Below are 82,396 nucleotides of genomic sequence, written 5' to 3'. Positions count from 1 at the left end.
ATGCCACACGCACGCAAGCACTGCACCCACTCTACCCACGCGACATCGCTTTGAGAGAAGTAACGCACGCCATTAGAATCGCTTTGCACAAATGGGAATAGCCCTTTATCGTACTAAAAACGGATTTTATGCGAAGGGATGCCCGTTTGCCTTTCGACTTCGATAATCGTGAATGCCATATTGCCTAGTCTTTGGCAGGGGTGATCGCATCTATTGCACTGAGGGCGTTTAATGCTCTAGGGTAGCCCACAACAGGGATCAACGCCGTAACCACGCTAATAAGTTTGTAGCGGTCATTTCCTATGTTTAAATTGCCCCTTATGTGGGCTTTTAATTGTGGGTCCGCCCCACCCAAAGAGAGCAAATAAACAAAGGTCAGCAACTCTCTAAAGCGCAAATCTAGCCCCTCTCTAGCATAATAATCCCCAAAGCAATTTGCCGATAAAAATTGCCGTATGTGTTGCTCGTCTTTGGGGGCTTGGGCGTTGTATTGCTCGATGGCTTGCCCAAAAATCTTTTTTTGGATCGTTAGACCCCTTTGTGCCCTTTGTGCTTGGGGGATGCCCTCTTCTTGGGCTAGGTGAATGCCCTTGGCACTAAAAGCTTTATCTGTCGCCTCTAAAAAGCCCTGCACCCGCGCAAAGCCCACATAGGGGATGGCTTGGTATAAAATCTCTCTAATAGCTTGGGGTTTTAGGTGTTCTAGCACGCTTTCTAGGGCATTGGCATATGGGGGCACAGAGCCTAGAGCCACTAAGGACGCTAATAAAATTTGGCTGTATTCGGGTACGCTTAAGCCTGAAGTTTTGAAAGCCTCTTGCATGGCGAAATGGTTGAAGGTGCGAAACATTTGCGGATCGCTCTTTAAGGGGCTGTTTGCAAAGGGGTTAAAGGCACTTTTGGTGGGCTTGGCGGGCTTTAGGGAGCTTATCGCCTTGTTATACTCTACATCGCTCACCTTTTCGAGCCAATGGACATTTTCGCCGTTTTTATCCCCCGTTAGGGCTAAATGTGCTCCACCCATGCTAGGTCCTGCCCCGTGCCAATGTTTCACCCCCGGCGGGCAAGAGATGACATCGCCCTTGTGAGCTACGCTTACCTTGCCATCGGCGGTGCCCGTGTAAATCTCCCCCTCTGTTACTAAGAGCGTTTGCCCTGCGGGGTGGGTGTGCCAAGCACTCCTAGCTTTGGGGCTAAAATGCACGATACCCCCGCTAAAGTTACGCCATTTGTTTGGGCCAAATAGGATTTGGATATGCACTTTACCGCTGAATTTGTCGCTTGTGCCCTCAAAACTCTTAAAATCTACCTTTGTGTGTATCTCTTGCATGGGTTTTCCTTTATGTGTGGTGTGCGCCCCAAGTAGGGCAAATGAAAACAGTAAAGAAGGGAGAATTTTAGGCATTTTTGACCTCTATAGTCTTGATGATTTTAGCCGGGTTGCCCCCCACGATGACATTAGGGGGGACATCTTTAGTAACCACCGCCCCAGCCGCGACAATGGAGTTTTCTCCGATCGTAACCCCGGGGCAAATGGTGGCGTTGATGCAAATCCACACCCGATCTTTTATGACAATGGGCTTACAAAAGGTCGTGCGCCTATTGTAGGGATTGAAGTCGTGGTTGATTGTGGTTAAACACACTTTGGGAGCGATGAAAACATGATCACCTATCTCAATCCCTCCCCTATCCATAAAACTACAAGCCGAGTTCATAAAAAAATGCTTGCCAAAGTTGATATTGCGCCCAAAATCCACATAGAAAGGGGGTAAAATCGTGTTGGTGGCATCAAAGGGCTTGCCTGTAAGCTCGGTCATTAAAGCCCGTATTTCTTCAGGGCTTAACTCTTGAGTGTTGAGTTTGTGGATAAGCCTTTGGGCGTTTGTGATCACGCTGTAAAGTTTGTGAAACTCGGGGTCGTCCATACTCACCATCTCCCCGCTTAAATCCCGCTCAAAAATGTCTTTCATGCAAGCCCCTTAATCCACTCTTGGTAAGCTTGGGTTTGGGCTTTTAAGGCGGTGTCGCTCAAGTTGCCGGTGTTATAGGTGAGAAAGGGCTTGGCGTACTTAGTGCCGATGAAGTGGCTAATCGCCCTAAAGGGGGTTAGGACACTCTCTAAGCTAAATTTGCCTTGAAAATCCCCCTCGCGTGCGCCCATACTGATGGCTAAACTAAAACCCTTGCCCTCTAGTGCCTTGCCCTTAGAGCCGTAGGCAAAACCATAGGTCAGCACATCATCAAAGTATTTTTTCAAAAGGGACGGACAAGAATACCAAAACATGGGGAATTGCAAAACAATGTGCTTAGCTTTGACTAATTTATCCTGCTCGCACGCCACATTGATTTTAAAATCGGGGTAGAGGGCGTATAGATCATTCACCTCCACGCTTGTAGAGCTTAGAGCTTCTTTTAAGGCTTTATTCACTCGTGATTGGGCTAAGTCGGGGTGGGCTACAACAACTAAAACAGACATGTGTTCTCCTTAAAGTGTTTTTGTGTTTAGATTATAAAACCTAACACCTAGTGTTTGTCAAGGGGTGGAGGGCAAATTTTTAAGACTTACTAGAAGGGTGAAAATCCTTTTTTAAACCAAAGATTAATATAGTAAGGATTTTATCCATAAAAATAGACTAAAATGTGAGCTTTTACAAATTTCAAGGCGGGTTACGATGACAAAAGGGAACAAAGAGGACTTGATGTGGAGCTTAAGCCTCTATGGTACGGCCATTGGGGCTGGGGTGCTGTTTTTGCCCATCAATGCGGGGCTAGGGGGGTTGATCCCCTTGATTGTCATGTTGGTGCTCGCCTTTCCCTTAACTTTTCTAACCCACCGCGCCCTGTGCCGTTTTGTGCTAGAAGGCTCGGACAAGAGCGATGACATCACCGTGGTCGGGCAGAATTATTTTGGTAAATTCGGGGGCGTGTTGCTCACTCTGTTGTATTTCTTTGCGATTTTCCCCATTTTGCTGGTCTATAGCGTGGGGATCACAAACAACATTGAGAGTTTCTTGGTGAATCAATTGGGCTTGGGTGCGCCTAACCGCTTATGGCTCTCTTTTTTGGTGGTGGGGGTTTTAATGTTTGTGGTGAGCTTTGGCGAGGAGGTGGTGATCAAAACCATGTCCGCCATTGTCTTTCCTTTCATCGCCGTGCTGGTTTTTAGCGCCCTGTGGCTCATCCCCAAATGGAACAACGCGCTTTTTGAAAACATCCATTTGAGTGGGGTTGGGGGCGAGAGTTTAGGGGTGGTCATGCTTTTGATCTTGCCCACGATGGTGTTTGCCTTCAACCACTCGCCCATCATCTCCTCACTCGCCGTGCATTGTAAGCAAACCTATGGGCAGGAGGCGGACAAAAAGGCTTCGACCATCATCGCTAGGAGCAATGTTTTGATGATTGTAACGGTGATGTTCTTTGTCTTTTCGTGTGCGATGTGTTTAAGCCCTGCGGAGTTTAAAGAGGCCAAAGCGCAAAACCTACCCATTTTGTCCTATTTGGCTAACCATTTTGAAGACATGAAAACCTTTGCCCTAGTCGCGCCCATCGTTGCCTTTGTGGCGATGGGCAAATCCTTTTTCGGGCATTATTTGGGCGTGCGCGAGGGCTTGAACCGCCTTTTATTTTACGCCACTAAGCAAAAAATCTCCCCCACCAGAGCCAATAAAATCACCGCCCTCATCATCTTCTTAGTGGCGTGGCTTGTGGCGTATGAAAACCCCAGCGTGTTAGAAATCATCGAGAGCATTGGTGGCCCTATTTTAGCCATCATCCTCTACTTAATGCCCCTTTATGCCATCTACAAATTCCCCCAACTACACAAATACAAAAACCCATGGCAAAACCTCTTCATCTTATGCTTTGGCCTCGTCACCATCTCCACCGCCATTTACAGGTTGTTTTAGGGAGTTTGGGGCTGTGGGGTTCTTGCGCTCCATTATTTGTATGTGCTAAAAACTGCCCTTGCCGCAAAAGCTCTAAACTCTACCTTGCGTTTGACATTAGTTGTAATCGGGGGGCGTATAAATCGCTGATCGCTACGCTTGTGGGCTCTAGGGCAGCTTTAAGGGCTTGATTTACCCGTGATTGGGTGCTTAAATTAGGGTGGGCTAAGATGACTAGGACAGACATGATTAATCCTTTACATGGAGATTTTTTTGGAAAAATTGCGTGATTTTGTCAAAGGGGATGAGATTAGCGCGGTCGTATAAATCCACAGCCCGGTCCCCTTGACATAGTAAAGCTCTTTGGGCTGGGCGGCTTTGGCGTAGGCTTTTTGGCTAAACTCCCTAGAGTGTGCCTTACGCCTGTGATGAATTAAAATGGGACGGGGCGAAATGCTGTCTAAGTCCTCAAAAGGGTAGAAGTTGATGAACTTGACATCGCTAGAGAACATAGGCATGGTGTCTAGTTTGGGGTCTTGCCCCTGTGGGGTGTATGCACCCCTCTTTGTGCGGTAAAAGTCGTAAAATTCTTTGGCAATGGGGCTTGAATTTTTATCAATCTTGGTGGGCGTGCCCACCACATAGCGAGTGATTTTATGCGTGCTAAACTCTTTGTAGCGCTCATTAGCCGCCTCTTTTAAAAACGCCTTGAGCTGTGCTTTGCTAGTGGAATTTTGCACCCCATGTCTGGTGGCATCGCCCATGTCGTACATGCTCACCGTGGTGATGGCTTTAATGCGTGGGTCGATTTTTGCGGCCGCCAAAGCAAAGCCCCCACTCGCACACAACCCCACAACCCCGATTTTCTCTCTATCGATAAATTTTCTCGTGCCTAGATAATCTACGGCTGCACTGAAGTCCTCCACATACATGTCGGGCAACACAGCGTGGCGGGGCGTGCCTGCACTCTGCCCCCAAAAACTCAAATCAAAGCTTAGGGTAACAAAGCCCCTCTCGGCTAACTTCGTGGCGTAAAGCTGGCTTGCTTGTTCTTTCAGAGCCCCCATGGGGTGGCCTACAATCAAGGCGGGGTATTTTTTGCCCTGTTGCATTGCCTTGGGGGTGAATAATTTCGCCGCCACTTCTAAGCCGTATTGGTTTTTAAAATGCACCTCTTGGATATGCACCTTGGGACTCACATAAAAATTGTCCCCTTGTATGTGGCTTGGGGCGCGGCTCGTGCTTACAAAGGGCTGGGCTTGCATGCCCAAAGTGAAAGCTGAGACTAGGATCAAAGATCGCAAAAACACACTAACTCCTTAAAATTTTTAGGTGCTACATTATAAAACCCAACACCTAGTGTTTGTCAAGTTTTTAACCGCGCCCCATGCAAACAAAAGGCGTCAAGGGCTAGCACCATTGCTTAAACGCAAAATGGGGGGCGCGGGTTAGTGGGTGCGGGCTTGCTAGCCCTTGAGACAAAATAATTTAAAGCCTTGTAACCCCCCATTTTAAGAGCTAAACGACTTTTTCATGTCAATGACATGGCGAAATTGGGCATTAGAGTGGGTGAGATCGTAATACACTCTGTCAATATCTTTGCCTGTAACCAGCTCAATTTCGGGGTAAATGTTGTGCAAAACAGAAAAGTCTAGCATTTCTTGGGTTTCTTTAATCCCTCCAATGAGTGAGCCATAGACTTTTTTATTGGCATGCCACACAAAGTTAGAGGCGCTGAGGGTGATGGGTTTGTCTCTTGGAGGCAAGCCCACAATGGCAAATTCACCCCCATAGGCGAGCACATTTAAATAATCTGCCATGTTGTAGGGGGTGGGGATGGTGGAGATGATGAGATCTAAATTTGCCCCCTTTGCGTCTTTGACATCGCTGTAATAGTATTTTGCCCCCATTTTCAACGCCATTTCTCTTTTGGCTTCACTGCGCCCGATCACGCTCACTTCAGCCCCCATTGCCAAGGCGTATTTCAAGCCCATATGCCCCAGCCCGCCAAAGCCAGCAATGCCCACTTTTGAGCCTTCTTTAACACTGGAGAATTTTAAAGGGGAGTAGGTGGTGATGCCCGCACAGAGCAGGGGGGCGACTTTTTCTAGGGGCGCATCGTGGGGGACACGGATGATGTAGTCTTCATCCACCACAATACAATTAGAATACCCTCCCATGTGGGGCTCGTCATTGTGAAAATAGTCCTTGCAATCGTAGGTGAACACCGCTTTTTTGCAAAATTGTTCGTGGTGATCACTGCAAGGGACGCACTCTTTACAAGAATTGACAAAACAACCCACACCCACTTTATCCCCCACTTTAAATTTGCGTGCCTGTGCGCCCACTTCCTTAACCACACCCGCAATTTCATGACCGGGGATCATAGGGTAGATGCCGTCATGCCATTCGCTGTAGGCAGAGTGGATGTCGCTGTGGCAAATCCCGCATGTTTGTCAAGGGGTGGTCTTTAGGTATACCTTAGTCAACGGGGCTTTGAGGATTCAAGTAGGGTTTTTGTGAATGGTTATGGGCTTTAAACGGCTTTCACTAGGGCTTCATTGTATTTAGCACCCTAACAAATCCTAGGCAACAGCTCGCCCTCAAGGATGTCTAGGGGGCGTTTGGAGCCCCAAGGGGTTTTTAAAAACACCCCTTTTTGGCTAATAACCCTCCCGATAATGCACGCTTCCTTTGCCCCCCCCTCTTGTAAAAGGGCACAAATTTTAGATGCATCACAAGCCTCCACACTTAGCACACAAACCCCCTCATTTGCCAAGACATAGGGCTCTAGCCCCAAAATTTCACACACCCCCCTAACACCCTCTAAAATGGGGATTTTATCCTCATCCACTTCTATCCCCACCTTAGAACTTTGCGCCCACTCGTGCAACACAGAGGCTAGCCCCCCCCTTGTTGCGTCCCTTAAAGCGTGGATCTTGCACCCACTTTTAAACACGGGCTCGAGCAAAGGGAATAATTGCTGGCAATCGCTAGCCAAAGGCGTGTCTAATTGGATCTCCGCTCTTTTAGAAAAGAGCAAAGCCCCATGCGTGCCAATAGCCCCGCTCACAATAATCACCTGCCCCTCTCTTAAATTTTTGGCACTCAAATTCGGGTAGAGCACAGAGCCCACAGCGGTCGTGTTGATAAAAATTTTATCCGCACAGCCCTTAGGCACAACCTTAGTATCTAATGAGAGCAATTTAAGCCCCCCCAAGCGCAGTTGTTCTTGCATGGAGCTTAGGATTTGTTGCAACAACTCCACTTCCAGTCCCTCTTCTAAAATAAAACCCACGCTCAAATACTTAGGGTGCGCCCCACCCATAGCAACATCGTTTGCGCTCCCACACACGCACAGCTTGCCTATATCGCCCCCCTCAAAAATGAGCGGATCGATCACAAAACTATCCGTGCTAAGAGCCAAAGCCCCCCTAGCCTCAAACACCCCCGCATCCTCGCCTCGTGCGGCTAAAAACTCTTGCAAATAGGGCATAAAAACTTTCTCTATGAGAACTTGTGCCTCCTTGCCCCCATTGCCCCCACTCAAACTAACAACTTGCATGCGACCCCTTTAATGAATTTGCCACAAAATGGACTTGCCCTAAGGCTAAAGCTCCGTCTGTGGGCGGTAAAATTTCAGGCAAGAAAAACACCCTATCTTTAAAAATCTCTTGGATAGTGTCGCCCAACAAGCGGTTTAAAAACACCCCCCCACCCAAGAGCAAAGGTAGATTATAGCGCACGGACAAACCTAGGGCTATGTGGGCTAGGGTGTTGTGGAATTTTTTCGCCGCTAGAGCGTGGTTTTCGCTTAAAATATCGCGCTCCATTGCCTTTAACATGGGGGCGATTAAAATGTCTTCTTGGATTTCAAAGGGGTAGAACTCATCTGTGGGGTGTGTGGTGGCTAGGCTTTCTAATTGCATAGCACTTTGGGCTTCATAGGTGTTGATGGTGCCTACACTACAAAAGCCCGCCACAGCGTCAAAAAGCCGCCCCACAGAGGTGCTGGGGATTGTGGCGATCCGCTTAGAAATGATGGTGGCAAGGTTCTTAGCCATTGTGGATTCGCACAAAAGGGGGGCGAAGGCTAGGTGGTGTTGGTAAGCCAAAGCGTAGCCTAGGCTGTGCGCATCTTTTAATAAACTTGTGGAGCTGGGATAAAAGGTGGTTTCTAGGCTGTGTAAGTGTTCTGTTTTAAAAAAACCCTTTTGGTAGGTGGCTAAAAAGACCTCTCCGCCCCAAATGCTCTTTTCATAAGAGAGCCCTGCCCCATCGCAAATGAAGGCGAGCACAGATTGCCCGTCCTTAAAGGTGTGTGTTAAACCCCACTCGGCAAGCAAGGCGTGTAAGTGGGCGGTGTGGTGTTGCACTTCTTGTGTGGGTGCATTTTGCTCTTTGCCTACTTGGCTAGAGAGATAGCCCGGGTGCAAGTCCAGCCCGACCACTTTAGGCACGCCATAGAGTTTTGTGTAAAAACTTAAATCCTCTTTGTAACGCTCAAGGCTTGCCATGCTCTTAAAACCCCCAAGTTCGGGCGTAACCAAGCACCCCTCTTTCAACCAACATAAATTTGTCTTGTTATGCCCGCCCATACCCAGAATATTTTCAGGTGCGCTTAAAGGCAGGTGCAAAGGCGCAAAGCCCCGTGCCAAGCGCACAAGGCGCATTTTGCCTGCCACAAGGCGCACAACACTATCATCGATGCCATGCATTATGGGGCGGTCGTGGTTTAAAACGCAAATGTGGGGGAATTTGGCTTGCAAGTCTTTTAAATTAGTGATGATAGGCTCGCTCTTTAAGTTTGCGCTGGTAAAGACAATCGCCCCCACTTCTTGCACGATCAAAAAATGTAATGCTGTGTAGGGCAAGAGCACGCCTAAAGTGTTGAGGTTGGGGGCTAGGTGGTCGTATTCTTGCGTCTTTTTAAGGGCAAGCACAATGGGGGCTTCTTTGGAGCTTAGGGCTGTTAGCTCAAGTTGGCTTAAATGCACGCATTTTAACGCCTCTTGGAGGCTAGGCACCATTAAGGCTAAAGGTTTAAAGGGGCGGGCTTTGAGTGTGCGGATTTGTTCTATGGCTTCTTTGTTGGTGGCTAGAGCCGTGAGCGCAAAGCCCCCCACGCCCTTAATTGCCACAACCACGCCCGCTTTTAGGGCATCTATGGCTTCTTGCAAAGCATTTTGGCGCTCTATGCCTTGGGGGCTGAGAAAGTGTAAGGCGATGGGGCACTTGGGGCAACTCATCGTTTGGGCAAAAAAACGGCGGCTCGTGGGGTCGTTGTAATCTTTAGCGCAATCCTCGCAGAGTTGGAAGTCTTTCATAGAAGTGTGGGGGCGATCGTAGGGTAGGCTCTCTAGCAAACTAAAGCGCGGACCACAATGCGCACAAGCGGTAAAAGGGTAGTTGTAAAAACGGCTTGTGGGATCTTGGGTGTCTTTGAGGCAACTTTCACAAATGGCTAAATCTGGGGGCAAGCTGTCCTTAAGGCTTAAATCCACGCCACAGCTTGGGGCGATGTAAAAGGGTGTGTCTAGAGTAGCGGTGGGCTCTTGGGTGATGGCGGTGATTTGGGCTTCTTGGGGTTTATTGTCTAGTTCTTTTAAAAACGCCTCTAAATGCGCTTTCTCTAGCACCACTTCCACCTGCCCGCCCACATTGCAGACATAGCCCTTTGTGCCGAGTTTATGGGCTAGGTTGTAGATGAAGGGACGAAAACCCACACCCTGCACCCGCCCACTAATGCGTAGTTTAACCAAAATGCCCTAGTAAAGTTGCATGGTGGCGCAGTGCAAACTCCCCTTTTGGCGGATGAGCACCGAACAATCCACGCCCACAACCTCTGTCTCTATGTAACTTCTCAAGAGCTTTAAGACTTTGTCATCGGCTGGGTCTTGGTAAGTGGGGACGAACAACACTCTTTGCCCATTGTTATTCACCCACAGAAAATTCGCATAAGTGGCAGGCAGACGCACGCCTTGGTAAAATTTGGGGCTTGGCAGGGGCAGGGGCAAGAGTTTATATCTCTTTCCATCAACATTTCTAAAACGGCGTAATTGCTTATCCATGTTTTTTAAATTGTTGTAGTGGGGATCGCTTCGGTTTTCACAATACACATAAGCGATGGTATTAGGGTCTAAAAAGCGCGCTAGGGTGTCGATGTGTCCGTCTGTATCGTCCCCGGCTAAGGGTTGCACCTCTAGCCATAAAATTTGTTGCGCCCCAAGTTCTCGTTTTAAGACCCCAGCGATTTGGGCTTGGTCTAAATTAGGGTTGCGCTCAGGGTTTAGTAGGCAGGAAGTGGTGGTTAAAATACTCCCCGCTCCATCGCTCTCCACGCTCCCCCCCTCCAGGACAAAATTTACAGAGCGCAAAGAGTGCTTTAACAGCCCCTTTTGCATGAGCTTGGAGGTGATGGTGTTGTCTAGGTTGGCTTGGTATTTGCCCCCCCACGCATTGAAGATAAAATCCAAATAAAGGGCGATGCCATTGGTTTCCACGCACAGCGGACCAAAATCGCGCGTCCAAGTGTCGTTGCTGTCAACCAAGGCGATATGCACTTGGCTAAGTTTGGCTAGGCTATCTTGGCTCTTGGTATCGTTGGGATGCACGCAGACAATCATTTCTTGGTAATGGCTCAAGGCGCGGATAATGTTGTAAAAGCAGTCTTGCGCCTCGTTTAAATATGCCCCCCAATCGGTGGCAGTGTGTGGGTATGCCATTAAAACGGCGCTTTGTTCCTCCCACTCAGCCTTTAATCTCTTCATAGTGTCCCTTTAGTATAATGGCTTGCTATTATAGCGCACAAGGGGGTGTTATGTTGCTTGGCATTGAAAGCAGTTGCGATGACAGCTCGCTAGCACTCATGGATTTACAAACCGCCAAATTGCTTTGGCACTCTAAGATTTCTCAAGAGAGCGCACATAGTCCCTATGGGGGCGTTGTGCCCGAGCTTGCCTCTAGGTTGCACGCTGTCAATCTCCCCCTTTTGGCTAAAAGGGCTAAAGAGTTTCTAGGCGGCTTTAGTGCCCTTAAAGCCATTGCCATCACCACTTGCCCGGGACTAAGTGTTACCCTTTTAGAAGGGTTAATACTCGCAAAAACCTTAGCTTTGGGCTTAAAAATCCCCTTAATTTCCATAGACCACTTACAAGCCCATATTTACTCGCTTTTCATTGACAAGCCCGTTATCCTTCCTTTGAGCGTATTGCTTGTGTCTGGCGGGCATACTTTGATTATAGAAGTGCATGACGCGCAGAACATGCAAATTGTGGCACAAAGCCTAGATGACAGCCTAGGCGAAAGTTTTGACAAGGTGTCTAAAATGCTAGGGCTTGGCTATCCTGGCGGTCCCATAGTAGAAACTCTAGCTAGAGATTGCCCCCCCCAAGAAAAGCTAAACTTCACCTTACCGCTCAAAGACCACAAGGGGCTAGCCTTTAGCTTTTCAGGGCTTAAAAATGCCGTGCGCTTGGCTATTTTAAAAGAGAGAGAAAAGGGGGTTTTAAGCGAGAGTTTTAAAACCCGCTTGTGTGCGGGGTTTCAAGAAACAGCCACCGTCCACTTAGTGCAGAATTTGCGCCGTTACTTTGCAAACAGCCCCATTAAAACTTTGGGTTTAGTGGGGGGAGTGAGCGCAAATGCTTATGTGAGAGAGTGCATCAACGCTCTATGTGGGGAGTTGGGCTTAGATTTGTTATTAGCCCCCCTAGAGTTTTGTAGCGACAATGCGGCGATGGTCGCAAGGGCGGGGGTGGAGTTGTATCGGTGTGAAGACTTTACCCCTTTGCATAGCCTAGACATTAGCCCACACACCCGTTTACCTTTTGTAGGCTAATTTTATTTGCTATGATAGAGATCGCATTACTATTTTATTCGATGCAAGGAGCATAGGTGTTTAAGAGTTTGCAAACCCGGGCTTTAATCTACCTAGTGATTTTGTTGAGTCTTTTTGCACTTTTGGTGTTTATGTTGATCCAAAGAGATTATGCCAACTTAGCAGAAACTCAGGGTAAGTCTGTGGCTAAAAGCATCAACGCTTCGATCATCAACACCATTGTGCAAGCCATCGCAGTGGGAACAACCAAAGCCATTTATAAAGCCATAGACGATAGCAATAAGCTACCGGGTGTTAAAATGAAGTTTTACCCCGGACAAGACGACATTAAGCTATTTGGTTTGAATACAAAGTTTACCAACGATCCGCGTATCCGCAACTACTTTAACAACCCCAAGACCCCGCAAAAGGTCTTGGTAGAGGGGCATGGCAACAATCGGCATGTCTTGGTTCTACAGCCCTTAGTGGGCGATGCCGCTTGTGTGAAATGCCACACCAACAACAAACCCGGGGACATGATCGGGGTGATGGAGGTCAAACTCTCTTTAAAAGAAACCTACAGCAATGCTAATGCTTTTAGTATCAAAACCCTCTCGTGGATGATGGGGATTTCTATCGTGATCATTGCTTTGCTCTTATTTGTGGTGCAAAGAAATGTGATCCGTCCTTTAAGCCGCCTAGAAAACACGGCTAAGGATTTAGTGTCCTCACAAGAGGCAGATTTAACCCGCCGTTTGAACATCACCGGTAGCGATGAAATTGCAGCGGTTTCAGGACATGTAGACCGATTCATCGCCAAAATCGCTGGGATCATTACAATCGGTAAGGGCATTGTGGAGAAAAACAACCAAGTGGGACAAGCTCTAAAAGAATCCACGGATAGACTAAAAGAAGCGGGGCGCAAGGAATTAGACTCGGTCGAAAACCTAAAGCACATTAACCAAGAAGCTGGAGAAAGTTTGCAGTCGGCACAAAACAATCTCAGTGAAACGATCGCTAATTTGGATGCCACCGACACCATTTTAAACGAGTTCATCACAAAAATCCAAAACTCCGTCGATTCGATTTTGCTGTCCGTGCAAATCCAACAAGAGATCGCCACAGATTCGATCGAGCTGGTCAAACACGCCGCCGAAATTAAAAATATCTTGTCTATCATTGACAGCATCGCAAATCAAACGAATTTGCTTGCCCTAAACGCTGCCATTGAAGCAGCTAGGGCGGGTGAACATGGGCGCGGCTTTGCGGTGGTCGCCGATGAAGTGCGCAACCTCGCCGAGAAAACGCAAAAATCTTTGGGTGAGATCACGGCAATGGTGAATATGGTGACCCAAAGCATTGAGAACATGGGCGAGCGGGTGCAAAATGGAGCGACGCAGTCGCAAGAAGTGTCTGAAAAAACCTCTCTGCTCATCACAGATGCGCAAAATGCCAAGGACAATTTGAGCCAAACCAAAGTGAAGTCCCAAAACACCGTGGAGCAGAATAAGGTCGTGGTGGCAAAAATGGAAGAATTAAACCAAGTCATCAACGAGTTCATCCAAATCTTTGCTGGGGTTAAAGAAGTGCGCAATAATTTAGAGAGCCACAGCACCCAAATTGTGGAGAAAAACCAAGAACTAGACATAGAGTTTAAGAAATTCAAGGTCTAGAGTGCGCTGTTTTAGCTGTGGGGCGTTCAGTTTCAAGCTTCTTTGCAAGCGCTGCTACGCCGAGCTAGCCCCACTCCTAGAAAACTATAGACTAGAAAATACCCCCATTTACAGCTTTTACGCCTACGATGAGATAGAGTTTTTACTAAAAAGCAAGTATAGCCTCATAGGCAGCCGTCTTTTGTCCCTCTTGGCATTGAGGGCGCAAAACTTGCTAAAACCTCTCTTACAACAGCCCCTTTATGCCCTGCCCATTGACGATCACATCAAGCGGGGTTACTCCCACACCGCTGCCATCACCCACGCACTTTGCAAAAACAGCTCCTGCAAACCTGTTTATAATAAATTATGCGCCACAAAAAACATCACCTACGCCGGGCAGAGTTTGGAATTTCGGCAAAAAAACCCTAAGGGCTTTGTCTTTAAGGGCGATCCTAATTTAGCTTACTTTTTGGTGGACGATGTGCTCACCACAGGCACAACCCTACGCCAAGCAATCCAAACCCTACGCCAAGTGGGGGCAAAGGTGGCGTTCGCCCTTGTGCTCGCAAAGGCTTAGGCTTCTACTTGGGGCTTTCTAGGCAAGTTGTAGCGGCGGCGTTTCTCCCAAAGGGATTTGCGGCTGATGCCTAGGCGTTTGGCTAGCTCGGTGTCGGTGTAAGACGCACTGAATTGCTGGATGGCACTTTTCTCGTAGTCTTGGATGGAGAGCAAATTGAAGGACAAGGTAGGCTGGCTGCTCTCTAAAGAGAGCAAATTCGCGTAGTCTAAACTCTCTTGCCCCACAAAGCTCACAATGGCGTTGTGGGCTTCAAGAGTGCTTAAAAACCTCTCTCTCTCCTTTAAACTCAACACTTCCAAATGCGTGAAGTAGGCGATGCAAGAGCGCTCGGAGTGTTTAGAACACTTGGGCTGCTTTGGCAGATCCTCTAGGTTTTTTAAGGAGAAAAACTCCAAGTAAAAGTCGTGCAAGCGGGCGTAGTTTAACACGAACATGTCCGCCCCAATCTGTGCATGGCTTTGTAAGATCAAGGGGAAACTGTGATCGGCGTGCACATCCACCTCGCAATTTTGGGCACTAAAATCTAAATATTTTTCATACATGCTCGCCCGCTCGATCGCCTTTTGGTAAGAGCGGTGGTAGGTGATTTTCCTTAAGAGTTCCTCCATTTTAAAGGGCTTTAAAATGTAGTCTTTGGCCCCCGCTTTTAGGGGGCGATTGACCCCATCCTCGCTCACAAAAGAGGACATGATGATGATGATCGCTCTAGCGTTCTTGCGCACAAAGAGTTCACACCGATCCACGCACGCCTTAGAAGAGAGCAAGATCACATCGTAATCCTCTTTAAAGTGATGGAAAATGCTCGTGGCGCTTTGGCATTGATAGCCCGCACTGCTCAAGGTGGAGTAAATGCTTTGGGCTAAATGGACCTCATCCTCAATGATTAAAACACTGCCGACTTTATTCATGGATCACCCATAGGGCACGGGTCTGCACCAACGCCTGCACGCCCACGCCCTCCTTTCTGCCGATAAAGCCCAGCCCCTCAAAGGTGGTGGCTTTTAAATTAATATTTTCTACTCGCATGCCTAGCAATTCTGCCAAATTTCGTTTAATCAACGCCCTATAGGGAGCGATTTTAGGCATGTCGGCAAAAAGGGTCAAATCTACCCTTTCTACAAAATGCCCCACACTTTGCACGAGTTGATGGATTTCTTGTAACATCTGTGCCGAATCCTTATTTTTGAAACTAGGGTCTTTGTCGCTGTAATACATCCCAATGTCTCCCCCATTAATCGCCCCAAGCAGGGCATCTATGAGCGCATGCAAGAGCACATCTCCATCGCTGTGCGCCTTAAACCCACAATCCACACAATCACTAGGCGCAATCACAATCCCGCCCAGCTTCATGATCTTGCCCCCCTCAAAGCCGTGCACATCAAAGCCTAGTCCGGTGTGGGTGGTGGTGCTGGTGTGGTGAGCGGGCAGGTCGTGGGCGTGGGTGAGCTTGTCTAGTGTGGGGCTGCCCTCAATGTAGGTGACATGCGCACCTAGACTTAAAATGGCACTGCTCTCATCGGTAAATTCCCCCGCCTTGTAGGCTTGTTTTAACACAGAAGTGCGGCAAATTTGGGGGGTCTGCACCCTTAAAGCGCGCTTGCGATCCAAGGCTTGGTAGGGGGGGGTGGCGGTGGGGTTGTAATAAACCATCGTATCCGTGCAGCTTAACGCCGGGGCGACACAATCTAGTCCGCCTTGCATGCGCTCTAAGAGCCGCTCTAGCACCTCAAAGTCCACTTGGTAGCGGGCAATGTCGCTTATCACCACCAAGGGGGTTTGCACGCGCTCTAGGGCGATTTGCACCGACTCTTGGCGGCTCGCCCCGCCCACGAGCACGCGTAAATTTGTGCCGCATAAAAGCTGTTCTAAATAGACCTGCTCCAAGCGGTTAGACACCAAGATAAAAATCTGCGCAAATAGCCCTAAATGGTTAAAATCTTCATAGACCTTTTGCACTAGAGGCACGCCGTTTAAACGCCAAAATTGCTTTTTAATGTGGGGGAAATTGGGCAAATGGGGAGTAAAGCGACTGCTAGCCCCTGCGGCAGCTAAAACGAGCGAAAGATCCTGGCGTGGCTGCAAATAGCCCCTTTAGGTGAATTTTACCCCCACCCACTGACTCCAAGCTAAACCAAAAAACGAAAAGCGGATCTTAGTATTTTCTAGCTTAAAGGGGTGTTAGGGCAGATTTTAAGCCTACATTTACACGCTTGTGTTAGTGTGGTACTTTTAGCAAAGGAGAAGTATGCCAAGAGATTACCTAGACAAGCGCACAGATCGCATTAAGACCCAACTGCATTACGCCAAAAAAGGCATCATCACCGAAGAGATGGCCTACATTGCAAATATTGAAGAAATCAGCCCTGAGCTGGTGCGTAAAGAAGTGGCTAGGGGGCGGCTCATCATCCCCGCCAACATACAACATAGGAATTTAGAGCCCATGGGCATTGGCATTGCGCTCAAGACCAAAATTAATGCCAACATTGGCAGTTCGGCAATCGTCCACTCCGCCCAAGGGGAAGTGGAAAAACTGCAAATTGCCATTAAATACGGGGCGGACACGGTGATGGATTTGTCCACGGGTGGGGATTTGGATATGATTAGAAAGGAAATCATCGCCGCCTCAAGCGTGCCTATTGGCACCGTGCCCATGTACCAAATCTTGCACGATGTGAATAACGATGTGATGAAACTAGATATTGACACCATGCTAGCCGTGCTAGAAAAACAAGCCAAACAAGGGGTGAGTTACTTCACCATCCACTGCGGGTTTTTGCTCGAGCATATGCCCTTTGTGAGCCGCCGTAAAATGGGGATTGTAAGCCGTGGAGGGAGTTTGATGGCCTCTTGGATGATGCATTATCACAAACAAAACCCCTTTTATACAGCCTTTGACGACATTTTGGCGATTTGCCAAGAATACGATGTGAGTTTAAGTTTAGGCGATTCACTGCGTCCGGGCTGTTTAGCCGATGCCAGCGACACGGCGCAATTTGCCGAGCTAAAAGTTTTGGGCGAGTTAGCCCAAAGAGCCTATGAAAAAGATGTACAGGTGATGATTGAGGGTCCAGGTCATGTGCCCCTAAATCAAATCGAGCGCAATGTCAAACTGCAAAAAGAATTGTGTAACGAGGCCCCCTTTTATGTGCTAGGACCCTTGGTTACCGACATTGCGGCCGGCTACGATCACATCGCCAGTGCGATCGGGGCGTGTTTGGCAGCCTACAAGGGCGTGGCGATGCTCTGCTATGTAACGCCTAAAGAGCACTTAGGGCTACCTAATGCTAAAGATGTAAGAGAGGGGATACTCGCCTATAAAATCGCCGCACATGCCGCTGACATTGCTAGGGGGCGGATCAATGCTAGAGTTAGGGATGACTTGATGAGCGATGCGCGGTATGCCTTTGAGTGGAACAAACAATTCGAATTAGCCCTTGATCCCGATCGGGCTAGAGAATACCACGATGAAGCCCTGCCCCAAGAGGTCTTTAAAGAAGCGGAGTTTTGCTCCATGTGCGGGCCTAAGTTTTGCAGCTACAAGGTGAGCCAAGACATTTTCAAAAATTACAAGGGGGCTTAGGGCTGTTTGTCCTTAGTGGAGCGGAGGTAGTAGTAAATCGCTTTGATCTCATCGGGGGTGAGATTGTAGCGGGGCATGATGGATTTAGCCCGCTCTAGGGCGTTTGCAAAGTCCACGACACTGGCAAAGTTGTTGATGGGGGGGGCTTTAAAAATGCGCTCTTGGTTGGTGGCGGTGTAGCGGGTGATGACCTTCCCCTGCCCGCTGATCCCGTGGCACTTCACACAGCTGATGTTTCTAGGGTTGTTGTAAAGTTCCTTGCCGTACTCTAAAATGGTGATGAAACTGCCGTCTTTGGGCTTGTCTGCACCAAAAAGACCCACGAGCAAAACGCCGATCAAAAGCACACTTTGTTTAAGCAAGCCGTTTCTTTCAATAATTTTTGATTATAATAGCGTAAAAATTCAAGTAAGTTAGGTGATGGTTTTACTAGATGGCTACGCACTAGCACGTTTAAAGGAAGAGGCTTTGCGCCATGAGGTGCGGACTCTGCAAGAAACCCGGCATATTTGCCCTAAGCTCGTGGTGGTGTTGGTCGGCACAGACGACGCCAGCGTGCTGTATGTCCATATGAAAGCCAAAGCCTGCGCACGGGTGGGGATAGATTGCGTACTAGAAACCCTGCCCGAGCAAACCCCCCAAGCAGAATTATTAAACTTGTTAGAGCGTTACAACCACGATACTAGCGTGCATGGGATTTTGGTGCAACTGCCTCTACCTAAACATGTAGACACGAGGCGGGTGATCGAGGCGATCGCCCCGCATAAGGATGTGGATGGCTTCCACCCGCTCAATGTGGGACGGGTTTACTCCAACAGCCTATACACGGGCTTTTTACCTGCCACCGCGATGGGGGTGATGCAGCTTTTAGAGCATTACAAAATCGAAGTCAAGGGTAAAGATGTGGCGATTGTGGGGGCGAGCAACATCATCGGCAAGCCCTTAGCATCCTTAATGCTAAATGCCGGGGCGACGATTAGTTTATGCCACATTTTGACGAAAGACATTAGCCTTTACACCAAAAACGCCGACATTGTGTGTATTGGCGTGGGACAGCCCAAGCTCTTAAAAGCGCACATGGTCAAAGAGGGAGCGGTGGTCGTAGATATAGGCATTAATAAAGTAAAGGGCAAGGTCATAGGCGATGCGGACTTTGAGGGGCTTAAAAGCAAAGTGAGTTTTATCACCCCTGTGCCTAAAGGTGTAGGACCGATGACAATTGTTTGTTTGTTGCAAAACACTTTGTACGCCGCTAAGGGCTGTGCTTAAACTTTAAATAAGGGGTTTTATGGGTTTCTTTCAAGCGTTGCGCCGTTTTGTGATGAGCTGGACGGGGACAATCATTTTAGTGCTGTTAGCGATTTTCTTTGTGGCGCAAGCCTTCATCATCCCCTCGCGCTCCATGGTCGGCACACTCTACGAGGGGGATATGCTCTTTGTAAAAAAATTCAGTTACGGCATCCCCATTCCAAGATTGCCATGGCTTGACATTCCTTTGGTGCCCGATTTTAAGCACAACGGGCATTTAATCGAGGGCAAACGCCCGCAAAGGGGCGAGGTGGTGGTGTTCATCCCTCCCACAAATAAGGGCTACTATGTTAAACGGCTTTTTGCCACCGGGGGCGATGAGGTCATTTTTAAACAAGATGGCTTTTACTTGCACCCTAAAGAAAGCAACACCGATCCTAATTACATTTCTAAGCACTTTGCCAAGCATAAGGTGCAACAATTCTTGGGTAAGGACTTTGTCTTTGCGCCCTATGAGGACAAGCATTTAGGCATTTTTTACAGCAAACACAACCAAACCTACCCCATCATGCTCGCCCTTGCCAGCCACCAGCTGCAAAGCCAAATGGGCGTGAGCATGGAGCTCATAGACCTAGATGGCGAAAACGCCTTTTACTCTAAAATCGCTCCCGATCATTACTTTATGATAGGCGATAACCGCGATGATAGCAGCGACTCGCGCTTTTGGGGGAGTGTGCCCTACAGCCACATTGTGGGCACGCCGTGGTTCATTTACTTTAGTTTAAATTTATCTAATAGCATAGAGGCGGGGCAAAAACCTAAAGACAAATTCACCGTGCGCTGGCAACGGATGTTTAAAAGCGTGGAGGGGCTAGAGGCACAAATGACAGAAAGACACCATTTACCCACACGGGAGGACTGAATGCATGTGATCTTGGGTTGCGACCATGCGGGGTTAAACTTGTGCGCCTTTTTAGAGCAGCGGCTCAAAAGCAGCCACAGCCTAGAGATATATCAGCCAAAGGCAGGCGAGCGGGTGGATTACCCCGATTACGCCCATTTAGTGGTGCAAGTTCTGCTAGACAAGAAAGACGCCAGGGGCATTTTGGTGTGTGGGAGCGGGATTGGCATGAACATTGCGGCCAATCGCTTTAAGGGCATCCGTGCGGCTCTATGTAGCGATGCCTACATGGCTAAAATGGCGCGGTTGCATAACGACGCCAATGTTTTATGTCTAGGGCAAAATGTCGTGGGCTTTGGGGTGGCGTTAGATATAGTGGAGGTTTTTTTAAAGACGGAATTTGAAGGCGGGCGGCACAGCACCCGCTTAGAAAAAATCGAGGGTTTAAAGTGTTAGCGCAATGGATGGTCATCACCCTTGTGGTGTTGTTTGTGGCCTACATGGCGGTACGGACTTTCTTTTACCGCTCGGTGGCTAAACGCCAAGAAAAATACTCGGCTTCTATGAAACTCACCTTGCAAGAGGCGGAGGTGCTGATCCAAAAGCACCAATTGCAGCTCCAGCGCTCTTTGGGCAACATTGACATTTTAACCCATGAAATGAATGCCCTAAAAGATGAAGTTAAGGTTTTAAAACAGCGCAACGCCCAATACCGCCTAGAAACCGACAAATACAAAGCCCGCATCCGCGAATTAGAACAAAAAATCGAAGCCCTATTGTGAGGAACTATGTTTAGCCAAAAATTAAAAGCCCAATTAAAGGAAGCCATAAGGGAGGTGCCAAACCACCCCAAGCCCGGGGTGCTCTTTAAAGACATCACCCCCTTAATCAACCACCCCATGCTCTTTGGCACGCTCATAGATGCACTTAAGGATCGCTATAAATTGCATGGCGTGGATTTTGTTGTGGGGATTGAGGCAAGGGGGTTTATTTTGGGCGCAGCTTTAGCTTACGCTTTGCAAGCGGGCTTTGTGCCTATCCGCAAACAGGGCAAACTGCCCTACCAAACCCTAAGCGCATCCTACGAGCTGGAGTATGGCACGGACACCATAGAAATCCACGCCGATGCCTTTAGGGAACTCAACGATGCGCATGTTGTGCTGATCGACGATTTGATCGCCACGGGGGGCACGGCTTTAGCGAGCTTAGAGCTTTTGGAGCAAATGCAAGCGCATTGCGTGGAGGCGTGTTTTTTGATCTCGTTAAATGAGTTTGGGGGCTTGGAGAAAGTCGCTGAGAGAGTGAGTACCTTTAGTGTGTTGGAGTACGACAAATAGGCATGGAAGCCTATATTTTAGAGCTGTGGAACAACTACGCCGCCAGTTGGGGCTATGTGATCCTCTTTTTTTGGAGCATTTTAGAGGGGGAGATCGGGCTGATTTTAGCGGGCATGGCATGTTATGAGGGGCACATGAATGTCTTTTTGGCGATCAGCGTGGCGGCTCTTGGGGGCTTTAGTGGGGATCAAATGTATTTTCACATTGGACGCACGAGCAAAACCTATTTAAACAAAAAGCTAGAAAAGCAACGCCGTAAACTCGCTCTAGCACATTTGCTCTTACAAAAATACGGCTGGTTTGTGATTTTTATCCAGCGCTACATGTATGGCATGCGCACGATCATCCCCATTAGCATTGGGCTCACCCGTTACAACGCCCTTAAATTCGCCGCCATTAATCTTTTAAGCGCCTTTGTGTGGGCTTCGATCACGATCGTTTTGGCGTGGTATTTTGGTGCACAGCTCTTTGATTTGCTAGAGTTGATTAAGCGTTATCCTTATGTATTTATACTAATATTATTGGTGTTTTTGGGGTTTGTGGCGTGGTATTTCCAAACCCACACCAAAAAAATGGATCAAAAAATCCAAAAAATCCAATAGCATAGAAAGGATACGGATGTTTTCTGTCAAACTAGAGAAGGCTTCTTTTGAGGCGGCTAAGGCGGATATTGCGATTGTTTTTCTCATAGAAAAGGATTTAAGCAAAGCCCTAGATCCGCATTTGTTGCAAACCCACAACTACGAGGGCGAGGGCGTGTTTTGGGATCAAAAAAACGAGGCTCTGTATGTGGGCGTGGCGCAAAGCGATGTGCATTTATTTAGAGAAGCGGCGTTTAACGCTGTGCGTGCGCTCAAAAAATGCGTGAAAAGCGCAAAAATCGGGCTTTACACCGCCAAACACAGCGTGCATAAACACGCCCTAGAAGAGACAATGGAGGCGATTTTCACCGGTCTGCAATTTGGCATGTATGAATTTGAAACCTACAAAGAAAAGAAAAGCAAAGCCCATTTGCAAGAAGTGGTGGTGGCTTTAGGCGGAGAGCAACATTTAAAATCCTTGCAAAAAGTCCTAGACAAATCAAAAATCATGGTTGAGCATGTGAATCTCGCGCGTGATTTGGTGAACACCCCCCCCAATGTCGCCAATGCCCCCTATGTCGCTAAGAAAGCCAAAGACTTGGCCGAAAAGAACGGGCTAGAGTGCTTCATACATGGGGAGGATTATTTAAAAGAAAAGGGCATGAACGCTTATTTAGCCGTGAATGCCGCTTCAGCTAACCCCCCACAACTCGTGCATTTGGTCTATAAGCCCAAAAACGCCAAGAAAAAGATCGTTTTAGTGGGTAAGGGCTTGACCTATGATTGTGGCGGTCTTAGCATTAAAACCGCTGAGTTTATGCTCACCATGAAAGCCGATAAAGGCGGGGCGTGTGCGGTGCTTGCCACCATCAACGCCCTAGCCCACTTGCACGCAGAGGCAGAGGTGCATGCCGTGTTGGGCTTGGCAGAAAACATGATCTCTGGCAACTCTTACCGCCCCGATGACATTTTGATCTCCAAAGAGGGCAAGAGCATAGAGGTGCGTAACACAGACGCAGAGGGGCGTTTGGTGTTGGTTGATTGCTTGAGTTTTGCCCAAGATTTAGAGCCCGATTTGATCGTGGATTTTGCTACACTCACGGGGGCGTGCGTGGTGGGGCTTGGCTCTTACACCAGCGGAATCATGGGCAATAATGAGGCACTCAAAACCCAGTTTGAAGAATCCGCCCTTAAAAGTGGGGAGTTGGTGGCTAAACTGCCCTTTAACCGCCACTTACGCAAACTCCTAGACTCCAAAATGGCAGACATTGCCAATATCACCCCCGTGCGCTATGGGGGGGCGGTTACCGCTGGGCTTTTCTTAAACGAGTTTATCCGTGAAACCTACAAAGACAAATGGCTACACATTGACATTGCCGGACCTGCTTACATTGAGAAAGATTGGGATGTGAATACGGCGGGGGCAAGCGGTGTGGGCGTGCGTATGTGCACTCAATTTGTCTTGGATATTTTGGGCTAAATGGGGCTATCTGTCGGCATTGTGGGCTTGCCCAATGTGGGCAAGTCTAGCTTATTCAACGCCCTAACCAAGAGTGCCAGTGCCCAAAGTGCCAATTACCCCTTTTGCACCATCGATCCCAATAAGGCGATCGTGGATGTCCCCGATGCCCGCTTAAAGGCGTTGGCGGATATTGTCAAGCCCGAGAGAATCCAACACTCTAGCGTAGAGTTTGTGGATATTGCGGGCTTAATTAAGGGGGCGAGTGCGGGCGAGGGCTTGGGCAATCAGTTTTTAGCCCATGTGAAAGAGTGCGCGGTGATTTTACATGTGGTGCGCTGTTTTGAGGACGATGACATCACGCATGTGAGCGGAGAGGTTAATCCCTTAAGCGACATTGAAACGATCGAGGTGGAGTTGATCTTAGCCGACATACAAACCTTGCAAAAACGCCTAGAAAGGCTTGTTAAGCTTGCCAAAAGCAATAAAGAAGCCCAAGCGAGTTTAGAGATCGCCAACGCCCTTTTAGCCCATTTAAACGAGCTCAAACCCGCTAGCAGTTTTAAAGACAGAGAGCACCCCGTGTTTCTTGCCTTAAATCAAGAATTGCGTTTTTTGAGTGCCAAAGAGGTTATTTTTGTCGCCAATGTGGATGAAGCCCATGTGAGCGGATTAAACGGCCACGCTTTAAAGGTACAAGAATTAGCCCAAACTAGGGGGGCGGGCTTTGTGGCTCTGTGTGCCAAATTAGAAGAAGAGTTAGTGGGCATGGAAGAAGGCGAGGCTTTGGAGTTTTTGCAAAGTTTGGGCGTGCAAGCGAGCGGACTAGATCAAGTCATTAGTCTAGGCTTTAAGGCTTTGGGCTTGATGAGTTACTTCACGGCTGGGGTGAAAGAAGTTAGGGCTTGGACAATTGTCAAAGGCTCTAGTGCGCCCACAGCGGCCGGGGTGATCCATAAGGACTTTGAAAAGGGCTTTATCAAGGCGGAGACGATCGCTTATGAGGATTTCATCGCCTATGGGGGTGAGGCGGGGGCAAAAGCCAAAGGTGCTTTACGTGTCGAGGGCAAGGACTACATTGTGCAAGATGGCGATGTGATGCATTTTAGGTTCAATGTTTAGTCATGTCTTGTTATAATAGACCATTTGTTGCACGCTAAAGGATAAAAATGCCTAACAACTTAGCCCACATCGATCAAGTCACAAGCCTGCATAAAAACAATGAATTGCAATTACTTTGCTTCCGCCTAGGCAAGAACAAGGATTTATACGCCGTCAATGTCTTTAAAATCCGTGAAGTGGTGAAGTACAATGGGAGCTTAACCATCATCAGCCATGAGCCTAACTCTTTGGTGGAAGGGCTCATCATCATAAGAGAGCTCACCATCCCGCTCATCGATATGAAAAAGTGGTTTTACTACGACAGCAATAACAAGCAAAAGGACTTGCGCCCCTACCGCATTGAAAAAGACGAAAACGGGGATGAGATCGTGATGATTTGCGAGTTTTCGCGTTGGACCATTGGGGTGCGCATCTACGAGGCGGATCGCATTCTCAATAAAAAATGGACAGAGATCGAGCAGAGTGCGGGCGTAGGGGGCAACACGGGCAATTCTAAATTAGTGAGCCGTACCCGCTACTTCGATGGGCGGTTGGTGCAGGTGGTGGACATTGAAAAAATGTTGGTGGATGTCTTCCCTTGGATTGAGCAAGAAAGCCACGAGGAATTAGACCAACTCAGCCAACTTTACAGCGATAAAATGGTGCTCTTGGCAGACGACTCGCCCAGTGTGCTCAAAACCATGCAAGTGATTTTAGACAAACTAGGGATCAAGCATTTAGACTTTATCAATGGCAAACAGCTTTTAGATTATCTCTTTGATCCCCAAACCCCCGTTGAGGAAGTGGGGCTCATCATCACTGACCTAGAAATGCCCGAGGCGAGCGGGTTTGAGGTGATTAGACGGGCGAAATTAGACCAACGCACCATCAATATCCCCATCGTGGTCAATTCCTCCATGAGCGGGAGCAGCAATGAAGAAATGGCGCGCTCTTTGCATGCCGATGACTTCATCTCCAAGTCCAACCCCCTAGATGTGGAGCGCATCGTTAAGCAATTCATGCAGGTTGGGCTTGCCTAATGGATTACAACGCCATCCCCTCCCCTTGCTATGTTTTGGATTTAAGCAAACTCAAGGCGAATTTAGCCCTATTGGAGCGGGTGCAACAAGAGGCGCAGGTGAAAATTTTACTTGCCCTGAAGGGCTTTGCCTTTTGGCGTTGCTTTGAGTGGGTGCGGGCGAGCTTGCACGGGTGCTGTGTGAGTGGGGTGTATGAGGCGGTTTTGGCTTATGAGGAATTTGGCTCTAGGGAAAGTGGCAAAGAAATTTGCGTCTTTAGCCCCGGGTATAAAGAGAGCGACATGCAACAAATTTTGCCCATCGCCACGCACATCATTTTTAACTCTTTTGCCCAATACCAACGCTATAAAAGCACCATCTTACTTAAAAACCAAAAACTCGACAAACTCGGGCTATCCCCCATTAAAATGGGTCTTAGAGTCAACCCCCTTTATAGTGAGGTGAGCCCCGCCATTTACGACCCCTGCGCACCCTACAGCCGTCTAGGGATCACACCTGTCGCCTTTGCTGAGGGTACGCAAGCATACGGGCTAGAGGGCATTAGCGGCTTGCACTTCCACACGCATTGCGAGCAAGATGCGCCCGCCTTGCAAGAAACCCTAAGGCATGTCGAAAAGCACTTTGGTGCAGCGATTGAGAAAATGGAGTGGATGAACTTTGGGGGTGGGCAACACATCAGCAAAGAGGGCTACAACTTGGGGGTGCTTAAAAGCACGATTTACGACTTTAGGGCCAAATACCCACACATCCAAGATATTTTTTTAGAGCCGGGAGAGGCGGTGGGCTGGCAGACGGGCTTTTTGCTCGCCAGTGTCATAGACATTGTGCACAATGACAAGGACATCGCCATTTTGGATATCAGCGTGGCTAATCACATGCCAGACTGCCTAGAAATGCCCTACACCCCACAAGTCTTACACTTAAATGCAGAGGGGATGGAGAGGGCTGAAATTGATCCACAGGGGGAGGTTATGCTGGGCGGTTCTAGTTGTTTGGCGGGCGATTTTATCGGGCCTTATCACTTTAAAAGTCCCTTGCAAGTGGGGGATAAACTCTTGTTTGAGGACATGTTGCACTACACCATTGTGAAAAACAACACCTTCAACGGCATCGCCTTGCCCTCTTTGGGGCTGCTGGATGGAGAAAACTTTAAGCTTTTAAAGCGTTTTGGATACGAGGATTATAAAGAGCGCAACTAGGCTTGCCTAATGGCGACAAAGCCCCGATCCAGCCCGGCGTAGTCGGTGTAAAAGCTGGGGCGGTATTTTTGTAGCCCCAAATGCTCGCTTAACGAAGCCTTGTGGTCGTGGCCCATTTCACAAGCTAGATACTTCACCCGTTTGTTAGCGGCTTCCTCGATCAGCACTTTTAAAATCTCATCGCCATGCTCACCCCCATACAGCGCAATCTCTGGCTCGTAACGCACGGAGTCATCCAGAGGGTAATCTAGGGGGACATAGGGCGGGTTACTCACCACCAAGGTGCGGGCTTTAATGTCCACGCCCTCGAGTAAAGAGGTTTGGAACAACTCAATGCGCTCTTGCAAATTAAAGGTGCTGATGTTCATGCCCGCCACTTCTAGGGCATCCATAGAAATGTCTGTGGCTAAAATGGAGATTTTAGGATTTGCCATCGCCAAACTTACAGCAATCACCCCACTGCCGATCCCCACTTCCACCACGCTTTTAATGCCATAATCTTGGATCAGTTTTGAGGCTTGGCTCACCAAAATCTCGGTTTCAGGCCGTGGGATAAGTACTCTTTCATCCACAAAAAAGATCCGCCCGTAAAAGCTCACTTCGTGGGTAATGTACTCAATGGGTTTGCCCTTGGCGCGGGTTTTCACCATATGCATGAAATGCTCGAAGGCAAAGGGGTCTAACTCTTCTTGGGCATGGATGTGTAAATACACCCGATCTACACCCAACACATGGGCTAAGAGCAACTCGGACTCCAAAGCGTTGCGCACGCCCTTATCTCTCAAGACCTTCTTAGCCTCGTGAAGGGCTTTTGAGATATTCACACTTGTTGAACTTGCTTCCTGAGTGGTTTCTATGGATGCCACACACCCCCCCTAAAGCCCACAAAAGCACCAAGAGGACCTAATTTTTGTTGCAAAGACACCCCATTACCTACTTAAAATAGATCTAGCCTGCCATTGTATCCTAAACAACCTTATATCTGTTTAAGGGGCTTATTTTTATGAGATTTGGGTATAATGGGGCTTTTCTAGGTCATTATTGCAAGGATGATTTAAGTGGAATATGGGCTGTTATTTGGCGGTCAAAGTTTTGAGCATGAGATCAGCATTGTGAGCGCAATCGCGCTTAAGGAAGTGCTGGGCGCATCCATCAAGGCTTTTATCTTTTTAGATGGGATGCATAAATTCTATTTGATCGAGCCAAAGGACATGCGCGCGCAATTCTTTTCTAGAGGGCAATATAAAAAATGCCCCGAGATCACCTTAAAAATGCATGGCTTTTACACGCAAGGTTTATTAGGTTCTAAGAAAGTTGCCTTCGCTACGCTCATTAACCTCATCCACGGGGCGGATGGCGAGGATGGCAAACTCGCTTCTTTACTGGATTTTTTTGGCGTGAAATTCATAGGCCCTAGAGTGGAGGCAAGCGTGCTTAGTTTTAACAAACACTTCACAAAAATGCTCGCTAAAGAAAAGGGCATCGCTACCCTGCCCTATGTGTTTTTAGACCACCACAACAAAAACGCCCTAAAATCCATGGATTATCCCTTGATTGTCAAGCCCAACCGCTTAGGCAGCTCCATAGGCATCGGGGTGATCAAAGAGGAGCGCGAAGTTGCTTTTGTGCTAGATGAAGTGTTTGAATTTGATAACCAAGTGTTGGTTGAGCCTTTTAAGAAGGGGGTTAAGGAATACAATCTAGCCGGGTGCAAAATCCAAGAGGAGGGCGAGAGCGTCTTTGTGTTCTCTACCATTGAAGAGCCCCAAAAGAAGGACTTTTTAAGCTTTGAGGAGAAGTATTTGGATTTTGGACGCACGGCTAAGGTGGCAAAAGCAGATCTTAGCCCCGCTTTGGAGGAAAAAATGCACGCCGTGTTTAAAACCCTTTACGATCCGCTATTTGTGGGGGCGATCATCCGTTGCGACTTCTTTGTGATCGACAATGAGGTGTATTTAAACGAGATCAACCCCATCCCGGGCAGCCTTGCGCATTATCTCTTTGAAGACTTTGCCCACATCCTAGGGTGTGTAGAGCTCCCCAAGCCCCCCCACATCCCCATCACCTACAACTACATCAACCAAATCCGAAAAGCCAAATAATGGCCAAACGCACCATCTCTTACAAGGGGGTAGATTTTGAAGTTGCCTACGATTTTTGCGACCATAAAGCCCCCCGAAACCTCCTCATCTTGCATGGTTGGGGCAGCTCTAAGGAACTCATGCAACTAGCCTTTAAGCCCTATTTTCAAGCCTTTAACCATTTCTACCTAGACTTGCCCGGCTTTGGCAAAAGCCCTAACCACACCTTTTTAACCCCCCTAGATTACGCCAAGATTGTGGACGCGTTTTGCCACTCTTTGCAAGTGAAGATCAACACCGCCATGGGGCACAGCTTTGGGGGCAAGGTCGCCCTATTGTGTGAGAGTTTGTATCTCATCCTTCTTAGCAGTGCAGGGATTTTAATGCCAAAATCCTTTCACACCCGCTTGAAAATCAAATGCGCCAAAGTCTTAAAATCCATCGGGCTTAAAAAGGCACTGAGCCTGCTTAAAAGCAAGGACGCGGATAACCTCAACCCTGCCATGTATGAAACCTTTAAACACACAGTGCAAGAGGACTTTGCCCCCAAGTTTCAAGCCTGCACAAAAAAGACCCTGATTGTGTGGGGGCAAGAGGACATGGCTACGCCGCTAGAAGCCGGGCAAAAGATCGCCTCTTTAATGCCGACCAACCGCTTTGTAGTGCTTAAGGGGGATCATTACTTTTTCCTCAGGCAGGGGGCGCAAGTGGAGGGGGAATTTTTACAATGTTTAAAAGAGTGGGGTGAAGCATACTAGACACATTAAAATGGATGGCCCTTTGGGGTTTTATTTTGGGCTTAAATTATTACTTAATCACTTTGTTGCAGTGGTATAACTACAGCTTTGCCAGAGTGCTCACCAAGCACCACAAGCGGCGTTGGCACCTGTTGCACGCCTTGCTGCCCCTAGTGGTTTTTGTGCTTACGCAGCTTAAGGGGTGGGACTTGGTGTTCATGGTCTTTGTGGGGGGGGTGCAGTTGCCCACTCTGCTCATTTGGCGTGGTCGCCTAGACAAGCCTCTAGTTTTTACCCCCCGCGTGGGGCGCTTTTTCGCACTGTTATTGCTCTTTTTATCCACGGATGCGCTTTTGGTCTACGCCTACAACCAAAGCTTTTTTGGGCTGTATCTCTTGCTGATCGTGCTCGTGCACACCGCCTACAAGGCTATGGAGAGTTTGATCTCTAATGGTTATGTCCACCTTGCCGAAGACAAACTAAGGCGCATGGAGGATTTACAAATCATCGCCATCACGGGCAGCTTTGGCAAAACCAGCGTGAAGAACTACCTTTACCAAATACTGCAAAGCCGCTATAAAATCTACAGCTCTCTAGGCAGCGTCAACACGCTTTTAGGTCTAAGTCAAGACATCAACAACAACCTAGAAGAGAGCGCAACCATCTACATCGCTGAAGCTGGGGCGCGCCAAAAGGGCGATATCAAGGCGATTTCTAAACTCCTAGCCCACCACTACGCCATCATCACCGAGATCGGCAACCAACACATTGAGTACTTTAAAAACATGGACAACATCTACCAAACCAAGGCCGAGATTTTGCAATCCTCTCGCCTCATCCGTGCTTTCTGCCACGAAAACAACCCCCTAGAGCCCTTTTATGGTGGGATTGAAAATAAAATCCAGCCCTACCCTGGGCAGGTGCGCTCCGTGGTTGCCAATTTAGAGGGGACCAGCTTTGAGCTCTTTTTAGACAATGCGTGGGTGCCTTTTGAAACCAAAATCCTTGGGGCGTTTAATGTGGACAACATCGCTTTAGCGGTGCTGGTGGGGCGTTACTTTGAACTTACCATAGAGCAGCTACAAAGGCTCGTGTCTAAGCTTAAACCCGTGCCCCACCGCCTGCACCCCTTGCATGTCAATGACAAATTCATCATCGATGATGGTTTCAATGGCAATTTAAGGGGTATGCTAGAAAGTGTGCGGCTTGCTAGCCTTTATCCCGGGCGTAAGGTGATTGTAACGCCCGGACTCGTGGAGAGCGACACTGAGTCTAACATTGCCCTAGCCCAAGCCATTGAAGAGGTGTTTGACATCGTGGTGGTTACCGGGGAGCTCAACGCCGATCTTTTTACCCAGCAAATAAAGCGCCCACAAAAGGTATTTTTGCAGGATAAAAGCCAACTCGAGCAGGTGTTGCAAACCATCACCTTTGCCAAGGACTTGATCTTATTTGCCAACGATGCCCCCAACTACATTTAAGGAAGTGTGATGGACCACCTATACGCCCCGTGGCGCAGCCCCTACCTCGTGGGGGAAAATGCGCCTGAATGTGTGTTTTGCGCCATTAGCCAAAATCCTAAAGATGACCTTAAAAACCATGTGCTCTTTAGAGATTCTTTGTGCTTTGTGGTGATGAACCGCTACCCCTACACCCCCGGGCATTTCATGGTGATCCCGCACACCCACCAAGACAGCCCAGAAAGCTTAGGGCTGGAGCTGTGGCTGCATCTACAAAAACGCCTGTATGAGGGGGTGCAGCTCTTGTATGCCTTTGGGGCCCAGGGGGTGAATTTGGGCTTTAATATCAAGGACGCAGGGGGGGCGGGCATTGCGCCGCATTTGCACGGGCACTTGGTCCCCCGTTTTGCCAAGGACACGAATTTTATGACAAGCATCGCCCAAACCCGTGTTTATGGAGTGGACTTTGAAGAGATTTACACCACGCTGAAAGCCAAAGCAGTGGATCACTTTGTAGGAGTTTAAATGAGAACGCGCAGTTTTAAAATCTTTAGCGGGAGCGCACACCCGAGTTTTAGCAAGGAAGTGGCGCGGCATTTAAATGTGGGCTTGTCTAAGGCGATCTTGGGGCATTTTAGCGATGGGGAGATCAATGTGCAGATCAGCGAGTCGGTGAGGGGGCGCGATGTGTGTATCATCCAGCCCACTTGCGCCCCGGTGAACGACAACCTAATGGAACTTTTGATCATGGTAGACGCGCTCAAGCGCAGCAGCGCGAGTTCGATCACCGCCGTGATTCCCTACTTTGGCTACGCTAGGCAGGATCGTAAAGCCGCGCCCAGGGTGCCCATCAGCGCTAAACTTGTGGCGGATTTAATGCAAAGTGTGCAGATCGATCGCATCATCACCATGGACTTACACGCCGGGCAAATCCAGGGCTTTTTTAACATCCCGGTGGATAATCTTTACGGCTCGATCGTCTTTAGGGATTACATTTTGTCGCGGGCGTTTAAAAACCCCATTGTGGCGAGCCCGGATATTGGCGGGGTGTCAAGGGCTAGGTATTTTGCTAGCCAAATGGGGTTGGATTTAGTCATTGTGGATAAACGCCGCGAGCGCGCCAACGAGGCGGAGGTGATGAACATCATCGGCGATGTCAATAAACGCGATGTGATTTTGATCGACGACATGGTCGATACTGCAGGCACCATTTGCAAGGCGGCAGCGATGTTAAAGGCTAGGGGGGCGCACTCGGTGATGGCGATCGGCACGCATGCGGTGCTGAGTGGCAACGCCATTAAACGGATTCAAGAGAGTGCGCTGGATGAGGTGGTGGTGAGCAACTCGATCCCGCACAAGGGCAAGCACGCCAAAATCACGGTGCTAAGTGTTGCTCCCTTGTTTGCTGAGGTGATCCGCAGGATTTACCACAACGAGAGCGTGCATTCGCTCTTTATGTGAAAGGAAGTGAAATGGCTGATGTAGTTGTGGGGGTGCAGTGGGGCGATGAGGGCAAGGGCAAGTTAGTCGATCGGCTGGCCCCTAATTACGATTTTGTGGTGCGCTTTCAAGGCGGACACAACGCGGGACACACGATCGTGGCTAAGGGCAAGACCCACGCCCTGCACTTGATCCCCTCGGGCGTGCTTTACCCGCAGTGTAAAAATGTGATTGGTAATGGTGTGGTGGTGGCTTTGGACGCTTTGGTGGAGGAAATGCAGCCCTTTGGAGATTTAAAGGGGCGGCTGTTTGTGAGCGATCGGGCGCATTTGATCTTGCCCCACCACCCCATGCAAGATGTCCGCACCGAGGGCACCCAAAGCGCGATCGGCACGACCAAGAAGGGCATTGGGCCGGCTTATCAAGACAAGATCGGACGGGTGGGGCTTAGAGTGGGGGATTTAAGAGAGCCCAAACTCTTAAAAGACAAGCTCGCCTACCACCTAAGCGCACACGCCAACACCCCAGACCTGCCCACGCTCGCAGCCCTTGAAGATTATTTAATGGCTTATGCGCCTCAGGTGTTGCCCTACACCACAGACACCACTGCGCTTTTATGGGAGGCGGTGGATCAAAACCAAAAGATTTTACTAGAGGGCGCGCAGGGGAGCATGCTCGATGTGGATTTTGGCACTTACCCTTTTGTAACTAGCTCCACTACCATAGCAGCGGGGGCGTGCAGTGGGAGCGGGCTGAGTGTTAAAGACATTGATAAAATCATTGGCGTGGCTAAGGCGTATTGCACCCGTGTGGGCTTAGGGCCCTTTCCCACCGAGGACTTAGGGCAGGTGGGGGCGCATTTAAGAGAAAAGGGGCATGAGTATGGCACAACCACAAATAGGGCTAGACGGTGCGGGTATTTTGACGCGGTGGCGGTCAAATACGCTTGCCGACTCAATGGGTGCAGCGAACTTGCCTTGATGAAGCTTGATGTTTTGGATGGCCTAGAGGAAATTTTGGTGGGCGTTGGCTATGAGGACGCACACCCCAGTTTAGAGGGGGTAAAGCCCCTTTACAAGCGCTTTAAGGGATGGGAGCGCAGCGCAGGCGTGAGCGATTTTAACGCCCTGCCTAAAGAAGCGCAAGACTATATCCTCGCCTTGCAAGAACTCATTGGGGTGAAAATCGGGGTGGTGTCTACCAGCCCGCAGCGCGAAAACATGGTGTTGTTGCCATGAACTTAAAAATCTTTAAAGCCCTCGTGCAGGTGAAAAAACAAGCCATGCAACGCTGTGAAGCCGACATTGCTGCTAACCTTGCCAAAATCCACGCCAAACAAAGAGAGCAAGAGCACTTGATCGCCGAGCTCAACACCTTAAGCGTGCCGATGCAAGCAAACATCGCAGCCTTTAGCCAGTGCAACAGCCTTAAAAAAAATTATCTTTATGCCATAGACCAAGTGGGCACAGATATCAGCGAGTTAAAGCAAATAGACGCTCACTTAAAAGAGCTCTACAAAAACGCTTGCATCGAATATGAAAAGTTGCACTATTTATACACTTTAGAGTTGCGTAAAATGGCGCAAAAACTTGAAAAAGAAGAAGCAAAACAAATGGACGCGATCGGGGCTGAGGTCTTTTACCAAAAACACAAGGCGCGCCGTGCGTAGGCTCGCCCTTTGCGCCGTTTTTGTGGGCCTGCTCTTAGGCGACACCGACCAGATTCCAAGCAATGGAGCAAATCCGCCCAAGCCCTTCCCCAGTCTAAGCACCCCAAAGGGTGCAAACCCCTCATCTCAGCAGTTTTTGCAGTGCAACGCGATTTTTGAATCCCGTAAGGCGGAGCTAAGTAACCAACTACAGCTCTTGCAAGAGCGGGCCCTGACCTTGCAGAATTTGCAAGAGCAGACTCAAAGCCTGCTCGATCAGCGCAACGCCAAAGTGGCCGAAAGGGAAAAAGCTTTAGACACCCGCTTAAAAGAATTTGAGGCCAAAGAAAAGGCGTTTAAGGACTTGCAGGCGCAAAAGGAAAAAGAGCTAAAAAAACTGGTGGCGCAAAATGAGGAGCTTTTAAAAGAGATCAAGGAGGCGAGTAGCTCTAAAGTCGCCACGACCTACGCCAAAATGAAGGACTCCAAAGCTGCGCCCATTTTGCAAGACATGCCCGTCGATCAGGCTGCCACGATTTTATCTAAATTAGAGGCAAAAGACATGGGCAAAATCTTAGCCAAGATGGACCCAGCCAAGGCAGCGAGTTTGACCGAAATGCTGCAAAAAGGACCCCCTTTTAAAGCCCCACCCCCACCCCCCCCACCGCCTAAACCCAAAGATGAGGATGAATGATGAAAATCGCTGTTTTGATGAGCGGAGGGGTGGATAGCTCTTATAGCGCGTATTTGTTGAAACAAGCCGGACACGACCTATTAGGGGTGTATTTGAAATTGCATAGCAAGGAGGAAAAACACGCCCACTACATTAAAAATTGCGAGGCGGTGGCCAAGTTTTTGAAGATCCCCTTTGAGGTGGTGGATTTAAAGGAGGCATTTAAAGAGAAGGTGTATCAAGCCTTCATAGACACCTACAAAATGGGGCAAACCCCAAACCCCTGCGCTCTGTGTAACCCCTTGATGAAATTTGGGCTAGGGTTGGACTTTGCCCTAAGTAAGGGCTATGAGAAGATCGCCACAGGACATTACGCCCGCTTAGAGCAGGTGCAGGGGATGCTAAGGATTAGAGAAGCCGCTGATTTAAGCAAGGATCAGAGCTATTTTTTATACGCCCTACCTCAAAGGGCGATAGACGCGCTGCTCTTCCCCCTAGGCGATTTGCTTAAAAGCGAAATCAAACCCAAAGCCCTAGCGGTGATGCCCTTTTTGGGGGATTTACAGAGTTATAAAGAGTCGCAAGAGATTTGTTTTGTGGAGAAATCCTATATCGACACGCTTAAAGAACATATAGAAGTGGATTGTGAGGGGGTGGTTAGAGATTTAAGCGGACAGGTAGTGGGCACACACAAGGGCTACATGCACTACACCATCGGCAAGCGTAAGGGCTTTAGCGTGAAGGGCGCACACACGCCGCACTTTGTGGTGGGCATTGACGCAACTAAAAACGAGATCATTGTGGGCGAAAAGCAAGATTTGGCGGTTTTCAACCTAGAGGCTGAGAACAAATCCCTACCTGAAAGCTTTAAAGAAGGGGAGTATCTAGTGAAAGTGCGCTATAGAAGCACACCCACCAAAGCCCAAGTGCACCTAGAGGGCGACACCATCAAAGCCCACTTTAACGAACCCGTCTATGGCGTGGCTCTAGGGCAAGCTCTTGTGGTCTACGAAAAAGATTGCGTGCTAGGCGGAGGGATCATTACCAAGAGCGCCTAAAAGCGCCAATGGAAACTGACATGGTAATCACTCTGCAACTCCGTGGAGGCGTTACTGATGGGAAAGTAAACATTGACATGCTTTTGGCATTTGCCCACAAACCCATCGTACTGATCTGAGCGTATATCTAAAGCCCTATAAGTGGCTAGACGCTTAAGGACACGCTCGGTCGCCAAAATCGCCTCTTGCACTATCCGCTTCTCTAAAAGCTGCTGCTTTTGTTTGGCACTTGCTAGAGCCTGCACACTCAGCACGGTTAACTTCATAGGGCGCAAAGGCACTTGCTTACCTTCAGCATACCCCACAGCCACATACGCAGACAGACGGCTCACTAGAGCCGCCAAAATCAATGGCTTAAATACCCCATCGAACAACTCCTTACATTTTCCTAAAAACCGCACGCATTCTAGCATGCCAAATCTTAGATTCTTATGAAAATGGTTGTTTATCTCAAGGCAAAACCAAAATAATTTTATTATATAATCCGTATTTTACACAATCTCATAGATTTAGGGCCTTGTTTGATACAAAAAGTCCTCACCTTCTGCACCTTGTCTTTCTCTACTTTTGCTACTCAACTGCACGCCCTAAATTATAAAATCTCAGGGCAGGCGGGCTCGTTTTCGCGCATCGGTTTTAACAACAGCCCCATCAACACAGCCAAAGGCATTTACCCCACAGGCAGCTATGTCACTTTGGTGGCTTCCTTGCAGCTGGGTGTCAATCTCTTGCCTAAATCTGTCAGCAACCATAAACTCAAAGCCGCCATAGGCGCAGAATTAGGGGATTTGGCCTACGACTCCACACAGACGCTCACAGACACCAGCGGGCTAGAAAAAGGGTTTTTGCCTGCCAACTACTACTACATGGGGCGTTGGGAAGGCTATTTTATGGACGCTCCTTGGAAACACTCCCGCTACGAAACCGCCATGCATGTGCGCGACTTTGTGCTCCACACTTTGTATTTGGATTACAGCTATAAAGATCATTTTGGTTTTAAGCTCGGGCGTTACCGCAGCCGTGCCCTGTTTTTGAGCGGCTACAACCAAGGCATACAACTTTTCTTGCACTTTGGCACTTGGAGCTTGCAGTGGTTTAGCTCCTATGGGCGGGCCCGTTCGAATCTGCAGTTTATCCGCGACTTTTACGCCCCCATTAGCTACAAATTCTCCGATGGCCAGCACATCAACTACGGCCTACATTCTTTAAGTTTTGTCTATAGAGGCGACTACAAACGTAGCCACATCACGGTGATGCCCTTTGTGTGGTTTTACCCCAAGCTTTACACGGCCCCGGGGTTGCAGCTTGACTTTAAATTAGCCCGTGTCAATTGGAGAGTCCACACCCATTTTTATGCGTGGTTTCCCATTTATGACTCCTATATGGCACACAGATATTTTAGGAGCGCATTGGTGGGGACAGACACGGCTAGCCTACTCATCTACCAGCATTTTGACATCGCCAACCATTACAACTTTGGTTGGGGGGTGTATAAAAACTTTGGCAACGCCAGCGCGTGTATTGGTTGGACTGGTTTGCCCGTCCCCTTTGGCACCAAAGACAACACCCCCTATGCCAAAGCTTATTCTAATCTATATAACGCCAACTCTCTCACGGCTTTTGCCTATGTGGGCTTTAAGTACCAAAACTTTTCGTGGCAACTTCTAGGCAAAATCATCCAATCACCCAGAGCCAACTCTAAAAGCCTCATGCTGACCTTAAGATATGACCTCAGTAAGCACATCCATCTCATGTTTAAAATCAATGGCTACGAGGTTACCATACACAAGGGCTATAAAGTGGGCTATTTTTCAGGAGGGTATAACCCTAAGTTTCAAGCCAACACGCAAGATCGCAGCTATGTGATGACCTCGATGGGTTATGATTTTTAAGCGCTTTTATTATACAATAGCGGGTTTTTTTCACAACCACGACAAAAGGAGCTGAGTTGAAAGGAAAAAGCCTCGTTCTTTTTCTCTCTCTTTTTAGCACACACTTACAAGCCTTTAACTACAAAATCTCAGGGCGTGTCGGCTCATTCTCGCGCATCGGCTTTAACAATGCTCCCATCAATACAGACAAAGGACTTTACCCCACAGGCAGCTATGTAACCACCATCGGGGCACTAGAAGTGAATGCCAATTTATTGCCAAAATCTGTGGAGAATCAAAAACTAGAAGTGGGGCTTGGGGGAGAGATCGGCGGGCTGGCTTACGACTCCACTAGGGGTCTTAGAGATCAAAACGGGGCACTCCAGCCAGCCAACTGGTATTACATGGGGCGTTGGGAGGGCTATTTAATGAACGCCCCTTGGAGGCATACACGCGAAGAAGACGAGTCCCACGCCAAAAACTACATTTTATACAACGCCTATTTAAGCTACACCTACAAAGACATGTTTGGGATCAAGGCGGGGCGTTACTTAAGCCCTGAAGCGTTGTTTTTGCGCGGTTACAATCAGGGCTTTACCCTCTTTTTGCATTTAGGCAAATTCAAACTTAGATGGTTTAGCACCTATGGCAGGGGTTTGGCGAATATCCAGTTTATCCGCGACTTCTACGCCCCCGTGAGCTATGCGTTTAGCGATGGCAGACGGGTCAATTATGGTATGCATGCTGTGAGTTTAGCTTATAACACCAAGCACTTCACTCTCATGCCTTTCTTTTGGTTTTACCCTAAGAACTTCAATGCCCCGGGCGTGCAGTTAAGTGCCGTGTTTAACCCCGGGCAGTTTAAAATCCAAAGTGATATTTATGCATGGTTTCCCATTTACAGCCGCGCTCTAGCCAAGACTTACTATCGGGGTAATTTAATCGGCACAGACACCGCTACTTTGCTCGTGCGCCAAAGACTGTATTACAAAAACTACTACATCGGTTGGGGTGTGTATAAAAACTTTGGCAACTCTAATGCCCAGCTGGGCTGGAATGGCTCGCCTGTGTCCTTTGACACGACCGATGACACCCCCTATGAGGATGCTTACACCAACCTTTACGATGCCAACGCCCTTACTTTGCACGCTAGAGTGGGGGGCAAGTTTAACAATTTCTCTTGGTATTTGCTAGGTAAACTCACCTTTTCTCCAAGAGCCAATGCCCAAAGTCTAGGGCTTACTTGTGAATATAAATGGGGTAAGCACATACACCTCATGCTACGCCTCAATGGCTATGAAGTGATGATGCACAGAGGCTATAAAGTCGCTTACTTTAAAGCCCCTAATCCCGATTTTGCCCCCACTACACAAGATCGTAGTTATGTGATGACTTCGATCAGCTATGATTTGCAGATTTAAGTTGTGCCCTCTTATTTCAAGTCCTAAGCGCGTCGCCTTGCACCGCCAGCCGCCCGTATGGATGGAATGGAGATTTGGCGATTAAAGAACTTTTAGGGTTTTAGCTAATTGCTCTAAAAGCCCCTTGTCGCCGCTAGCAAAGAGTTCTAGTTTTGTGTCTGTGTGTGGGCGTAAGCCATAGACTTGCTCTAGACGCGCCACGATCGCCTCGCCTGAATGCACCAAGCGCACGGGGGTATTGAAGCGGGTTTTAAAATAGGTTTGCAAGGGGGTAGAAATCCAAGGAAAGTGCGTGCAACCTAACACCACCACAGCCGGCGCGCTTGTTAGGGGGGTGAAGTAATGCTGCATGCACGCCTCTAGCAGTGCGCCCTCTAGCACCCCCTCTTCAATCAAGGGCACGAATAAGCCCGTGGCTAGACTCTGCACGAAGTCATAGCCCTGCTCTTTAAGCTCTCTTGCATAACGCCCGGAGTTAATGGTCGCTTTAGTGCCAAGCACTAGAATGGGCGCGTTTTTGGGCGTGCTCTGTGTGATCGCTAACACCCCCGCCTCAATCACGCCCACAATGGGGATTTTTGTTTTAGCCCTCATTGCCGGTAAAGCCCACGCACTCACGCTATTGCACGCCACGATCAACATGTCAATGTCAAAGGGCAAAAAGAAATCCAACGCCTCTAGGGAGAATTTGGCGATCGTGGCGGGGTCTTTAGGGCCATAGGGCACGCGGGCGGTGTCGCCATAATAGATAATATGCTCGAACAAGCGGGCTTTAAGCAGGCTTTCTAAAACGCTTAAGCCCCCCACCCCGCTGTCAAACACCCCGACTTTCAAGAACCCTCTTGCATAAGTTTTAAGAACTCTTGGTTGTCCTTCGTGGTTTGCATTTTGGAGTAAATGAAGTTTAACGCCTCCACATCGTCCATTTGTTGCATCACATTTCTAAGCACCCACACTTTGGTTAGGGTGTCTTTGCCTAGCAAGATATTGTCCTTACGGGTGCCCGATTTGAGCACATCAAAGGCGGGGTAAATGCGCCGATCGGAAATGCTACGGGCTAACACGATCTCGCTATTGCCCGTGCCTTTAAACTCTTCAAAAATCACCTCATCCATGCGTGAGCCCGTTTCGATCAAGGCGGTGGCAATGATCGTTAAACTCCCCCCCTCTTCAATGTTGCGCGCCGCGCCAAAAAAGCGTTTGGGCTTATGCAAGGCGTTGGCATCCACGCCCCCGCTTAACACCTTCCCGCTTGAGGGCGTGATCGCATTGTAAGCCCGCGCTAAACGGGTGATTGAATCTAATAAAATCACCACATCTTTACCCATTTCCACCCGCCTCTTTGCCCGCTCTAGGACTAATTCAGCGATGCGTATGTGGTTGGTGGAGGGCAGATCAAAGGTGGAGCTAAAGACTTGCCCATTGACACTTCTTTGCATGTCCGTAACCTCTTCGGGGCGCTCATCGACTAATAAGATAATGAGCTCCACTTCGGGGTGGTTGTAGGTGATCCCGTGGGCTAGCTCTTTCATCAGCTCGGTTTTACCCGTGCGCGGCGGAGCGACAATGAGTGCCCTTTGCCCCTTACCCATTGGGCTAAACAAGTCCAGCATACGCCCGGTAACTTTCGTGGGCTCGTATTCTAATTTAAGCTGTTGGGTGGGGAATAGGGGGGTTAGGTTGTCAAATAGGGGGCGGTGGCGGATTTCATCTAGAGGTAGGTAATTCACTGCCTCAATTTTTAACAAAGCGTAATACTTCTCTTGATCTTTGGGCGCGCGCACTTGCCCGGTGACAATGTCGCCATTACGCAGGGCAAAGCGTTTGATCTGCGAGTGGCTCACATAGGTGTCGTTTTGGTTGTCTGAAAAGCTGCCATCCAGCCCACGCAAAAACCCATACCCATCCCCGGCGGTTTCTAAAATCCCCGTAAAAAGGATATACCCCCCTTGGCTGACTTGATTTTTAAGGATTTCAAACATTAAATCTTGGCGTTTAAACTCTTGGGGGTTTTCGACTTTCAGCTCATTAGCGATCTCTAAAAGTTTTTCTGTGGGCTGAGCGCGCAATTCTTCAATGCGGTATCCGCTCACAGGGGTGTGGGTTTTTTGTTTATGGTGGTCGGCCATATCAATCCTTATGTGGGTATACAACTAGAAGCCTCATTTTAGGGAAGCTAAACATTAAAAAAGTAGTGAGTAAAACCTAGATTCTAGTGTAAAACTCTCTAAAAGTCAAGGCTTTACACCTTTGCCATTGGCAATTTACGCTTCAAGCCGGCGACAAAGACTAAAATAAAAGTGCTCGCCACTAGGGGGTAGAGAAATGTGGGGATAGGCAGTGGGTCACCGGCGGCGTAGCTGTGCATGCCAGAGAGGTAATAATTCACCCCAAAATAGGTCATTAAAATGGAGTAAAAGCCCACCACACTCGCACTCGCAAACACATAGGGCATGAACTCAAAGCGTAAAAAGCGTAGGTGCAAAATGATCGCATACACGGCGATGGAAATTAAAGCCCAAGTTTCTTTAGGATCCCAGCCCCAATAACGCCCCCAAGACTCGTTCGCCCACACTCCGCCAAGGAAGTTACCCACCGCAAGCAGCAATAGCCCCATGATCATCCCCATTTCATTGAGCGCGCTTAGGGCTAAAATGCTGGTGTCAATGTGTGGGCGCTTGGGGCTTCTTAGTAAGAACAATAGCAGGGTGAGTAGCCCCAAAATAAAGCACAGCCCTAAAAAGCCATAGCTTGCCGTGATGATAGACACATGGATATTGAGCCAGTAGGACTTTAGCACGGGGACTAAGTTACTGATTTGCGGGTCCATAAAGCCCAAATGCGCCACGAATAGGGCAATGCCGGCTAAAAAGCTCGAAGCACATAGGGCTAAGTTAGAGCGCAAAATGAGCCCAGAGAGCATGGCTGCCCAAGAGATGTAGAGCATGGACTCGTAGGCATTGCTCCAAGGCGCATGTCCGCTCACATACCAACGCAACACAAGCCCCGCGCTGTGCGCCAGCCAGCAAAGCAGCAAAATGCCATAAAAGCTAAAGTGCAGCCACTTAGGCACCGCTCTATTTTTAAAGATCGCCACCAGCACCACGCCTAAAAGCACCACACCTAGGAGCAAATAGGGGAGCATGAGCGTGTGGAAAAAGTTGCTATGGTTTAGAAGTATCTCAGAATCCACACGCCCCGGGCTTAGGGCGAGTTTGCTATGCGTGCGTTGGTAGGCGAGCAGGTCGTTTAGGGTTTTATGCACGCTCTCCCATTGGTTGCTATCCACGCCCATATCAAAGCCCTTAAATAAATCCTTTAAAAAGTGCGTAGCCTCTGTGGAGATTTTAATGTTCTCGTTTTTGAGCGCATCGGCAGGACTTAGCCATGTGTTGCCGCTTTTATCGGGGAAAATCTTTAAAATATTCCCGCTGAAAATCAAATACACGAGATTGACCCGCTCATCTAGCTTTAAAATGTCCTTGTCAAATTCATCCCTATCCTTGGGGGCTTTTTGATTGACTTCCTCCACGAAGTTTTGCAGCTTGTAGCCATGTGGCCCGAAGACATCCAAAAACGCAATGCGCCGCTGGTTCGTGGGGGTGCCAAGCAGCGCGCGCAACTTGGGCGTGGAGGTGTAAATCATTTTAATGCTTTTGTAATCATCCGGGTAAAGCATCATGCCCAGCATCACCTGCAAGTTGTCCATGCCCTTAAAGCCGTCTTCTTTGGTGATTTTGTGGATGAGCTCCATACTCAAGGTGTCTAAAGGTTTAATGCGCCCTTCAAAGCCCTGCACCTGCAGACGGGCAAGGGGGGTGAGCTGCCCTTTGGAGTGCGCCCTTAAATCCTTAAAGCGTTGCAAGATTTTGGCGTGCATTTGGGCGGTGGTGGGCTGCACCTTTGCCATTTTATCGATGGGCGGAGCGATGGGGGTGCTTTTGCCCCCGTGCATGTCGATCTTGCCCTCATCAGCGTGCGCCACTGCGCCAAGAGAGAGGGCACATAAGAGGGCGACTATGTGTTGCGCCTTTAAAAATCTTGAGAGCCTTTGAAAGCGTCCTTGGCGGCTAAAGAGCAGGAACAACGCCCCAGACATGAGCATGGCGTAGCCAAAGTAGGTTAAATTCTTGCCAGGATCACGATTAACCGATAAAATCGTGCCCTGTTCGTCCGTATCATAGGAGGATTGGAAGAAGCGATAGCCCCCATAATCCAATACATGGTTCATAAAAATTCGAAAGGGCATGACAAGCTGCCCCTTGGCATTTAACACCTCTACCTGTGAGGCGTAAGAGGAGGGGCTCATCGAGCCGGGGTAGCGGGTCAGCTCAAATTGTTTTAAATGCAGCTTAAAAGGCAAGGTGCGCTCAGTAACGCCCCAATTGAGCGCGATATGCACGCCCTCAAGGGTGGTCTTTTCATCTTGGCTAACAATGCCATGCCCGCCTAGGATATGCAGGGTGTGGCTCGCCCCACCATAGCTTAGTTTCATGGTGAGTAGCGCGCGGTTGTCCTTTTTATTCGGGGTCATTTTATGCACGCCAAGAGGCTCTAAGAGCAAAGGTTTGCCATAGACCATCACTTCTGCGGTGGGTAAATAGCGCGAATAGGGCGAGAGGGTGGTTTTTAAAGAAAAGTGCAGGGGTTTGGCGCTGTCCTTGCTGAGGGTGAGGTTTAAATAGCTGTCGGTGGTGGTGATTTTGTCGCTGGTTTGGTTGGTGCGTAGGTGCATGGTCGCCTCAAAGCCAAAGAACCTTGTAACCCCCGCCCCCAAAATGATAAACACCAAGGCACTATGGAAAAACAAGCTGGCGTAGCGTTGCCGCTGCCACGCTTTAGAGGCGATTAAAGTCCCCACAATCACCAAGAGCAAATACACATGCAAGGCGCTAAACCACCATGTGTTATAGACGAGCGCGCGGCTGGCGGGTGTGCCATAATCGTTTTCAAGGAAGGTTGCTAGAGCGCAGGCGGTCGCATACACCATCAATAAAGGGATTGCCACCCAAAACGAGCCGAAGAAAAATCCAAAAATCTTTTTAACTTGCATGGCGGGCTTCTTGTGTTTTTTTAAGGATATACGCGCGCAATTTCTCAATGAATTGTTTGTCGTTCAAATCTTTATATAGTCCCTGACCCACAAATTCCAGCACCGCTAAAAGCTGCACATGGGGCATGTAGCCGGGCAGTTCGTAAATGGTCTTGCCCGTGGGGTCGGCGAGCACGAGCGTGGGCGTGGAATTGACATCGTAAATGGAGGAGAGGTCTTGGGTGTTTAGCATGGTTTCTTTGGGTTTTTGGGCCGGGCCAATGACAAAATGGTGCATTTTGGAGTAGCTGATATTGATGTAGTAGGCACTGAAGTGCTCTTTAATGTAGGTGCGCAAACTGGCGTAGTGCTTTAGGTCTTGCTTTAGCATTTCGCAGTAAGAACAGCCATTTTTGCCAAAGACAAGCAACATATACTTACCTTTGGTGCGGATGTCTTGCGTGTCTTGGAAAATGTCCTCTAGACCGGCGTAGCTTTGTTTGTCAAAGTTGTTACTCTCTTTAAAAGTGCTTTGGGGGGAGGTGGCTCCTGAACTTAGCATGCTCTCATCCACCTTGTCATCGGCAAGGGCAAAATGACAAAAGAGAGCCAACAGGGGAAGTAGAAGAAATGAGCGCATAAAAAACCTTTTTAAGAAAATAGGGGCATTTTAACTTTTTTTATATAAATCATGGGCTTAGGGGCTTTCTAGGGGCGTTGTGGACCAAATCTAAAATCGCCTGTGCGAAGTGCAAATTGTCGTTTAAACAGGGGCAGACAAGAAACTTAGGCACCGCAAGGCGCTTGGCTTCTAGGCGGTATTGCATTTGTAATTCGTAAGTGGTTTCCGAGTTGTCAATGCTAAAGGCTAGGGGGTAAATGAGGATTTTATCTTTGCGGTGCGCTTCTATGGACTCTTGGGTGCTAGGTTCTAGCCATTTCATGGGCCCCACCTTAGATTGGTAACTCAAAGTGATTTTTTTAAAGCACAGGGGCAAGAGTTGCTGGGTGAGCAGGCTCACATGGTGTAAACACTCGGCTTGGTAGGGGTCGCCTTGTTGCACCACGCTCTCAGGCAAGCCATGCACGGAGAAAATGAGCACAAACTCTTTAGGGTTATGCCCTTTAATCGTGTCTTTAATGCTTTGGACGATGGCTTGGTTGTAAAGCGTGTGGGTGTAAAAGCGATCGATACAACTTAGGGTGGGAGCGAAGTTTAGGGCTTTTAGAGCCTTTAAAGCGTCTTCAATGGAGGATAGGGTCGTGGTGGTGGAGTATTGCGGATACATAGAAAAAAGCAAACATGAGTCAAAGCCTTGTTGTTGCAGCTCGGCAAAGACCATGGGCGCAAAAGGTGGGGTGTAGCGCATGGCGTAGGTGTAGTGGCGGGTGGGGTCTAGCGTGTTTAAGCGTTGGGTGAGTTTGGCACTCAAATCATTAATGGGGGATTTTTGCCCGATTTTTTCATAAATGGCTTTGGATTTTTCTTTACGCATTTTGACGATGAAAGAGGCTAAGAGTTTGCGCCAAAAGGGGCTTTTGATCGCTAAAATGTAGGGGTCGTTGAACATGTTTGTTAAAAACACTTCTACTTCGTAAAGATTGTTCGGGCCGCCCATATTCAATAAAACAACGGCTTCTCTAGGCTCTAAAATTGACATAAGCTTCTATTATGCCATGATTTGCCATTTTTGCATGGTAGAATGCGCTTTTATGCTAGAAGTAAGGATTGCCATGTTTGAAACGATCATCGGGCTAGAAGTGCATGCCCAACTCAACACCCAAACCAAGATTTTTTGCTCTTGCGCCACGAGTTTTAAAGATGCGCCCAACACCAACACCTGCCCCGTGTGCTTAGGCTTGCCCGGGGCTTTGCCCGTGCTAAACGCCGAAGCGGTGAAAAAGGCAATTGCCTTTGGCACGGCGATCAACGCCACCATTAACCAAGACAGCGTGTTCGCCCGCAAGAATTACTTTTACCCAGACCTGCCCAAGGCTTACCAAATCTCGCAATTTGATCGCCCCATTGTCGCGCACGGGTATTTAGACATTGAAACGCCAGAGGGCGTAAAACGCATTAACATTGAAAGGGCACATTTAGAAGAGGATGCGGGCAAGAACATACACGCCACCAACCACTCGCAAGTGGATTTAAACCGCGCTGGCACACCCCTTTTAGAGATCGTGAGTTGCCCAGACATGCGCAGCAGTGCAGAGGCGATCAGTTATTTAAAGAAATTGCACGCCATTGTGTGCTTTTTAGACATTTGCGATGGCAACATGCAAGAGGGCAATTTTAGATGCGATGCCAATGTGTCTATCCGCCCTAAAGGCGAGAGCAAGCTCCTTACAAGGGTGGAGATTAAAAACTTGAATAGCTTTAAATTTATCCAAAAGGCAATTGAGTATGAGGTGGAGCGCCAAGTGGAGGCGTTTGAGAGGGGCACTTATGCGAGCGAAGTTGTGCAAGAAACCCGCTTGTTTGACACGGCTAAAGGGATCACGCAGTCCATGCGCAATAAAGAAGAATCCGCCGATTACCGCTACTTTCCCGACCCCGACTTGCTCCCCGTGCATATCCCCGACTCTCTTTTAAAAGAGGGTAGGGACATTAAAGAATTGCCCGAAGCTAAGAAAGAACGCTACATGAGCAGTTTAGGCTTGAAAGCCGAAGAGGCGGGCACTTTAGTGGGGAGTTTGGAACTAGCAACTTATTTTGAGAAAATGCTAGAGCTTGGCGCAGGTGCGAAGGGGGCTTGTTCGTGGCTGTGTGTGGAGCTTTTGGGGCGTTTAGAGGGCGAGCAGACTTTGCAAGAGTGTACAATCAAGCCGGACACCCTAGCTAAAATCGTGCTAGACATTGAAAGCAAACGCATTTCAGGCAAGGCGGGCAAGGAGATTTTAGACGCATTAATGAAACAAACTAGCGTAAGTCCCAAAGACATAGACACCCTCATAGAGAAGCTCGGGTTGGCGCAGGTGGGCGATGAGGGCATGATTTTAAAAGCCATTGCTGAAGTGCTTCAGGGCAACGCCGATAAAGTCGCCGAGTATAAAGGCGGGAAGGATAAACTCTTTGGCTTCTTTGTAGGGCAGGTGCTAAAAAGGCTTAAAAACGCCAATCCGGGGGTTGTCAATCAGTTGCTCAAACAAGAGCTGTCTAAGTAGCCAAAAGTGGGAGTAGGGTCATTAAAACCCAGTGGGGCTTAGGGCTTTAGAGCCTTGAGATTTTGCATTTCGGTAACGCTGTAGCGGGTAACCTGAAAACCCGTGGGGTTTTTAGGCATCATGGCGGTGTCAAAGGCAGGTAGGGGCTTGAAGGCAAAACTCAACACAATGTTGTAGCGTTTCTCGCTTAAGGGGTTGCCCGCTCTAAAGAGTTTTGCCACGATTTGCACTTGGGCGATGTTTTGCTCTTTGCTCTGCTTGAGCAGCGAAATGTTAATGATGTGGATGTCCCTTGTGAGCTGTTGGGCGGTGTAAATGCTGTTTTTAGAGGCCACCAAGTTTTCAAAAATCTGCCACACCTGCGCCTCGCTTTGTAGGCGCACCACCTCATAGCGTTCTTTATCATCAATGCGATTAATGGATTCTCTATCCAGCACATACTGCCCCACCAGCGAGCGCACCAAAGCCTCATTGCTTGCCAAATTGCCGTCCGCCTTTTGGATGATGGCGTAGTGCTTGTCTTGGTTGGCAAAGTCTATGAAGTGGTGTTCGGTTTTCTTTAGGGGCAAGAGAATAATCAACGCCACCACCAACGCTAAACTGATGAAGCTAAGCAAGACCACCAAGCGGTAGGCGATGGTGGCATTGCGCCTTTGCACCTGAAAGACGCTGTTTAAGTCCAAATTCTGCACCGCCAAGCTTTCGATCTTGCTTGTCAAGTCCTTTTCAAACTTAGCCTGCTCGGCCTGCAGTTTCGCCCACAATTCGGCGATAATCTCATCTTTTAAGGGATCGTTGCTATTCTCCATGCCCGGCTCGAAGTGTGCCAAATTTGCCCGCTTTCAAGTCGGCTTGGGCTTGTTCGATCTCTTCTTTGCTGTTCATCACAAAGGGACCACATCCAACGATAGGATCGCTTAAGGGCAAGCCCGTTAAGACCAATACGCTAGATGGTCTTAAAGCCTGAAAATGCACCCCCTCTCCGCCTTTTTGAAAAGTGATGAGCTGTGCAGGCCCCGCCCTCCACATCTCTAGAGCCACTAGCCCATCACGCACAAAAATCAAAACATTGTGGTCTTCTGGCGTGGGTAAATGTAAAGAATCCTTAAGATTTAAATCCCACACACTAATGGGGCTAAAGGTCTTAACCGGACCCACCACCCTCTCTAAATCGCCGGCGATGATGCGCACTTGGCTTTTTCCTATTGTGACGGTGGGGATTTGCTCGGCACTAATGGCTTGGTATTTGGGCGGAGTCATTTTATAGACTTTGGGTAAATTCAGCCAAAGTTGCACCATTTCAAGCACCCCACCTTTTTGGCAAAATTTTTTAGAAAGCAATTCTTGGTGTAAAACTCCAGAACCCGCTGTCATCCACTGCACGCCTCCCGGGGCAACCAAATTCCTTGTGCCTTGTGAATCGCTGTGTTCCACCTGTCCTTGATAGACAATGCTCGCTGCCTCAAGACCCCTATGTGGGTGTGGACCGACCCCTAAACAATCTGCACTCGCCTTAAAATGATGCGGACCGATATAGTCGATCAACAAAAAAGGATCGCCATTTTTGTGGACTTCTTTGTAAGTAAACATTGTAGATACATAAAAACCATTGCCCACCCAATGTCTGGGCGGAGCTTTATAGACTTGCGCCACTCTTTTCACAGTTCTCCTTCCTTAAAAAAGATAGCGTATTATATCTATACAAATGATAACAAATCGCAAAGGCAGTTAAAATCCATGTCCTCTAAACGTTCTTGGTCGTTTAAAAGGGTTTCGATTTGCCTCACCTTTTTGGGTGGATAGACTTCTTTTAGGGCGTTTTGGCATTTTTGTTGCAAGGCACTTAAGCCTTCTTCGCGTCTAAAGCGGTGTCCTAGGGGGTATTTCACTTCTACTTTTTGTGTGCTTGAGCCGTCTTTAAAAAAGACTTGCAAGGCGTTGGGGATCGCCCTTTTGTGTGGTTCTTTGGCTTCTTTGGTGTAAAGGGGGCTTATTTGCACTTCTACTAGACCCATGAGTTGCTGCAAAAACGGGTTCTTGGCGTTTGTGTCGCTGTAAGAGTCCGCCCTTAAGTGCCCCCTTAATAAGGCGTAGGCGATGGGATAAGCTAGGCTATACTCACGATCCAGGCGTTGGTAAGCCTGCCCCCCACCTGCCATGATTTTCTCCACGCCCTCTTGGGTGGTGAGTACGATTTTAGAAATTTCGTCCAAACGGGGCGCAATTTGTTTATGCAAAATCAGGGCACACTCCACGGCGGTTTGGATAGGGAAAAGCACAGGGTAAGAGATTTTATACAAGATATTTTCAATGACATGTGAACCTAAGTTATTTAGCACTAATCCGCCTTTGGTGTGGGGCATACACACGGCTTCAAACCCCCATTTAGGCGCGCTTAAAACCTTCACACAACCCATTTCACCACTCATCGCCCTAAGTGCTAGCTGTGCCCCCCGACTCGTGGCATCTGCGCCTGCCCACGCCTGCCTAGTCGCACTAAAAGGGGCGTGGCGAAACACCCGAAGCACCCCCCCATCCACAAAGGCGTGTGAGAGTGCGCTTAAAATCTCTTCTAATCTACCGCCTAGCATTTTTGCCCCTACGCCCGCGCTGGCGACACGCACCAATAAAGTGTGGTCTAAGCCCTCATCGTAAAAGGAGTTGTCCATCGCCAACACCCCTTGTATCTCATAGGCCTGCACCATGGCGTGTAAAATGTCTTTGACTTTTAGGGGCTGTTCTTGTTTGGACAAGCGCAAGCGACTCACATAATCGCCCAACGCCCAAATCGCCCCCAAATTGTCGCTAGGATGGCACCACTCTTTAGCCAGCCAAGTGTCGTTAAAGTCTAGCCAGCGCACCATACAAGACACATTAAACGCCGCGCTTACAGGCTCAAGCTGATAAGCCGTGCCTAGCACCTTCGCCCCTAAAGGCCTAAAGTCCGCCCCGGGCACACTGGGACCTAATAACTTTGTGCATTCAGGGTCTTTTAACGCCATTAAAGCGCAGGCAATGGAGTCTATGAGGCTGAGTGTTGCGCTTTGGGTGGCGTGTTTGGAAATGGTGCCGTCTAAAATGTAGTGGGCTAGGGCTGTGAGAGCCGAATCGTAACTTAACATAAAAACTTCCTTTAAAATCCTTAATAAACCTTAGTGAAAAAGTGCGCTGCCTACACGCACTAAATTTGCCCCGTAGGCGATGGCAAGCTCAAAATCCCCGCTCATGCCCATAGAGAGGGTTTTGGCGTTGGGGAGTTTGTCAAACAAGTCCCTAGCTTGGCTAAAGACTTGTTCGCTCTGTATTTGAGTGCCATTAAGAGGCCCCATCACCATTAAACCTTGCAAATGGATTTTTTTACAGGTTTGGCTAATTTGGGCGTAGGTGTCTAGGGCTTGCTCTAAACTTATCCCGCTTTTTTGCGCTTCGTTTGCGATATTCACCTGCAACAAAGCATTTAAAGGCTCTTTAGCCCTAGTGTCTATGGCTTTAGCGAGCTCTAAAGAGTGCAGGCTATGCAGCAACACAGGCTTTAGCTCTAGTAGTTTGTTGATTTTATTGTGTTGCAAAGGACCTAGCATGTGCCACTCTAGGGGCAAGTCTTTGAGTGCGCTGACTTTGCGCCCAAATTCTTGAATATAGTTCTCCCCAAAGGCACGCTGTCCACAGGCATAAAGCTCTTGCACCTGCTCTAGGCTGGCGTATTTAGACACCGCCACTAATTGCACGACATGGTGTGGGCTGTAGGCGAGGCGGGCTTTTTCAATGCGCTCGATTAGGCTTGCGAGGCGTTGCTGCATGTTAGCCTTTCGAGGAGTGGTAAATGTGGTATTTCTCATAAAGTGGGTCGCTTAAGGGCGGGATAAGCCCCTTACTAGCTAGGCTTTCAAGCACACTTAGGGTGCAATCAGTCTCTTTAGGCCACTCCCTAGTATGCCCCTCTAGTGCGCCCTTGTCGGTCGCATCTATGCAGATTAGGGGCGGCTTTAGCCAAATGTCGCGCTTGGCGTCTATGTTATTCACCACTCGCCAAAGGAGCATGTAGGGGTTGTTTAAGTCGTTCTTATGGCTATCCACAAAGATGAGCGCGCTCACATGGGGGGCTAAGGGTTCTAAGTTTTTAAAAAGGGGCACTAGGGGGGTGGTCTTTGCCACGCTAACGACAGCGATAGGGTTTTTGCTCTCTAACCCGTATTGCTTTAAATTTTGCACTTGGGGGAGGAGTTCCTTTAGACGGGCTAAGAGCTCAGGCTCTTCTAGGGGGGTTTTGGGGTGCGGGGTGGGCTCTAAAGCCACTAGCCCTAACTTGCCCCCAAAGGCGTAAGTGGGGCTGGCGTGATCGAGGGCATCGCACACACCACAAGAAAGTAGGCTTTGGTGTAAATCAAGGTGGTCTAAAATGTGGGCAAAGAGGGCGGGGTAGTTTGTGAGTTTGGGCGCGTCTTTACCGACAAAAATAGCGTGTTTAACAAAGCTCATTTGCCCCGCGCCCCAAAAGTGGTGCATGATTTGGTGGGCGTGGCCGGAGTAGCTGGGCGCAATTTGGGCTAGGATGAGATTATGAAACACCCCATTTTCGGGCATGTGATAATCTATTAGCCCTTGTGCGCTTTTTTTAAGCAGAGGCAAAAACAGCCTTTCGGTGAAATAGCCCATGTATTTATCCTCTAGGGGGGGCTTGCCCACCACGCTGGCTAGATAAACGGGCTTGTCTTTAAGGTGCATGGCTTGCACTTCGAGCACGGGGTAGGGCTCTTTGGGGGTGTAAAAACCCGTGTGATCGCCAAAAGGTCCCTCCATTTCTAAGCGGCTTGTATCTACCCACCCCTCAAGCACAATATCTGCGTCTAGGGGCACAGCAAGGGGGTTTGTGAGGCAGGGCATGAGTTGAGCGCATTTGCCCCGAATCAAGCCATACAAGGCAAGCTCAAAGACTCCATAGGGCAGGGGGGCTTGCCCGCACCACGCATACAATGCGTCCCCACCGATCGCCACGCTCACGGGCATTTTCATCCCCGTCTCTTTGTAGGCGTGGAAGAAGTGGTTCGAGTCTTTATGGATTTGCCAGTGCAGGCCGAGGCGGTTTTTGCCCTGCACCTGCAGGCGGTAAAGCCCTAAATTGTGGTGTTTCTTGTCTAGGCTTTGGGTGTAAATCTGCCCCATAGTGATGAAGGGGGCGGCATCGTGCTCCCAAGTGGTGAGGATAGGCAGCTTATTTAAATCCACTTGTGCGCCCTCAAAAACTTGCCTTTTTGGGGGGGTTTTAGAGATTTTAGGCAGGCTAAAGCGCAGGCTGTAGAGGTTTTTAGCCAGCCCTAAGAAGTCTTTAAAACTTTTAGGTTTTTGTAAATTTAGTAGGCTTTCTAGTTGCGCTTGGCAGTCCTCAATGGAGCGGTTGAGGATGAACTCTAGACGCTCTTTTGCACCAAAGACATTCATTAAAACGGGGATTTCTAAGGGCGTGTCGCCCCTTTTTGGCTGTGTGAATAACAACGCCTGCCCGCCCTTGGGCTTTTTAACCTCAATGTAGGCGATGTGCGGGATTTCTAGGCAAATGTCTAGGGGTGTGTCAAACACCCGCAAATCCCCCCGCTCTTTAAGTTTAGCGATGAGCTCTTGCAACTAGATAGAAACCACAGACACGCCTAGGCAGTGGGGGACTTCCTGCAGGTCGTGTAGGATATTAGGGCCAATGGGCGCGTCCACGAGGATCGCCGCTAGAGCCTCAGCCTTGGCGTTGCGCCCCAGCCTAAAGTCGGCGATGTTGATGTTGTGCTTGGCTAGGGTGTGCCCCACATTGCCGATCACCCCGGGCTTGTCGGTGTTTTTAAATAAAATCATCGTGCCTTGCGGCTTAACATCCATTTCAAAGCCGTCTATGTTGGTGATTTTTAAAATGTCGTCGCTAAAGGCGGTGGCGCTGATTTGGGTGCTATAACCCGGCGCACTTAATTGCAAAGTGATGAGGTTTGTATACGGGGTTGCGTCTTCTAGGGTCTTGGTGGTTAAGTGGATGTTGCGCTCACTGGCGACATGGGGGGCGTTGACATAGTTGATTTTATCGCCTAGGCTGGGCTTTAATAGCCCCATTAGGGCGAAGGTGAGTAAGGAATTGCCATATTCACAGATGGAGCCGGCTAGGGTGAGTTCTAGCGCGCTCCACGCCCCCTTATGCACCTGGGCGCAGAAGAAACCGAGCTTTTGGGCGAGCTGTAAATAGGGCTTGGCGTAAGGAGCGATGTTGTCTTGGATGGGGATGTTTAGGGCGTTGGGGTAGCTGCTCCCCCTTAAGGCTTCGATCACCGCTTGGGCAGCTTCTTTGGCGATCTGCTCTTGCGACTCGTAGGTGTTTGCCCCGATGTGCGGCGTTACATAGACATTGTCTAGCTCTAAAAGGGGGTTCTTTGTGCCTGGCTCTTTGCTAAAAACATCCATGCCAAGCCAGCGCACTTTTTTAGACTTTAAGGCTGCATATAGGGCTTCTTCATTGTAAAGCCCACCTCTAGCGCAGTTGATTAAAATCACGCCCTCTTTCATTTGGGCGATCTGCTCTTGGCCGATGATGTTGATCGTTTCCTTGTTCTTGGGGGTGTGGATGGTGATGATGTCGCACGCTAAAATGTCTTTAAAATCCTTCGTGTAAAGCACGCCTAAGTCGGCGGCTTTGGACTTGGGGATGTAGGGGTCGTAGGTGATAACCTCCATGCCAAAAGCCAAAGCCCTAACCCCCACCCTTGAACCGATGTTGCCAAAGCCGATGATGCCTAGTTTCTTGCCATAAAGCTCTGTTCCATACCAATCCTCTCGCTTCCATAGGTGTTCGTGTTTGAGTTGTGTGTTTGCCCCGGGCAAGCGGCGCACGGCGTTTAACATGTGCGCCATGGTGAGCTCTACGGCGGCGATCGTGTTGGCGGTGGGGACATTCATCACCACAATGCCCTTTTGCGAGCACAGGTCAATGTCCACATTGTCCACGCCTACACCCGCGCGCACAATGGCTTTTAACTTCGTGGCGTGGGCGAGTAAATTAGCGTTGATAGCGGTCATGCTTCTTGTGATGAGCGCGTCGATGTCTTTAATCGCTTCGGGTAAGGAGGGCTTTTCAAGCGTGGAAAGGTCTTGTATCTCTAAATCCGTCTGTTCGTATAAGAGGGCTAACCCTCTTTCATGGATAGGGTCGCAAATGGCAATTTTTGGCATGGCACTTCCTTAGTCAAGTTGATAGGGGATTTGGTAATACTTCAAGTCTTTTAAAAATTGTGTCGTGGCGTTGGGTAAATAAATGATTAATGTCGTTCTGGCTTTCTTTTTATCCAAGGCAAAGTCAATGTGCTCGGTCTTTAAAATCTCGCGCAAACAAAAGAGTTTATAGCTGTCTAAATTTTTCACTAGGATTTTACGAGTTGGGGTGCTTTCTAAAAACTCAATATCAACTTTCTTTTCCAAAGAAGGGTAGAGAAAAAGGCTGTCCTTTTCTGAGGTTGTGTGGTGTTGTGTTTCGTGTAAGGACTGGATAAACATCCCCTTGAGCTCTTGCCCTTGATCTAGATCTAGGGTTTGGGCGTGGGCATCCGCTGTGTGCTCTTTGCTGATTTTATGTTCCTCACGTTCTGTGTGATGTTCTTCGTGGTGTTTAGACAGATACATTTTATAGCCCAAAAAGCCTGCCACACATAGGGCCACCGCCACCACAAACCACAGCACAAACGCACGAAATTTGGCAATTCTCATCGCTTAAATTAGAACTTGCCGCTGAGTTTGTCCCCTAGCGTCATTTTGGTGTCGCCGGCGTTGAAGGTGTGGAGCCGATCTTGCTCTCTCTTACGCTCTAGGCGGCGCACACTCGCACGCACCCGATTATTGCTCTTTTCAATCGCTACAACCGCGCTTGCCACCATGTCCCCCATTTTGAGTTCCTCTTTTTTCAAGGGGTAGAGATCCTCGGCTTTGATGAAAACATCGACGCCCTCTACATTCACAAAAATCCCAAAATCCTTCATCCCCACGATTTTGCCCTCGATCACATCACCCACGCGGTGCTTTTGGCTAAAGGTTTCTGTGGGAGAGGGCTGAGAATATTTCATTTCTAAAGAGATTTTTTCGCTGTCTTTGTCAATTTTTAAGATTTTGGTTTTCACCACATCCCCAACTTTAAAATGGTCTTTGCATTTTTGATCCTGCTCCCAAAACGCATCTTTGTTGTGCAACAAGCCATCCACGCCTCCCAAGTTCACAAACGCCCCAAAATCTGTGAGTGTCGCAACCTTACCCTCGATCACTTCGCCGACTCGGTGTTTAGACACAAATTCGTTAAAGGGTTTGTCGGAGAGCTGTTTTAAAGACACCCTTAAGCGGCGGTTTTTACTGTCAATTTCTATAATTTTGACATCAATTTCTTGGTTGAGTTCTAAATAGTCGCTAGGGTGCTTGACATCTTTGTTCCAAGAGATCTCTGAGATGTGTAAAAAGCCCTCTATGTCGTTGCCAATATCCACGAACACGCCGTAGTTTTCAATGTTGCTCACCACGACTTTAATGGCGTAACCGACTTTTAATTTTGTTTGGATCTCTTCCCAAGGGTCTTCCGTTGCGGCTTTGATGGAGAGAAGCAGGCGTTTTTTCTTTTCATCGTAAGACAAGGCTTTCACCTGCACCACATCGCCCTCTTTAAAGTGTCTGGCGGGGTTTGTAGAACCTCTGTGCGTGATCTCGGTGTAATGCACCAAGCCTTCCACCCCCTCCACTTCCACAAACACGCCAAAACTCGTCACACTTTTGACCACGCCGGTGTAGATCGCACCCGATTCCACGAGTTTTTGGGATTGCTCGTGTTGGTATTTGCTGTAAACATCAAAGAAGCGTTTGCGTGAGATGGAGATCGAAGCGTTTTCGGGGTCAATGGCGGTGATACAAGCTTTAATGTGCTTGCCTATGTGCTTGGCATCTCGCTTTAAAGAAGATTGCGTCTTAGAGAGAAAATACTCCACGCCCTCATTGTCTACGACAATGTAACCGCCCTTATTCTCCCTAGTAACCCTGCCATCCACGACTTTATCTTTAAAATCCGCCCCCAAAGCTTGGATTTTTTCTTGGTTTTTGACAAACGCCAACGCCCGCTTGTAAGACACGCTGGGGCGCTCCCCTTTTTGGGACACATAGACTTGGATCGTGTCGTTCATCCCAAAGAGTAGCCCCCCTTGAGCATCCCCAATCTCACTCAAAGGCAAACGCCCCTCTGTTTTGCCCCCCACGCTCACCATCGCATAGCCCTCTTGCCCGTTGATTGAAACGATCACACCCTCCCTAAGCGCGCCTTTTTGCTCCACCTCTTCGGTTTGCATATACTCTTGCATATAGTCCTGAAACTCTTTGGACTCGCTTTGGCTACCTAGAAACTCTAATTCCTGATTCATAACAAACACCCTTTTTACAACAAAATTAGCTATAATTATAGCTTTAATTCCCTTATAATTGACGAAAAAATAAACATGAGTGGTTGCATTGCACTTTTTTAGAAATATCCACTTTAAGAGTGTATCCTTAATCATCACCACTTATAATCAAGAACAACACCTCAAAATGGTGTTAGATTCGGTGTTGAATCTCGCTTGTTTGCCTAACGAAGTGCTGATTGCTGATGATGGGGGGGACACTCAAGCCCTCATTGAAAGCTACCGCCCTCTTTTTGCCCAAAAGAATCTACTCTTAAAGCATGTGTGGCAAGAGGACTTGGGTTTTAGGGCTACCAAGAACCGCAACAACGCTATTAAAGAAGCGTGCGGAGAGTATATTATTATCATCGATACGGACACCATCTTATCCCCCATGTTCATCGCCGATCACATGCACTTTGCCCGACCTAATGTTTTACTACAAGGGGGGTGCTTGCTTTTAAACCCCAAAGAGAGCTAGAGAGTCTTAGATACACAAGTGTGGCAGGCGTGCGTAGTTGCAACATGAGTTTTAGTAAACAAGATTGTTTAGCGATTGAGGGCTTTAATGAAAAATTTGAAAGCTGGGGGCGCGAGGATAGCGAGTTTGTCGCCCGTTTTCTCTTTAACCACGGCACGCTAAAACCTCTTAAGTTTTGCGCCCTAGCTTACCACCTACACCACGAGAAAAACGCCCACAACCTACTGCTTGAAAACCACGCCCTCTACCTACAATTCTTGAAAAGCGGCTCATTAATTGGAGAGCTACCCCCTAAAACTCTATGTTGTCCGAATTGACATCGGCTGTGCCTGCACCCGTGCCGCTTTGGTAGTTTTTGAGCTGTTTAAAGACTTGGGCTTTAATGCGCTCGATGGCAAACCCACGGCTATGCTGATCGGCATTTAGATGCTTGGAGTAGATGATGTCCCCTTGGCAATTTTTAATGTTGATGTCTAAGCCGATGTGAAACAACCCATTACCCTCGCTGGTGAAAATTTTATTGTCTATGCTGTAAAAGCCCGGGGCAGTGGTTTGGCGCACAAAACGGGCATATTGCCCCATAAGCACATCGGCGATTTCCCCATCCGCTCCATTAGCAAAAACAATCTGCGCCTTGGGTTTAGGGCTATTGGCCTTGATGAGCTCCTTATAAGAAGTGAGGGGGGCTGAAGAACGCCCATAGGCGTTTAAAATCTCTTGCAAGGGAGTCATTTTGTCTAAGAGGGTTTGGATTTGCTGTTTTTCACGGATAAAAATCCCATGGCAGCCTTGCGTGGGTTTAAAGGGGCTTAAAGTGTTGTAAAGGTCGGCGTAGCGTTTTGAGAGCAAGTTTAAAAACATGTTTTTGTCCATGACCACCCTAGTGTAACACACGCCTTTTTGGCACTCTTGTTTATCTGTGTCAACATGGACCAATTTGAGCGAATCGACCACTAACTTAATGTGTTGGCTGGCTTTTTTATCTAGTTTATTGTTGTTTCTAGTGGTGGTGCTGGTGGTTTGCGAAGACACATGCACAGAGATATTGCTAGCTAAATCGTTTAGGGCCTTTTCTTTGGCGGCTTCCCTAGTGTTGCCCGAACCACTGCCATAGAAAAACTGAGGCTTGTTGGGGGTGTTCTCATACCAATGGGGCACAGCTTGTAAGAACAAGGGCAAACCCAATAAGATCCACGGCTTTTTTAACATGCAAACTCCTTATAAAAGCTCTATTCTAGCACATTTTACCACAAAGCCCGCACAAGGCTAAGATTAGAGAAACTCCGGATGTAAAAGACATGGTCTCGGTTAGTGCAGTAAGTATTGGGCTGTAAGAGGATATTAGGACTACACACAACGAGTCTAAAATTATAAATATCTTGTCCATCGGCTAAAATGTGGATTGTGTGTTTGTGGGTGTTCCTTAGGCGCACAATGTAAAACTTGTGGGGAAAAACTGCAGAAGAGCGGATGTCAGCTGAGGTGCTCGCCGCCGCATAAATGGAAGAAAACAGCCCTCCTAACACGCCTAAGTATTGGTTAGAAACCGCTTCAAGCCCCACTTTAAGGGCGGTTGAGGTGATTGCCCTTGTGAGGATGTAGGGCAATTGTTTTTTAAATTCGCTGGCAATGAGTGCATCCAAGAGTAGCAGCGGTTCAAAGTTGCGCTGTTTTTGTCCCACCCGCAGAGCAAAAGTGCTGTGGAAATCTACGCCTTCTTTGAGTTGTGGTAGAGCTAAACTCGCATCGTAAATCCCATTAGGCAAGGGCAAGGGGATATTGATCTTAAATTCTTTTTTTGTCGCTTGCTGTCCGTCTTCTATGAAAACCCATGTGAAGTGGGCAGAGGTGGGGTGATTAAAAAAGATCAAATCCTCGCCTATGGTGGTGGAGTGGCTGATGCCGTAGGCTTCTTTTAGGTAGTCTAGCCCCTTGCTTAAATCGTTGTTCTCCACAAAAAACAGCCCAGAGAGATAGGACACCACGGGGTTAATCAAGTCGTTGTAGGCGTAAAAATCATCCAAATTAGAATATTCATTGTTTAAGATTTCTTGCACTTGGTTATTGGATTGTTCAGCACTTAGGCGGTTTGAGCCTCGCTGTTGCATTTTCTCAACCGCCTTGCGGATCTCTTTATTGTAAAACTCTTTAGCCCGTCGTTGGCGGTCGTTGGCGCGGTTAAACTCCACCCGTGCATCTTTTGGGTCTTGCAATAAAAGATAATCGATAGCCTTGTAGTAATTGAGTAACACGCTCTCATAGACATTGCCCGTATAAGCCCTAACATTGTCGTTCACCAACACTGCCCCCACATTACCCAAAGATCGGCCAAAGAGATTACGGTGGCGGTCGTAGCGCAACTCAGCGACATTAAAGGCTTTTATCGAGTTGGTGTATTGTCCTGCCATTAAAGCACTCATGCCCTGTTGCAAATCCCATAACAAAGCGTTACTATGGTCCTTTTTAGCCATTTTTTTGGAAAACAAGTAAGCATTGGAGAATTGTGCGCCGTTGTAATAAATCTGATCAAAGCGTTGTAATTGCTCCCGATTGCCTGTGCAGCCTGCCAAAAAGCCCAACACCACAACCACAAACACCCACATGTAAAGTCTTTTCATCAACGCCCTTAAAACCTTTTAGCCATTTTATCAAAATGTAAGCAAACATATAAGACAATCCCACTCGCCTTTTCTTAGACCTATGCAATGAGGTTTTTAGACAACGCTTCAGGGTGGGAACACAGCAGAGCAGCTAAATATCTTGTGTGCCTTAGCCATCTGAGAAAGGGCATTAGATCACTTTACACTTTAAGTTTAGAAGATGCGTGTTTTGTTCATGGGAGTGCCAGTGTTCGCCCGCGTGGTGTTGCAACAGCTCATCTTAGAGGGCGTTGAGATTGTCGGGCTTGTTACGCAGCCTAGTAAACCCTTTGGCCGCCACCACACCCCCAAGGACAGCGCAACCAAGACCTTTATTTTAGAAAACCACCCCCATATCCCCATTTTAGAGCCAAACAAACTTGATGAAGAAGCTTTGCAAGCCATTGCTGCTTTAAAACCCGACAAAATCGTGGTTGTGGCGTATGGCAAGATTTTGCCCCAAGCTTTGCTAGACTTAGCCCCATGTTTGAATTTGCACGGCTCGATCTTGCCCCAATTTCGAGGGGCAAGCCCCCTACAAGAAATGATTTTGCACGACTTAAAAACCTTTGGCGTGAGCGTGATTTTAATGGACGCACACATGGATACGGGAGATATTTTGGGCGTGGCTTCGTTTGAAAAGGACAGGGATCACAACTTGCAAGATTTGGGCGCAAGGCTAGCCCTCTTGGGGGCCAAGCTTATGGCGAGCGTGCTTAAAAACTTTAAAAATATCACCCCCACGCCCCAAGATCACAGCCAAGCCAGCTATTGCAAGAAAATCAGTAAAGCCGATGGCTTGGTGGATTTTAGCAATGCCCGCCAAGTCTATTTAAAATACCTTGCCTACTACCCATGGCCGGGGGTGTTTTTAAACAGCGGTTTAAAACTCTTTGGCATTGAACTTTTAAGCACGGCAGAACAACACAAGGAAGGCAAAATTTTAACCATAGATGACGAGGGGGTATCGGTGGGGTGCGCTAAAGGCGCGCTAAAGATCGCACAGCTACAAGCCCCCGGCAAGCAAAAAGTCGGGGCTAAGGCATATTTGAGCGGTAAACGCCTTAAAGTCGGGGACATTTTAGCCTAGTGCAAGTTTTAGAGTTTGAGAGTCTACCATCCACGCAAATTTATTTAGTCGAGCAGATCAGAGCCAAGAGTCTAACCCCCCCCATTTGTGTGTGGGCAAAACAACAAAGCGCAGGCATAGGTAGCCGCGGGCAAGTGTGGGAGAGCGTTGAGGAGGCGTTGACCTTCTCTTTTGCTTGCACGATAGACACGAGTACCCCTAAGCAAAGTTTGAGTCTATACTTTGGCTATCTGTTTAAACAAACCTTGCACGGCTTAGGGCATAAAGAAGTGTGGCTCAAATGGCCTAACGACTTGTATGTGGGGGAGGCAAAAGTGGGTGGGGTGATGAGCCAAATCCATAAGGACATCGTCATTTGTGGGATCGGGCTAAATATTTGTACGGACAAATACGCCGCTCTAGCTGTATGCGCCAAAGAAGTGTTGCAAGCATTTTTAAAGGGTTTAGAACACCCCCCCACTTGGGCAAAGATTTTTAAAGCCTACAAAATCGACTTTGAGCGCACCCACTCTAAGCAATTCTTTAAGCATGAAAGCGGATTAATCCCCCTGTCTCAAGCCACAATGCGCCCCGATGGTGGGCTAGAGATAGAGGGGCAAGTTTATTACTCCCAACGCTAAAGCCACCTAAAAGCTTAAGTGTGCTAGAATGGAGGCTTTTTACAACCAAAGGATTTGGCGCATGAGCATTTCGATCAATGTCTACCTAATGGCTGTGGTGTTTATCACTTTCCTTGCCTTATTGGTCTTGCTTAATTCGTGGGTGTACCAACCCTTGTTGGCATATATGGATGAGCGCCAGGAGTCCATGGCAAAAGACAAACGCAATATAGATCAGCTCCACAGCGAGACAGCCATGCACCATCAAGAAGCCCAAAATATTTTAAAAGAGGCACGGGTGCAAGCGGATAAAATCGTGCAGGACGCACTCTACGATGCACGAGCGAATTATGAGTCGGTCGTGGCGCAAAAAGAGAAAGAGCTAGAAAAACAAGCCGAAGAAGCCAACAATGCATTAAAGGAAAGTAAAAGTAACTTGAAATTACAATTAGCCCATGATTTGCCCACTTTAGAGGCTTTGTTGAAACTGAAAATATCTCAAATTTAAGGTTGACTTTGTTACAGCGCGTTTTGCTCGGGGTTTTAGTTTTTGGGAGCGTGGCGGGGGCTACGCCTTTGGGGCATACGGACATTGTGATGCGGATCCTCAATTTCCTTTTGTTCATGGGGATTTTGTGGTATCTCACGGGCAACACCTTTAAAAACATTTTAGCCGCAAGGTGCGCAAGAATCTCTAAAAACCTAGAGCAACTCCAAGAGGAACGCCAAGCTGCCAAAGAACAAAAGGAACAAGCGCTAAAAGCCCTAGAGGAAGCCAAGCAACAAGCCACCCAAATCCTCTCCAACGCCAAACAAGAGGCGTATTTGCTCACCCAAAAGTTCGACCAGCAGTCTAAAGTCACGATTGAAAAGTTGATTAAAAACCACCAAGCCATGCAAGAGAAAGAAAACGAGCGCATGCAAGCCGAAGCGATCGCCGAGGTCTTAAACGAACTCTTTGAGGGGGCTAAAGCTGAGTTTGACGCCCCCACTTACATGCACTTAATCCACAATAAAGTCGCCCCATGTTAGAGCTCATCGCCGCCAAATACACCCAAGCCCTGCGCCAAGCCCTAAGCCCTGAGGAGTTCACCCAAGCCATGGAGGTGCTAGAAGCCCTATGCGCCCTATATAGCCACCCCGATTTTTTAGAGCTCATCAACTCCCCCCACTACCCCGATAGCCTCAAACAAGAGGTGTTAGAACGCTTTTTAGAGGATAAAGAGGGCAAGTTGCACAACTTGATCTGCTTATTGGTTTTGCATAAACGGCTCAACCTCCTCCCCCTTATTTATAATTCTTTGCGCTCCCAGGCCCAAAGGGCACAGAACATCTACCAAGGCTACCTTTACAGCGATAAAGATTTAGCCCCAGAGGAAGTGCAAGAGCTTTCTAAGCATGTATCCGCCCACTTCAACATCTCTTTAAGGCTCAAAACCCTACACCAAGATAGAGAGGGTGTGCGCTTGGTGATCCCCGATTTGGAAACCGAGATCGCCTTCTACAAAGAAAACTACTTCAACCAGCTTAGACAGCACATCTTACAAGCCGTTTAACACAAAGGAGAGAAAATGTTAAAACTAAAAGCCGAAGAAATCAGCGCGATCATCAAAGAGCGGATCGAAAACTTCACCCCCGACATCAACATCACCCAAGTAGGGCGGGTCATCGCCTACGCCGATGGCGTGGCAAAAGTCTATGGGCTTAAAGATGTGATGTCTTACGAGGTCGTGGAGTTTGACACGGGCGATAAGGGGCTTGCCTCTAACCTTGAAGAGGGCTGTATCGGGGTGATTGTGCTAGGTGGGGGCAGAAACATCAAAGAGGGCACTTCCGTTAAGCGCACCAAACAACTCATGAAAGTCCCCGTGGGCGATGCCGTGGTGGGGCGGGTCATCAACACTTTGGGCGAGCCCATTGACGGGCGGGGAGCGATTGAGGCAGACACCTTTAGATTCGTGGAGCAGAAAGCCCCGGGGATCATGGATCGTAAATCTGTGCATGAGCCCCTACAAACAGGCATTAAAGCCATCGATGCCTTAGTGCCCATCGGGCGGGGGCAAAGAGAGCTGATCATCGGGGACAAGCAAACCGGCAAAACCACGGTTGCCATAGACACGATCATCAACCAAAAAGACCAAAATGTGATCTGTATCTATGTGGCGATCGGGCAGAAAGAATCCACGGTCGCGCAGGTGGTGCGTAAATTAGAGGAATATGGGGCGATGGAGTATAGCGTGGTGGTCAATGCCCCCGCCTCCGATTCGCCAGCCATGCAATACCTCGCCCCTTACGCCGGTGTTACTATTGGGGAGTATTTTAGGGATCAAGGGCGACACGCTTTAATTATCTATGATGACTTGAGTAAGCACGCCGTGGCTTACCGCGAAATCTCTTTGATCTTACGCCGCCCCCCCGGGCGTGAGGCCTTCCCCGGGGATGTGTTCTACATCCACTCCCGCCTTTTAGAGCGCGCCGCTAAAATGAGCGATGATCGGGGTGCGGGCTCGCTCACGGCTCTGCCCATCATTGAAACCCAAGCGGGCGATGTGTCGGCGTATATCCCTACAAATGTAATTTCTATCACAGACGGGCAGATTTTCTTAGAAACCGATCTTTTCTACTCTGGTATCCGCCCCGCGATCAATGTGGGCTTGTCTGTGTCGCGTGTGGGCGGGGCAGCCCAAATCAAAGGCACAAAGCAAGTTGCCGGCACCTTGCGCCTAGATTTGGCACAATACAGAGAATTGCAAGCCTTCTCGCAGTTTGCCAGCGACTTGGATGAGGCCAGCCGCAAACAGCTAGAGAGGGGACAGCGCATGGTGGAGGTGTTGAAACAACCCCCCTATTCGCCCCTGCCCATTGAAAAGCAAATTGTGATGATTTATGCGGGGGTCAAGGGCTTTTTAGACGACATTCCGGCTAAAAAAGTCGTGGATTTTGAATCTAGCCTCTATCCCTTCTTGGAGTCCAAATACCCCAATATCCTCGAGGACATCCGCACCAAAAAGGCTTTAGACAAAGACTTAGAGGCGATGCTTAAAGTCGCCATTGAAGAATTTAAGCTAGGCTTTTCTCTCTAGGGGTAGGGCATGGGCGGTAATTTAAAGGACATTAGAAAGAAAATCGCTAGCGTCAAGAACACGCAAAAGACTACGAGGGCTATGAAGCTCGTCTCCACTTCTAAGCTCAAAAAAACCGAGGAAGTGGCGCGCCGCTCAAAGGTGTTTGCCAATAAATTGAACGAAGTCTTTGCCGACATTTGCGCCAAGATCAAAACAAGGGGGCTTAAGAGCATTGAGAGCCAATATTTCTTAAAGCTTGAACAGCCCGAGGTGCAAAAGATCGATATTATCTTTGTTACCGCCGACAAGGGGCTTTGTGGAGGTTTTAATGCCGCCACGATCAAAGAAGTGGTGCGCCTCATCAACCGCTACAAAGCCCAAAATGTCAAGGTGCGCTTAAGAGGCATTGGCAAAAAGGGCATCGCTTTCTTCACCTACAATGGGATCGACCTACTAGACAAAGCAGCGGATTTGAGCTCCTCGCCCGATGCCGACAGGGCGGCGGCCTTTGTGGATAGTGCCGTGCAAGACTATTTAAATGGGCTCACCGACAGCGTCATCATTGTGCATAATGGCTTTAAAAACATGATCTCTCAAGAAATGAAGGTGCAAACGATTTTGCCCCTAGATTTTAGCACCCAGATCGAGCAGGCTAAGAGCGAGAGCGAGGGGATTGTGGTTGAACCCGATGATGAAGAGGGCGTGATTTTAGACTCTTTGGCTAGAAAGTTCATCCACTTCAACATGTATTACGCCCTGCTAGACTCGCTAGCTGCCGAGCACAGCGCGCGCATGCAGGCGATGGACACCGCCACGAACAACGCGGCAGATTTGGTGCGCAGTCTCACCATTTCTTACAACAAAGCCCGCCAAGAGGCGATCACCACCGAGCTTGTGGAGATCAACGCTGGCGTGGAAGCGATCAAATAAAGGAGAACTATGGAAGGTAAAATCATTCAGGTCATGGGGCCTGTGGTGGATGTGGATTTTAAAGACTACTTGCCCGCCATTTACGAAGCCCTAGATGTGCATTACGACTTTGACGGGGAGGCAAAACACCTTGTGTTGGAAGTCGCTGCCCACTTAGGCGACAACCGAGTCCGCACCATTGCGATGGACATGACAGAGGGCTTGACACGGGGACAAAAGGTCGTGGCACGGGGCAGTATGATCGAAGTGCCCGTGGGCGAGGGGGTTTTGGGGCGCATTTTTAATGTGATCGGCGAGCCCATCGACAACCAGCCCCCCCTAGAAGAAACAACACAAAAATGGCCCATCCATCGCCATGCCCCCGCCTTTGAGCAACAAAGCACCAAGACCGAAATGTTTGAAACGGGGATTAAAGTTGTGGACTTGCTGGCACCCTACTCTAAGGGCGGTAAAGTCGGGCTCTTTGGGGGTGCTGGCGTGGGTAAGACTGTCATCATCATGGAGCTCATCCACAATGTGGCTTACAAGCACAGCGGTTACTCTGTCTTTGCCGGTGTGGGCGAGCGCACTAGAGAGGGTAATGACCTTTATCACGAAATGAAAGAGGGGGGCGTTTTGGATAAAGTCGCCCTGTGCTACGGGCAAATGAACGAGCCCCCGGGGGCAAGAAACCGCATTGCCTTTACGGGTTTAACCATGGCAGAGTATTTTAGAGATGAGAAGGGCTTGGATATTCTCATGTTTATTGACAATATCTTTAGATACGCCCAGTCGGGGGCGGAAATGTCTGCACTTTTAGGGCGTATCCCCTCAGCCGTGGGTTACCAGCCCACGCTGGCTAGCGAAATGGGCAAGTTGCAAGAGCGTATCACCTCCACCAAAAACGGCTCGATCACCTCCGTGCAAGCCGTGTATGTGCCCGCAGATGACCTTACTGACCCCGCCCCCGCTTCTGTGTTCGCCCACTTGGATGCGACCACAGTGTTGAACCGCAAAATCGCTGAAAAGGGGATTTACCCCGCAGTCGATCCGCTCGACTCCACTTCGCGCATTCTAGACCCACAAGTGATCGGGGACGAGCATTACCGCGTGGCGACCGGGATTCAACAGATCTTACAAAAATATAAAGACTTGCAAGACATCATTGCGATTTTGGGGATGGACGAACTCTCTGAGGAAGATAAAAAAATCGTGGAACGCGCCCGTAAAGTAGAAAAGTTCCTATCCCAACCCTTCTTTGTGGCAGAAGTCTTTACCGGTAGTCCGGGCAAGTATGTTACCCTTAAAGAAACTTTAGAGGGCTTTGCTGGGATTTTAGAGGGCAAGTATGACGAAATCCCCGAAAACGCCTTTTACATGGTCGGCAATATCCAAGAGGTCGTGGAAAAATACGAAAAAATGAAGGCAGAAGGCAAAAAGAACGCTTCTTAAGGATTGCAAATGGATTTAGCTGTGAGTATTGTTGTCCCGCAGGGCTTGATTTTCTCAGGGCAGGTGGATCGGGTAACCTTGCCCGGAGCCCAGGGCGAATTTGGGGTACTCAAAGGGCATAGCAACATGGTGTCCTTGCTCAAAAGTGGGGTGATTGAGATCATGAGGGAGGGGCAGGAGAGTTTGATCGCCATTAGCTGGGGCTATGTGGAGGTGCGCAGTGGTAGCGTGGATATTTTGGCAGACGGGGCGGTCTTCATTAAGGGCGATGATGCCGTGTATGCCGCCAAAAAACTCTTAGAGGACGCCAGCTCAGATCGGCTGGCGATCTCTAGCGTGATCGCACGCATCGAGGCGCATGGTTTGAGGTAGCCGTGGCAACGATCCAAAACTTCTTAGCCACAAGCGGGTTCATCCCCCTATTTGTACTCGGTTTGCTCTCTTTTTATCTAATTTTGACCCTTTGGGTGTTTTTTTATAAATATATCTCCATTAAGAGCAATGCTTTCAGAGAACAACAAGCCTTAGAGGCGATCATGGCGGGCGCACGCAAGGACTTGCGCCTAAGAGGCATGCTCTTTAGTGGCGCACCCGAAAAGCCCACCAAAGAGTGGCTGGCGGTGTGGAAAAACCAGCTTTTAAAAGAGAACACTACGGGGCTCGTGGTTTTAAGCATCATCGCCAGCACCGCCCCCTTTGTGGGGCTCTTTGGCACGGTGGTGGAGATTTTAGAAGCCTTTGGGCGTTTGAGTGGGCAGGTGAGCTTTGATGTGATCGCCCCTGTGATCTCTAAGGCTTTGGTTGCCACAGCCGCGGGGATTTTAACCGCCATCCCCGCCTACTCGTTCTTTTTGATCTTAAAGCGCAAGGTTTACGATCTGTCCGTATATGCTCAAATGCAGATCGATTTTCTCATGGCAAAAGAACATGATGGATTTTGAAGTTTGGGACAACGATAGGCCCGAACTCAACATCACCCCCTTAGTGGACATCATGCTCGTGCTCTTAGCCATTTTGATGACCGCCACCCCCACGATCACCTATAAAGAAAACATCCAACTCCCGCATGGCTCTAAGAGCGCCAAAGCTCCAAAAACCCAATTTTTAGAGGTGCGTATGGACTTGGCGGGCAAGATTTATGTCAATGAGCACACCTATTCGCTCGCCAATTTTGCCGACTCGTTTCATCTGTGGGCCAAGCACCTAGACAAGAGCATGGCCGTGCATGTGCGGGCAGACAAACGCCTCACTTACGATAAGATCATTTATCTTCTCAAGAGCCTTAGAGAAGCGGGGTTTTACAAGGTTTCTCTAGTTACAAGTGCCTGATGCGTGCGTTTTTGTTTGTGGGCTGTGGCTTGTTGGCCCTATTGTGTTATGGGTTGCTTTTAAGTTTACTGCTTTTAAAACCCACTGAGAGCGTCCCTCCCTTGGTTCTGCCCCCCATTCAGGTGGATTTGATCGATAGCCCACCCCCTAGCCCTAGCCCTACCCAAGCTGATAGCGGCCTGGGTGTGAAAGACATGTTTAGCGCAATCCCGGATAAACAAGCCGCTGAAACCAACTCCCAAGAGGCTAAGGACTTGCAAAGAGCCCAAGACTTGCTAAGAAACATCCAATTTGGCAAGCCGGGCACGAGCGTATTTAAGGATCTGCAAGAGAGCCTAGCCAAGCTTGAGGACATCAAAACCCTACAAGCCAAAAAAATGGAAGTGCAAGTCCCCAAAGAGGAGGAAAGCACCCTCAAAGAGGACAAGGCGTGGTTTACTGCCATTTATAAAATTTTATACTCCCAGTGGAAGTTGAGCTTTGATCAAAAAACTTCCGTGGGGGCGCTCATCACCATTTACCCCAGCGGGCAAATGCATTTTAGCCTTGTGGATTTTTCGCCCTTTAGGGAGTATAACCAGCAAATTGAAAATTTGCTCGCGCATTTACAACAACAACGCTTCCCCCCTTACCCACAGGGGCGCGCGATCACTTTAAAAGTGAACTTCAAAACAAAGGACAAATGATGCGGATTGTGTGGCTAATATGTCTGATCTTAGGATTTTCAAGGGCGGCGGACGCGACCCTAGACATTGTCAAAACCATTGAAAGCTTGCCTAAAGTCCTTGTTACGACCACTGGCAACAACCCCTATTTGCGAAAGATTGCGGATTTGTTGGTGGCAGATCTTAAAGTGAGTGGGCACTTCAACGCTCTAGGGCTCAACGCCCCCGCCAATGAGGCGCAGGGGGTGCAACTCGTGGTGCAGCTGCAAGCAAGCCAGCCCAATGCCATCAACGCCAAGCTTTACAACGCCAACACAAAAGAGGTGCAGAGCAATAAAAACTACCAATTCAACACCAAAGAGCTCTACCCTTTCATTGCCCATAAAATCGCCATAGACGCAAACAACCTAGTCAAAGCCGCCCCCATTGATTGGATGGCGCGCATGGTGGTGTTCTCTAAGTTCTTAAGCCCCGGGGTTACTAGCATTGTGCTCGCCGATTACACGCTGACCTACCAACAAGAGATCATCAAAAATAACCTACTCAATGTCTTCCCCAAATGGGCGAATGCCGATCAAAGTGCAATTTACTACACCCAGTATCTGCGCCAGCCCACGATCATTAAATATAATATCCACACGGGGACTAGCAAAGTGATTACCCAAAGTCAAGGCATGGCAGCCGTGTCTAGCGTGAGTGCGGATGGGCGTAAGTTACTGCTCTCTCTAGCTCCTAGAGGGCAAACAGACATTTACCTTTACGACACAAAGAACAAAGAATTAAAACGCCTAACTTCTTACAGCGGGATCGATGTTTTAGGAAATTTTGTTGAAAATGAGAAGGCGATGGTTTTTGTGTCGGACCGCTCGGGTTATCCTAACATCTACCTTAAAAAACTGCGTCTTAATGCACCTGTAGAGCAAGTGGTCTTTTCCTCTAAAAACAATGACTCAGTCGCCTCTTTTGGAGATTATATTGTCTATGTGAGCCGAGAAGAAAGGGACGCTAATGGACAAAGCCCCTTTAATTTACACTTAATCAGCCTTAAAGGCGACTATGTCCGCCATTTAACTGCCAGTGGGGTGAACCAAATGCCTCGATTTTCTAAAGACGGCAAGGTGGTGATGTTTATCAAAAAAGCAGCGGCACAAAACGCTTTGGGTGTGATTTTATTAGAAAACAACCAAAGTTACTTATTTCCGCTAGAAAATACCAATGTCCAGTCCTTCGATTGGTAGTTGTTTAAGTCCCATTAAAAAAGCAGGGTGTATAATCGAGTTTTGTTTTGTCTATTAAACAAATACGAAGGAGTTTTATGAAGAAGTGGTTTTTAGCCAGTGTAGCTTTAGCGTGCGCATTAATGACGGGGTGTGCTAGCAATCACAAAAGTGAAGTGGCACCTACACCAAAACCCGCCCCACAAGCCCAACAAGCAGCTCCAAAGCCTACTCCCCCATCTGAAGAGCACACCGTGCCTAAAGAAGAAGTCCAATCCAATCCCATAGAAAAACCCGAACCCCCCAAACCCCATGTAGAGAGTGGCACAATTGTTGGGCAAGTGTACTTTGACTTTGACAAATACAATGTGCGCGAAGACATGCAAAGCGCGATCGACGAAGCCGTGAAAAAAATCCAAGAATATGGCATGAAAGTGCTCTTAGAGGGCAACACTGATGAGTTTGGCACGGGCGAATATAATTTTGCTCTGGGCAATAAACGGGGCTTGAGCGTAAAAGAAGTCCTCACAATCAAGGGCATTAGCGCAGACGATATTAAAGTGGTGAGCTTTGGGGAAACCAAGCCTATTTGCCAAGAAAAAACAAAAGCGTGCTACCGCAAAAACCGCCGTGTGGACATTAAGGTCGTGGATTAGTGCGTTTTTCGCTTTTGTTGGTGGGGGGGCTTTTATGCGCCGAGCCTTCCGCCTTTGAGTTGCAAAGCGGGGCGACTAAGCAGGAGCTAAAAACCTTACAAAGTAGCAACAAAAACCTAGGCGACATTTTAGCCACGCTCAAAGGGCAGACTTCTAGTCTACTACAAGGGCAGGAGGGCTTAAAAAGCCTTGTAGAGGGACAAGGGCTAAGGCTTAAAAAGGCCACGAGCACCCTAGCTACCCACAGCGACAACCTAAAAGCCTTAAAAAACACCCAAGATGCACAAGCGGATTTAATCAAGCAACAAGCCCAACTCATCGACACTTTAAAAACCCAAATCCAAGCCAACCAAGAAGCTTTAGCCAATTTTGAGAAAAAAAACGCCGATACCCAAAAATTATTAGAGAACATGCGCACTGACTTTGCCACTAAATTACAAAACCTCCAAAAATCCATAGATATCCAAGCCAACGCTAACAACAAGAAGCTTAGAGAATTAGCATCTTTACAAGTCCAAATGTTAAAAGCTAAAAAAGAGTCGGCCTTTAACAAAGACCCAACACAGAAAGAAAAGATTGCTAAAGAGGCACGCGAACTCTTTAAGCAAAAACGCTACAAAGAGGCAGAGGAACGCTTTGCGTGGCTGGCTAGTCTGCCCTTTAAGCCCGCTTACCACGAATACATGGCAGGCGAGTCGGCCTATTTTAATAAAGCTTACCAATCCGCCATTGCCTTTTACAAAAAAAGCGCAATGCTTGACGACAAAGTCAGCTACATGCCTATTTTACTCTACCACACTGCTTGGGCGTTTAAAAACCTCAAAGATCACGCCAACTATAAAAAATTCTTGCAATCAGTCGCCAAACTCTACCCTAAGAGCGATCAGGGCAAAGAGGCGCAAAATCTTTTAGACGAAAAGTCTAAAAAACGCTAAAATAACTCCCCAGTTTATAAGAAAGGACAAACATGCAAAACCAAGTTGCGATCATTGAATACGAAGTGCGCGACCACGCCACCCAAGAAGTGCTCGACTCCAACATAGGCAAAAAGCCCTTAGAGTTTTTAATGGGGGCTGGGCAAGTGATTGTGGGGCTTGAAAAGGCAGTGCAGCAAGCACAGGTGGGGCAAACCTTGAATATTGTTATCCCACCTCACGATGCCTATGGCGAATACCGCACCGACTATCTGCAAGAAGTGCCCAGAGATCAATTTGAAGGCATTGAACTGCAAAGGGGCATGACCTTGTTCGGGCAGGGCGAAAACCAAGAGAGTGTGCAAGTGAGCGTGAAAGACTTTAGCGATCATATGGTGATGATCGACTACAACCACCCTTTAGCCGGCAAAGAGCTAAGTTTTCAATTTACGCTCTTAGGGCTAAGAGAAGCCACAGAGCAAGAAGTGCTCAAGGGCCAGCCCTCTAGCAAACAATGTTGCGGGGGCGGGTGTGGCTGCTCGCACTAGGGCAGGATACGCCAAGACTAGCCACACTCCTAAAAGCTTGCAAGGCTGGAAATAGCCATTAGTCCGGTTGGTCTAAGTGGCTTAGGAGTGCCTTTTCATCTAAGGTCTGCACCCCTAGGCTTTGTGCCTTTGTGAGTTTCGAGCCGGGGTTTGCGCCACAAATGAGGTAGTCGGTGTTCTTAGTAACGCCCGTTTGGATGTGTGCGCCTTGGCGCTCGAGTTCTTGGCAAATTTGAGCCCTTGGGCGGCTTAAAGTACCTGTCAGCACCACATTTTTACCCGCAAAAACCCCACCCACGCTTGGGGCGTTTGGGCGGGTGTGGGGCGGGGTGGGGGCGATGTGGCTTAAAAGCACCTCAACCAAGGCTTTATTTTTGTGCATCCACTCCACAAAAGAGTGGGCGATTTTGCTCCTATCATTTTTGCTTGAGTGTTTACCAAACCCTTTTAGCTCTTTGATCTCTTCATAGGTCTTGCTAAAGATCTCTAGCCCAAAGGCGTTGGCTAACATTTGGCTCGCCCCCTTACCAACATGCTCAATGCCCAAAGCGCAGAGAAAGCGCCACAGTGGGGCGTGCTTGGTGTTGTTGATTGCCTTGATGAGATTGTCCGCCCTTTTTTCTTGCCAGCCCTCAAGTTTTAATAAATCCTGCTTTTGCAAGGTGTATAAATCTGCCACGCCTTGAATGAGCCCCACTTGCAAGAGTTGCCGCGCGACCTTAACGCCTAGCCCCTTGATCTCTAGTCCCTGCTTGGAGGCAAAATAAACGATGCTCTCTTGCACCCTCGCAGGGCACGCACCATTGGGGCACATAAGCCCCCTAGCCCGCTTACTTAAATCCAAATCACAGCGGGTGCAATATTCCTTGTAAATCAAATCCTCCCCGCAATCTAGGCAGTTTATGGGCATGCCGACCTTGTGGGCGCATTTGGGGCATTTTTGCTGCTGCGCACTTAAGGGTGCGTGGCAGGCGGGGCAGTGGGTGGGTTTTTTAAAAAACTTGGCGCATTTGGGGCAGAAATTAGGCTTGTTTTTTAGCAGTAAAGCGTTGTTGCAAGTTGGACAGACATTGAGGGCTTGTAGGCTTAGGGTTGTGTGGCAGGCGGGGCAGTGGGTGGGGGGGGTGATTTTTACTTGGCTGTGATCTCTTAGCTCTTTTAGGGGGCGTAAGATTTTAGGGATGACCTCGCCGCTACGCACTACTACCACAATGTCGTTTAGCTGTAAATCTTGTTGCTCTATTTGGGTGTAATTGTCTAGGGTGGCACGGGAGACCAACGCCCCTTGCACTAACACGGGCTCAAGCACGCCCACGGGGGTTATGGCCCCACTGCGCCCCACCTGGTTAATGACTTGTAAAAGTTTGGTGCATTTTTGGGCGGTGGGGAATTTGTAGGCGATGGCAAAGCGGGGGGCTTTGATGGTGAAACCTAGAGTGCGTTGTAACTTGAGATCGTCTAGCATGGCGACCATGCCATCAGCTTCGTAAGGCAGATTAGGGCGTTTGGCAGAAAAGGTGTCGAAGGCGTTTTGTATCTCCTTAGCATTTTTGCACGCCACAAAATCCAAGCCCAAAAAGCCCCACTCACGCACGGCTTGCATGGCTTGTTGAAAGCTTGTAAACTCTTCATCGCAAAGCCCTAGCCCCCATGGGTAAAAGGTGAGTTTTCTTTGCGCGCTGATGCTGGAATTTAATTGGCGCAAGCTGCCCACGCTGGCGTTTCTGGCATTGGCAAAGGGGGCGAGGTTTTGCGCAAGTCTATCGGCATTCAGGGCGTTAAAGTCTTTTTTAAGTAAGAGGACTTCGCCTCGAATTTCAATGGGCTTAGTGTAGGGGATTTTAAGCGGAATAGAGCGGATAGTCTTGGCGTTGTGGGTTACCAACTCGCCTATAACCCCATTGCCCCGCATGCTTGCACTCACTAAATGGCCCCCCTCGTAGTAGAGATTGAGCGAGGCACCGTCTAGTTTGGGCGAGCAAATGAACGACTCTAGGGAGGTTTTGGCAAAGTCGCCAAGGCGTTTAAGCCACTCTTGCAGCTCTTGGAGGTTAAACACATTGTCTAAGCTCCACATGCGGACTTTATGCTCTTGTTTGGACAAAAAGGGCATCACTTCACCCCCCACGCGCTGGGTGGGCGAGTGGGGCAAAATATCCTCTGGGTGCGCCTCTTCATACGCCAAAACTTCGCGGTAGAGTTGGTCGTAAACCTCATCGCTCACGAGGGGGCTAGCCAACACATAGTAGTGGTGGGCTAGGGTGCAAAGCTTTTCTACGAGGTTGTGGTAGTCTTGCCTAGTTTGTATCATTAGCCAGTCTTTGCTACAATAAGAATTTATGCGGATTTTAGAGTAAATGAGCTTAAGATAAGGGGCGTGATTTGATTAGCGACATTGACAGCACCATTTCCTTACACCTCAACAACGAGGCGCAGTTTTTGTGTTTCACCTTGAGTAGCGATAAGAACGGCGATGCCGAGCTGTATGGGATCAACATCTTTAAAATCCGCGAGATCATCCACTACGAGGGCGATGTTACCGAAACCGTGGGAGGCAATGACAGCATGGTATTAGGCTTTCTCACCATTAGGGGGGAGTCTGTGCCCCTGATCGATGTGAAGCGTTGGCTCTACTTTGACCCTAATAACCCCGACAAGGATTTAAGCGAAGCGTCCGTTAAAAGTGATCAAAATTTAGTCATTGTGTGCGAGTTTTCTAGCTGTGTCGTGGGGTTTAAAATTTTTTCCATTAAGCGGATCGTGCATAAAAATTGGAGCGAAATCAGCGTGGGCGACAAACAGGGTTTTAGCGCAGGGGGTAAGGTCAATGCGATCACAAGGTTTGAGCAGAATCGGGTGATCCAAATCTTAGATGTGGAGAAAATGTTGGTGGATACTTTCCCCACAATACAAGAGTTAGACCAGCTCAAAGAACAATTTGTAGACGCAATTAGAAGTGATAAATTGATATTCATTGCTGAAGATTCCCAGGTGGCGATGCATAATTTAGAGCGCATTATAGACGACTTGAAGCTCAAATACGAAGCTTTCCCCAATGGGGGTGCTTTGTTAAAGCGGTTGTTTAATGAGAACATGATCGACAAGGTCGGGGCGGTGATCACGGATTTAGAAATGCCCGTAGTGTCTGGCTTTGAAGTGCTCAAACGCATTAAAACAGACGCAAGGACCAAGCATTTACCCGTGATCGTCAATTCGTCCATGAGCAGCGAGTCGAACAAGCAACTTGCCGACTCGTTGCACGCCGATGGGTTTGTGATCAAATCACACCCCAATGAGATCCAAGAACTGCTGCAAGAATATTTAAAAAATTAAGGGCGAAACATGTTAAGAACACAATTATGTGCCGAGGTCGGGCTGTGCGATGTGCAAAAGAGGGTGAAACTCTGTGGGTGGTGTCATAACTACAGGGATCACGGGGGCGTGATTTTCATTGATTTACGCGATAAAAGCGGACTGGTGCAGCTTGTGTGCGACCCCACTTCTAAAGCCTACGAGCAGGCAAGCCTTGTAAGACACGAGGATGTGCTGATCGTGGAGGGCATCGTGCGCCCCAGAGGCGAGGGCTTAGAAAACCCCAAACTTGCCACAGGGGCGATCGAGGTGGTGCTCGAGGACTTGCGTCTTGAGAATAAGAGTCTAACCCCGCCCATTGCGATCGGCGATCCAAGTGTCAATGAGGATTTGCGTTTGCAATACCGCTTTTTAGACTTGCGCTCTGCTAAATCCTACAACATTTTTAAAATGCGTAGCAAAGTGGCTAAGGCGGTGCGTGATTGTTTGGATAGTTTAGACTTCTTAGAGATTGAAACCCCCATGCTCTCTAAAACCACGCCCGAGGGCGCAAGGGACTTTTTAATCCCCAGCCGTATCCACGACGGGCAGTTTTTCGCCCTGCCCCAAAGCCCCCAACTCTTTAAACAAATTTTAATGGTGGCAGGGATGGATCGCTATTACCAAATTGTCAAATGCTTTAGAGATGAGGATTTAAGAGCCGACCGCCAGCCCGAATTTACCCAGATTGATGTGGAGATGAGCTTTTGCAGCCAAGAGGACATTATGGAGGTTGCCGAAACCTTGCTAAAAGCTGTCTTTAAAGTGGCGGGCATTGACATTAACCCCCCCTTTAGACACATGACCTACAAGGAAGCCACCGAGAGCTATGGCAGCGATAAGCCGGATTTGCGTTTTGGCATGCCCTTGGTGGAGGTGGGGGATTTATTTGTGAGTTCCAGCAATGAGATTTTTAAAACAATCGCCAGCGACCCTAAACACAACCGCTTTAAAGCCCTAAAAGTCGAAAAAGGCGACACGCTTTTAAGCCGTAAAGATTTAGCTGAACTCGAGGCGTTTGTGCGCCAATTTGGGGCAAAAGGGCTTGCTTATATCCAAATGAAGGCGGAGGGACCTAAAGGACCTTTAGTGAAATTCTTAGAAGCCAAAGCCCTAGATGAGCTATTAGCACGCACAGAGGCAAAAGAGGGGGATTTGCTCTTTTTTGGAGCGGGCGAAAAGGTAGTTATTTTAGATTACATGGGGCGTTTGCGTTTGAAACTCGGGCAGGATTTAAACTTGATCGATCCTGATGCCTTTAACTTTTTATGGGTGGTGGATTTTCCCATGTTTGAGAGAGTGGAGGGAAAACTCAGTGCCATGCACCACCCCTTCACCATGCCAAAGGACATTGACAACCCCGAGCCAGAGGACATGCAATCCATTGCTTACGACATTGTTTTAAATGGCGTGGAGCTAGGCGGAGGGAGTTTGCGTATGCACCAAGAAGCCTTGCAGAAAAAAGTCTTTGCCCTACTAGGCATAAGCGAGCAAGAAGCCAATGAAAAATTTGGCTTTTTGCTAGAGGCTTTGCGTTATGGAGCACCCCCCCATGGCGGGTTTGCAATCGGCTTTGACCGGCTCATCATGCTCTTAGCCAAAGCCCCCAGTATCCGCGATGTGATTGCCTTTCCAAAAACCCAAAAGGCGACTTGTTTGTTGAGCAAAGCCCCCAGCCCGGCTAGCGAAGACCAACTAAGGGAATTGCATATCCGTTTAAGAAACTCCAAACACTAACTAAACCATTAAAGGATAAGAAACATGAAGGCATTATTTTTGATCATCGGGGCACCGGGCAGTGGCAAGACCACGGACGCACAGCTGATTGCTGAACGCAACAGCGACTCTATGGTGCATTACTCCACAGGGGATTTACTAAGGGCCGAGATTGCTAAGCAAAGTGAGCGGGGGCAACTCATTGCCAGTTTCACCAGCAAGGGCGAGTTAGTGCCCTTAGAAATTGTCATCGACACGATCATCACGGCGATTAAAAACGCCCCTAGGGAGGTGATCATTATTGATGGCTACCCCCGCAGTGTGGAGCAAATGAACGCTCTAGACAGAGTGTTAAAAGCCCAAGAAGAGGTGAAACTTAGGGGCGTTGTAGAGGTGAGCGTGAGCGAAGCGGTGGCTAGAGAGAGGGTGCTAGGCCGCTCAAGGGGCGATGATGACAATATCGAGGTGTTTAACAACCGCATGCAAGTGTATTTAAAACCCCTAGAAAGCATTGTCGAGTTTTACAAAGCCCTAGAGGTGCACCAGTCCATTAATGGCGAAAGAAGCATTGAAGCCATTGTTGGCGACATTGAAAACTACATTAAAACCCACATTAAAGGATAAAAATGGACTTGTCAAAAATCAAAGCAGGCGAGGCAAATGCCCTAAACGCCGTGATCGAAATCCCCTACCAGTCTAAGGTGAAATACGAGGTGGATAAGGACAGCGGAGCGGTGGTGGTCGATCGCATCATGTACCCTTCTATGGTGTACCCGGCTAATTATGGCTTTGTCCCCCACACTTTAAGCGAGGATGGCGACCCTGCGGACATTTTGGTGTTAAATGAAGACCCCCTCATGCCGGGCAGTGTGGTCAAATGCCGTTTGATTGGGGTATTGGTGATGGAGGATGAAAGCGGGCTTGATGAAAAGCTTTTAGCCGTGCCCCTTAGCAAAATTGATCCTAGGTATGAGAACATTAAAGACTTGCACGACCTGCCCCCCATTGTGCTACAAAAAATCAAACACTTCTTTGAAACCTACAAAGATTTAGAGCCAGAAAAATGGGTGAAGGTGAAAGACTTTGGCGATAAAGCACACGCTGAAGAAATCTTTAAAAAAGCTTTGGCGAAGTTCAACAGCAAGGCATGTTAAGCCTACACCAACAAGCCCCCTACACCCCCCACCCCCTAGCCCTTTACGCCCACTTAAGGGGGGCCAACATGCTTTTATTAGAGAGTGCCCAAGTAGAAAATAAAAAGCACACCAAATCCATTATCCTAGCCAAGGCGTGTTTAAAGCTTGTGTGCCAAGACGCTAAGGTACGCCTAGAGGCTTTGAATGCCAACGGGCAAGCCTTGCTAGAGAAAATGGCAAAGGTGCTCGAGCTAGAGCCTAAAAATGGGGTGTTAGAAAAGCAATACGCCAAAGACACGAGCCTAAAGGATGAGTTTAGCAAGTTAAAGAGTGCCAGCCCCCTAGACACTCTAAGGGCGGTGTTTAAAAGCGTGGATACTTCTAGTGTGCCTGCCTTTGGGCTATTTTGTGGGGGGTATTTTGGTTTTGAGTTTGTCGGGGCGTTTGAGGACTTGCCCCCTTTAAAAGCGACAGACAACACCGCTCCCGATTTTATCTTTCTTGTGGCACAGAACTTAATTTTAATCGACCACCAAGCCCAAAGTACGCAAATTTTCGGGGCGTGTTTTGAGCCCACTTTAAAAGCCCAAATCCAAGCCGAGATAGATAGCCTAGCCCGCCTAAACCCCCCCCCATTTACCCCCCAAGCAAGCCCCCAAAACAGCAACTTAGACACAAATTGCAGTGATGAGGGCTTTGCTAAAATCGTGCTTGCCACCAAAGAGCAAATCCAACAAGGCGAGATTTTCCAAGCCGTGCCTTCACGAAGCTTTTACATAGAGTGCAAAGAGCCCTTAAGTGCCTACCACCATCTAAAAACACAAAACCCCAGCCCCTATATGTTTTACATGCAAACCGCCGATTTTACACTCTTTGGGGCAAGCCCTGAGAGTGCCCTAAAGTATGACGCCAGCACGAATTTAGCCCAAATTTACCCCATTGCTGGCACCCGCCCACGAGGCAAAAACCCCGATGGCTCTATTAACCTAGACTTAGACAACCGCCTAGAGCTAGACTTGCAAAACGACCCCAAAGAGCGGGCAGAGCATGTCATGTTGGTGGATTTAGCCCGCAACGACATAGCTAGGGTGGCTAAACCCTTCAGCCGTGTGGTGTCTAAACTTCTTAAAGTCGAAAAATACGCCCATGTGATGCATTTGACTTCTGCCGTGCAAGGCGCACTTAAAGAGGGGCTAGATGCATTGCACGCTTACCAAAGCTTTATGAATGCGGGGACTTTAAGCGGTGCACCTAAAATCGCCGCCTTAAAGCTCATTGCCACACTAGAGGGCAAGAGGCGGGGCTCTTATGGGGGCTCTATGGGCTATTTATGTGCCGATGGCTCGATGGATAGCTGTATCATCATCCGCTCAGCCTTCGTGCAAAAGGGGCAGGCGGTGGTGCAAACGGGAGCAGGGATTGTGCTAGATAGTGTGGTTGAAGCCGAGATTGCCGAAACCAAGGCAAAATCTAAGGCTGTGATCTCTGCCATTTTAAAGACGCATGCATGAAAATTTATTTTATTGATAATTTCGACTCCTTCACTTACAACCTTGTTTATGATTTAGAGGGGCTAGGGCATTCTGTGTTAGTGCTACGCAACACCACTCCCGCCCCCCTGCTTTTAGAGCGCATGCAAGCCGAGAGTGAAAGACCCTTGTTGTTTATCTCCCCGGGACCGGGCGATCCCGCACACTCAGGGCAACTTTTGGCAATGCTAGAAATTATCAAGGGTAAATATCCCATTTTGGGGGTGTGTTTGGGTTTGCAAGCACTAGCCCAAAGCTATGGGGCTAGCATTGTGAGAAGTCCTAGCATTGTGCATGGCAAAAGCTCCACTATCACCCTAGAGCCTTTTGAGGCGTTTAGAGGTTTGGGGTACTCTTTACAAGTGGGGCGTTACCACTCTTTAATGGCGACTAATTTGCCTAAGTGTTTGCAAGTGATCGCCCATTGTGGCGGGCTTGTGATGGGGATTTACCACGCAAAAGATAAAGCCCTAGCCTACCAGTTCCACCCTGAAAGCATTTTAACGCTCAAAGGGGCGCAACTCTTACAGCAGAGCCTAGAAATGATTAACACAATGTGTTAATCATCTTATCCAAAGCTAAAATAAGTAAGCATAAGACACGAGCCAGTAGTAAAAATCCATGGCGAGGTTTTTATGGCGGATAGATTGAATCTTGCCAAAGGGGATTTTAACCCCTAGCTCCACGCGTTGTTGCTTGGCGATGGTGCTCCCCACACCCAAATCAAGCACCCCGTTATAGCCCATAAAGGAGCGATCGCCCACATAGCTATGCAATGTCATCGCGCTTTGAAAATAGCCAAAACCCAGACCCACATAAGTACCAAAATTAAATTTCTTGTTGTGGTAAAAGTCATTCACCATGTCCATGTGGATGTTGAAAAAAGAATAAACATTGGTGTTAAAAGCGGTGGGTTTGATGGTTTGGATGTAGTCCATTTGTCCGCGTAAGGATATAAAACGCCTCAAGTTGTATTGATAGCCCGCCTTTAAGCCCCATAAAAAGGCGTTGTTGTAGGGCTGTTTTACGACATTTAGGGTTGAAAAGCCCGTGGTGACCCCGATGAAAATTTGGCTTTTGGGGAGGGTCTGCTGCTTGGCTAAAACCAAAACAGAAAGCGCTAAAACCCCCAAAGCCCATTTTCTCATTTATTGTCCCGATAGAATTTTTTAAGCTTGTCATCTAGGGGGGCAAGCAAGCGGTAGAAAATCGGCACGACCAACAAGCTAAGCGCCATAGACACCAAGAGCCCCCCGCTCATGGCAATGCCAATGGGCGATTTCATCGCCGAGCCCTGCCCCACGGCGATGGCTAAGGGCAACATGCCACACACCATTGCAATGGTGGTCATTAAAATGGGGCGCAGGCGTGATTCGCCCGCCAGCACAATCGCCTCTTCAATGCTGTGCCCTTCTTTACGCCTATCGTTGGCGATGTCAATGATGAGCGTGGCGTTCTTGCCCACCATCCCAATAAGTAAGATGAGCCCCATTAAAGAGAACAAGCTCATGGATTGGTGCACCATCCCCAAAGCAAAGAACGCCCCCGAAAAGCTTAAGGGCATCGTAACCATGATGATCAAAGGCTCTAAGAGCGACTCGTAAAGGGCGGCTAGGATCATGTAGATAAGGATAAAGGCGGTGGCGATCGCCACGCCAAAGGCATCGTTGCTCTCTTTAAGGCGGTCAGACTCGCCCGTGAAACGAAACGCCGCACCTTTAGCAAGCCATTCAGCCTTGTGTTTTTCCACTTGGCTTAAAAGCTCGCCCAAACTTGTGCCCTTAGCCGGGCGCGCCAGCACGGTTACACTTCTTTGGCGGTTGTAGCGGGTGATATTGGAGGGGACTTTGCGCTCGATCACTTCGATCAGTCCATCTAAAAACATCAACTTGCCGCTCTTGTTCTTGATCTGTAGGCGTTTGATGTCATCTAAAGACATTTTTTTATCCGGTGGAACGCGGATGATGATGTCGTATTCTTTGCCAGCTTCCTTAAAGTAGCTCACCCGATTCTCCCCAGAAAAGGCGTTGCTCACCACATTGGCGATGTCCTGCGCCGTAACCCCGTATTTCACCGTGGCTGCCCTTAAAACCCGTAGCTGGTACTGCGTTTGGTAGTCGGAGGTGTTGGTGTGGTAGCCCGCCACCTTGCCTTTCATCTCAGGGCTTGCCAGCAAGAAGTGTCGCAATTTTGCCACGCTCTCATCCACGAGCTTTTGCGTGGGGGCATAGACGAACACCTGAAACGCCGAACTGTCCCCCCCACCCACTAAAGGCACTTCGGCGAGGTTGATGGATTGCAGGTCCTTAGCCTCGGGGATGGCTCTTAGTTTTTGGCGCATCTCTTCCATGATCACAAATTGGTTCTTTTTATGGTCTTTTTTCAGCTTGACATAGAATTTGCCCTTAAAGGTGCTTTGGATGTTGCCATAGCCCACTTGCATGGAGTCAAATTCCACATCGGGGTCTTTTTCAATCACTGCCTGCAACGCCTTCATTTTAGCAAGCATCGCTTTTAAGCTGATGTCGGTTTGCGCCTTGACATAGACATAGAACTTGCCCCGATCTTCTTTGAGCAAAAACTCCATGCCTAGTTTGCCTGCAATGTGCATGGAAACGCCAAAAATGACTGCCACCACCAGCCCCACGAGCAATTTATGGTTTAAAAGCCAGCTGAGCAAGCGGGCGTAAGCCTTC

The 82,396-nt window shown here is 48.5% G+C and carries 80 protein-coding genes, 1 other RNA gene and 3 pseudogenes (1 of these 84 running past the window's edge); 51 read left to right on the top strand and 33 right to left on the bottom strand.

Annotation, left to right across the window (positions count from 1 at the left end):
- The 4 genes and pseudogenes from QSJ47_RS02800 to QSJ47_RS02785 all read right to left on the bottom strand — a co-directional run.
- A pseudogene (locus QSJ47_RS02800) lies at window positions 1-179 on the bottom strand (MerR family transcriptional regulator); the annotation flags it as partial.
- A 5-nt stretch (window positions 180-184) separates the two neighbouring features.
- Entirely contained in the window at window positions 185-1,330 is a 1,146-nt protein-coding gene (locus QSJ47_RS02795; RefSeq protein ID WP_285602351.1) for a cupin domain-containing carboxymuconolactone decarboxylase family protein, read from the bottom strand.
- Between the two features lie 67 nt (window positions 1,331-1,397).
- Complete coding sequence (locus QSJ47_RS02790; protein WP_285602350.1) at window positions 1,398-1,970, bottom strand: sugar O-acetyltransferase; 573 nt, start codon at window positions 1,968-1,970, stop codon at window positions 1,398-1,400.
- Entirely contained in the window at window positions 1,967-2,476 is a 510-nt protein-coding gene (locus tag QSJ47_RS02785) for an NAD(P)H-dependent oxidoreductase (RefSeq protein ID WP_285602349.1), read from the bottom strand. The genes QSJ47_RS02790 and QSJ47_RS02785 overlap by 4 nt, the downstream gene beginning before the upstream one ends.
- Before the next feature lie 196 nt (window positions 2,477-2,672).
- Here QSJ47_RS02785 and QSJ47_RS02780 point away from each other — a divergent pair, with 196 nt between their 5' ends.
- The gene (locus QSJ47_RS02780; protein ID WP_285602348.1) at window positions 2,673-3,905 is read left to right on the top strand and encodes an aromatic amino acid transport family protein; all 1,233 of its coding nucleotides are present in this window, start codon (window positions 2,673-2,675) and stop codon (window positions 3,903-3,905) included.
- Window positions 3,906-3,984: 79 nt separating this feature from the next.
- On the opposite strand, the gene QSJ47_RS02775 is transcribed toward QSJ47_RS02780, so the two are convergent.
- From QSJ47_RS02775 to QSJ47_RS02750, 6 genes and pseudogenes are all read right to left on the bottom strand, one after another.
- Window positions 3,985-4,131, bottom strand: a complete 147-nt coding sequence (locus tag QSJ47_RS02775) for an NAD(P)H-dependent oxidoreductase (protein ID WP_221272175.1) — start codon at window positions 4,129-4,131, stop codon at window positions 3,985-3,987.
- Between the two features lie 10 nt (window positions 4,132-4,141).
- Complete coding sequence (locus tag QSJ47_RS02770) at window positions 4,142-5,194, bottom strand: alpha/beta hydrolase (protein ID WP_285602347.1); 1,053 nt, start codon at window positions 5,192-5,194, stop codon at window positions 4,142-4,144.
- A 201-nt stretch (window positions 5,195-5,395) separates the two neighbouring features.
- Window positions 5,396-6,331 (bottom strand): annotated as a pseudogene (locus QSJ47_RS02765) (NAD(P)-dependent alcohol dehydrogenase); the annotation flags it as partial.
- A gap of 128 nt (window positions 6,332-6,459) precedes the next feature.
- Window positions 6,460-7,449 (bottom strand): hydrogenase expression/formation protein HypE, encoded by a 990-nt coding sequence (gene hypE / locus QSJ47_RS02760; RefSeq protein ID WP_221272173.1) that lies wholly within the window; start codon window positions 7,447-7,449, stop codon window positions 6,460-6,462.
- A complete protein-coding gene (gene hypF, locus QSJ47_RS02755; protein ID WP_285602346.1) occupies window positions 7,436-9,646 on the bottom strand; it encodes a carbamoyltransferase HypF in 2,211 nt (736 codons plus the stop codon). Before hypF ends, hypE begins: the two co-directional genes overlap by 14 nt.
- 6 nt (window positions 9,647-9,652) lie before the next feature.
- Window positions 9,653-10,654 (bottom strand): agmatine deiminase family protein, encoded by a 1,002-nt coding sequence (locus QSJ47_RS02750; RefSeq protein WP_221272172.1) that lies wholly within the window; start codon window positions 10,652-10,654, stop codon window positions 9,653-9,655.
- Window positions 10,655-10,704: 50 nt separating this feature from the next.
- On the opposite strand from QSJ47_RS02750, the gene tsaD reads away from it, so the two are divergent.
- The 3 genes from tsaD to QSJ47_RS02735 are packed head-to-tail and all read left to right on the top strand — an operon-like array spanning window position 10,705 to window position 13,935.
- Window positions 10,705-11,724, top strand: coding sequence for a tRNA (adenosine(37)-N6)-threonylcarbamoyltransferase complex transferase subunit TsaD (gene tsaD / locus QSJ47_RS02745; RefSeq protein ID WP_285602345.1), 1,020 nt, complete (start codon window positions 10,705-10,707; stop codon window positions 11,722-11,724).
- A 56-nt stretch (window positions 11,725-11,780) separates the two neighbouring features.
- Window positions 11,781-13,376, top strand: coding sequence for a methyl-accepting chemotaxis protein (locus QSJ47_RS02740; protein WP_285602344.1), 1,596 nt, complete (start codon window positions 11,781-11,783; stop codon window positions 13,374-13,376).
- A 1-nt stretch (window position 13,377) separates the two neighbouring features.
- The gene (locus tag QSJ47_RS02735) at window positions 13,378-13,935 is read left to right on the top strand and encodes a ComF family protein (RefSeq protein WP_285602343.1); all 558 of its coding nucleotides are present in this window, start codon (window positions 13,378-13,380) and stop codon (window positions 13,933-13,935) included.
- Here QSJ47_RS02735 and QSJ47_RS02730 read toward each other — a convergent pair.
- Window positions 13,932-14,846 carry a response regulator transcription factor gene (locus QSJ47_RS02730; RefSeq protein ID WP_285602342.1) on the bottom strand — a complete coding sequence of 305 codons (915 nt, stop codon included), beginning with the start codon at window positions 14,844-14,846 and terminating at the stop codon, window positions 13,932-13,934. The two genes, QSJ47_RS02735 and QSJ47_RS02730, sit on opposite strands and share 4 nt — an antisense overlap.
- Window positions 14,839-16,020 carry a 2-C-methyl-D-erythritol 2,4-cyclodiphosphate synthase gene (ispF, locus tag QSJ47_RS02725; protein WP_285602341.1) on the bottom strand — a complete coding sequence of 394 codons (1,182 nt, stop codon included), beginning with the start codon at window positions 16,018-16,020 and terminating at the stop codon, window positions 14,839-14,841. The genes QSJ47_RS02730 and ispF overlap by 8 nt, the downstream gene beginning before the upstream one ends.
- A gap of 163 nt (window positions 16,021-16,183) precedes the next feature.
- On the opposite strand from ispF, the gene thiC reads away from it, so the two are divergent.
- The gene (thiC, locus tag QSJ47_RS02720; protein WP_285602340.1) at window positions 16,184-17,518 is read left to right on the top strand and encodes a phosphomethylpyrimidine synthase ThiC; all 1,335 of its coding nucleotides are present in this window, start codon (window positions 16,184-16,186) and stop codon (window positions 17,516-17,518) included.
- On the opposite strand, the gene QSJ47_RS02715 is transcribed toward thiC, so the two are convergent.
- Window positions 17,515-17,880, bottom strand: a complete 366-nt coding sequence (locus QSJ47_RS02715; protein ID WP_285602339.1) for a c-type cytochrome — start codon at window positions 17,878-17,880, stop codon at window positions 17,515-17,517. The two genes, thiC and QSJ47_RS02715, sit on opposite strands and share 4 nt — an antisense overlap.
- 58 nt (window positions 17,881-17,938) lie before the next feature.
- Here QSJ47_RS02715 and folD point away from each other — a divergent pair, with 58 nt between their 5' ends.
- From folD to nspC, 10 genes are read left to right on the top strand one after another with little or no spacing between them, the layout of a single operon-like run.
- On the top strand, window positions 17,939-18,787 hold the full coding sequence (folD, locus tag QSJ47_RS02710; protein WP_285602338.1) for a bifunctional methylenetetrahydrofolate dehydrogenase/methenyltetrahydrofolate cyclohydrolase FolD: 849 nt from the start codon (window positions 17,939-17,941) through the stop codon (window positions 18,785-18,787).
- Window positions 18,788-18,806: 19 nt separating this feature from the next.
- Window positions 18,807-19,688, top strand: coding sequence for a signal peptidase I (gene lepB, locus QSJ47_RS02705; protein ID WP_285602337.1), 882 nt, complete (start codon window positions 18,807-18,809; stop codon window positions 19,686-19,688).
- A complete protein-coding gene (rpiB, locus tag QSJ47_RS02700) occupies window positions 19,689-20,123 on the top strand; it encodes a ribose 5-phosphate isomerase B (protein ID WP_285602336.1) in 435 nt (144 codons plus the stop codon).
- Window positions 20,117-20,449, top strand: a complete 333-nt coding sequence (locus QSJ47_RS02695) for a coiled-coil domain-containing protein (RefSeq protein WP_082346437.1) — start codon at window positions 20,117-20,119, stop codon at window positions 20,447-20,449. The genes rpiB and QSJ47_RS02695 overlap by 7 nt, the downstream gene beginning before the upstream one ends.
- 6 nt (window positions 20,450-20,455) lie before the next feature.
- A complete protein-coding gene (locus tag QSJ47_RS02690) occupies window positions 20,456-21,004 on the top strand; it encodes an adenine phosphoribosyltransferase (protein WP_221272162.1) in 549 nt (182 codons plus the stop codon).
- Window positions 21,005-21,006: 2 nt separating this feature from the next.
- Window positions 21,007-21,606 carry a DedA family protein gene (locus tag QSJ47_RS02685; protein WP_221272161.1) on the top strand — a complete coding sequence of 200 codons (600 nt, stop codon included), beginning with the start codon at window positions 21,007-21,009 and terminating at the stop codon, window positions 21,604-21,606.
- A 16-nt stretch (window positions 21,607-21,622) separates the two neighbouring features.
- Window positions 21,623-23,065 (top strand): leucyl aminopeptidase, encoded by a 1,443-nt coding sequence (locus QSJ47_RS02680; RefSeq protein WP_285602335.1) that lies wholly within the window; start codon window positions 21,623-21,625, stop codon window positions 23,063-23,065.
- A complete protein-coding gene (gene ychF, locus QSJ47_RS02675; protein ID WP_285602334.1) occupies window positions 23,066-24,166 on the top strand; it encodes a redox-regulated ATPase YchF in 1,101 nt (366 codons plus the stop codon). It abuts the gene before it with no gap.
- Window positions 24,167-24,213: 47 nt separating this feature from the next.
- On the top strand, window positions 24,214-25,185 hold the full coding sequence (locus QSJ47_RS02670; protein ID WP_221272159.1) for a chemotaxis protein: 972 nt from the start codon (window positions 24,214-24,216) through the stop codon (window positions 25,183-25,185).
- On the top strand, window positions 25,185-26,384 hold the full coding sequence (gene nspC, locus QSJ47_RS02665) for a carboxynorspermidine decarboxylase (RefSeq protein ID WP_285602333.1): 1,200 nt from the start codon (window positions 25,185-25,187) through the stop codon (window positions 26,382-26,384). The genes QSJ47_RS02670 and nspC overlap by 1 nt, the downstream gene beginning before the upstream one ends.
- Here the strand turns inward: nspC and prmC are convergent.
- A complete protein-coding gene (gene prmC / locus QSJ47_RS02660) occupies window positions 26,381-27,208 on the bottom strand; it encodes a peptide chain release factor N(5)-glutamine methyltransferase (RefSeq protein WP_285602364.1) in 828 nt (275 codons plus the stop codon). The two genes, nspC and prmC, sit on opposite strands and share 4 nt — an antisense overlap.
- A 234-nt stretch (window positions 27,209-27,442) precedes the next feature.
- On the opposite strand from prmC, the gene QSJ47_RS02655 reads away from it, so the two are divergent.
- From QSJ47_RS02655 to mnmA, 9 genes are read left to right on the top strand one after another with little or no spacing between them, the layout of a single operon-like run.
- Window positions 27,443-28,486 (top strand): D-alanine--D-alanine ligase, encoded by a 1,044-nt coding sequence (locus QSJ47_RS02655; RefSeq protein WP_285602332.1) that lies wholly within the window; start codon window positions 27,443-27,445, stop codon window positions 28,484-28,486.
- A complete protein-coding gene (estV, locus tag QSJ47_RS02650) occupies window positions 28,486-29,223 on the top strand; it encodes an EstV family lipase (RefSeq protein WP_285602331.1) in 738 nt (245 codons plus the stop codon). Before QSJ47_RS02655 ends, estV begins: the two co-directional genes overlap by 1 nt.
- A 14-nt stretch (window positions 29,224-29,237) precedes the next feature.
- The gene (locus tag QSJ47_RS02645; protein WP_221272155.1) at window positions 29,238-30,683 is read left to right on the top strand and encodes a Mur ligase family protein; all 1,446 of its coding nucleotides are present in this window, start codon (window positions 29,238-29,240) and stop codon (window positions 30,681-30,683) included.
- Between the two features lie 9 nt (window positions 30,684-30,692).
- On the top strand, window positions 30,693-31,187 hold the full coding sequence (locus QSJ47_RS02640; RefSeq protein WP_285602330.1) for an HIT family protein: 495 nt from the start codon (window positions 30,693-30,695) through the stop codon (window positions 31,185-31,187).
- On the top strand, window positions 31,188-32,123 hold the full coding sequence (locus tag QSJ47_RS02635) for a ribose-phosphate pyrophosphokinase (protein ID WP_221272153.1): 936 nt from the start codon (window positions 31,188-31,190) through the stop codon (window positions 32,121-32,123).
- An 11-nt stretch (window positions 32,124-32,134) separates the two neighbouring features.
- Entirely contained in the window at window positions 32,135-33,340 is a 1,206-nt protein-coding gene (locus QSJ47_RS02630) for an adenylosuccinate synthase (RefSeq protein WP_285602329.1), read from the top strand.
- Window positions 33,337-33,771: a flagellar FliJ family protein gene (locus QSJ47_RS02625; RefSeq protein ID WP_285602328.1), complete on the top strand. Its 435-nt coding sequence runs from the start codon at window positions 33,337-33,339 to the stop codon at window positions 33,769-33,771. The genes QSJ47_RS02630 and QSJ47_RS02625 overlap by 4 nt, the downstream gene beginning before the upstream one ends.
- On the top strand, window positions 33,764-34,444 hold the full coding sequence (locus QSJ47_RS02620) for a MotE family protein (RefSeq protein ID WP_285602327.1): 681 nt from the start codon (window positions 33,764-33,766) through the stop codon (window positions 34,442-34,444). The genes QSJ47_RS02625 and QSJ47_RS02620 overlap by 8 nt, the downstream gene beginning before the upstream one ends.
- Window positions 34,444-35,481, top strand: coding sequence for a tRNA 2-thiouridine(34) synthase MnmA (mnmA, locus tag QSJ47_RS02615; RefSeq protein ID WP_285602326.1), 1,038 nt, complete (start codon window positions 34,444-34,446; stop codon window positions 35,479-35,481). Before QSJ47_RS02620 ends, mnmA begins: the two co-directional genes overlap by 1 nt.
- On the opposite strand, the gene QSJ47_RS02610 is transcribed toward mnmA, so the two are convergent.
- Window positions 35,478-35,894, bottom strand: a complete 417-nt coding sequence (locus QSJ47_RS02610) for a hypothetical protein (RefSeq protein WP_285602325.1) — start codon at window positions 35,892-35,894, stop codon at window positions 35,478-35,480. The genes mnmA and QSJ47_RS02610 overlap by 4 nt on opposite strands.
- A gap of 108 nt (window positions 35,895-36,002) precedes the next feature.
- Here QSJ47_RS02610 and QSJ47_RS02605 point away from each other — a divergent pair, with 108 nt between their 5' ends.
- Both QSJ47_RS02605 and QSJ47_RS02600 read left to right on the top strand, forming a co-directional pair.
- Window positions 36,003-37,373: an outer membrane family protein gene (locus QSJ47_RS02605; RefSeq protein ID WP_285602324.1), complete on the top strand. Its 1,371-nt coding sequence runs from the start codon at window positions 36,003-36,005 to the stop codon at window positions 37,371-37,373.
- A gap of 56 nt (window positions 37,374-37,429) precedes the next feature.
- Entirely contained in the window at window positions 37,430-38,773 is a 1,344-nt protein-coding gene (locus QSJ47_RS02600; RefSeq protein ID WP_285602323.1) for an outer membrane family protein, read from the top strand.
- A gap of 81 nt (window positions 38,774-38,854) precedes the next feature.
- On the opposite strand, the gene murI is transcribed toward QSJ47_RS02600, so the two are convergent.
- From murI to hemH, 5 genes are all read right to left on the bottom strand, one after another.
- Window positions 38,855-39,607 (bottom strand): glutamate racemase, encoded by a 753-nt coding sequence (gene murI, locus QSJ47_RS02595; RefSeq protein WP_221272150.1) that lies wholly within the window; start codon window positions 39,605-39,607, stop codon window positions 38,855-38,857.
- Window positions 39,604-40,902, bottom strand: a complete 1,299-nt coding sequence (gene rho / locus QSJ47_RS02590; RefSeq protein ID WP_285602322.1) for a transcription termination factor Rho — start codon at window positions 40,900-40,902, stop codon at window positions 39,604-39,606. The genes murI and rho overlap by 4 nt, the downstream gene beginning before the upstream one ends.
- A gap of 113 nt (window positions 40,903-41,015) precedes the next feature.
- Window positions 41,016-43,826 (bottom strand): cytochrome c biogenesis protein CcsA, encoded by a 2,811-nt coding sequence (gene ccsA / locus QSJ47_RS02585; protein ID WP_285602321.1) that lies wholly within the window; start codon window positions 43,824-43,826, stop codon window positions 41,016-41,018.
- The gene (locus QSJ47_RS02580; protein ID WP_285602320.1) at window positions 43,816-44,445 is read right to left on the bottom strand and encodes a SoxW family protein; all 630 of its coding nucleotides are present in this window, start codon (window positions 44,443-44,445) and stop codon (window positions 43,816-43,818) included. The genes ccsA and QSJ47_RS02580 overlap by 11 nt, the downstream gene beginning before the upstream one ends.
- 49 nt (window positions 44,446-44,494) lie before the next feature.
- The gene (gene hemH / locus QSJ47_RS02575; protein WP_285602319.1) at window positions 44,495-45,466 is read right to left on the bottom strand and encodes a ferrochelatase; all 972 of its coding nucleotides are present in this window, start codon (window positions 45,464-45,466) and stop codon (window positions 44,495-44,497) included.
- A gap of 67 nt (window positions 45,467-45,533) precedes the next feature.
- Here hemH and gatB point away from each other — a divergent pair, with 67 nt between their 5' ends.
- Complete coding sequence (gene gatB / locus QSJ47_RS02570) at window positions 45,534-46,973, top strand: Asp-tRNA(Asn)/Glu-tRNA(Gln) amidotransferase subunit GatB (protein ID WP_285602363.1); 1,440 nt, start codon at window positions 45,534-45,536, stop codon at window positions 46,971-46,973.
- Window positions 46,974-47,011: 38 nt separating this feature from the next.
- Here the strand turns inward: gatB and QSJ47_RS02565 are convergent, their stop codons facing one another.
- From QSJ47_RS02565 to QSJ47_RS02530, 8 genes are read right to left on the bottom strand one after another with little or no spacing between them, the layout of a single operon-like run.
- Window positions 47,012-47,803 carry a VirB8 family type IV secretion system protein gene (locus QSJ47_RS02565; RefSeq protein ID WP_285602318.1) on the bottom strand — a complete coding sequence of 264 codons (792 nt, stop codon included), beginning with the start codon at window positions 47,801-47,803 and terminating at the stop codon, window positions 47,012-47,014.
- Window positions 47,772-48,635 carry a pirin family protein gene (locus QSJ47_RS02560; RefSeq protein WP_285602317.1) on the bottom strand — a complete coding sequence of 288 codons (864 nt, stop codon included), beginning with the start codon at window positions 48,633-48,635 and terminating at the stop codon, window positions 47,772-47,774. Before QSJ47_RS02560 ends, QSJ47_RS02565 begins: the two co-directional genes overlap by 32 nt.
- A gap of 35 nt (window positions 48,636-48,670) precedes the next feature.
- Complete coding sequence (gene prpD, locus QSJ47_RS02555; RefSeq protein WP_285602316.1) at window positions 48,671-50,095, bottom strand: 2-methylcitrate dehydratase; 1,425 nt, start codon at window positions 50,093-50,095, stop codon at window positions 48,671-48,673.
- Between the two features lie 30 nt (window positions 50,096-50,125).
- Window positions 50,126-50,773: a YggS family pyridoxal phosphate-dependent enzyme gene (locus QSJ47_RS02550; RefSeq protein ID WP_221272144.1), complete on the bottom strand. Its 648-nt coding sequence runs from the start codon at window positions 50,771-50,773 to the stop codon at window positions 50,126-50,128.
- 1 nt (window position 50,774) lies between these two features.
- Window positions 50,775-52,595, bottom strand: coding sequence for a menaquinone biosynthesis decarboxylase (locus tag QSJ47_RS02545; protein ID WP_285602315.1), 1,821 nt, complete (start codon window positions 52,593-52,595; stop codon window positions 50,775-50,777).
- Window positions 52,596-54,173: a phosphoglycerate dehydrogenase gene (gene serA / locus QSJ47_RS02540; protein WP_285602314.1), complete on the bottom strand. Its 1,578-nt coding sequence runs from the start codon at window positions 54,171-54,173 to the stop codon at window positions 52,596-52,598.
- Between the two features lie 9 nt (window positions 54,174-54,182).
- Window positions 54,183-54,704 (bottom strand): hypothetical protein, encoded by a 522-nt coding sequence (locus QSJ47_RS02535; RefSeq protein ID WP_285602313.1) that lies wholly within the window; start codon window positions 54,702-54,704, stop codon window positions 54,183-54,185.
- Window positions 54,705-54,712: 8 nt separating this feature from the next.
- Window positions 54,713-56,386, bottom strand: coding sequence for a 30S ribosomal protein S1 (locus tag QSJ47_RS02530; protein WP_221272140.1), 1,674 nt, complete (start codon window positions 56,384-56,386; stop codon window positions 54,713-54,715).
- Window positions 56,387-56,501: 115 nt separating this feature from the next.
- Here QSJ47_RS02530 and QSJ47_RS08260 point away from each other — a divergent pair.
- Window positions 56,502-57,202: pseudogene (locus QSJ47_RS08260) on the top strand (glycosyltransferase); the annotation flags it as partial.
- Here QSJ47_RS08260 and QSJ47_RS02515 read toward each other — a convergent pair.
- Both QSJ47_RS02515 and QSJ47_RS02510 read right to left on the bottom strand, forming a co-directional pair.
- Window positions 57,177-58,094: an LPP20 family lipoprotein gene (locus QSJ47_RS02515; RefSeq protein WP_221272139.1), complete on the bottom strand. Its 918-nt coding sequence runs from the start codon at window positions 58,092-58,094 to the stop codon at window positions 57,177-57,179. The pseudogene QSJ47_RS08260 and the gene QSJ47_RS02515 sit on opposite strands and share 26 nt — an antisense overlap.
- Window positions 58,095-58,129: 35 nt before the next feature.
- Entirely contained in the window at window positions 58,130-59,503 is a 1,374-nt protein-coding gene (locus QSJ47_RS02510) for a COG3014 family protein (protein WP_285602312.1), read from the bottom strand.
- A 71-nt stretch (window positions 59,504-59,574) separates the two neighbouring features.
- Here QSJ47_RS02510 and ffs point away from each other — a divergent pair.
- The 17 genes from ffs to QSJ47_RS02425 all read left to right on the top strand — a co-directional run bounded on the left by ffs (window position 59,575) and on the right by QSJ47_RS02425 (window position 71,968).
- Window positions 59,575-59,672: signal recognition particle sRNA small type (gene ffs, locus QSJ47_RS02505), an RNA gene on the top strand.
- A gap of 33 nt (window positions 59,673-59,705) precedes the next feature.
- The gene (fmt, locus tag QSJ47_RS02500; protein WP_221272137.1) at window positions 59,706-60,614 is read left to right on the top strand and encodes a methionyl-tRNA formyltransferase; all 909 of its coding nucleotides are present in this window, start codon (window positions 59,706-59,708) and stop codon (window positions 60,612-60,614) included.
- Window positions 60,614-61,234 carry a biotin--[acetyl-CoA-carboxylase] ligase gene (locus QSJ47_RS02495; protein ID WP_221272136.1) on the top strand — a complete coding sequence of 207 codons (621 nt, stop codon included), beginning with the start codon at window positions 60,614-60,616 and terminating at the stop codon, window positions 61,232-61,234. The genes fmt and QSJ47_RS02495 overlap by 1 nt, the downstream gene beginning before the upstream one ends.
- Window positions 61,235-61,262: 28 nt before the next feature.
- A complete protein-coding gene (locus QSJ47_RS02490; RefSeq protein ID WP_285602311.1) occupies window positions 61,263-61,721 on the top strand; it encodes a F0F1 ATP synthase subunit B family protein in 459 nt (152 codons plus the stop codon).
- An 8-nt stretch (window positions 61,722-61,729) separates the two neighbouring features.
- Window positions 61,730-62,245: a F0F1 ATP synthase subunit B family protein gene (locus tag QSJ47_RS02485; protein ID WP_221272134.1), complete on the top strand. Its 516-nt coding sequence runs from the start codon at window positions 61,730-61,732 to the stop codon at window positions 62,243-62,245.
- A complete protein-coding gene (locus tag QSJ47_RS02480; RefSeq protein WP_285602310.1) occupies window positions 62,239-62,769 on the top strand; it encodes a F0F1 ATP synthase subunit delta in 531 nt (176 codons plus the stop codon). Before QSJ47_RS02485 ends, QSJ47_RS02480 begins: the two co-directional genes overlap by 7 nt.
- 15 nt (window positions 62,770-62,784) lie before the next feature.
- The gene (gene atpA, locus QSJ47_RS02475; protein ID WP_285602309.1) at window positions 62,785-64,296 is read left to right on the top strand and encodes a F0F1 ATP synthase subunit alpha; all 1,512 of its coding nucleotides are present in this window, start codon (window positions 62,785-62,787) and stop codon (window positions 64,294-64,296) included.
- 9 nt (window positions 64,297-64,305) lie between these two features.
- Window positions 64,306-65,208, top strand: coding sequence for an ATP synthase F1 subunit gamma (atpG, locus tag QSJ47_RS02470; protein WP_285602308.1), 903 nt, complete (start codon window positions 64,306-64,308; stop codon window positions 65,206-65,208).
- Window positions 65,209-65,217: 9 nt separating this feature from the next.
- Window positions 65,218-66,639 carry a F0F1 ATP synthase subunit beta gene (atpD, locus tag QSJ47_RS02465; RefSeq protein ID WP_285602307.1) on the top strand — a complete coding sequence of 474 codons (1,422 nt, stop codon included), beginning with the start codon at window positions 65,218-65,220 and terminating at the stop codon, window positions 66,637-66,639.
- Between the two features lie 9 nt (window positions 66,640-66,648).
- Window positions 66,649-67,011: an ATP synthase F1 subunit epsilon gene (atpC, locus tag QSJ47_RS02460; RefSeq protein ID WP_285602306.1), complete on the top strand. Its 363-nt coding sequence runs from the start codon at window positions 66,649-66,651 to the stop codon at window positions 67,009-67,011.
- Window positions 67,012-67,013: 2 nt separating this feature from the next.
- Window positions 67,014-67,580 (top strand): MotA/TolQ/ExbB proton channel family protein, encoded by a 567-nt coding sequence (locus QSJ47_RS02455; RefSeq protein WP_221272129.1) that lies wholly within the window; start codon window positions 67,014-67,016, stop codon window positions 67,578-67,580.
- A complete protein-coding gene (locus QSJ47_RS02450) occupies window positions 67,570-67,968 on the top strand; it encodes an ExbD/TolR family protein (protein ID WP_221272128.1) in 399 nt (132 codons plus the stop codon). The genes QSJ47_RS02455 and QSJ47_RS02450 overlap by 11 nt, the downstream gene beginning before the upstream one ends.
- Complete coding sequence (locus tag QSJ47_RS02445) at window positions 67,968-68,654, top strand: TonB C-terminal domain-containing protein (protein ID WP_221272127.1); 687 nt, start codon at window positions 67,968-67,970, stop codon at window positions 68,652-68,654. Before QSJ47_RS02450 ends, QSJ47_RS02445 begins: the two co-directional genes overlap by 1 nt.
- Window positions 68,654-69,871, top strand: coding sequence for a Tol-Pal system protein TolB (gene tolB / locus QSJ47_RS02440; protein WP_285602305.1), 1,218 nt, complete (start codon window positions 68,654-68,656; stop codon window positions 69,869-69,871). The genes QSJ47_RS02445 and tolB overlap by 1 nt, the downstream gene beginning before the upstream one ends.
- A 77-nt stretch (window positions 69,872-69,948) precedes the next feature.
- Window positions 69,949-70,506, top strand: a complete 558-nt coding sequence (locus tag QSJ47_RS02435; RefSeq protein WP_221272125.1) for an OmpA family protein — start codon at window positions 69,949-69,951, stop codon at window positions 70,504-70,506.
- Window positions 70,506-71,441: a hypothetical protein gene (locus QSJ47_RS02430; protein ID WP_285602304.1), complete on the top strand. Its 936-nt coding sequence runs from the start codon at window positions 70,506-70,508 to the stop codon at window positions 71,439-71,441. The genes QSJ47_RS02435 and QSJ47_RS02430 overlap by 1 nt, the downstream gene beginning before the upstream one ends.
- A gap of 32 nt (window positions 71,442-71,473) precedes the next feature.
- On the top strand, window positions 71,474-71,968 hold the full coding sequence (locus QSJ47_RS02425; RefSeq protein ID WP_221272123.1) for an FKBP-type peptidyl-prolyl cis-trans isomerase: 495 nt from the start codon (window positions 71,474-71,476) through the stop codon (window positions 71,966-71,968).
- Between the two features lie 58 nt (window positions 71,969-72,026).
- On the opposite strand, the gene ligA is transcribed toward QSJ47_RS02425, so the two are convergent.
- Entirely contained in the window at window positions 72,027-74,279 is a 2,253-nt protein-coding gene (gene ligA / locus QSJ47_RS02420; RefSeq protein WP_285602303.1) for an NAD-dependent DNA ligase LigA, read from the bottom strand.
- A gap of 71 nt (window positions 74,280-74,350) precedes the next feature.
- Here ligA and QSJ47_RS02415 point away from each other — a divergent pair, with 71 nt between their 5' ends.
- Genes QSJ47_RS02415 through QSJ47_RS02390 form a run of 6 tightly spaced genes read left to right on the top strand, consistent with a single transcriptional unit; the run spans window position 74,351 to window position 80,263 of the window.
- Window positions 74,351-75,301, top strand: a complete 951-nt coding sequence (locus QSJ47_RS02415) for a chemotaxis protein (RefSeq protein WP_285602302.1) — start codon at window positions 74,351-74,353, stop codon at window positions 75,299-75,301.
- Between the two features lie 9 nt (window positions 75,302-75,310).
- Window positions 75,311-77,056 (top strand): aspartate--tRNA ligase, encoded by a 1,746-nt coding sequence (gene aspS, locus QSJ47_RS02410; protein WP_285602301.1) that lies wholly within the window; start codon window positions 75,311-75,313, stop codon window positions 77,054-77,056.
- A 24-nt stretch (window positions 77,057-77,080) separates the two neighbouring features.
- Complete coding sequence (locus QSJ47_RS02405; RefSeq protein WP_221272120.1) at window positions 77,081-77,659, top strand: adenylate kinase; 579 nt, start codon at window positions 77,081-77,083, stop codon at window positions 77,657-77,659.
- Window positions 77,660-77,661: 2 nt separating this feature from the next.
- The gene (gene ppa, locus QSJ47_RS02400; RefSeq protein ID WP_285602300.1) at window positions 77,662-78,189 is read left to right on the top strand and encodes an inorganic diphosphatase; all 528 of its coding nucleotides are present in this window, start codon (window positions 77,662-77,664) and stop codon (window positions 78,187-78,189) included.
- Complete coding sequence (gene trpE / locus QSJ47_RS02395) at window positions 78,183-79,682, top strand: anthranilate synthase component I (RefSeq protein WP_285602299.1); 1,500 nt, start codon at window positions 78,183-78,185, stop codon at window positions 79,680-79,682. Before ppa ends, trpE begins: the two co-directional genes overlap by 7 nt.
- Complete coding sequence (locus tag QSJ47_RS02390; RefSeq protein WP_285602298.1) at window positions 79,679-80,263, top strand: aminodeoxychorismate/anthranilate synthase component II; 585 nt, start codon at window positions 79,679-79,681, stop codon at window positions 80,261-80,263. The genes trpE and QSJ47_RS02390 overlap by 4 nt, the downstream gene beginning before the upstream one ends.
- A 15-nt stretch (window positions 80,264-80,278) precedes the next feature.
- Here QSJ47_RS02390 and QSJ47_RS02385 read toward each other — a convergent pair whose 3' ends face one another.
- Together QSJ47_RS02385 and QSJ47_RS02380 are read right to left on the bottom strand one after the other, a co-directional pair.
- Window positions 80,279-80,848 (bottom strand): outer membrane beta-barrel protein, encoded by a 570-nt coding sequence (locus QSJ47_RS02385; RefSeq protein WP_221272117.1) that lies wholly within the window; start codon window positions 80,846-80,848, stop codon window positions 80,279-80,281.
- Window positions 80,845-82,396: the 3' portion of an efflux RND transporter permease subunit gene (locus QSJ47_RS02380; protein WP_285602297.1), read on the bottom strand. It continues 1,499 nt past the right edge of the window; only the last 1,552 of its 3,051 coding nucleotides appear in the window; the start codon falls outside the window, past its right edge; its stop codon occupies window positions 80,845-80,847. The genes QSJ47_RS02385 and QSJ47_RS02380 overlap by 4 nt, the downstream gene beginning before the upstream one ends.

The sequence above is a fragment of the Helicobacter sp. NHP22-001 genome (genome assembly GCF_030270165.1).
GTDB classification, from domain to species: Bacteria; Campylobacterota; Campylobacteria; order Campylobacterales; family Helicobacteraceae; genus Helicobacter; species Helicobacter gastrofelis.
This window is presented reverse-complemented; position numbering and strand designations above follow the sequence as displayed.

Bases quoted from the DNA above. Each gene is read 5' to 3' on its own strand.
- QSJ47_RS02750 (WP_221272172.1), bottom strand. From the start codon at position 10,654: ATGAAGAGATTAAAGGCTGAGTGGGAGGAACAAAGCGCCGTTTTAATG.
- QSJ47_RS02480 (WP_285602310.1), top strand. From the start codon at position 62,239: ATGTTAGAGCTCATCGCCGCCAAATACACCCAAGCCCTGCGCCAAGCC.
- ppa (WP_285602300.1), top strand. From the start codon at position 77,662: ATGGACTTGTCAAAAATCAAAGCAGGCGAGGCAAATGCCCTAAACGCC.
- QSJ47_RS02445 (WP_221272127.1), top strand. From the start codon at position 67,968: ATGCGTGCGTTTTTGTTTGTGGGCTGTGGCTTGTTGGCCCTATTGTGT.
- QSJ47_RS02780 (WP_285602348.1), top strand. From the start codon at position 2,673: ATGACAAAAGGGAACAAAGAGGACTTGATGTGGAGCTTAAGCCTCTAT.
- lepB (WP_285602337.1), top strand. From the start codon at position 18,807: ATGGGTTTCTTTCAAGCGTTGCGCCGTTTTGTGATGAGCTGGACGGGG.
- trpE (WP_285602299.1), top strand. From the start codon at position 78,183: ATGTTAAGCCTACACCAACAAGCCCCCTACACCCCCCACCCCCTAGCC.
- ccsA (WP_285602321.1), bottom strand. From the start codon at position 43,826: ATGCAAGTTAAAAAGATTTTTGGATTTTTCTTCGGCTCGTTTTGGGTG.
- QSJ47_RS02390 (WP_285602298.1), top strand. From the start codon at position 79,679: ATGAAAATTTATTTTATTGATAATTTCGACTCCTTCACTTACAACCTT.
- QSJ47_RS02515 (WP_221272139.1), bottom strand. From the start codon at position 58,094: ATGTTAAAAAAGCCGTGGATCTTATTGGGTTTGCCCTTGTTCTTACAA.
- QSJ47_RS02795 (WP_285602351.1), bottom strand. From the start codon at position 1,330: ATGCAAGAGATACACACAAAGGTAGATTTTAAGAGTTTTGAGGGCACA.
- folD (WP_285602338.1), top strand. From the start codon at position 17,939: ATGGTTTTACTAGATGGCTACGCACTAGCACGTTTAAAGGAAGAGGCT.
- QSJ47_RS02535 (WP_285602313.1), bottom strand. From the start codon at position 54,704: ATGAGAATTGCCAAATTTCGTGCGTTTGTGCTGTGGTTTGTGGTGGCG.
- QSJ47_RS02405 (WP_221272120.1), top strand. From the start codon at position 77,081: ATGAAGGCATTATTTTTGATCATCGGGGCACCGGGCAGTGGCAAGACC.
- aspS (WP_285602301.1), top strand. From the start codon at position 75,311: ATGTTAAGAACACAATTATGTGCCGAGGTCGGGCTGTGCGATGTGCAA.
- QSJ47_RS02385 (WP_221272117.1), bottom strand. From the start codon at position 80,848: ATGAGAAAATGGGCTTTGGGGGTTTTAGCGCTTTCTGTTTTGGTTTTA.
- tsaD (WP_285602345.1), top strand. From the start codon at position 10,705: ATGTTGCTTGGCATTGAAAGCAGTTGCGATGACAGCTCGCTAGCACTC.
- QSJ47_RS02680 (WP_285602335.1), top strand. From the start codon at position 21,623: ATGTTTTCTGTCAAACTAGAGAAGGCTTCTTTTGAGGCGGCTAAGGCG.
- rpiB (WP_285602336.1), top strand. From the start codon at position 19,689: ATGCATGTGATCTTGGGTTGCGACCATGCGGGGTTAAACTTGTGCGCC.
- QSJ47_RS02670 (WP_221272159.1), top strand. From the start codon at position 24,214: ATGCCTAACAACTTAGCCCACATCGATCAAGTCACAAGCCTGCATAAA.
- atpC (WP_285602306.1), top strand. From the start codon at position 66,649: ATGGATTTAGCTGTGAGTATTGTTGTCCCGCAGGGCTTGATTTTCTCA.
- ligA (WP_285602303.1), bottom strand. From the start codon at position 74,279: ATGATACAAACTAGGCAAGACTACCACAACCTCGTAGAAAAGCTTTGC.
- QSJ47_RS02610 (WP_285602325.1), bottom strand. From the start codon at position 35,894: ATGCTAGAATGCGTGCGGTTTTTAGGAAAATGTAAGGAGTTGTTCGAT.
- QSJ47_RS02645 (WP_221272155.1), top strand. From the start codon at position 29,238: ATGGCCCTTTGGGGTTTTATTTTGGGCTTAAATTATTACTTAATCACT.
- QSJ47_RS02690 (WP_221272162.1), top strand. From the start codon at position 20,456: ATGTTTAGCCAAAAATTAAAAGCCCAATTAAAGGAAGCCATAAGGGAG.
- rho (WP_285602322.1), bottom strand. From the start codon at position 40,902: ATGGCCGACCACCATAAACAAAAAACCCACACCCCTGTGAGCGGATAC.
- ychF (WP_285602334.1), top strand. From the start codon at position 23,066: ATGGGGCTATCTGTCGGCATTGTGGGCTTGCCCAATGTGGGCAAGTCT.
- mnmA (WP_285602326.1), top strand. From the start codon at position 34,444: ATGAAAATCGCTGTTTTGATGAGCGGAGGGGTGGATAGCTCTTATAGC.
- QSJ47_RS02450 (WP_221272128.1), top strand. From the start codon at position 67,570: ATGGATTTTGAAGTTTGGGACAACGATAGGCCCGAACTCAACATCACC.
- atpD (WP_285602307.1), top strand. From the start codon at position 65,218: ATGGAAGGTAAAATCATTCAGGTCATGGGGCCTGTGGTGGATGTGGAT.
- serA (WP_285602314.1), bottom strand. From the start codon at position 54,173: ATGCCAAAAATTGCCATTTGCGACCCTATCCATGAAAGAGGGTTAGCC.
- QSJ47_RS02635 (WP_221272153.1), top strand. From the start codon at position 31,188: ATGAGAACGCGCAGTTTTAAAATCTTTAGCGGGAGCGCACACCCGAGT.
- hemH (WP_285602319.1), bottom strand. From the start codon at position 45,466: ATGTCAATTTTAGAGCCTAGAGAAGCCGTTGTTTTATTGAATATGGGC.
- QSJ47_RS02630 (WP_285602329.1), top strand. From the start codon at position 32,135: ATGGCTGATGTAGTTGTGGGGGTGCAGTGGGGCGATGAGGGCAAGGGC.
- QSJ47_RS02790 (WP_285602350.1), bottom strand. From the start codon at position 1,970: ATGAAAGACATTTTTGAGCGGGATTTAAGCGGGGAGATGGTGAGTATG.
- QSJ47_RS02640 (WP_285602330.1), top strand. From the start codon at position 30,693: ATGGACCACCTATACGCCCCGTGGCGCAGCCCCTACCTCGTGGGGGAA.
- estV (WP_285602331.1), top strand. From the start codon at position 28,486: ATGGCCAAACGCACCATCTCTTACAAGGGGGTAGATTTTGAAGTTGCC.
- QSJ47_RS02550 (WP_221272144.1), bottom strand. From the start codon at position 50,773: ATGCAGCAACGCCTCGCAAGCCTAATCGAGCGCATTGAAAAAGCCCGC.
- QSJ47_RS02625 (WP_285602328.1), top strand. From the start codon at position 33,337: ATGAACTTAAAAATCTTTAAAGCCCTCGTGCAGGTGAAAAAACAAGCC.
- QSJ47_RS02510 (WP_285602312.1), bottom strand. From the start codon at position 59,503: ATGAAAAGACTTTACATGTGGGTGTTTGTGGTTGTGGTGTTGGGCTTT.
- QSJ47_RS02435 (WP_221272125.1), top strand. From the start codon at position 69,949: ATGAAGAAGTGGTTTTTAGCCAGTGTAGCTTTAGCGTGCGCATTAATG.
- tolB (WP_285602305.1), top strand. From the start codon at position 68,654: ATGCGGATTGTGTGGCTAATATGTCTGATCTTAGGATTTTCAAGGGCG.
- atpG (WP_285602308.1), top strand. From the start codon at position 64,306: ATGGGCGGTAATTTAAAGGACATTAGAAAGAAAATCGCTAGCGTCAAG.
- QSJ47_RS02530 (WP_221272140.1), bottom strand. From the start codon at position 56,386: ATGAATCAGGAATTAGAGTTTCTAGGTAGCCAAAGCGAGTCCAAAGAG.
- QSJ47_RS02785 (WP_285602349.1), bottom strand. From the start codon at position 2,476: ATGTCTGTTTTAGTTGTTGTAGCCCACCCCGACTTAGCCCAATCACGA.
- prpD (WP_285602316.1), bottom strand. From the start codon at position 50,095: ATGTTAAGTTACGATTCGGCTCTCACAGCCCTAGCCCACTACATTTTA.
- QSJ47_RS02775 (WP_221272175.1), bottom strand. From the start codon at position 4,131: ATGTCTGTCCTAGTCATCTTAGCCCACCCTAATTTAAGCACCCAATCA.
- fmt (WP_221272137.1), top strand. From the start codon at position 59,706: ATGCGTGTTTTGTTCATGGGAGTGCCAGTGTTCGCCCGCGTGGTGTTG.
- QSJ47_RS02425 (WP_221272123.1), top strand. From the start codon at position 71,474: ATGCAAAACCAAGTTGCGATCATTGAATACGAAGTGCGCGACCACGCC.
- QSJ47_RS02685 (WP_221272161.1), top strand. From the start codon at position 21,007: ATGGAAGCCTATATTTTAGAGCTGTGGAACAACTACGCCGCCAGTTGG.
- QSJ47_RS02730 (WP_285602342.1), bottom strand. From the start codon at position 14,846: ATGAATAAAGTCGGCAGTGTTTTAATCATTGAGGATGAGGTCCATTTA.
- nspC (WP_285602333.1), top strand. From the start codon at position 25,185: ATGGATTACAACGCCATCCCCTCCCCTTGCTATGTTTTGGATTTAAGC.
- hypE (WP_221272173.1), bottom strand. From the start codon at position 7,449: ATGCAAGTTGTTAGTTTGAGTGGGGGCAATGGGGGCAAGGAGGCACAA.
- QSJ47_RS02580 (WP_285602320.1), bottom strand. From the start codon at position 44,445: ATGCGCTCATTTCTTCTACTTCCCCTGTTGGCTCTCTTTTGTCATTTT.
- QSJ47_RS02490 (WP_285602311.1), top strand. From the start codon at position 61,263: ATGGAGGCTTTTTACAACCAAAGGATTTGGCGCATGAGCATTTCGATC.
- thiC (WP_285602340.1), top strand. From the start codon at position 16,184: ATGCCAAGAGATTACCTAGACAAGCGCACAGATCGCATTAAGACCCAA.
- atpA (WP_285602309.1), top strand. From the start codon at position 62,785: ATGTTAAAACTAAAAGCCGAAGAAATCAGCGCGATCATCAAAGAGCGG.